General features: G+C 60.8%; 104 protein-coding genes, 1 tRNA gene and 3 pseudogenes (1 of these 108 running past the window's edge). 66 read left to right on the top strand and 42 right to left on the bottom strand.

The annotated features are described in order from the left end of the window. Window positions 1-207, top strand: the final stretch of a protein-coding gene (locus K7431_RS07105) for a hypothetical protein (protein ID WP_012722765.1). Its footprint begins 837 nt before the window's first position; the window shows 207 of its 1,044 coding nt (coding positions 838-1,044); its start codon lies off the left edge, out of view; the stop codon is at window positions 205-207. A gap of 161 nt (window positions 208-368) precedes the next feature. Beyond that, entirely contained in the window at window positions 369-533 is a 165-nt protein-coding gene (locus tag K7431_RS07100) for a hypothetical protein (protein ID WP_158309466.1), read from the top strand. A gap of 204 nt (window positions 534-737) precedes the next feature. Here K7431_RS07100 and nadB read toward each other — a convergent pair whose 3' ends face one another. Beyond that, window positions 738-2,342, bottom strand: coding sequence for an L-aspartate oxidase (nadB, locus tag K7431_RS07095; RefSeq protein WP_012722766.1), 1,605 nt, complete (start codon window positions 2,340-2,342; stop codon window positions 738-740). Between the two features lie 464 nt (window positions 2,343-2,806). Between nadB and rpoE the strand changes: the two genes are divergently transcribed. The 4 genes from rpoE (at window position 2,807) to K7431_RS07075 (ending at window position 6,657) form a co-directional block, all read left to right on the top strand. Next, a complete protein-coding gene (gene rpoE / locus K7431_RS07090; protein WP_003172477.1) occupies window positions 2,807-3,388 on the top strand; it encodes an RNA polymerase sigma factor RpoE in 582 nt (193 codons plus the stop codon). 32 nt (window positions 3,389-3,420) lie between these two features. Then, window positions 3,421-4,008, top strand: a complete 588-nt coding sequence (locus K7431_RS07085) for a sigma-E factor negative regulatory protein (RefSeq protein WP_012722767.1) — start codon at window positions 3,421-3,423, stop codon at window positions 4,006-4,008. 15 nt (window positions 4,009-4,023) lie between these two features. Further along, window positions 4,024-4,986 carry a MucB/RseB C-terminal domain-containing protein gene (locus K7431_RS07080; RefSeq protein ID WP_012722768.1) on the top strand — a complete coding sequence of 321 codons (963 nt, stop codon included), beginning with the start codon at window positions 4,024-4,026 and terminating at the stop codon, window positions 4,984-4,986. A gap of 234 nt (window positions 4,987-5,220) precedes the next feature. After that, window positions 5,221-6,657 (top strand): DegQ family serine endoprotease, encoded by a 1,437-nt coding sequence (locus K7431_RS07075; protein ID WP_012722769.1) that lies wholly within the window; start codon window positions 5,221-5,223, stop codon window positions 6,655-6,657. A gap of 65 nt (window positions 6,658-6,722) precedes the next feature. Here the strand turns inward: K7431_RS07075 and K7431_RS07070 are convergent, their stop codons facing one another. Continuing rightward, window positions 6,723-8,156 (bottom strand): M48 family metalloprotease, encoded by a 1,434-nt coding sequence (locus K7431_RS07070; protein WP_012722770.1) that lies wholly within the window; start codon window positions 8,154-8,156, stop codon window positions 6,723-6,725. A gap of 95 nt (window positions 8,157-8,251) precedes the next feature. Between K7431_RS07070 and K7431_RS07065 the strand changes: the two genes are divergently transcribed. Both K7431_RS07065 and K7431_RS07060 read left to right on the top strand, forming a co-directional pair. After that, window positions 8,252-8,491, top strand: a complete 240-nt coding sequence (locus K7431_RS07065; RefSeq protein WP_010212198.1) for a sulfurtransferase TusA family protein — start codon at window positions 8,252-8,254, stop codon at window positions 8,489-8,491. A 31-nt stretch (window positions 8,492-8,522) separates the two neighbouring features. Then, window positions 8,523-9,593: an AI-2E family transporter gene (locus K7431_RS07060; protein ID WP_012722771.1), complete on the top strand. Its 1,071-nt coding sequence runs from the start codon at window positions 8,523-8,525 to the stop codon at window positions 9,591-9,593. A gap of 163 nt (window positions 9,594-9,756) precedes the next feature. Here K7431_RS07060 and K7431_RS07055 read toward each other — a convergent pair whose 3' ends face one another. Next, entirely contained in the window at window positions 9,757-10,230 is a 474-nt protein-coding gene (locus K7431_RS07055) for a peroxiredoxin (RefSeq protein WP_012722772.1), read from the bottom strand. Window positions 10,231-10,241: 11 nt separating this feature from the next. After that, on the bottom strand, window positions 10,242-10,802 hold the full coding sequence (locus K7431_RS07050) for a glycine cleavage system protein R (protein WP_012722773.1): 561 nt from the start codon (window positions 10,800-10,802) through the stop codon (window positions 10,242-10,244). Window positions 10,803-11,075: 273 nt separating this feature from the next. Between K7431_RS07050 and dapA the strand changes: the two genes are divergently transcribed. The 7 genes from dapA to K7431_RS07015 all read left to right on the top strand — a co-directional run bounded on the left by dapA (window position 11,076) and on the right by K7431_RS07015 (window position 17,068). Beyond that, complete coding sequence (dapA, locus tag K7431_RS07045) at window positions 11,076-11,954, top strand: 4-hydroxy-tetrahydrodipicolinate synthase (protein ID WP_012722774.1); 879 nt, start codon at window positions 11,076-11,078, stop codon at window positions 11,952-11,954. Window positions 11,955-11,971: 17 nt separating this feature from the next. Further along, window positions 11,972-13,087, top strand: coding sequence for an outer membrane protein assembly factor BamC (gene bamC / locus K7431_RS07040; protein ID WP_012722775.1), 1,116 nt, complete (start codon window positions 11,972-11,974; stop codon window positions 13,085-13,087). A 4-nt stretch (window positions 13,088-13,091) separates the two neighbouring features. After that, on the top strand, window positions 13,092-13,850 hold the full coding sequence (locus tag K7431_RS07035; protein WP_012722776.1) for an MBL fold metallo-hydrolase: 759 nt from the start codon (window positions 13,092-13,094) through the stop codon (window positions 13,848-13,850). A gap of 27 nt (window positions 13,851-13,877) precedes the next feature. Further along, window positions 13,878-14,591, top strand: a complete 714-nt coding sequence (gene purC / locus K7431_RS07030) for a phosphoribosylaminoimidazolesuccinocarboxamide synthase (protein WP_010212191.1) — start codon at window positions 13,878-13,880, stop codon at window positions 14,589-14,591. Window positions 14,592-14,674: 83 nt separating this feature from the next. Beyond that, window positions 14,675-14,764: transfer RNA gene (locus tag K7431_RS07025), tRNA-Ser, on the top strand. Between the two features lie 553 nt (window positions 14,765-15,317). Beyond that, window positions 15,318-15,587, top strand: a complete 270-nt coding sequence (locus K7431_RS07020; protein WP_052308629.1) for a hypothetical protein — start codon at window positions 15,318-15,320, stop codon at window positions 15,585-15,587. Between the two features lie 191 nt (window positions 15,588-15,778). Then, window positions 15,779-17,068, top strand: a complete 1,290-nt coding sequence (locus K7431_RS07015; protein ID WP_012722778.1) for a colicin-like pore-forming protein — start codon at window positions 15,779-15,781, stop codon at window positions 17,066-17,068. A gap of 24 nt (window positions 17,069-17,092) precedes the next feature. Here K7431_RS07015 and K7431_RS31080 read toward each other — a convergent pair whose 3' ends face one another. Continuing rightward, window positions 17,093-17,404 (bottom strand): colicin E1 family microcin immunity protein, encoded by a 312-nt coding sequence (locus K7431_RS31080; RefSeq protein ID WP_148270897.1) that lies wholly within the window; start codon window positions 17,402-17,404, stop codon window positions 17,093-17,095. Window positions 17,405-17,572: 168 nt separating this feature from the next. Between K7431_RS31080 and K7431_RS07005 the strand changes: the two genes are divergently transcribed. Next, window positions 17,573-17,752, top strand: coding sequence for a hypothetical protein (locus tag K7431_RS07005; protein ID WP_043204949.1), 180 nt, complete (start codon window positions 17,573-17,575; stop codon window positions 17,750-17,752). Between the two features lie 144 nt (window positions 17,753-17,896). Here K7431_RS07005 and K7431_RS07000 read toward each other — a convergent pair whose 3' ends face one another. After that, the gene (locus tag K7431_RS07000) at window positions 17,897-19,123 is read right to left on the bottom strand and encodes an MFS transporter (RefSeq protein WP_012722779.1); all 1,227 of its coding nucleotides are present in this window, start codon (window positions 19,121-19,123) and stop codon (window positions 17,897-17,899) included. 283 nt (window positions 19,124-19,406) lie between these two features. Here K7431_RS07000 and K7431_RS06995 point away from each other — a divergent pair, with 283 nt between their 5' ends. The 3 genes and pseudogenes from K7431_RS06995 (at window position 19,407) to K7431_RS31070 (ending at window position 21,477) form a co-directional block, all read left to right on the top strand. Then, window positions 19,407-19,661, top strand: coding sequence for a hypothetical protein (locus K7431_RS06995; RefSeq protein WP_012722780.1), 255 nt, complete (start codon window positions 19,407-19,409; stop codon window positions 19,659-19,661). Between the two features lie 190 nt (window positions 19,662-19,851). Continuing rightward, window positions 19,852-20,619 (top strand): annotated as a pseudogene (locus tag K7431_RS31075) (MCP four helix bundle domain-containing protein); the annotation flags it as partial. Further along, window positions 20,614-21,477, top strand: coding sequence for a methyl-accepting chemotaxis protein (locus K7431_RS31070; RefSeq protein ID WP_370636056.1), 864 nt, complete (start codon window positions 20,614-20,616; stop codon window positions 21,475-21,477). The pseudogene K7431_RS31075 and the gene K7431_RS31070, both read left to right, overlap by 6 nt. 5 nt (window positions 21,478-21,482) lie before the next feature. Here K7431_RS31070 and K7431_RS06985 read toward each other — a convergent pair. Continuing rightward, a pseudogene (locus K7431_RS06985) lies at window positions 21,483-21,912 on the bottom strand (hypothetical protein); the annotation flags it as partial. A gap of 324 nt (window positions 21,913-22,236) precedes the next feature. Between K7431_RS06985 and K7431_RS06980 the strand changes: the two are divergent. Further along, complete coding sequence (locus tag K7431_RS06980; protein ID WP_012722783.1) at window positions 22,237-23,139, top strand: LysR family transcriptional regulator; 903 nt, start codon at window positions 22,237-22,239, stop codon at window positions 23,137-23,139. Here the strand turns inward: K7431_RS06980 and K7431_RS06975 are convergent. Together K7431_RS06975 and K7431_RS06970 are read right to left on the bottom strand one after the other, a co-directional pair. Beyond that, entirely contained in the window at window positions 23,131-23,889 is a 759-nt protein-coding gene (locus K7431_RS06975) for a substrate-binding domain-containing protein (RefSeq protein ID WP_012722784.1), read from the bottom strand. The two genes, K7431_RS06980 and K7431_RS06975, sit on opposite strands and share 9 nt — an antisense overlap. Beyond that, window positions 23,889-25,193: an MFS transporter gene (locus K7431_RS06970; protein ID WP_012722785.1), complete on the bottom strand. Its 1,305-nt coding sequence runs from the start codon at window positions 25,191-25,193 to the stop codon at window positions 23,889-23,891. The genes K7431_RS06975 and K7431_RS06970 overlap by 1 nt, the downstream gene beginning before the upstream one ends. Before the next feature lie 247 nt (window positions 25,194-25,440). Between K7431_RS06970 and K7431_RS06965 the strand changes: the two genes are divergently transcribed. The 6 genes and pseudogenes from K7431_RS06965 (at window position 25,441) to K7431_RS06940 (ending at window position 31,667) form a co-directional block, all read left to right on the top strand. Then, window positions 25,441-26,163 carry a GntR family transcriptional regulator gene (locus tag K7431_RS06965; protein WP_012722786.1) on the top strand — a complete coding sequence of 241 codons (723 nt, stop codon included), beginning with the start codon at window positions 25,441-25,443 and terminating at the stop codon, window positions 26,161-26,163. Continuing rightward, window positions 26,160-26,948 carry an SDR family oxidoreductase gene (locus tag K7431_RS06960; RefSeq protein ID WP_012722787.1) on the top strand — a complete coding sequence of 263 codons (789 nt, stop codon included), beginning with the start codon at window positions 26,160-26,162 and terminating at the stop codon, window positions 26,946-26,948. Before K7431_RS06965 ends, K7431_RS06960 begins: the two co-directional genes overlap by 4 nt. A gap of 67 nt (window positions 26,949-27,015) precedes the next feature. Next, entirely contained in the window at window positions 27,016-27,948 is a 933-nt protein-coding gene (locus tag K7431_RS06955; protein ID WP_012722788.1) for a 3-keto-5-aminohexanoate cleavage protein, read from the top strand. A gap of 63 nt (window positions 27,949-28,011) precedes the next feature. Beyond that, window positions 28,012-28,890: an SMP-30/gluconolactonase/LRE family protein gene (locus K7431_RS06950; RefSeq protein ID WP_012722789.1), complete on the top strand. Its 879-nt coding sequence runs from the start codon at window positions 28,012-28,014 to the stop codon at window positions 28,888-28,890. Between the two features lie 73 nt (window positions 28,891-28,963). Beyond that, a pseudogene (locus K7431_RS06945) lies at window positions 28,964-30,286 on the top strand (MFS transporter). Between the two features lie 55 nt (window positions 30,287-30,341). After that, on the top strand, window positions 30,342-31,667 hold the full coding sequence (locus K7431_RS06940; RefSeq protein ID WP_043206147.1) for an MFS transporter: 1,326 nt from the start codon (window positions 30,342-30,344) through the stop codon (window positions 31,665-31,667). On the opposite strand, the gene K7431_RS06935 is transcribed toward K7431_RS06940, so the two are convergent. Then, window positions 31,622-31,867: a hypothetical protein gene (locus K7431_RS06935; RefSeq protein ID WP_148270898.1), complete on the bottom strand. Its 246-nt coding sequence runs from the start codon at window positions 31,865-31,867 to the stop codon at window positions 31,622-31,624. The genes K7431_RS06940 and K7431_RS06935 overlap by 46 nt on opposite strands. Window positions 31,868-31,927: 60 nt before the next feature. Here K7431_RS06935 and K7431_RS06930 point away from each other — a divergent pair, with 60 nt between their 5' ends. Next, window positions 31,928-32,851: a LysR substrate-binding domain-containing protein gene (locus K7431_RS06930; protein WP_012722791.1), complete on the top strand. Its 924-nt coding sequence runs from the start codon at window positions 31,928-31,930 to the stop codon at window positions 32,849-32,851. A gap of 49 nt (window positions 32,852-32,900) precedes the next feature. Next, entirely contained in the window at window positions 32,901-33,263 is a 363-nt protein-coding gene (locus tag K7431_RS06925; RefSeq protein WP_012722792.1) for a 5-carboxymethyl-2-hydroxymuconate Delta-isomerase, read from the top strand. Window positions 33,264-33,388: 125 nt separating this feature from the next. On the opposite strand, the gene K7431_RS06920 is transcribed toward K7431_RS06925, so the two are convergent. The 4 genes from K7431_RS06920 to K7431_RS06905 form a co-directional block, all read right to left on the bottom strand. Beyond that, on the bottom strand, window positions 33,389-34,324 hold the full coding sequence (locus K7431_RS06920; RefSeq protein ID WP_012722793.1) for a LysR family transcriptional regulator: 936 nt from the start codon (window positions 34,322-34,324) through the stop codon (window positions 33,389-33,391). A gap of 137 nt (window positions 34,325-34,461) precedes the next feature. Beyond that, window positions 34,462-35,649, bottom strand: a complete 1,188-nt coding sequence (locus tag K7431_RS06915) for a cyanate transporter (RefSeq protein WP_043204950.1) — start codon at window positions 35,647-35,649, stop codon at window positions 34,462-34,464. Between the two features lie 203 nt (window positions 35,650-35,852). Then, window positions 35,853-37,295, bottom strand: coding sequence for an aldehyde dehydrogenase family protein (locus K7431_RS06910; RefSeq protein WP_012722795.1), 1,443 nt, complete (start codon window positions 37,293-37,295; stop codon window positions 35,853-35,855). Further along, a complete protein-coding gene (locus K7431_RS06905; RefSeq protein WP_012722796.1) occupies window positions 37,292-38,917 on the bottom strand; it encodes a 5-guanidino-2-oxopentanoate decarboxylase in 1,626 nt (541 codons plus the stop codon). The genes K7431_RS06910 and K7431_RS06905 overlap by 4 nt, the downstream gene beginning before the upstream one ends. A 112-nt stretch (window positions 38,918-39,029) precedes the next feature. Between K7431_RS06905 and K7431_RS06900 the strand changes: the two genes are divergently transcribed. Further along, complete coding sequence (locus tag K7431_RS06900) at window positions 39,030-39,902, top strand: LysR substrate-binding domain-containing protein (protein WP_012722797.1); 873 nt, start codon at window positions 39,030-39,032, stop codon at window positions 39,900-39,902. Window positions 39,903-40,285: 383 nt separating this feature from the next. Here K7431_RS06900 and K7431_RS06895 read toward each other — a convergent pair whose 3' ends face one another. Together K7431_RS06895 and K7431_RS06890 are read right to left on the bottom strand one after the other, a co-directional pair. Further along, entirely contained in the window at window positions 40,286-40,900 is a 615-nt protein-coding gene (locus tag K7431_RS06895; protein WP_012722798.1) for an NAD(P)-dependent oxidoreductase, read from the bottom strand. Window positions 40,901-40,933: 33 nt separating this feature from the next. Then, window positions 40,934-41,800, bottom strand: coding sequence for an MBL fold metallo-hydrolase (locus K7431_RS06890; protein ID WP_012722799.1), 867 nt, complete (start codon window positions 41,798-41,800; stop codon window positions 40,934-40,936). A 104-nt stretch (window positions 41,801-41,904) separates the two neighbouring features. On the opposite strand from K7431_RS06890, the gene K7431_RS06885 reads away from it, so the two are divergent. Together K7431_RS06885 and K7431_RS06880 are read left to right on the top strand one after the other, a co-directional pair. Then, entirely contained in the window at window positions 41,905-42,810 is a 906-nt protein-coding gene (locus K7431_RS06885) for a LysR family transcriptional regulator (protein WP_012722800.1), read from the top strand. A 100-nt stretch (window positions 42,811-42,910) separates the two neighbouring features. After that, window positions 42,911-43,087 carry a hypothetical protein gene (locus tag K7431_RS06880; RefSeq protein ID WP_012722801.1) on the top strand — a complete coding sequence of 59 codons (177 nt, stop codon included), beginning with the start codon at window positions 42,911-42,913 and terminating at the stop codon, window positions 43,085-43,087. 44 nt (window positions 43,088-43,131) lie between these two features. Here the strand turns inward: K7431_RS06880 and K7431_RS06875 are convergent, their stop codons facing one another. Continuing rightward, window positions 43,132-44,010 (bottom strand): helix-turn-helix domain-containing protein, encoded by an 879-nt coding sequence (locus K7431_RS06875; RefSeq protein WP_012722802.1) that lies wholly within the window; start codon window positions 44,008-44,010, stop codon window positions 43,132-43,134. Between the two features lie 189 nt (window positions 44,011-44,199). Between K7431_RS06875 and pobA the strand changes: the two genes are divergently transcribed. Together pobA and K7431_RS06865 are read left to right on the top strand one after the other, a co-directional pair. Beyond that, window positions 44,200-45,384: a 4-hydroxybenzoate 3-monooxygenase gene (pobA, locus tag K7431_RS06870; protein ID WP_173390399.1), complete on the top strand. Its 1,185-nt coding sequence runs from the start codon at window positions 44,200-44,202 to the stop codon at window positions 45,382-45,384. 66 nt (window positions 45,385-45,450) lie between these two features. Then, on the top strand, window positions 45,451-46,968 hold the full coding sequence (locus K7431_RS06865; protein ID WP_052308698.1) for an MDR family MFS transporter: 1,518 nt from the start codon (window positions 45,451-45,453) through the stop codon (window positions 46,966-46,968). 516 nt (window positions 46,969-47,484) lie between these two features. Here the strand turns inward: K7431_RS06865 and K7431_RS06860 are convergent. Together K7431_RS06860 and K7431_RS06855 are read right to left on the bottom strand one after the other, a co-directional pair. Continuing rightward, window positions 47,485-48,324, bottom strand: coding sequence for a cache domain-containing protein (locus tag K7431_RS06860; protein WP_043204951.1), 840 nt, complete (start codon window positions 48,322-48,324; stop codon window positions 47,485-47,487). A gap of 50 nt (window positions 48,325-48,374) precedes the next feature. Continuing rightward, the gene (locus tag K7431_RS06855) at window positions 48,375-49,145 is read right to left on the bottom strand and encodes a transporter substrate-binding domain-containing protein (protein WP_043204953.1); all 771 of its coding nucleotides are present in this window, start codon (window positions 49,143-49,145) and stop codon (window positions 48,375-48,377) included. Between the two features lie 343 nt (window positions 49,146-49,488). Between K7431_RS06855 and K7431_RS06850 the strand changes: the two genes are divergently transcribed. The 5 genes from K7431_RS06850 (at window position 49,489) to K7431_RS06830 (ending at window position 54,146) form a co-directional block, all read left to right on the top strand. Further along, window positions 49,489-50,859 (top strand): glutamine synthetase family protein, encoded by a 1,371-nt coding sequence (locus K7431_RS06850; RefSeq protein ID WP_012722807.1) that lies wholly within the window; start codon window positions 49,489-49,491, stop codon window positions 50,857-50,859. Between the two features lie 101 nt (window positions 50,860-50,960). Further along, window positions 50,961-51,560, top strand: coding sequence for a class I SAM-dependent methyltransferase (locus K7431_RS06845; RefSeq protein ID WP_012722808.1), 600 nt, complete (start codon window positions 50,961-50,963; stop codon window positions 51,558-51,560). A gap of 122 nt (window positions 51,561-51,682) precedes the next feature. After that, on the top strand, window positions 51,683-52,816 hold the full coding sequence (gene rnd / locus K7431_RS06840; protein ID WP_012722809.1) for a ribonuclease D: 1,134 nt from the start codon (window positions 51,683-51,685) through the stop codon (window positions 52,814-52,816). After that, entirely contained in the window at window positions 52,813-53,106 is a 294-nt protein-coding gene (locus K7431_RS06835) for a YcgL domain-containing protein (protein WP_003189597.1), read from the top strand. The genes rnd and K7431_RS06835 overlap by 4 nt, the downstream gene beginning before the upstream one ends. A 107-nt stretch (window positions 53,107-53,213) precedes the next feature. Beyond that, on the top strand, window positions 53,214-54,146 hold the full coding sequence (locus tag K7431_RS06830; RefSeq protein ID WP_012722810.1) for a D-2-hydroxyacid dehydrogenase: 933 nt from the start codon (window positions 53,214-53,216) through the stop codon (window positions 54,144-54,146). 125 nt (window positions 54,147-54,271) lie between these two features. On the opposite strand, the gene K7431_RS06825 is transcribed toward K7431_RS06830, so the two are convergent. Continuing rightward, entirely contained in the window at window positions 54,272-54,856 is a 585-nt protein-coding gene (locus K7431_RS06825; RefSeq protein ID WP_012722811.1) for a nitroreductase family protein, read from the bottom strand. A gap of 153 nt (window positions 54,857-55,009) precedes the next feature. Here K7431_RS06825 and K7431_RS06820 point away from each other — a divergent pair, with 153 nt between their 5' ends. Continuing rightward, window positions 55,010-55,459: a YcgN family cysteine cluster protein gene (locus tag K7431_RS06820; RefSeq protein ID WP_012722812.1), complete on the top strand. Its 450-nt coding sequence runs from the start codon at window positions 55,010-55,012 to the stop codon at window positions 55,457-55,459. Between the two features lie 13 nt (window positions 55,460-55,472). Then, window positions 55,473-56,693, top strand: a complete 1,221-nt coding sequence (locus K7431_RS06815) for a hypothetical protein (protein ID WP_012722813.1) — start codon at window positions 55,473-55,475, stop codon at window positions 56,691-56,693. 67 nt (window positions 56,694-56,760) lie between these two features. Here K7431_RS06815 and K7431_RS06810 read toward each other — a convergent pair whose 3' ends face one another. From K7431_RS06810 to K7431_RS06800, 3 genes are all read right to left on the bottom strand, one after another. Beyond that, window positions 56,761-57,111, bottom strand: coding sequence for a YgaP family membrane protein (locus tag K7431_RS06810; RefSeq protein WP_012722814.1), 351 nt, complete (start codon window positions 57,109-57,111; stop codon window positions 56,761-56,763). 68 nt (window positions 57,112-57,179) lie between these two features. Continuing rightward, a complete protein-coding gene (locus tag K7431_RS06805; protein WP_003189607.1) occupies window positions 57,180-57,647 on the bottom strand; it encodes an RNA methyltransferase in 468 nt (155 codons plus the stop codon). A gap of 167 nt (window positions 57,648-57,814) precedes the next feature. Then, complete coding sequence (locus tag K7431_RS06800) at window positions 57,815-58,189, bottom strand: YajD family HNH nuclease (RefSeq protein ID WP_003210675.1); 375 nt, start codon at window positions 58,187-58,189, stop codon at window positions 57,815-57,817. 98 nt (window positions 58,190-58,287) lie between these two features. On the opposite strand from K7431_RS06800, the gene K7431_RS06795 reads away from it, so the two are divergent. Continuing rightward, window positions 58,288-59,208 carry a ParB/Srx family N-terminal domain-containing protein gene (locus K7431_RS06795; protein WP_043204955.1) on the top strand — a complete coding sequence of 307 codons (921 nt, stop codon included), beginning with the start codon at window positions 58,288-58,290 and terminating at the stop codon, window positions 59,206-59,208. A gap of 677 nt (window positions 59,209-59,885) precedes the next feature. On the opposite strand, the gene K7431_RS06790 is transcribed toward K7431_RS06795, so the two are convergent. Continuing rightward, window positions 59,886-60,572 carry a spermidine synthase gene (locus K7431_RS06790; RefSeq protein ID WP_012722817.1) on the bottom strand — a complete coding sequence of 229 codons (687 nt, stop codon included), beginning with the start codon at window positions 60,570-60,572 and terminating at the stop codon, window positions 59,886-59,888. Between the two features lie 78 nt (window positions 60,573-60,650). On the opposite strand from K7431_RS06790, the gene K7431_RS06785 reads away from it, so the two are divergent. Next, window positions 60,651-60,929 (top strand): hypothetical protein, encoded by a 279-nt coding sequence (locus K7431_RS06785; protein WP_025858461.1) that lies wholly within the window; start codon window positions 60,651-60,653, stop codon window positions 60,927-60,929. Here the strand turns inward: K7431_RS06785 and K7431_RS06780 are convergent. Together K7431_RS06780 and K7431_RS06775 are read right to left on the bottom strand one after the other, a co-directional pair. Next, window positions 60,926-61,399, bottom strand: coding sequence for a cyclic nucleotide-binding domain-containing protein (locus K7431_RS06780; RefSeq protein WP_012722819.1), 474 nt, complete (start codon window positions 61,397-61,399; stop codon window positions 60,926-60,928). The genes K7431_RS06785 and K7431_RS06780 overlap by 4 nt on opposite strands. Window positions 61,400-61,469: 70 nt before the next feature. Continuing rightward, a complete protein-coding gene (locus tag K7431_RS06775; RefSeq protein WP_012722820.1) occupies window positions 61,470-63,512 on the bottom strand; it encodes a S9 family peptidase in 2,043 nt (680 codons plus the stop codon). A 24-nt stretch (window positions 63,513-63,536) separates the two neighbouring features. On the opposite strand from K7431_RS06775, the gene K7431_RS06770 reads away from it, so the two are divergent. From K7431_RS06770 to K7431_RS06760, 3 genes are read left to right on the top strand one after another with little or no spacing between them, the layout of a single operon-like run. Continuing rightward, complete coding sequence (locus tag K7431_RS06770; protein ID WP_043204959.1) at window positions 63,537-64,073, top strand: hypothetical protein; 537 nt, start codon at window positions 63,537-63,539, stop codon at window positions 64,071-64,073. 30 nt (window positions 64,074-64,103) lie between these two features. Continuing rightward, window positions 64,104-64,880 carry a class II glutamine amidotransferase gene (locus K7431_RS06765; RefSeq protein WP_012722822.1) on the top strand — a complete coding sequence of 259 codons (777 nt, stop codon included), beginning with the start codon at window positions 64,104-64,106 and terminating at the stop codon, window positions 64,878-64,880. Window positions 64,881-64,891: 11 nt separating this feature from the next. After that, window positions 64,892-65,434, top strand: a complete 543-nt coding sequence (locus K7431_RS06760) for a DUF2937 family protein (protein ID WP_012722823.1) — start codon at window positions 64,892-64,894, stop codon at window positions 65,432-65,434. 124 nt (window positions 65,435-65,558) lie between these two features. On the opposite strand, the gene K7431_RS06755 is transcribed toward K7431_RS06760, so the two are convergent. Then, window positions 65,559-66,482, bottom strand: a complete 924-nt coding sequence (locus K7431_RS06755) for a LysR family transcriptional regulator (RefSeq protein WP_012722824.1) — start codon at window positions 66,480-66,482, stop codon at window positions 65,559-65,561. A 176-nt stretch (window positions 66,483-66,658) separates the two neighbouring features. Here K7431_RS06755 and K7431_RS06750 point away from each other — a divergent pair, with 176 nt between their 5' ends. Genes K7431_RS06750 through K7431_RS06740 form a run of 3 tightly spaced genes read left to right on the top strand, consistent with a single transcriptional unit; the run spans window position 66,659 to window position 69,005 of the window. Then, the gene (locus K7431_RS06750; RefSeq protein ID WP_012722825.1) at window positions 66,659-67,399 is read left to right on the top strand and encodes a 5-oxoprolinase subunit PxpA; all 741 of its coding nucleotides are present in this window, start codon (window positions 66,659-66,661) and stop codon (window positions 67,397-67,399) included. After that, window positions 67,396-68,100, top strand: a complete 705-nt coding sequence (locus K7431_RS06745) for a 5-oxoprolinase subunit B family protein (protein WP_012722826.1) — start codon at window positions 67,396-67,398, stop codon at window positions 68,098-68,100. The genes K7431_RS06750 and K7431_RS06745 overlap by 4 nt, the downstream gene beginning before the upstream one ends. Then, window positions 68,097-69,005 (top strand): biotin-dependent carboxyltransferase family protein, encoded by a 909-nt coding sequence (locus K7431_RS06740; protein WP_012722827.1) that lies wholly within the window; start codon window positions 68,097-68,099, stop codon window positions 69,003-69,005. The genes K7431_RS06745 and K7431_RS06740 overlap by 4 nt, the downstream gene beginning before the upstream one ends. Before the next feature lie 133 nt (window positions 69,006-69,138). Here K7431_RS06740 and K7431_RS06735 read toward each other — a convergent pair whose 3' ends face one another. The 3 genes from K7431_RS06735 to K7431_RS06725 form a co-directional block, all read right to left on the bottom strand. Continuing rightward, window positions 69,139-70,317 carry a vWA domain-containing protein gene (locus K7431_RS06735; RefSeq protein ID WP_012722828.1) on the bottom strand — a complete coding sequence of 393 codons (1,179 nt, stop codon included), beginning with the start codon at window positions 70,315-70,317 and terminating at the stop codon, window positions 69,139-69,141. Further along, window positions 70,317-71,162 carry an AAA family ATPase gene (locus K7431_RS06730; protein ID WP_012722829.1) on the bottom strand — a complete coding sequence of 282 codons (846 nt, stop codon included), beginning with the start codon at window positions 71,160-71,162 and terminating at the stop codon, window positions 70,317-70,319. The genes K7431_RS06735 and K7431_RS06730 overlap by 1 nt, the downstream gene beginning before the upstream one ends. 99 nt (window positions 71,163-71,261) lie before the next feature. Further along, a complete protein-coding gene (locus K7431_RS06725) occupies window positions 71,262-72,338 on the bottom strand; it encodes a DUF748 domain-containing protein (protein ID WP_012722830.1) in 1,077 nt (358 codons plus the stop codon). Between the two features lie 126 nt (window positions 72,339-72,464). On the opposite strand from K7431_RS06725, the gene cysK reads away from it, so the two are divergent. After that, a complete protein-coding gene (gene cysK / locus K7431_RS06720; protein ID WP_012722831.1) occupies window positions 72,465-73,439 on the top strand; it encodes a cysteine synthase A in 975 nt (324 codons plus the stop codon). Window positions 73,440-73,613: 174 nt separating this feature from the next. Beyond that, window positions 73,614-74,552 (top strand): aspartyl/asparaginyl beta-hydroxylase domain-containing protein, encoded by a 939-nt coding sequence (locus tag K7431_RS06715; protein ID WP_012722832.1) that lies wholly within the window; start codon window positions 73,614-73,616, stop codon window positions 74,550-74,552. Window positions 74,553-74,684: 132 nt separating this feature from the next. Here K7431_RS06715 and acnA read toward each other — a convergent pair whose 3' ends face one another. Then, window positions 74,685-77,426 carry an aconitate hydratase AcnA gene (acnA, locus tag K7431_RS06710; RefSeq protein WP_012722833.1) on the bottom strand — a complete coding sequence of 914 codons (2,742 nt, stop codon included), beginning with the start codon at window positions 77,424-77,426 and terminating at the stop codon, window positions 74,685-74,687. Between the two features lie 190 nt (window positions 77,427-77,616). Between acnA and rlmM the strand changes: the two genes are divergently transcribed. Together rlmM and tusA are read left to right on the top strand one after the other, a co-directional pair. Next, the gene (gene rlmM / locus K7431_RS06705; RefSeq protein WP_012722834.1) at window positions 77,617-78,693 is read left to right on the top strand and encodes a 23S rRNA (cytidine(2498)-2'-O)-methyltransferase RlmM; all 1,077 of its coding nucleotides are present in this window, start codon (window positions 77,617-77,619) and stop codon (window positions 78,691-78,693) included. A 160-nt stretch (window positions 78,694-78,853) separates the two neighbouring features. Beyond that, on the top strand, window positions 78,854-79,087 hold the full coding sequence (gene tusA, locus K7431_RS06700) for a sulfurtransferase TusA (protein ID WP_320400769.1): 234 nt from the start codon (window positions 78,854-78,856) through the stop codon (window positions 79,085-79,087). On the opposite strand, the gene K7431_RS06695 is transcribed toward tusA, so the two are convergent. After that, window positions 79,084-80,478, bottom strand: a complete 1,395-nt coding sequence (locus K7431_RS06695; protein ID WP_012722836.1) for an MATE family efflux transporter — start codon at window positions 80,476-80,478, stop codon at window positions 79,084-79,086. The two genes, tusA and K7431_RS06695, sit on opposite strands and share 4 nt — an antisense overlap. Before the next feature lie 140 nt (window positions 80,479-80,618). Between K7431_RS06695 and pdxB the strand changes: the two genes are divergently transcribed. Beyond that, complete coding sequence (pdxB, locus tag K7431_RS06690; RefSeq protein ID WP_012722837.1) at window positions 80,619-81,761, top strand: 4-phosphoerythronate dehydrogenase PdxB; 1,143 nt, start codon at window positions 80,619-80,621, stop codon at window positions 81,759-81,761. A 51-nt stretch (window positions 81,762-81,812) separates the two neighbouring features. On the opposite strand, the gene K7431_RS06685 is transcribed toward pdxB, so the two are convergent. Then, window positions 81,813-81,986, bottom strand: a complete 174-nt coding sequence (locus K7431_RS06685; protein WP_043204960.1) for a PA1571 family protein — start codon at window positions 81,984-81,986, stop codon at window positions 81,813-81,815. A 245-nt stretch (window positions 81,987-82,231) separates the two neighbouring features. On the opposite strand from K7431_RS06685, the gene K7431_RS06680 reads away from it, so the two are divergent. Next, complete coding sequence (locus K7431_RS06680; RefSeq protein ID WP_162471072.1) at window positions 82,232-84,019, top strand: ABC transporter ATP-binding protein/permease; 1,788 nt, start codon at window positions 82,232-82,234, stop codon at window positions 84,017-84,019. Between the two features lie 234 nt (window positions 84,020-84,253). On the opposite strand, the gene K7431_RS06675 is transcribed toward K7431_RS06680, so the two are convergent. After that, complete coding sequence (locus tag K7431_RS06675; RefSeq protein WP_012722840.1) at window positions 84,254-86,182, bottom strand: transglycosylase SLT domain-containing protein; 1,929 nt, start codon at window positions 86,180-86,182, stop codon at window positions 84,254-84,256. 213 nt (window positions 86,183-86,395) lie between these two features. On the opposite strand from K7431_RS06675, the gene K7431_RS06670 reads away from it, so the two are divergent. Then, on the top strand, window positions 86,396-88,315 hold the full coding sequence (locus K7431_RS06670; protein ID WP_012722841.1) for an ATP-binding cassette domain-containing protein: 1,920 nt from the start codon (window positions 86,396-86,398) through the stop codon (window positions 88,313-88,315). A gap of 183 nt (window positions 88,316-88,498) precedes the next feature. Here K7431_RS06670 and K7431_RS06665 read toward each other — a convergent pair whose 3' ends face one another. Further along, a complete protein-coding gene (locus K7431_RS06665; protein ID WP_012722842.1) occupies window positions 88,499-88,939 on the bottom strand; it encodes a universal stress protein in 441 nt (146 codons plus the stop codon). A gap of 105 nt (window positions 88,940-89,044) precedes the next feature. On the opposite strand from K7431_RS06665, the gene K7431_RS06660 reads away from it, so the two are divergent. The 7 genes from K7431_RS06660 (at window position 89,045) to K7431_RS06630 (ending at window position 97,458) form a co-directional block, all read left to right on the top strand. Next, window positions 89,045-89,482, top strand: a complete 438-nt coding sequence (locus K7431_RS06660) for a hypothetical protein (RefSeq protein ID WP_012722843.1) — start codon at window positions 89,045-89,047, stop codon at window positions 89,480-89,482. A gap of 481 nt (window positions 89,483-89,963) precedes the next feature. After that, window positions 89,964-92,111, top strand: a complete 2,148-nt coding sequence (gene fadB, locus K7431_RS06655) for a fatty acid oxidation complex subunit alpha FadB (protein ID WP_012722844.1) — start codon at window positions 89,964-89,966, stop codon at window positions 92,109-92,111. A 29-nt stretch (window positions 92,112-92,140) separates the two neighbouring features. Then, window positions 92,141-93,316 (top strand): acetyl-CoA C-acyltransferase FadA, encoded by a 1,176-nt coding sequence (gene fadA / locus K7431_RS06650; RefSeq protein ID WP_012722845.1) that lies wholly within the window; start codon window positions 92,141-92,143, stop codon window positions 93,314-93,316. A 97-nt stretch (window positions 93,317-93,413) separates the two neighbouring features. Continuing rightward, window positions 93,414-93,650, top strand: a complete 237-nt coding sequence (locus tag K7431_RS06645) for a DUF1653 domain-containing protein (protein WP_010212074.1) — start codon at window positions 93,414-93,416, stop codon at window positions 93,648-93,650. 114 nt (window positions 93,651-93,764) lie between these two features. Further along, complete coding sequence (gene topA, locus K7431_RS06640) at window positions 93,765-96,386, top strand: type I DNA topoisomerase (RefSeq protein WP_012722846.1); 2,622 nt, start codon at window positions 93,765-93,767, stop codon at window positions 96,384-96,386. A gap of 198 nt (window positions 96,387-96,584) precedes the next feature. After that, window positions 96,585-97,106 carry a DUF6586 family protein gene (locus K7431_RS06635; RefSeq protein ID WP_012722847.1) on the top strand — a complete coding sequence of 174 codons (522 nt, stop codon included), beginning with the start codon at window positions 96,585-96,587 and terminating at the stop codon, window positions 97,104-97,106. 118 nt (window positions 97,107-97,224) lie between these two features. Then, complete coding sequence (locus tag K7431_RS06630; RefSeq protein ID WP_010212068.1) at window positions 97,225-97,458, top strand: hypothetical protein; 234 nt, start codon at window positions 97,225-97,227, stop codon at window positions 97,456-97,458. Window positions 97,459-97,775: 317 nt separating this feature from the next. On the opposite strand, the gene sulA is transcribed toward K7431_RS06630, so the two are convergent. Next, window positions 97,776-98,249 (bottom strand): SOS-induced cell division inhibitor SulA, encoded by a 474-nt coding sequence (gene sulA / locus K7431_RS06625; RefSeq protein WP_012722849.1) that lies wholly within the window; start codon window positions 98,247-98,249, stop codon window positions 97,776-97,778. A gap of 10 nt (window positions 98,250-98,259) precedes the next feature. Next, a complete protein-coding gene (gene lexA, locus K7431_RS06620; RefSeq protein WP_003172575.1) occupies window positions 98,260-98,868 on the bottom strand; it encodes a transcriptional repressor LexA in 609 nt (202 codons plus the stop codon). A 263-nt stretch (window positions 98,869-99,131) separates the two neighbouring features. On the opposite strand from lexA, the gene K7431_RS06615 reads away from it, so the two are divergent. Further along, the gene (locus K7431_RS06615) at window positions 99,132-99,839 is read left to right on the top strand and encodes a TetR/AcrR family transcriptional regulator (protein WP_012722850.1); all 708 of its coding nucleotides are present in this window, start codon (window positions 99,132-99,134) and stop codon (window positions 99,837-99,839) included. 136 nt (window positions 99,840-99,975) lie between these two features. After that, window positions 99,976-100,986 carry a beta-N-acetylhexosaminidase gene (nagZ, locus tag K7431_RS06610; protein ID WP_012722851.1) on the top strand — a complete coding sequence of 337 codons (1,011 nt, stop codon included), beginning with the start codon at window positions 99,976-99,978 and terminating at the stop codon, window positions 100,984-100,986. Between the two features lie 112 nt (window positions 100,987-101,098). Here the strand turns inward: nagZ and K7431_RS06605 are convergent, their stop codons facing one another. From K7431_RS06605 to mfd, 3 genes are read right to left on the bottom strand one after another with little or no spacing between them, the layout of a single operon-like run. Next, window positions 101,099-103,792, bottom strand: coding sequence for a DEAD/DEAH box helicase (locus tag K7431_RS06605; RefSeq protein ID WP_012722852.1), 2,694 nt, complete (start codon window positions 103,790-103,792; stop codon window positions 101,099-101,101). A 9-nt stretch (window positions 103,793-103,801) separates the two neighbouring features. Next, a complete protein-coding gene (locus K7431_RS06600) occupies window positions 103,802-104,368 on the bottom strand; it encodes a CsiV family protein (protein ID WP_012722853.1) in 567 nt (188 codons plus the stop codon). A gap of 11 nt (window positions 104,369-104,379) precedes the next feature. Then, window positions 104,380-107,829 (bottom strand): transcription-repair coupling factor, encoded by a 3,450-nt coding sequence (mfd, locus tag K7431_RS06595; protein ID WP_012722854.1) that lies wholly within the window; start codon window positions 107,827-107,829, stop codon window positions 104,380-104,382. A gap of 340 nt (window positions 107,830-108,169) precedes the next feature. Here mfd and K7431_RS06590 point away from each other — a divergent pair, with 340 nt between their 5' ends. Further along, window positions 108,170-109,633: a glyceraldehyde-3-phosphate dehydrogenase gene (locus K7431_RS06590; protein WP_012722855.1), complete on the top strand. Its 1,464-nt coding sequence runs from the start codon at window positions 108,170-108,172 to the stop codon at window positions 109,631-109,633. Between the two features lie 607 nt (window positions 109,634-110,240). On the opposite strand, the gene K7431_RS06585 is transcribed toward K7431_RS06590, so the two are convergent. Beyond that, window positions 110,241-110,774 (bottom strand): chalcone isomerase family protein, encoded by a 534-nt coding sequence (locus K7431_RS06585; protein ID WP_012722856.1) that lies wholly within the window; start codon window positions 110,772-110,774, stop codon window positions 110,241-110,243. A 260-nt stretch (window positions 110,775-111,034) separates the two neighbouring features. Between K7431_RS06585 and sthA the strand changes: the two genes are divergently transcribed. After that, window positions 111,035-112,429, top strand: coding sequence for a Si-specific NAD(P)(+) transhydrogenase (gene sthA / locus K7431_RS06580; RefSeq protein ID WP_012722857.1), 1,395 nt, complete (start codon window positions 111,035-111,037; stop codon window positions 112,427-112,429). Window positions 112,430-112,471: 42 nt separating this feature from the next. On the opposite strand, the gene K7431_RS06575 is transcribed toward sthA, so the two are convergent. Continuing rightward, window positions 112,472-113,194, bottom strand: coding sequence for a glycerophosphodiester phosphodiesterase (locus K7431_RS06575; protein ID WP_012722858.1), 723 nt, complete (start codon window positions 113,192-113,194; stop codon window positions 112,472-112,474). Window positions 113,195-113,237: the final 43 nt, after the last annotated feature.

Here is a 113,237-nt window from a genome sequence, read left to right as displayed (position 1 = left end):
CATGATCAAGAAGGCGACGTATGGCAGGTCCATACCACTCGCAACGCTGGCGTACAGGGCTGGGACTTTGAGGTGAGCGGTGTGGCTGACGTAATGGCTCAGGCCAAGGTCAGGATCAAGCTGGCAAACCCTGAAGACCCTACTGAGAAACTTCAGGTCGAGACCGTAGACTTCCCGTTGATCACCCGTGTAGTCGCCAAGCCGTAACACCCGCTGTATCCATGAGGTCCGTAATGGGCCTCGTGGGTTGATCTGAGCGTCTATCTAAATGGTGGACCTTCAGATCAGCCCATGTGAAATGCGTTGCTATGCAAAATGTGCAGGGCAATGACCCACGTTCTTTATCAGACTTCACGTAGGAGACCGCTATGGCCGCCAAGAAACAATGGTTGGCCGTCCTCAAGGCTATCGCCATGTCGAAAGCCACATGGAAGCTGGTCGGAACCGTAGCGGTTCTTTATGGCTGCGCTCATGGCGAGCTAATCGCTGGACTGGTCGGAGAGGTCATATCGGACGTGTCGGGAGCCCTTTAAGGATCTGACAGAAATTTCTGAGTGACCACCTGTAACTACTAACCTGCGCGCTTACCCCCGTAGGCCCCCGCACGCTCGCTCAGGCGCACGATAGGGACCCTTGCGGGCAGGCGATAAGGACCCCAGCATTGGGACAAATGTGCGCCAAAGCTGTTACAAACCGGGGTCCTATGGTGCTACGCTATGGGCTCCTAACGTGCCTCATTAGGTCGGTGTAAGGATCGTATCCTTCGCCTCTGGCAGTAACCCTGGATAGTCCAGCGTGTAGTGCAGACCCCGAGATTCCTTACGTTCCATGGCAGACCTGATCATCAGTTCCGCTACCTGGGCAAGGTTCCTCAGTTCAATCAGGTCTCTGCTTACTCGGTAGTTGCTGTAGAACTCGTCGATCTCATCCAGCAGCAGCCGCACCCGGTGTTGCGCGCGTTGCAGGCGCTTGTTGGTGCGCACGATCCCTACGTAGTCCCACATGAATCGGCGCAACTCGTCCCAGTTGTGCGCGATGATCACGTCTTCGTCCGAGTCTGTGACCTGGCTGGCGTCCCAGCGGGGCAGGGCGGCAGGCACCGCAATGCGTGGCAGCTGTTCGAGAATGTCCGCCGCCGCCGAGCGCGCATAGACGAAGCATTCGAGCAGCGAGTTGCTGGCCATGCGGTTGGCTCCGTGCAGGCCGGTGAAGCTGGTTTCACCAATGGCGTACAGGCCGGGCACGTCGGTGCGGCCGTGCTGGTCGACCATCACGCCGCCGCAGGTGTAGTGAGCGGCCGGCACCACCGGGATCGGCCCTTTGGTGATATCGATGTTGAATGCCAGGCAGCGCTCATAGACGGTGGGGAAGTGGGTCTTGATGAAATCTTCGGGTTTGTGGCTGATGTCCAGGTAGACGCAGTCGACGCCCAGGCGTTTCATTTCGTGGTCGATGGCGCGGGCGACGATATCCCGTGGGGCCAGCTCGGCGCGTGGGTCGAAGCGCTGCATGAAGCGTTCGCCGTTGGGCAATTTCAAGTGTGCGCCTTCACCGCGCAGGGCTTCGGTGATCAGGAAACTCTTGGCCTGCGGGTGATACAGGCAGGTGGGGTGGAACTGGTTGAATTCCAGGTTGGCCACGCGGCAACCGGAGCGCCAGGCCATGGCGATGCCGTCGCCACAGGCGCCGTCGGGGTTGCTGGTATAGAGGTAGACCTTGGCTGCGCCGCCTGACGCCAGGATGGTGAAGCGCGCGCCGTAGGTGTCGACTTCGCCGCTGCCGCGATTGAGCACGTAAGCGCCAAGGCAGCGGTCGCCTTCCAGGCCCAGGCGTTTCTCGGTAATCAGGTCGACGGCGACGCGTTGCTCCAGCAGCTCGATGTTGGGGCGTTGGCGCGCCTGATCGAGCAGGGTTCTGAAGATGGCTGCGCCGGTGGCGTCGGCGGCATGGATGATGCGACGGTGGCTGTGGCCGCCTTCGCGGGTCAGGTGGAATTCGAAGCCGCCGTCGTCGCTGCCTGCGTGTTCGTCACGGGTGAACGGCACGCCCTGATCGATCAGCCATTGGATCGCCTCGCGGCTGTGCTCGACGGTGAATCGCACCGCCTCTTCATTGCACAGGCCGCCACCGGCGTTGAGTGTGTCTTCGACGTGAGATTGCACTGTGTCGGTGTCGTCCAGCACGGCGGCGACACCGCCCTGGGCCCAGAATGTCGAGCCGTTGGCCAGGTCGCCTTTGCTCAGGACCGCAATGCGCAGGTGGCCCGGGAGGGTCAGCGCAAGGCTCAAACCGGCCGCGCCGCTGCCGATCACCAGGACATCGTGTTGAAACTGTTGGCTCATTGGAAGGATTCCGCAAAAAGCGATCCGAAGAGGGGGCGCAAACAGGACGCCTGGATCGGCGAATCAAAGGGTCACACGGGCTACTAGTATATAGAGGGGTGGAGCGGCACAATAGCCGGGCATTCGTGGCAATGTGAGATTACGGTGCACAGCTTGGGGTAAAATCGGCTGGTTATTGAAGCGGGAACTTTTTGCATAAGCCTCGACTCAATAGCAGGTTGCCCGAAAGCTGGGAAAACGTTGAGTTTATTGGCCCGTCGGGAGCATTGGACGCGTCAGAAAACCGACGACAAGATTATTCGCGCAGTCGGCGTTGCCCGTACTGCGTTTTTCGTGTGTGCCAAATCAGTGCGTGCCGGAAACTTGCTTGAAGGGGGAGAACTTTTGCGAAAAGACCGAGTCTATGTTTGCAAGCCTGATCGTTTAGTTATGCAAGCCTCCTTCAAGTACAACGAGGAGTGTTCATGCTAACCCAGGAAGAGGATCAGCAGCTGGTCGAGCGCGTTCAACGCGGCGACAAGCGAGCTTTTGATCTGCTAGTGCTGAAATACCAGCACAAAATTCTCGGGTTGATCGTGCGGTTTGTGCACGACACCCATGAAGCGCAGGACGTTGCACAGGAGGCCTTTATCAAGGCTTACCGTGCACTTGGTAATTTTCGCGGTGACAGTGCGTTTTACACGTGGCTCTACCGCATCGCCATCAACACGGCGAAGAACTATCTGGTGTCTCGCGGACGCCGCCCACCAGATAGCGATGTAAGTTCAGAAGATGCGGAATTTTACGATGGTGATCACGGCCTCAAGGATCTCGAGTCGCCGGAGCGTGCATTGCTGCGCGACGAGATCGAAGGCACCGTTCATCGCACAATTCAGCAACTGCCAGAAGATTTACGTACGGCGTTAACTTTACGTGAATTCGATGGTCTGAGTTACGAAGACATTGCGAGCGTCATGCAGTGTCCGGTGGGGACTGTAAGGTCACGGATTTTCCGGGCCCGGGAAGCCATCGATAAAGCCTTGCAACCGTTGTTGCAAGAGAACTAAAGACAGCGGCGACAGCCAAGAGAGGAACCGCCATGAGTCGTGATGCCCTGCAGGAATCGCTGTCCGCAGTGATGGATAACGAAGCGGATGAACTGGAACTTCGTCGAGTGCTCAATGCATTTGATGATGCCGAAACCCGTGACACCTGGTCTCGTTACCAAGTCGCTCGGGCGGTGATGCACAAGGATCTTCTAATCCCTCGTCTGGATATTGCTGCGGCTGTTTCTGCTGCGCTGGCTGATGAAGCCGTTCCGGCTAAAGCTACTCGTGGTCCATGGCGTAGCCTGGGTCGCCTGGCAGTTGCAGCCTCGGTGACTGTTGCCGTGTTGGCCGGTGTTCGCCTGTACAATCAAGACGAAATCGCGGGTGCCGAGCTCGCCCAACAGACTCAGCAGCCGGTCATGGCCGGTCCGCAAGTCAAAGGCCCAGCGGTACTGGCCGGCTACAAGGAAAGCTCCGACACCACCGGCCCTATGGCTAACGGTGTGTTGCAAGGGCAATCCGGCTGGCAAGACCAGCGTCTTCCAGGTTACCTGCGTCAACACGCACAGGAATCAGCCCTGAAAGGCACTGAAAGCGCTCTGCCATACGCTCGCGCAGCAAGTCTGGAAAACCGCTAATCCGTAAGGAGCTCTATGCGAGCCATACCGCTCCTTACGCTTTTGCTCAGTAGTTGGTTTGCACTCCCCGCCCACGCCGATGAAGCCCAAGATTGGCTGACTCGACTTGGGCGTGCAGAGCAGCAGCAGAGCTTTCAAGGTACGTTCGTTTACGAACGTAACGGCAGTTTTTCTACCCATGACATCTGGCATCGTGTCCAGAATGGTCAAGTCCGTGAGCGGCTCTTGCAACTCGACGGTTCCGCCCAGGAAGTCGTGCGGTTGGACGGTCGTACACAATGTGTCAGCGGCACCCTCGTCGCAGGCTTGGGCAATTCACGTGATGCACCCTCACGTGCGCTGGATCCGCAAAAACTCAATGAATTCTACGAACTGGCCGTCATTGGCAAATCCCGTGTGGCCGGTAGAAATGCGGTCATCGTATCGATCACGCCGCGCGACCAGTACCGTTATGGGTTTGAATTGCACTTGGATCGAGAGACCGCGCTGCCGCTCAAATCCCTGTTGTTGAACGACCAAGGGCAATTGCTGGAGCGCTTCCAGTTCACGCGGTTGGATACCTCGCAGGTACCTGACGAACGTGATCTGCAACCTAGTGGTGAATGCACGCCTATCGCCGTCGCTAATGGCAAGGCGCCAGAAGTGCAGTCTACCGAGACTTGGCATATGGAGTGGTTGCCACCCGGTTTTCAACTGACCCGTAGCAGCGCCCACAAAGACACCCACACCAAAGCGACTGTCGACAGCCTGATGTATGAAGACGGGCTGGCGCGTTTCTCGGTGTTCCTTGAGCCGATCAGCGATGTGAGCGTGACCGAAACCCGCACTCAGCTGGGCCCTACGGTTGCAGTATCGCGTCGCCTCAATACGGTGGACGGCGAGATGATGGTGACGGTGGTGGGTGAAATACCCATCGGCACCGCAGAACGTATCGCGTTGTCGGTGCGCGGTGAAAAAAAGCCAGTCCCCCAGCCGTGAGTCGTTAATCCTATGTTCATCCTGACCTTTCACTGTATTTCCATGCCAGGTTGGCTGCCGAGAGCATGAAATGTCTGGATCAGCATTTTCACTTGCAAAAATCCTTCATGTTTTTTATAGGTCAGGGCTTGTCGGCTCTGGCCTTGATTTGTTCGCGGAACAAAGATGTCGGTCGCAGTTTTCGGCGTTTCTTGAACCCTGTCGCTCAACCCTGCTCGTCGTAACGGGAGCTGTATGTCGATACCACGTTTGAAGTCTTACCTATCCATAGTCGCCACAGTGTTGGTGCTGGGTCAGGCCTTACCTGCGCAAGCAGTCGAGCTGCCTGACTTCACCCAATTGGTTGAGCAAGCCTCGCCTGCAGTTGTGAATATCAGTACCACGCAAAAACTGCCGGATCGCAAAGTCTCCAACCAGCAGATGCCGGACCTGGAAGGCCTGCCACCGATGCTGCGCGAGTTCTTCGAGCGTGGCATGCCGCAACAGCGCGCACCGCGCGGCGGCGGTGGTCAACGTGAAGCTCAGTCCCTGGGCTCGGGCTTCATCATCTCGCCGGATGGCTATATCCTCACCAACAATCACGTGATTGCCGACGCCGATGAGATTCTCGTGCGCCTGGCTGATCGCAGTGAGCTGAAAGCCAAGCTGGTCGGCACCGATCCACGTTCCGATGTGGCTTTGCTGAAAATCGAAGGCAAAGACCTGCCTGTGCTGAAACTGGGTAAATCCCAGGACCTGAAAGCCGGCCAGTGGGTGGTTGCCATCGGTTCGCCGTTCGGTTTTGACCATACCGTTACCCAAGGCATCGTCAGCGCCATCGGCCGCAGCTTGCCGAACGAAAACTACGTGCCGTTCATCCAGACCGACGTGCCGATCAACCCAGGTAACTCTGGTGGTCCGCTGTTCAACCTGGCGGGCGAAGTGGTGGGCATCAACTCGCAGATCTACACGCGTTCCGGTGGTTTCATGGGTGTCTCGTTCGCGATCCCGATCGACGTCGCCATGGATGTTTCCAATCAACTGAAAAGCGGTGGCAAGGTCAGTCGTGGTTGGTTGGGTGTGGTCATCCAGGAAGTGAACAAAGACCTGGCTGAGTCCTTTGGCCTCGACAAACCGGCCGGTGCCCTGGTCGCGCAGATCCAGGACGACGGTCCGGCTGCCAAAGGTGGCCTGCAAGTCGGCGACGTGATCCTGAGCATGAACGGCCAGCCGATCGTCATGTCGGCCGACCTGCCGCATCTGGTAGGCGCACTCAAGGCTGGCAGCAAGGCCAAGCTGGAAGTGATCCGCGAAGGCAAGCGCCAGAATGTTGAGCTGACGGTGGGCGCCATCCCTGAAGAAGGCGCAACGCTGGATGCACTGGGCAACGCCAAGCCAGGTGCCGAGCGCAGCAGCAATCGCCTGGGTATCGCCGTGGCCGAGTTGACCGATGAGCAGAAGAAGAGCTTCGACCTCAAGAGCGGCGTCGTGATCAAGGAAGTGCAGGACGGCCCTGCCTCCCTGATCGGCCTGCAGCCGGGTGACGTGATTACGCACCTGAACAACCAGGCAATCGACAACACCAAGCAACTCACCGACATCGCCAAGGCGTTGCCGAAGAACCGTTCGGTGTCGATGCGCGTGCTGCGCCAGGGGCGTGCCAGCTTCATCACCTTCAAACTGGCTGAGTAAATCGGTAAAAACAAAAAGCCCCGCCTTCGTTTAACGAGGGCGGGGCTTTTTTGTGCCTGGTCGGTTTAGCTCATCATCCCTTTAACCAAGCGTTCCTGCTCGATCAACTCACGCTGGCGTGCGTCGATGCGCGACGACAGTGGGAAATTGTTACCGGCCCGACGCTTGGCAAAGTCCAATTGCTGAATGGCCTGCTGGAAATCACCCACCAACGCAAAGTATTCGGCGCGGGCCTGATGCAGGCCGATGATGTTGCCGGACAACCCGCGTGTTTCGGCGACCTGGTACCAGACGTCCGGATCATCCGGACGCGACTTGAGCAAGCTGTCCAACGCCTTTTCCGCGTCCGCCGTGCGGTTCTGCTTGAGCAGCAGATCCACGCGCACCTGATTCAACGGATAGTTGCCCGGATACTGGGTCAGCATCCGATCCGTCCGTTGCTGGGCATCCGGCAGGCGGCTGTTGTCGATGTCCAATTGGATCTGCGCCAGGTTGTAAGTGATGTCGTTGGGCGCCTTGGCCAGCAGCGCCGCCAGGTTTTCCCGTGCCTGCTTGAACTGAGAGCCTTTGATTTGTGCAATAGCCAGGCCGTAGCGCGCCACATCATTCTTCGGGTTCTCGTCCAACTGCGCCTGGAAGCGCTTGGCGGCGAGGCCCGAGGTGTCTTCGTATTGCAACTGCACCCGCGCGCGAATCAGCTGATAGCGCAGGCTGTCTTCCTTGCCACCAGGCTTGGACTGCTCGGCACGGTTGCGGGTGTCGGCGATCCGCGATTCGGTGACTGGGTGCGTCAGCAGGAATTCCGGTGGCTTGGCATCGAAGCGGTACTGGCGCATCAGGCGCTCGAACATGGTCGGCATGGAGCGCGGGTCGTAACCGGCTTTTTCCAGGTTGAGGATGCCGATGCGGTCCGCTTCCTGTTCGTTCTGGCGGGAGAACCGTCGTTGTTCCTGGATCGCGGCGGCCTGGGTGCCGGCAATGGCGGCGATACCGGCATCACCGGCACCGGCGGCTGCCGCGATGATGCCGCCGAGCAGCGCGGCCATCATCGGGATCTGCATGCGCTGTTGCGCTTCAACGCCACGGGCGAAGTGGCGTTGGGACAAGTGCGCCAATTCGTGAGCCAGTACCGAGGCATATTCGCCTTCGGTCTGGGCGTTGAGGAACAGGCCGCCGTTCACACCGACAATCCCGCCAGGCGCGGCGAAGGCGTTCAGTTGCGGGCTGTTGATCAGGATGAACTCCAGGCGCCGGTCGTTGACCTGGCTGGTCTCCACCAGTTTGTACACGCTGGTCTCGACGTAGTCCTTGAGTTGCGGGTCGTTGAGCTGCGAGACCTGGCCCCGCAGGTAAGCCAGCCACGCACGGCCCAGCTGGTATTCCTGTTGTGGCGAGACAATGGCAGAACTGGCGTCGCCAAGTGACGGTAGGTCGTCAGCGAAGCCTGGGGAGGCCAGCAGGCAAGCCAGCGTCAGCAGGGTAGGGCGCAAAAAAGTCATGCACAGAGCCTTTCGACAAAGAGCTTACTGTAGCCGGACACTGAGCTTCGGACCAGATATTCTAAGCAACCCAAACGCGTGCCCGGAGTAAAAACATGACCGACGCTGTAGCCTTTGATGCCGAACTCGATGCCAGCGGCCTCAATTGCCCGTTGCCCTTGCTCAAGGCCAAGCTGGAACTCAATCGTTTGGCCAGTGGCGCAGTGCTTAAGGTGATCGCCACGGACGCTGGCTCCCAGCGCGACTTTCGAACCTTTGCCAAACTGGCCGGCCACACCCTGCTGCATGAAGAAGACGCCGCCGGTGTGTACCGCTATTGGTTGCGCAAGGCCTGAACCGTTTGCCCCCACCACCCGAGGTTGATTGATGTTCAAAGTGTTACGAGACTGGATTCAGCGCTACTTCTCCGATGAGGAGGCCGTGGTGCTGGCGGTCCTGCTGTTTCTGGCCTTTACGGCCGTGCTCACCTTGGGCGGCATGCTGGCGCCCGTATTGGCGGGGATGGTGCTGGCTTACCTGATGCAGGGCCTGGTGACCACGCTGGAACGCTTGCGCTTGCCGGGCGGTGCTGCGGTGGGGCTGGTCTTTGCCTTGTTCATGGGCCTGTTGGTGCTGTTTATCGTGGTGGTATTGCCGTTGTTATGGCATCAGCTGATCACGCTGTTCAATGAGTTGCCGGGCATGCTCGCCAAGTGGCAATCGCTGTTGTTGCTGTTGCCGGAGCGCTACCCGCATCTGGTGTCGGACGAGCAGGTGTTGCAAGCCATCGAAGTGGCGCGCGGCGAGATCGGAAAATTCGGCCAGTGGGCGCTGACCTTTTCCTTGTCCAGCCTGCCGCTGCTGGTCAACATCATGATCTACCTGGTGCTGGTGCCGATCCTGGTGTTCTTCTTTCTCAAGGATCGCGCCATGATCGGTCGCTGGGTGCGTGGCTATCTGCCCCGCGAGCGCGCGCTGATCACACGCGTGGCCGAAGAGATGAACCGGCAGATCGCCAACTACATCCGTGGCAAGGTTATCGAGATCATCATCTGCGGGGGCGTGACCTACATCGCGTTTATCGCCCTGGACCTGAACTACGCGGCCTTGCTGGCATTGCTGGTCGGCATTTCAGTGGTGGTACCGTACGTCGGCGCCGTGGTGGTGACCGTGCCCGTGACCCTGATCGCCTTGTTCCAGTGGGGGTGGAGCGATCAGTTCATCTACCTGATGGCGGTATACGGGATCATCCAGACGCTGGATGGCAACGTGCTGGTGCCGCTGCTGTTCTCTGAGGCGGTCAACCTGCACCCAGTGGCGATCATCTGCGCAGTGCTGTTGTTTGGTGGGCTGTGGGGTTTCTGGGGCGTGTTTTTTGCGATCCCGCTGGCAACACTGTTCAAGGCGGTGCTGGATGCATGGCCACGACAAGAGCCGGTGGTAGCGCCGCTGTTGTAACGTCACAAATAACTTACTGTAGTGAGCGGGCTTGCCCCGCGCCGGGCTGCGCAGCAGCCCCAAAACCTGCATTCGCGTTTTATCTGAAAGACCGCGGCGGCTGTATTGGGGCTGCTTCGCAGCCCAGCGCGGGGCAAGCCCGCTCACTACAAACGCCCGCGTTTCAGGCTTTGTTTAAAGCCTGTGCTGCCGCCAATACGGCATCCACATGGCCTGGCACCTTCACGCCGCGCCATTCCTGGCGCAGCACACCTTCGCTGTCGATCAGAAAGGTGCTGCGGTCCACGCCCAAGTATTCCTTGCCGTATAGCTTCTTCAACTTGATCACATCAAACAGCTGGCAAACCGCTTCATCCTTGTCGCTGATCAGCTCGAAGGGGAATTCCTGCTTGCCCTTGAAGTTCTCGTGCGACTTCACGCTGTCGCGCGACACGCCGAACACTTCGGTGTTGGCCGCCTTGAACGCTGCGTACTGGTCGCGAAAGCCCTGGCCCTCGGTGGTGCAACCCGGCGTGCTGTCCTTCGGATAGAAGTAGATCACCACTTGCTTGCCCTTGAGGGCTGCGAGGCTGAAGGTCTGGCCGCTGGTGGCCTGGGCTTCGAAATCAGCTACAGGTTTGTCGATGACTACCGTCATGAAAAACTTCCTTACATTGGGTTCTGTGGGCGCCATGGCTCGATCAAGGCGTCGAGGTTCAGGGCATCGGCGAAATCCAGGAACTGGTCGCGCAGCCAACTGATCTGCACGCCAGCCGGCAAGGTCACGGTAAACGTGGCGTTCAACATGGTGCCGCCGGTTTGCGGGGCCAGGTAGGTGTCGCAGGTCAGGTTCTCCAGTTCGACGTTGTGGTCGATGAAGAACTGGCACAGCTCGTTGACGATGTCCGAGCGATAGGCGGAACTGACATAGGCGACATAAGGCAGGGCCTGGGGACGATTCTCCAGGGCAGCACTGCGTACCACATTGACGGTGAAATCATGCTTCTTGGCCAGGCCCGGCAGGCCCGTCTCCAGGCGCGCCAGGGCATCCCATGTGCCGGAGATCTGCAAGACCAGCGCGCTGCACTCGCCATGGCGGGTCAGGCGGGAGGTCACGACGGCGCAGCGGTTTTCATGGCTGGCGCGGCACAGGACGTTGGTCAGCTCCATGGGGTTGGCGCCGAGGGCACTGATAACAAGGAATTGTTCGCGAACTGTGGGGGTGGACATGCAGCCTTCCTAAAACGATGAGCGGTCGATACCGTGAGGGCTGTATCGATCAAAGGATGAAGGGTAGCGAAAACCGCCGCCAAGGGATAGGAGGTGGCGTTTTCATTACGTGATCGGTCTGATTTCATCGTGCGTCAGAGCATGCTTTTGTCCAATGATGGCATTGCCCGTCGTTTAGTTGCGCCAGAACGCATCCTCACGCGGTACTTCGCTTGTACAAGCATCTTGGCGCCAGTACCATTACGGCTCTCTTTTTCCGGCAGGAGCGGTTGCATGATTGCGGGCAGTATGGTGGCACTGGTCACACCCATGGATGCACAAGGTCGTCTCGACTGGGACAGCCTGGGCAAACTGGTGGACTTCCACCTGCAAGAAGGCACCAACGCCATCGTGGCGGTCGGCACCACCGGTGAATCGGCCACCCTTGATGTGGAAGAACACATCCAGGTGATCGAATTCGTGGTCAAGCGTGTCGCGGGCCGTATCGCCGTGATCGCTGGTACGGGCGCCAACTCGACGCGTGAAGCGATCGAGCTGACCAAAAACGCCAAGAAGGCCGGCGCCGATGCCTGCCTGCTGGTGACCCCGTACTACAACAAGCCGACCCAGGAAGGCTTGTACCAGCACTTCCGCGCCATTGCCGAAGCGGTCGCTATCCCGCAGATCCTCTATAACGTGCCGGGTCGTACCGCGTGCGACATGAAGGCCGAGACCGTGATCCGCCTGTCCACCGTGCCGAACATCATCGGTATCAAGGAAGCCACCGGCGACCTGCAGCGCGCCAAGGATATCCTGGCCGGCGTGAGCAGCGATTTCCTGGTGTATTCCGGTGACGACGCCACCGCGGTCGAGCTGATCCTGCTGGGCGGTAAAGGCAACATCTCCGTGACCGCCAACGTGGCCCCGCGTGCCATGAGCGACATGTGCGCCGCCGCCATTGCCGGCGACGCCGTGACCGCCCGCGCGATCCACGAGAAGCTGATGCCGCTCAACAAGACACTGTTTATCGAATCCAACCCTATTCCCGTGAAGTGGGCGCTGACTGAAATGGGCATGATGCCGGACGGTATCCGTCTGCCGCTCACCCGTCTAAGCGAAGCCTGTCACGAACCGCTGCGACAGGCCCTGCGCCAGTCCGGCGTCCTGGTTTAATTGAGGAAGCACTACGCATGAAGCGATTGGCCGGACTTTCCGCACTTGCCTTGATTATCTCCAGCACCAGTGGCTGCGGTTGGATCTGGGGCCCGGAAGGCTACTTCCGTGACCGCGGCAGCGATTACCTGGAAGCACAACCCACCAAACCGATGGAATTGCCGCCGGGCGTCAACGTCGCCAAGCGCCTTGACCCGTTGCTGCCGATCCCGCGCAACGTCGCCGACGACACCACCAAAGGTGAATACGTGGTGCCACGTCCACAGCCGATCTCGGCCGTGGCGGATGCCAGCGACTACAGCCTGCAGAAGAGCGGCGACTCCCGCTGGATCGTGGCCCAGCGTCCACCTGCCGAAGTCTGGCCAGTGGCGGTGCAGTTCTTCCAGGACAACGGTTTCCGTATCGACGAGCAGCGCCCGCAGACCGGTGAATTCACCACGGCATGGCAGCAGGGCAGCGAATTGTCCGCCACCATGGCCAAGCGCCTGCAGGCCGGTGGTGTAGCCGCCGACAGCGAAGCCCGTGTGCGTGTGCGCATCGAGCCAGGCGTGCAGCGTAATACCAGTGAAGTCTACGTGGTCAGCGCCGAGCGTCCTGCCGGCAGCACCGCCAACGTTGATTTCACCAACCGCTCGGTCAACACCGGCGTCGACTCGGCACTGGTCGACGAAATGCTGGCCAGCATGAGCCGTATCTCCGAGAAGGGCGGCTCCGTGTCCCTGCTCGCCGCCCGTGATTACGACACTCCGAGCCGCGTCAGCCTCACCGAAGACGGCAGCGGCAACGTGGTGCTGAACCTGGGTGAAGACCTTGATCGCGCCTGGGCCAGTGTCGGCCGCGCGTTGGAGCAGGGCCCTTGGCGCGTAGAAGACATCAACCGCAGCCTCGGCCTGTACTACATCAACGTGGCTGAAAAGGCCGAGCGTAAAGATGAAGAGCCCGGTTTCTTCGGCAAGCTGTTCGGTAGTAAGCCGACCAAGGAAGAAATCGAGACTCGCGCCGAGCGTTACCAGGTTCGTTTGAGCAAGGTTGGCGAAAGCGTGCAGGTTACCGTCGAGAAGAACATCAATACCGTTGCGCCCGCTGAAACGGCGCGCAAAGTGTTGGGCGTGATTCAAGACAACCTGGGCTGATCCGGTGCGTTTTGCCGTTCTCGGCAGCGGTAGCCAAGGGAACGGTACGCTGGTCGCCCACGACGACACGTACGTGCTGGTGGATTGTGGTTTCTCATTAAAAGAAACTGAGCGTCGCCTGTTGCGCCTGGGGGTTCACCCCGCGCAGCTGAGCGCGATTCTGGTGACCCACGAACATGCCGACCACGTGCATGGCGTGGGTTTGCTGTCTCGGCGCTACAATCTTCCGGTGTACCTCAGTCGCGGTACCTTGCGCGGGATGCGCAAACCCATTGAACCCGCAGGTTTCCTGGCCGGTGGCGAGCAGCTGCAAATCGGTGCCTTGAGCATCGATGTGATTGCCGTGGCGCACGACGCCCAGGAACCGACGCAGTATGTCTTCAGTGACGGTGAGCGGCGCTTCGGCGTGCTTACCGACCTGGGCTCCTACTGCGCCAAGGTGCTGGACGGTTACCGGAACCTCGATGCCTTGATGATCGAGTCCAACCACTGCCGAGACCTGCTGGCTCGCGGTCATTACCCCTACTTTCTCAAGCAGCGGGTGGGCGGCGAACTGGGACACTTGAACAACCACCAGGCGGCGTACCTGGTGTATGAGTTGGGCTGGCAAGATTTGCAACACTTGGTCCTGGCCCACCTGAGCAGCAAGAACAACCTGCCGCAGCTGGCCCGGCAATGTTTTGTCGACACCCTCGGGTGCGACCCGGACTGGCTGCAACTGGCCGATCAAGATTCAGGGCTCGACTGGCGACACATCGCCTAGCCCACCATTTAGCAAGCGGAGCCCATCATGGAAAAACGTGAAGAACTCTACCGCGGCAAAGCCAAGTCGGTGTACAAGACCGACGACGCCAACCGCCTGATCCTGCTGTTTCGCAACGACACCTCGGCGTTCGACGGCAAGCGCATCGAACAACTTGATCGCAAAGGCATGGTGAACAACAAGTTCAACGCCTTCATCATGCAGAAGCTCGAAGCGGCCGGCATTCCGACCCAATTCGACAAACTGCTGGGCGACAACGAGTGCCTGGTCAAGAAGCTCGACATGATCCCGGTTGAATGCGTCGTGCGTAACTACGCCGCCGGCAGCCTGGTCAAGCGTTTGGGCGTGGAAGAGGGCCTCAAGCTCAATCCCTACACCTTCGAACTGTTCCTGAAGGACGACGCCAAGGGCGACCCGTTCATCAACGAATCCCACGTCGTGGCATTCGGCTGGGGCACCGCTGAGCAACTGGCGCGCATGAAGGAGTTGTCCCTCAAGGTCAACGACGTACTGAGCAAACTGTTCGACGACGCAGGCCTGCTGCTGGTGGACTTCAAGCTCGAATTCGGTGTGTTCCACGACGGCTCCATCGTCCTGGGTGACGAATTCAGCCCGGACGGCTGCCGCCTGTGGGACAAAGACACCAAGAAGAAGATGGACAAAGACCGCTTCCGCCAGGGCCTCGGTGACGTTATCGAAGCCTACGAAGAAGTCGCCAATCGTCTCGGCGTACCGCTGTAATCGACGCAAGCATCTGATAGCACGGAAAAAATTCGCTTCGGCGCTTTGCTTTCCTGATCCACGCTGTTATGATGCGCGCCGTTGGAGAGATGCCAGAGTGGCCGAATGGGACGGATTCGAAATCCGTTGTACCTTCACCGGTACCTAGGGTTCGAATCCCTATCTCTCCGCCATATTATTGATGCTCTTGTAAATCAAGCACTTACAAGAGGTCACATAAAGCGTTTGTACCAGCGCTTTGTACCAAAATAAATAGCCCTGATCTGCGGATCGGGGCTTTTTTTGTCCAAAATTTGACCAGTTAATGTGCTTGTGGGGCCTGTCTGGCTTTTACCTTGGCATTCCTGTCTTCATCCATGATTATTTCGCCTTAGAACCCCTGTGCAGGGTAGTTTGTACTGAAAATGACAGTAGGGTAGGTTGGTTGTTCGTAAGCGTCTCAATACGCTTCACAGCCCTACCCAAGGGAAATTATTTGATCGTGGTTCTGCCTGAAAGCCTACAACGCGCAAGGTGTGAAGGTTAAGTTCTTCACCGCAGATGACTTGATCACAGACAAGCTTTTCAAGCGGATCAGCGCCAAACATATCGTAGGGCATGACGTAACGATTGTTCCAAAGTCCAGGCGCTACCACTACTTCACAATCAGCTCTGTCACGTCCCTGAAGCTCAGAGGCCTGGCTCGCCTAGGCTTTCCCTACGCTGGTCGCAACGATCAAGGGAAGCTTGCACAGCAAGCTCACAGCGCCTGCTGTTGGAGTTGGTAGCCCTGATGACGCCGCTTTCTACCTAAAGGCATTGCGCGAGACGTTCGTGTACAAATCAATGCTGCATGGTGATGCGCTGGTTGACGATGTGAGCGATAGGAAGGTGGCAAGAGGAGCCTTTGCAGAACAATACAGCGGCGATGACGTGTTGGCCTTCCTAATGAGTCAGAGCCACATCCAATTGAGGGAGAATGCGTTTGAGCATGCTGTTAATGCTATAAATATCTGATTTTATAGTAAAAATACCAAAAATATGCACAAATGCATATTGTCGGTTGTGTGTAGAACTGGTTTTATGTACAGTTGTTTTGCCTGGTGTCTAGCATCGTATGAAGACAAGCAGGACGCAGCCTGCTTTTGGGCTGCTGAAATTTAAGATTTGTGCATTTCTAAAAAATGCCAAGTCACATGGAGATTCTTATGTCTACAACAAATGGAATTGAGCTACCCCCTATCATCGTCACACCAGATCCACCTCCGCTTCCACCTGTACCAGTTGTTGTACCGGGAGTACCCGGCGCACAGCCTCCAAATTCAGTAGATGTGCCTGTTGGTACCGACGTTGAGACCCTTCTGAGCCTTCCTGGAATCCGCTCCTCTTCGGATTATGTTTTGCCCATTGCAGGTAAAGCAGCTCGAGCTCAGGTGGACATTGAAACGGCCTATAATGCAAATTTTCCTAATATTCCAACCCAAACCGAAAGCGAAGTAGCCGCTGCGCTTGGTGATGTCGGCCTTCTGAGTGAATTGGAAAAAGCACAAAAAGAGAAAGCGGTAGTAGATGGGCTGGTTGCACAAGCACAAGAGTTACTTGTTAATAGTAATGCAGTTGCGAACTCTTATTTTGGAAGAGATCCTCTTGCAGTAGAATTCAAAAAGAATTCCGCCATTCTCGCAACTGATATTGTTAACGGAAAACGCCCAGGCACGCCGATTGAAATCTATCAATCTTTTATCGCTTCGATTTCAGCTGTTTATGAAAGTAAAAAGCTGGCTGAAAAAATCCGGATCCTTACTGAAAAGTCTAACGCTTTGACCCTTGCTGTTGCAGCAGCACAAGCTGCAGAGGATGAACGTATTGCGGCTGAAGCCGCAGCCAAAAAAGCTGCAGAGGAAGCAGAAGCAAAACGAATTGCCGAAGAACAAGCAAAGGCAGAAGAGGAAATTAAGGGGGCTATCAAATTCACTGCTGATTTCTACAAAGAAATCGGTGAAAAATATGGCGCTCAGATGTCTGCATTAGCTACAGATTTGGCTGAAACTGCAAAGGGTAAAACGCTTCGCAGTGCTGAAGAGGCTTTGAAGGCTTTTGATCAATACAAGGATCATCTGGATAAGAAATTCAGTGCTGCAGATCGTGCCGCCATCGTGAATGCTCTGGATTCACTTGATCGAGCTGAGCTGGCAAAAAACCTCAACCTCTTCGCGAAAGGGTTTGGCTATGCAAGCAAAGCATTTGATGTGTATGACTTGGTTGAGGAGGTCAAAAAAAGCTACGCATCGGGTGATTGGAACAATACTGTGCTGAAAATGGAAACACTTTTTGCCGGCAGTGCAGCGACAGGTCTAATTGCTTTTGCTTTCGGAGTGACCGTTTCCACACCGATTGGTATCGTAGCTTTTGCGCTAATTATGGCACTTGTCAGTGCTTATATTGATGACGCGCACGTGAAGCAATTTAACGATGCGCTTGATGCAATGCTGCCTTAAAAGAGAAGAGAGGAAGTGGTCTTTTTAGGCCACTTTTTTTAATGCCATATACATTAGATAAATACCACAAATGGGAACTGCTAGGATCGTACAGACTACATAAAAGATAGCATATAGGCCATTTTTCCCAGGTGACTCAGTAAATAAGCCGGTAGTCCAGAATTCTGGCGTTGTGAAGCGAAGCGCAGTTTTTTCGATGATCATCCGCGAAAAAGGGAATAAAAAAGTACTGCATACACCCAGCGTTAAAAAAATGGGGTTTGTTCTTTCTACGAATGTTTCCCCACCAAACCAATTGGTAAAGAATAAAATGAAAATTCCTACCGAGATTATCAAGTTCCGGAAGTAGTATTTTATATACAAAGTATGCTCGCGTTTAAATTCAATTTTAGTTTGAATGCTACCGTGCTCAGTATTACATAGCAAATGTCATAGGTGGCGATGGGCTAATAGTGAGCCTCACCGACACATGATTTTCCTCATACCCGACGCCGGTGTATTCAAATGCACCACATTGAGTATCAGCGCTACAGCAAAGCGTTGATGCCTGAAGGGCTGCCGGGCTACTACGATGCCCATCTGCGTGATAAGACCATGAACCCGGAAAATGGAACAGGGGTGAGCACGGCAGCTAAAGCCAAGATCCTGGCAGATAAACTTATTGAGAAATGTGCTGCCAGCTAACAACCGCGGTTGTAGGTTGATCTGAACATCGGGGGCCATGGAATGCCATGAATGGTCAGAGGTTGCGCTCTCTGATCGGACCCCAGAAACGAAAAAGCCCCGTAATTTATTCAACTACGGGGCTTTTTCGTTTCTGGGGCGCGGTCAGGCGGGTTGAGCCGCCAAGCTATTACTGACCTTCCGCCCCAGCACCAGCACCGTCACAAAACCTGCACCCACCAGCGCCGTGGCCAGGCTCAACAGCACCGCGCTGCCCAGTTGGTCGACGATACGCCCGCCAAAGAACGAGCCCAAGGCAATGATCACTTGGAACAGGGCGACAAACAGCGGCATGCCGCGCTCCACATCTTTCGGCGCTACGACAAACATCCAGATACTGGCGCACGCCGGGAAGGCGCCAAAGGCGAAGCCCCATAGCCCGATCAGCATCGCTGCGCCGGTCATGCCGGTGGCGAAGTAGGGGAAAAGGGCGGTGCTGGTGCCGATCATCAGCGCAACCAACAGCAGGGTGTGACGTACGCTGCGGTTGGCGGCGAAACCGGCAAAAATATTACCGAATACCCCGGCCACGCCAAAGAGCAGCAACAGCGAGCCAATGGTCGGTCCGTCGAAGCCGGAGCTGTATTTGAAGAACGGCGCGACATAGGTGTACGCGGCAAAGTGCGCAAGGCCGATCAGCAAGACAGCGATCAACCCGACACGAGCTTGCGGGTTGATAAACAGGGCCGGCAGGTCACTGACGCGAATCGCTTTTTCCGGGTTGAGTCGGGGGAGGAGGAAGACCTGCGCCAGCAGCACCGGTACGCCCACCAGTGCGGTGACCAGGAAGGTCATGCGCCAGCCCATCAGGCCACTGAGCCAGGTGCCGACGGGCACGCCCAGTACGGTGGCCAGGGTCACGCCCATCATGATGATCGAAGTGGCCTTCGCAACATCCACGCCCTTGGGGGCCAGGCGGCCGCTGAGGGCGATGGCCGTGGCCCAGAAACCGCCGATGCTGATGCCCAGCAATACACGGCCGAACAGCAGCAGGCTGAAGTCGCTGGCGAAGGCCACGACCGAGTTGGCGATGATCATGATCAGCGTCAGGCCGATCAGCAGGTAACGACGGTCCATGGCGCCAATGCTCACAGACAGCAAGGGCGCGGCGAGGGCGGCCATGATGCCCGGCAAGGTCACCATCAACCCGGCGTGGCCGGCGCTGATGCCGAGGTCGCTGGCGACGTCATTGAGTACGCCCACCGGGAGAAACTCACTGGTCACCAAGGCGAAGGCGCCCACGGCGACCGAGAGAATCGCCAGCCACTGCTGCTTGAGACTTTGTTGATTGTGTTCGGGAAGGCCGCTAGGGGCCTGGCTGGCACTTGGCATAGTGTTGGGTTCCAGGGTTAACGTCGCCTGAAGCCAGGCGAAAGGGGAGGGAATAGGGAAGGGATTATAGGAACCCGTCTTGAAAATCGAGCAGGCGCTCCGTTCGATAGTAATCATCAGTGCAATCGATGCGACGCTCTAGCACGCACTACATGACCGGTACACCTTTCGCACATGCTTCCAAAACGTTGCCTACAAGCAGCGCGTTGCGATACCCCGGGCAACGCTTTACTTTGTGGTGGCGCTCGAGATGGAGTGCCCACAACTGCAAAGGAATTGCATCATGAGCAAGAATACGAAAGAAACCTCCGACAAGGTCGCGACGTTGGCGGCCCAAACGCTCAACAGCCCAGCCTCCTCAGCCCTCGCCAAAAGCCTCGCGGCTTCAGCGCTAGCCCAGAAAGACCACGACAAGCAGACGGGTGCAGAAATGGAGGCGAAAGCCGGGAGGGTACTCGGCGCCAATCACTACAACGAAACCACCAAAACGCTTGCCGCCTCGGTCCTTTCACAATCCAACAAAGAGCGCGGAAGCTGAGTCACCTCCGGTCGCTAAAAGAAGCCCGTGGTCGAAGAGGTTACGGGCTTTTTCGTAGCTGTATTTTTCTCCTTTTTCCCAGCAGCAGAAATATTAAGTAGCACTTTCATCCGCATCGCTAAAGTCCTGCCCCAGCAGGCCGAAACGCTCTTATACGACATCGTATCCCCAATAAGAGAGTCTCCTGAAAATGTCCCTTCGCAGCCTGTCCATCGCCCGCCGTGCGGGTCTGGGTTTCGCCTTGATTGCTTTGCTGGTGGCCCTACTGGGTTTTTTTGCGCTGTCGAACATGGCAAGCATCCGCGCCAGTGCGGTGCAGGTTGAAAGCGGGCTGGTGCCCAAGATGCGGCTGGTGGCGGACATCCGCGAAATCATGCTGCGCATTCGTACGATCTCTTTGCGCATGGCGCTGGACCCGAACCCCGCCAGCCTTGCGCAGTATCGCAGCCAGATGGACACCCGTAGCCAAGACCTGACGAAAAGGCTGGCCGAGCTCGATGCGGTCATCGACACCCCTGAAGTGCGCTCGCTCTATGACCAGTTTCAGGTGTCGCTGCGCCTGTACCAGCAAGGTCTGGCACAGTCCTTCGTCCTCGCCGACAAGCAGCAGGGCGCCGAGCTTAACAAGTTGCTGCTGGTGGACATGAAAACCGTGGTCGATGGTTCGGGTGCGCAACTCAATGCCCTGGCTGACTACTACAACGCGCAGGTCAATCAGCAGGGCCAGGAGGCCGAATCGCAATACAGCCGTTCGCGCACCATGGTGGTTGGCTTCGTGCTGCTGGCCGCCTTGAGTACGGTGGCGCTGGCGTGGTTGTTGACTCGCAGCATCGTCGGTCCGCTGAGCCATGCGGTGCGGGCCGCCGAAAACGTGGCCCACGGTGACTTGACTCAAACGGTAGACGTGACCGGCGACGACGAAGTAACCCGCTTGCTCGTGGCGCTCAAGACCATGCAGTCCAACCTGCGCGGGACCCTGCAACTGATCCGCCAGTCGGCAGGGCAGATGGCATCATCCGCCACCGACCTGAATGGCATCACGGATCAAAGCAGCCGCAGCCTGCAAAAGCAGACCGCTGAAATTGAACAGGCCGCCACCGCCGTGAACGAGATGACCTCGGCGGCGGATGAGGTGGCGCGCAATGCCGTTTCCACCTCCGAGTCCACTCGCCTCTCCAATGAAACGGCGCGCGAAGGCCAGCATCGTGTCGGCGAAACTGTCAACGCCATCCAGGCCCTGAGCTCTAACATCGGTGAAACGTCGACGCTGGTGCAGAACCTGGCCGAGCAATCGCGCGATATCGGCAAGGTACTGGACGTGATTCGCTCCATTGCCGAACAGACCAACCTGCTGGCCCTCAATGCTGCCATTGAGGCTGCGCGGGCCGGCGAATCCGGGCGTGGCTTTGCGGTCGTGGCTGATGAAGTGCGTGCATTGGCGCACCGTACCCAGCAATCAACCCTGGAAATCGATCAGATGGTGACCGCGATGCGCACGGGGTCTGACCATGCACTCACATCAATGCAGTCGAGTACCCAGCGTGCCACCGATACCTTGGCGTTGGCTGAGGGCGCAGGTGGTGCATTGAGCCAGATCACCGACTCCATCGACCAGATTCACCAGCGCAACCTGGTTATTGCCAGCGCCGCAGAGGAGCAGGCGCAGGTGGCCAAGGAAGTTGACCGCAACATCGTCAATATCCGCGACTTGTCTGCTCAGTCCTCGTCCGGCGCCGGGCAGATCAATGGATCGAGCCGAGAGCTGGCGCAGTTGGCCGTCGCGCTGAACGAGGCGGTGGCGCGTTTTCAGCTGTAGCGGGACTACGGTGACGGCGTGAGTGAATCGGACATCAGTTCCAACACCCGATCTCTTCCGCCTTCGGCCAGTACATAGGTTCCTCGACCGGTCGGCACAATCGACTGCGGCGCCTTCAGGAACGATTGGGTGTTCAGCCAGGAGTTTTCAGGTGGCTGAACACCTCCGGGTCGCTGCCGTCCTGAGTGAGTTCGCGCACCACGCCTTTTTTCTTCTCGGTATAGACATGCGCCCATCCGTGCAACGCACGATGGACTCGCCTTCCTGGACCCGGTCGCGCAGCACTGTCAGGCTCTGGTCGCTCCAGCGATAGCGCAACAATCGCCCGAAGGGCTTGCGGTCTTCAATGGCGTAGAGGTCGTCGCCGTCATCCCACAAGCCCTGCACGTTCTCACCTCTGAACAGTTCGGTGACGACGCCGTCCTTGAGGAAAGTCCGCCGAGGGTGAGTAGGATTCAATCCTGCTTGACCATTGGCGTGATGCAAGAAGCAACTGATCGATGCCGATATCCGGCGTCTTGTCGTCTGTCCAGAACTGATGGGTTTCCATGGGTGGCTACGTCTTCCGTTGTGTAGGTCAGGCCGCAAGTATTGACCCATTTCGACGATTGCGTGGCTGCAGACGGCCTATAACCTATTGATATGTATGACTTAATATTTGTAGTAGGGTTATTACCGCAAACCTTTCTGCCATACATGGCGCCCCACCGGCTCCCATACGATAATGCCCACCACCCCGACCACTCTGGCTTCCCTCCCGTGATCATCAACTTCGACCTCAACGACCTCCAGGCCTTCCGTGCCGTGGTAGACAAGGGCAGTTTCCGAGGCGCCGCCGAGGCCATCCGCATCTCGCAACCGGCCCTGAGCCGGCGGATCGAAAAGCTCGAAACCGCCCTCGACGTAAAACTGTTCGAACGCACCACCCGGCGGGTCAGCCTGACCATGGTCGGCCGCGCATTCCTGCCCCAGGTCGAACGCATGCTCGACGATCTTGATGTGGCATTGATGGGCATCAGCAATGTCGCGTCCACGCGCATGGGCAATGTGACCATCGCCTGTGTGCCGTCCACCGCGTATTACTTCATGCCCCACGTGATCTCCGAATTCCACAAGCTGTACCCGAAGATTCGCCTGCGGGTGCTGGATGCCAGTGCTGGTGAGGTGTGCAATGCGGTGGAGAGTGGCGAGGCGGATTTTGGCGTGAGTTTCAGCGGTAGCCTGGCCGATGAAGTGGAGTTCGAACTGCTGTTGCAGGAGCGCTATGTCCTGGCCTGTCGCCGCGACCACCCGCTGGCCCAGCGCGACAGCGTGACCTGGACCGAAGCCTATGAGTACGACTACATCACCGTCGACAAAACCTCCGGCAACCGCAGCCTGCTGGACCAGGCCTTGCGTGGCGTGCGGGTGAAAAAGCCGAGTATCTGCGAGACGCACCACGTGACTACGATGATCGGGCTGGTGGAGGCCGGGCTGGGCGTGGCGATGGTACCGTCGATTGCGATGCCGGCGCTGGAACACCCGATTCTGGTGAGTGTGCCGTTGGTGGAGCCACAGGTGATGCGCAATGTGGGTTTGATCAAACGCCGCGGGCGGACATTGCCCCCGGCGGCGCTGGAGTTGGAGCGGTTAGTGCGTGAGATGCCGTTTCGCTCAGCGTGACACCGAGTCCAGGCCGGTGGATTGCACCACCGGTTGCGCCTCGGGCGAGGCCAGGTAATGCAGCAGCGCCTTGGCCCGCGTCGGGTGCTCGGCGTTGACCGGAATACCCGCCGCAAAGCGCGTCACCGATTGCACGTCCTCCGGGATCTTGCCGACATAGGTCACACCCGGCACCGGCAACAATTCCGCAACCTGCTGCAAGCCCACTTCGTAGTCTCCCTTGGCGACCTGTTCGGCCACCGGGAGGCGTTCGATCATGGTGCCCTTGGCGGGCATGCCGAGCTTCTTGAACAGCTCTTTCTCGACATACACACCGCTGGCGCTGTCCGAGTAAGCCACGGATTTGGCTTGACTCAGCACGGCTTTCAGTTCGGCGTCAGTCCCGATGGCAGGCTTTGGCACGCCTGCCTTCACCACCAGGCCGATGCGCGAGTCCGCCAGTTCCACACGGGAGGCCGGGTCGACCTTGCCTTGCTTGATCAACTCATCCAGGGCGTAGCCGACCATGATCACCACGTCGGCGTGTTCGCCACGGGCCAGGCGGTTGGGAATCGCTTCCGGCGCCTTGCCCATCGACGGGCCGAGAATGGTGTCCAGGCTGTCGCCGCTTTGCTTGGCGTACTGCGGGCCGAGCAATTTATACGCGGCAGTGAAGCCGCCGGAGGTCATCACCTTGAGCTGTTCGGCCTGGGCCGTCAGCGCCACGGCGCCGAGGGCCAGGGCCGTCAGGGTCTTGAGCAGTGGCTTCATCACGCGGCCCCCTGCATGACTTGCCCACGGGCATTGGCGCGGCGATACAGCGCCAGGGTCGAACACAGGGCGCACAGCGCGGCGAACATCAGCCAGTAGGCCGGCGAGGCCTTGTCTTCGGTGATGTGGATGAACCAGGTGGAAATTGCCGGGGTAAAGCCGCCGAAGATCGCCGTTGCCAGGCTGTAGGCCAGGGAGAAGCCCGCCACGCGCACTTCCACCGGCATGATTTCGGTCAGCGCCGGAATCATCGCGCCGTTGTACATGCCGTAGAGGAAGGAGAACCACAGCAGGGTTTCCAGCATATGGGCGAAGCTTGGCGAATTCACCACGTAGGACAGCGCTGGATAAGCGGTGAGAACGGTCAGCGCAGTCATGGCGATCAGTACAGGCTTGCGGCCAAAACGGTCGCTCAACGTACCGCCGATCGGCAGCCAGACAAAGTTCGACACGGCCACCAGCAGCGTCACCAACAGGGCATCGGAAGTGCTCAGTTGCAGCACGGTCTTGCCGAAGGTCGGCGCGTACACGGTGATCAGGTAGAACGCAGTGGTGGTCATGGCCACCATCAACATGCCGCCAATCACCACCGTCCAGTTTTTCGCCAGGGTTGCCAGCACTTCGCGCATGGTCGGGCGATGCTTGCGGTTGGCGAACTCTTCGGTTTCCTGCAGGCTGCGACGCAGGATGAAAATGAACGGGATAATCACGCAGCCGATGGCGAACGGAATGCGCCAGCCCCAATCGGCTACCACCGCCGGCTCCATCCATACGTTCAGGCCATAACCCAGCGCGGCGGCGACCACGATAGAGATCTGTTGGCTGCCCGATTGCCAGCTGGTGTAGAAACCTTTGCGGCCCGGTGTCGCCATTTCAGACAGGTACACCGACACGCCGCCCAATTCCGCGCCGGCCGAGAAACCTTGCAGCAGGCGGCCCAGCAGCACCAGCAAGGGCGCCCACAAGCCAATGGTGTGATAACCGGGCACCAGCACGATCAGCAGCGTGCCGCTGGCCATGATCGACAGCGTCACGATCAGTCCTTTGCGGCGACCCACGTCATCGATGTAGGCACCCAAAATAATCGCGCCCAACGGCCGCATCAGGAAGCCCGCGCCGAACACGGCGAAGGTCATCATTAATGATGCAAACTCATTAGCGGAGGGGAAGAACGCGGCAGCGATATAGGTGGCGTAGAAACCGAACAGAAAGAAGTCGAACTGTTCGAGGAAGTTGCCCGAAGTAACGCGGAATACCGCACCAACTTTCGAGTGGGCAGAGTTGGGTCGGGTAGGGCTAGTCATGGTTTTGTGTCTCCAGCGTTCTTTTTGAAGTGCTTGTCTCGCTTAAGACCTGGAATAGTGGCTGACACATTTAGAAATGAAAAGTGACAAATTTAAATGGATTGATGTTCGTTGGCTATCAATCGGCGGTGCAGTCGAAAATTCATCAGCTGTTTGTGCGTGCGATTTGGAGATGGGAAACTATTTGACATATTTGATTTGTGATCACATATTGGGGCCATAAGAACGACAACACAGGTTTTGCCTCATGACAGATGGTCCGCTCCTCCTGCCCACCCTGCGCCAGGTGTCCCGCGATACCTTGCAAGACCAGGTCTATCGCCAGATCCGCGAAGCATTGATGAGTGGCCGTTTCCAGCCCGGCCAGAAACTCACCATTCGCGGCCTCGCCGAAGCCCTCGGTTCCAGCCCGATGCCGGTGCGCGAAGCCCTGCAACGCCTCAGCGCCGAAAACGCCTTTGAAGTCACCGAAACGTCCCGTCTGCGTGTACGCCTTATGACGGTCGAACGCCTGCGCGAAATTCGTGATGCGCGGGTCGCCCTTGAAGGGCTGCTGGCGGAAAAAGCCGTGCTGCTCCTGCAAAAGGCCGACCTCGATGAAATCACCGACCTGTGCCAGCAAATGCAGCACGCCGCCGACGAAGTCGACGTGTCGCGCTACCTGTGGACCAACTTTGCCTTTCACCGGCGTATCTACGCCGTGGCCCAGGCCGAGTTGACCATGGCCGCCGTGGAAAACTTCTGGCTGCACATGGGCCCGTGCTTTGCGCTGGTCGCCCCGGATAAAGCTCACCTGCAACGCTCGATGGAGGCGCACACGCGCATTGTCGAGGCCCTGGCTGCCCGTGATGGCGCCGGTGCACGCGCGGCGGTGACCGATGACATCATGCAGGCCGCCGATTCCCTGGCGCGCCTGCTCGTCAAGAGCGACCGTTCGCGGTCGTCTGCTTCAGGAGGTAAACGAGCATGAGTGTCCTACAGCGGCTGCAGCCCTATCCTGGGTTACGTGTATTGATTTCCGGCGGGGCTGCCGGCATCGGTGAAGTGCTGGCGGCGGCATATCTGGAGGCCGGTGCCCAGGTGCATGTGTGTGATGTGAGCGAGCCAGCCCTGGCCGCGTTTCGCGACAAATACCCGGGCACCGTCGCCACCCGCGCCGACGTCAGTGATGCCGCGCAGATCGAGGCGGTGTTCAAGGTACAGCGCGAGCATTTCGGCGGCCTTGATGTGCTGGTCAACAACGCCGGGATCGCCGGGCCTACCGGCGGCATCGATGCGATCAGCGACGCCGAGTGGCAAGCCACCATCAACATCAATCTCACTGCGCAGTACCGGTTTGCCCATCACGCGGTGCCGATGCTCAAGGAATCCTCCCACGGCCACCTGCTGCATATCGCCTCGGTGGCAGGGCGCTTGGGCTACGCGTGGCGCACGCCGTATGCGGCGACCAAATGGGCGATTGTCGGTTTGATGAAATCCCTGGCGTCGGAGCTGGGCGAGAGCGATATCCGCGTCAACGCCTTGCTGCCCGGCATCGTCGAAGGCCCGCGCATGGACGGTGTGATCCGCGCGCGTGCCGAACAGGTCGGCGTGCCCGAAGCCGAGATGCGCCAGGAATACCTCAACAAGATTTCCCTCAAGCGCATGGTCACCGCCGAAGACGTGGCAGCCATGGCCTTGTTCCTCTGTTCGCCCGCCGCACGCAATGTGACCGGCCAGGCGATCAGCGTCGACGGTAACGTCGAGTACCTGTAAGCCACGGAAGAACATATCGCGCTGTACCCAGGATTTTTTTCATAAGAATAAAAGTCGGAGATTCGTCATGTCCAAAAAACGTCCTGTCATCATTACCTGTGCCGTTACCGGTGCGATTCATACGCCGTCGATGTCGCCGCATTTACCGATTACCGCGCAGGAAATTGCCGATGCCGCCATCGGCGCCGCCGAGGCTGGCGCCGCGATTGTCCACCTGCATGCCCGTGACCCGGTTGACGGCCGCCCCAGCCAGGACCCGGCGCTGTTCGCCGAATTCCTGCCGCACATCAAGGCCGCCAGCGACGTGGTGATCAACATCACCACCGGCGGCGCACCGACCATGGGCGTGGAGGAGCGCCTGCAACCGGTGATGCAGTTCAAGCCGGAACTGGCCTCGCTGAACATGGGCTCGATGAACTTCGGCCTCTACGAAATGCTCAACCGCTTTACCGAGTTCAAGCACGACTGGGAACGGCCTTACCTGGAAGAGAGTGACGACCGGATTTTTCGCAACACCTTCCGCGACATCACCCACATCCTCAATTCGTGCGCCGAGAACCGCACGCGGTTTGAGATCGAGTGCTACGACATCGGCCACCTGTACACCGCCGCGCATTTCCTCGAACGCGGCCTGCTCAAGCCGCCGTTGTTTATCCAGTCGGTGTTCGGCCTGCGCGGTGGTATCGGCGGCCACCCGGAAGACTTGGCACACATGCGCCGCACCGCCGACCGCCTGTTCGGCGACGACTACGTGTGGTCGATCCTCGGCGCCGGGCGTGGGCAGATTCCGCTGGCGACCATGGGCCTGTCCATGGGCAGTAACGCCCGTGTCGGCCTGGAGGATTCGCTGTGGGATGGCCCGGGCAAGCTGGCGGCGTCGAATGCCGACCAGGTACGGCGTATTCGCACGGTGATCGAAGCCCTCGGGCATCGGGTCGCCACGCCGGATGAAGCGCGGGAAATCCTCGGGCTCAAGGGGCGCGACCAAGTCAATTTCTAACCCGACAAACCGCCGCGTCAAGGCGCGGCCTGCATCCCGCACAACAACAATAAGGGGATCACCATGCGTATCGAAGTGCTTGTGGACGTCAAGACCACCCTGGGCGAAGGCCCGGTATGGGACGTCGAGCAACAACGTTTGTATTGGATCGACAGCGCCGACGGCCGCATCCTGCGCTGCACCGAGGATGGCCGCGAGTTGCGCGCCTGGGAGGTGGGCCAGAAGATCGGCTCCATGGCCCTGCGTCACGCTGGCGAGTCTGCGATTGTCGCGCTGCAGAACGGCGTGCACACACTGGACCTCAGCAGCGGTGAGCTCAACCTGGTTATCGACCCGGAACCGCACCTGCCCGATAACCGCCTCAACGACGGCAAGGTCGACCGGCAGGGCCGTTTCATCTTCGGTTCGATGGACACGCTGGAAGACAACGCCAGCGCCAAGCTTTACCGCCTGGACGCCGACCTGAGCCTGCACACCCTGGACGAAGGCATCATCGTGTCCAACGGCCCTTGCTGGAGCCCGTCGGGAGAGACCTTTTACTTCTGCGACACCTGGTCCGGCGAGATCTGGGCCTACGACTATGACCTCGTCACGGGCAATGTGAGCAACCGCCGCACCTTCGCCAAGGTCGACACCTGCGGCGGTGGCGCCGCCGACGGCTGCACCGTGGACGCCGAAGGGTGCCTGTGGCAAGCCCTGGTCTATGCCGGGAAGCTGGTGCGCTACACCCCGGAGGGTCAGGTCGACCGCGTCATCCAGATGCCGGTGAAAAAGGTCACCAGCCTGACCTTCGGCGGGCCGAACCTCGACACCCTGTTTGTGACCTCCATGGCCAAGCCGCCGCTGCCGCGTTTCCCGGCAGACGGCCAGCAGCGCGGAGCGCTGTTCGCCATTACCGGGTTGGGCGTGCAAGGAATAGCCGAGCGACGGTTCGCCAGCTAGCGCGTGTGTTCAAAAAGGCATATTCCTTCGCAACCTTGTGTCAGTGCGCGCCCTTGCGCGCCTGGAGAGGCCCATGGCAACTATAAAAAAAGCGTCGCTGCGCAGCATTCACCGGCATTCCTGGGTATCCCTGCTGGTCTGCTGGATGATCTGGATCCTCAACGCCTACGACCGTGAGATCGTATTGCGCCTGGGGCCGACCATCTCCAAGCATTTCGATTTGTCCGCCGATCAATGGGGCACCGTGGCCACGGTGGTCATGCTGGCCTTGGCGTTGCTGGATATCCCCGGCTCGATGTGGAGCGACCGCTACGGTGGCGGCTGGAAACGTGCGCGCTTCCAGGTACCACTGGTGCTGGGCTACACCGCGATTTCGTTCCTGTCCGGCTTCAAGGCGTTGAGCGGCAACCTCGCCACCTTCATTGCCCTGCGGGTCGGCGTCAACCTCGGCGCCGGCTGGGGCGAGCCGGTCGGCGTCAGCAACACCGCCGAATGGTGGCCGGTGGAACGTCGCGGCTTTGCCTTGGGCGCGCACCACACCGGCTACCCGATTGGCGCGATGCTCAGCGGCATCGTCGCGAGTTTTGTCATCACGGTGTTTGGCGAGGACAACTGGCGTTATGTGTTCTTCTTTGCCTTTGTGGTGGCGCTGCCGTTGATGATCTTCTGGGCGCGTTATTCCACCGCCGAGCGCATCACCGCGCTGTAGGTCGACATCGCCGCCAAAGGCATGACCCCGCCGGACAACGCGCCGGCCAGCCAAGTCAAAGGCGAAGCCTGGCGCACCTTTGTCGCCACCTTGCGCAACCGCAATATCGCCCTCACGGCCGGTAACACCATGCTCACGCAGGTGGTGTACATGGGCGTGAACATCGTGCTGCCGGCCTACCTCTACAATATCGCCGGGCTGTCATTGGCCGAGTCGGCAGGGATGAGCGTGGTGTTCACCCTCACCGGCATCCTCGGGCAACTGGTGTGGCCGTCGCTGTCGGACATCATCGGCCGGCGCACCACCCTGATCATCTGCGGGCTGTGGATGGCGGCGAGTGTCGGCGCGTTCTACTTCGCCAATACCCTGACGTTGATCATCGTTGTGCAACTGCTGTTCGGCCTGGTCGCCAATGCGGTGTGGCCGATCTACTACGCGGTGGCCTGCGACTCGGCCGAGCCGTCGGCGACCTCCACCGCCAACGGCATCATCACCACAGCGATGTTCATCGGCGGCGGCCTGGCGCCGGTGCTGATGGGCAGCCTGATCGCCATGGGCGGCGGTTGGACCACGCTGCACGGTTACACCGTGTGTTTCTTCGTGATGGCCGGCTGCGCCCTGGGCGGCGCGCTGCTGCAACTGTTTTCCCATCGCCCCCAGGCGCTGGTTGTGCAACTCGACTCCTAGAACAACACCGATGCGCCCCCCAGCCTGGCTGGCGGGGCGCCAAGAGGAATTGCCGATGACTTCCGCCCCCCACGCCCGCGAGCCGCAGGCGTTGAACAAACTGATGTTCGTCAAGCTGATGCCCTTGCTGATCATCGCCTACATCCTGAGCTTCCTGGACCGCACCAACATTGCCCTGGCCAAGCATCACCTGGACGTCGACCTGGGCATTTCCGCCGCGGCCTATGGACTGGGCGCGGGGCTGTTTTTCCTGACCTATGCGCTGTCGGAAATCCCCAGCAACCTGATCATGCACAAGGTCGGCGCCCGCTTCTGGATTGCGCGGATCATGGTGACCTGGGGCCTGATCTCGGCGGCCATGGCCTTTGTGCAGGGCGAGACCTCGTTCTACGTGCTGCGCCTGTTGCTGGGGATTGCCGAGGCCGGTCTGTTTCCAGGCGTGATGCTGTACCTGACCTACTGGTTCAACCGCGAACAACGGGCGCGCGCTACCGGTTATTTCCTGCTCGGCGTGTGCTTCGCCAACATCATCGGCGGCCCGGTGGGCGCCGCCTTGATGCGCATGGACGGTCTGCTCGGCTGGCACGGCTGGCAGTGGATGTTCCTGCTGGAAGGCCTGCCGGCCGTGGCGTTCGCCTGGGTGGTGTGGCGCAAACTGCCGGACCGTCCGAGCAAGGCGCCCTGGCTGTCGGCCGAGGAAGCACGCGGGATCGAACAACGCATCGCGCTGGAAACCGAAGAGGGCGCGGGCGAGGGTGGGCACTCATTGAAAAACTGGCTGACCCCACAAATCCTGCTGGCGATCTTTGTGTACTTTTGCCATCAGATCACTATCTACACGGTGATCTTTTTCCTGCCGAGCATCATCAGCAAATACGGCGAGTTGAGCACCATGAGCGTTGGCCTGCTGACCTCCTTGCCCTGGATCGCGGCGGCACTCGGCGCGGTACTGATCCCGCGTTTCGCCACGACGCCGGGGCGTTGCCGTCGACTGTTGGTCACCGGGCTGCTGACCATGGCGCTGGGGTTGGGCATTGCGTCGGTGTCGGGGCCGGTGTTCAGCCTGCTGGGCTTTTGCCTGTCGGCGGTGATGTTCTTTGTGGTGCAGTCGATCATCTTTCTGTACCCGGCCTCGCGTCTCAAGGGCGTAGCACTGGCGGGCGGGCTGGGGTTCGTCAACGCCTGCGGGCTGTTGGGCGGGTTTGTCGGGCCGTCCGTTATGGGCGCGATCGAGATGAGCACCGGCCATGCGATGAACGGCTTGAAAGTGATTGCGCTGGTGCTGGTGGTGGCCGCGCTCGCGGCATTGCGTCTGCGCCAGGGCCAGGAGGCGGCTCAGACCAGCAGCGAAGTCGGAAACCCGGAAGCCAGCACCAGATAAGCCACGACCGCCGCCAGGCATAACCCGACAAAGGCGCGCAGCAGTGTCCTGGCGGTGGGATGAGCGATGAACTTGATGGCCCAGAGCAAAACGCCGCCGAGCAGGATGCTTAAGGCAAGAATGACCAGCACGGCGGTGTTCCTGTGACCATTGAGAGCTGATTTATAGTCGCAAAGCGCCTGGATGAACAGTGCGCGCATAGACGCAGCCCCCCGCACTTTCTAAACTGCGGCTTGGCTTGGGGAAAGGGGCTGGCGCCGATGAATCGCAATGAATTACGCAAGGCCGACATCAACCTGATGGTGGTGTTCGAAGCGTTGATGCTTGAGCGCAATGTGACGCGGGTGGCGGAGAAGCTGTTTCTCGGCCAGCCGACCATCAGTTCGGCCCTCAACCGCTTGCGCACGCTGTTCAATGACCCGCTGTTCATCCGCGTCGGCCACCGCATGGAGCCCACCGCGCGGGCCGAGGAAATCATCCAGCACCTGTCGCCGGCCCTGGATTCGTTGTCATCGGCCTTGAGCCTGACCCACGATTTCGACCCGTCCGTCAGCACCATGACGTTCCGCATCGGCCTGTCCGATGATGTCGAGTTCGGCCTGCTGCCACCGCTGCTGCGCGCCTTGCGCCAGGAAGCGCCGCAAGTGGTGTTCGTGGTGCAGCATGTGGACTACTGGCGCATTCCCGACTTGTTGGCCTCCGGCGATATCACCGTCGGCATCACCCAGACCCGTGGCCTGCCGGCCAATGCCAAGCGCAAGCTGCTGCGCCATATCCGCCCACGCTTGCTGCGCGCCGATGCGTCGGACACACCGCTGACCCTCGATGAATATTGCTCACGGCCCCATGTGCTGGTGTCTCACACCGCCAACGTGTCGGGGTTTGCCGATGAGTGGCTGGCGGAAATCGGCCGAAAACGCCACGTGGTGCTGTCGGTGCCGCAATACAGCGCGCTGCCGGCCTTGCTGGCCGGCACGGACCTGATCGCCAGCCTGCCGGACTACACCGCCGAGGCCATGGCGGTGTCGGGCCACCTGTTCTGCGAGCCGTTTCCGTTCGAGACGCCGACCCTGGATTTGTCCATGGTCTGGCTCAGCCATGTGGACACCGACCCGGCCGAGCGCTGGGTGCGTTCGCGGCTTGAGGCGTTTATGAGTGATCGAGGGTTGGCGACCCAGGCCTGATTCACGTGATATATCTACAACTCTTCCTACAACAAATTCGGAGCCCTCCATGCCACATCTGCACTTGGAATACACCGCCAACCTGACGAACCTGGCCGTTGAGAAAACACTGCTAAGGCTCAACAACGTGCTGATGGCGTCCGGGCAGTTCGGTTCCGAGTTCGATATCAAAAGCCGGGCGGTGAAGGTCGAGACTTTTCTGGTCGGTACTTCCCTGAGCCCGCGTGGCTTTATGGCTGTGAGGCTGTCACTGCTCAGTGGGCGGTCGCCACAGGTCAAGAAACAGTTGTCGGAGAGCCTGCTGGCAGCACTGCAGGATCTGGGCGATTGGCCGGCGGATATCCAGGTTCAGCTGAGCGTCCAAGTGATAGATATGGATCGCGAGTCCTACAGCAAAGTCGCCATTGGCTGACACACCATCAACTGTGGCGAGGGCGCTTGCTCCCGCTGGGCTACGCAGCGGCCCCAACATCTTGGGAGCGCTTCGCACTGGAGCGCCAGCCCGGTCCAACGGGAGCAAGCGCCTCGCCACAGACGTTAGAGTAACCCCTGATCCGCGCACACCTTCACCACCTGCTCACGAAACCAGGTATTGGCACTGTCCTGTTCACTGGTTTCATTCCACTGCATCTCCAGCGTGAACCCCGGCAAGCCGTTGGGCACTTCGCAATGGCCGAACACCGTCGCCGGCGCCAGCAGTTTTTGCACGCGGCGCGGCAGGGTGACGATGAAGTCGGTGCCGGTGATCATCTTCAGCGCCGCGCCGTAGCTGTTGGCGCGGGCGATCACTTGGCGCTTGCGCGCCTGGCGCGCCAGCCAGCCGTCGATCATGTTGGTGTCGGAGGTCCACGGCGTGGGGAATACATGGCGCCGCTCGACGAAGGATTGCAGGCTGAAGGCCGCTTCCCGCGGTGCCGAGCGCTTATCGAAGACGCACACCAGATCGTCCTCCAGCAACATCTGGGTGCGGAAGTCTTTATGGGCACGGTGGAAGTTGGGGCCGAAGCAGATCACCAAGTCCAGGCGGCCCTCACGCAGGTCATCGGCGGGGATGTCGGTTTCCAGTTTCTGCACATTGACGATCACCGGCAGGTCGGCGTGATCGAAGTGTTTCAACAGGCGCGGCAGGATCAACTGTTCGAAGTATTCCGGCGCGCAGACATTGAACGTCACGGCTTTCTGGGTCGGGTCGAAGGCCTGGCCACCGGCGTGGCACAGGTTGATGCTTTCGAGGATCTTCTGCACATGGCCGTACATGGTGGTGGCCTTGTACGTCGGCCGCATGCCCGCCCGGGTGTTGATAAACAGTTCGTCTTCAAAACTGGTGCGCAGCTTCTTCAGGCTGTAGCTCACAGTGGACTGGCTGACAAACAGCGTTTCGGACACCTCGGTAACGCTGCTCTGGTCGTAGACGGCGATAAACACCATCAAGTCCTGCATATCGAGTTTTCTGAGCAAGTTACTGTTTAACATCGGTTTCGTCCGTAAACCCGTTGTACCGAACTCAGTACAAGACAGCGCAAAAGCTTAACGGAACGGACGTGCCAATAGAAAGCGCTGTAGGGCGTTTCTATGTTTTCTGTGGGACAAATACTGTTTGCAACACGACCTCAGCGGATATGGTGCGCGTAATGCTTGGGGTTAAAACGCACGACGATCAGCAGCATCACCACGATCACTGCCGTCAGCGACCACCAGGCCCATTCGAAGCTGCCCAGCTGGTCGCGGATCATCCCGGCGATCAGCGGCGACAGCCCGGCAATCAGGTAGCCAATACCTTGCACAAACGCGGTGAGGCCACCGGCGCGGCGCGGGTTGTCGAGGTGGTCGAGGGACAGGATCAGGCTCATCGGGAACAGGCCGCCGATGCCCAGGCCCAGCAGGCAAAGCCACAGCAGGCTCAGGTGTTGCGGGCTGAGGATCAAGCCGCAGAAGCCGAGGATGATCAGCACCAGCAGCACGGCCACCACCCCGCGTTTATCCTGGCGGCGGTTGGCGATGGCGGGCGTGACCAAGCCGGACACCACTTCCATGGCCGTCAAAAAGCCCAGCAGCAACCCGGCGTTCTGTTCGCTCCAGCCTTGCTCCACGTAGTACGGCGCCAGCCAGGCGAGTACGCAGGTGTAGGACGCGGTGCCCAGGCCAAAGAAGACTGCCAGCAACCAGGCGCGGCCATTGCCGAAAAACGATTCTTGAGGGCCGGCGCCGGCTTGGGGCAGCGGCGGCAGCGCTGAGCGCTGCGCATACCAGAACACCAGGGCCAGCACGGCGAGCACGGCCCAGATCGCCAGGCCAATGCGCCAACTGCCGGTCTGCACTTGCACGAAGGGTGCAAACGACGCCGCCAGCGCCGCACCGCCCATGATCGCGGTGACGTACAGGCCCATGAACAGCGAGACGTTATCGCTGAACCGCGATTTGATCAGCGCCGGCATCAACGCCTGGATCATCGCAATCCCCACCCCGGCGGCGATGGCGCTGACGATCAACTCCAGCGCCGAGTCGAGGAACAACCGCGACAACGTGGCCACGCCAATCACCAGCAGCGACACCACGATGCTGCGGTGCTCGCCAAAACGCTTGGCCAGGCCCATGCCAAAGAACATCGCCAAGCCCATGGCCATCACCGGCAACATCGTCAGCAAGGCGGCGCTGCTGAAACTCAACGGCACATCGGTGCGAATCGACGACAACAGCGGGCCCACGGCGGCCATCGACGGGCGCAGGTTGAGGGCGACCAGCACGACGCTGATCATCAGCCACAGGGCTGTGGTGGGTTTGGTGTGAACGGTTTCCATGGGACGGCCTTGAGTGAACAAGGGGGCATCAGGCCATGGGCGGGGGAGTGGGGCAAATGAGAAAGTCGCTAGGTCTATCTAAAAATTGCGCTGATCAACATGTGGGAGAGGGCGAGCCCCCGATAGCAGTGGTTCAGTCAGAACATTGTTGACTGACACACCGCCATCGGGGGCAAGCCCCCTCCCACATTTGACCTGCGCCGTCAGTTGGATCTGATCACATGCTTGATCTCCTGAAACGCCGCCAACCCCCACGGCCCTAGCTCGCGGCCGATGCTGCTCTGCTTGTAACCGCCCCACGCCGCTTGCGCAAAGATCACTTGCGGCGCGTTGATCCACACCAGCCCGGCCTGCAAGGCATTCGCCACGCGCTCGGCGGTTTCGTTGTCACGGCTGACCACGCTCGCCACCAAGCCGAAATCGCTGTTGTTGGCCAGTGCGATGGCCTCGTCCTCAGTCGCAAACCGTCGTACACACAGGACCGGGCCGAAGATTTCTTCGTTCCACAATGCGCTGTCCAGCGGCACATCGGTGAACACGGTGGGGCGAATGAAAAAGCCCTTCGGCAGATCCGCCGGGCGCTCACCGCCGCAGAGCAAACGGGCGCCGTCTTCGATGCCGCGCTGGATATGCCCCAGCACCCGCTGATACTGCACGCGGTTGATCAGCGCGCCCATTTCTACTTCATCGGCAAAGGGGTCGGCCACGCGAATGCTTTCAGCGCGTGCCTGAACACGCTGCAGGAATTCATCCGCCAGGCTGTCAGCCACCAGCACGCGACTGGTGGCTGAACACATCTGCCCAGCGTTGAAAAATCCACCGCCACAGGCCAGTTCCACCGCCAGGTCCAAGTCGGCATCCGCCAGCACCAACAATGAAGATTTGCCGCCCAATTCCAGGCTCACGCCCTTGATGGTTTCGGCCGCGCGTTGCATCACCTGCACACCGACGGCGTTACTGCCGGTAAAGGAGATCTTCGCCACTCGACGGTCTGCCGCCAACGGCGCGCCGACGTCCAGGCCGGTGCCACACACCAGGTTGAACACCCCGGCCGGCACGCCTGCCTCGGCGATAATCCGCGCCAACTGCAACTCCGCCAACGGTGTGACTTCCGATGGCTTGAGCACCACGCAGCAACCGGCCGCCAGGGCCGGGGCGAGTTTCCAGGCGGTGGTCACCATGGGGAAATTCCACGGCACGATCAGCCCCACCACGCCGCACGGTTCGCGACGCAGGCGTGCGCTGAAGTCAGCGCTGGGCAGCGCCACCGGGCGGTCCTGGCCGGCGTCCAGGTCGTCGGCCACCGTGGCGTAATACTCGAAGGTGGCGATCACGTCGTCCACATCGATCGCGGCTTCAAATAGCGGCTTGCCGTTGTTGCTCGACTGCAGGTGCATCAACTGTTCGCGCTGCTCGCCCACGCCCTGGGCGATCCTGCGCAGCAGGGCGGCGCGATCGCGGCCGGTGCTTTTCGACCAGTCGGCGAGGGCTGCGCTGGCGGCGTCGACCGCCAGGCTCACGGTGCCCGCATTGCCGACGCTGACCTGGGCCAGGATGGCCTCGGTGGCCGGGTTGATCACCTCCAGCACGGCCTCTCCGGCACGCCACTCACCGTTGATATACACACCGTTCACGACCGGGCTCATTGCGCCACCTCCCGCATCCACTGGCCTTGGTCGATTTCAATCAGTGTCGGTCCCTGGCGATCAGCGGCGTTGCGCAATGCCGTGCGCAGCTGCTCGATGCCCTGGATGCTTTCGGCCGCACAGCCCAGTGCCTTGGCCACACCGATAAAGTCCGGCGTGTAGATGTCCACGCCGACCGGCTCGATGGCACGGTTGAGCATGTATTTCTTGATCTCTTCATAGCCGTGGTTATTCCACAGCAGCACGATGATCGGCGTGCGTGCTTCCACGGCGCTGGCCAGTTCCGGCAGGGTGAATTGCAGGCCGCCGTCGCCGATCAGGCACACCACCGGTTGCCCATCGCCACGCCCCAGCCAGGCGCCGATGGCGGCGGGCAGGGCGTAGCCCAAGGTGCCGTAGCCGGTGGACGAGTTGAACCAGCGGCGCGGGTGGTCGAGGTTCAGGGTCAGGTTGCCGCTGTACACCGGTTGGGTCGAGTCGCCGACCAGCACGGCGTTGGGCAGTGTGTCCAACACAGTGTCGAGGAACAGGGTTTGCGCACGGGTGGCGGCGTCCCAGGCAGGGTCCAGTTCGGCCCACAAGCGTGCGACACGTTCAGCGCCCCAGGCACTGTTGCGTGGCGGCAATGGTTGGCTGCTCAGCGCGTTCACCAACGCCTCGGCGGCGATCTGTGCGTCGGCCACCAGCGCCACCTGTGGCGGGTAGTTGCGCACGGTCTGGTCCGGGTCGATGTCGATGCGCAGCAAGGCTCCGGGAATCTCGAAACCGCCGGCGAAGGTGACGTCGTAGTCGGTCTCCGCCAGCTCGGTGCCGATGGCCAACACCACGTCTGCTTCGGCCACCAACGCACGGGTGGCGACCAGGGTCTGGGTCGAGCCGATCAGCAGCGGGTGGCGTGCGGGCAGCAGGCCTTTGGCGTTGATGGTCAGGGCCACCGGCGCGCCGAGCGCCTCGGCCAATTGCGTCAGTGCCGGGGCCGCGTCGATGGCGCCGCCACCTGCCAGAATCAAGGGCCGCTTGGCCGCCGCGAGCAACTGGCTCATCTGCTTGACCGCCGACGGCGCCGCACCGGCACGGGCCACGCTGACGGGCTCACTGCCGAGCAGTGCGTCGGCATTTTCCACCAACACATCCAGCGGGATTTCGATATGCACCGGTCGTGGTCGCCCGGCCTGGAATAACGCAAAGGCCCGCGCCAACACGCCGGGTAATTCCGCCGCCGACATCAAGGTGTGGGAGAACGCCGCCACGCCGGCCATCATCGCGCCCTGGTTCGGCAGCTCGTGCAACTTACCGCGCCCGCCGCCTAATTGGCTGCGTGACTGCACGCTGGAAATCACCAGCATCGGGATCGAGTCGGCATAGGCCTGGCCCATGGCGGTGGTGATATTGGTCATGCCGGGGCCGGTGATGATGAAGCACACGCCGGGCTTGCCACGGGTGCGCGCATAACCGTCGGCCATGAAACCGGCGCCCTGTTCGTGGCGCGGGGTGACGTGACGGATGCTGGAACGGGCCAGGCCGCGGTACAACTCCACGGTGTGCACGCCGGGGATGCCAAACACCTGGTCCACGCCGTAGCCTTCCAGGAGGTTGACCAATACTTCGCCGCAGGTCGCCATAGAGGTCGCTCTTGTTATGGATTCGAGGCGCTATTGGAGCGGCTGGCCGGTAGCGACAACAATCGATAAAAAGTCATACTAGCCATGTCCTCACGTCATGGCTCCGCCCGTTATGAAACGCCTCCCGCCACTGCCTGCGCTGCACACCTTCTGGGTCACGGCCCAGTGCTGCAATTTCACCCGCGCCGCCGAGCAATTGCACATCACCCAAGGCGCGGTGAGCCGGCAGATTGCCGGGTTGGAAAGCCATTTGGGCTACGCGCTGTTCCAACGCCAGGCGCGGGGCTTGAGCCTGACCGAAGAGGGTCGCGAATGGTCACTGCGTGCCCACCAGGTATTCGGCCTGATCAGCGAGGCAGTGGAGCAGATCGGCAGTCGCCGCCAGACCCTGCAACTCAAGGCCTCCACCTGTGTGATGCGCTGGCTGCTGCCGCGCCTGATGCAATGGCAGCGGGAGCGCCCCGACGTGCCGGTGGAACTCACCACCACCGTGGCCTACACCGTGGACTTTCGCCGTGAGCAATTCGACGCGGCGGTGATCTATGCGCCCATCGCCGAGCAGTCGGCCGAGGCCCGGCACCTGTTCGATGAGCAACTCACCCCGGTCTGCGCGCCGGCGTTGCTCGGTGGCTTGCACACGCCGGCCGACCTGCAGCAACAGGTACTGCTGCACCCCACGCGCGATGAGCGGGATTGGGCGTTGTGGCTGAAGGCGGCGAATACGCGGCTGAACAATTTGAGCCAGGGGCATCATTTTGAAACGCTGGATCTGGCGATGACGGTGGCGTCCCAAGGTTCGGGCGTGGCGATTGGCGACAGTGCGTTGATTGGCGAGGATTTGAAAGCGGGGCGGTTGGCGACGCCGTTTGAATTGAGGGTACCGACGGGGATGGGGTATTACCTGGTGTATCCACCGGACACCAAACCATCGGCGGGGCTCGAAGCCTTAATGGTTTGGTTAGTGAGCCAAGCAGAACAACCGTAGCGCTGAAGATCAACTGTGTTGTGTCAGTAGCCGACGGTGAAGCGTTCGGTGCGAGTGCTTGGGCGATTCAACGTTTCCAGCGACTTGAAAATCCCAATGTGGGAGGGGGCTTACCCCCGATGGCGGTGGTTCAGTCAACGATATTCCAACTGACCCACCGCTATCGGGAGCAAGCCCCCTCCCACAGTTTTAACTGTGTTGTGTCAGTAGCCGATGGTGAAGCGTTCTGTGCGAGTGCTTGGGCGATTCAACGTTTCCAGCGACTTGAAGATCCCAATGTGGGAGGGGGCTTGCCCCCGATGGCGGTGGTTCAGTCAACGATATTCCAACTGACCCACCGCCATCGGGAGCAAGCCCCCTCCCACAGTTTTAACCGCGCTGTGTCAGTAGCCTACGGTGAAGCGTTGGCGGGAGTGTTTTGGCGATTCCACTTCGTCGATCAGGGCAATGGCATAGTCGGCAAAGCTGATCCAACTGCGGCCTTCAGTGCTGACCAGCAGATCATCCTGGCCTACACGGAATGTGCCGGTGCGTTCGGTTTCAACGAACTCCGCCGACGGCGACAGGAAGGTCCAATCCAGCTCTTTTTCCTGACGCAGTGCTTCGAGAAATGCTGCGCCGGCACTGGCTTCGGCCTTGTACTCTGCCGGGAAACCCTCGCTGTCGATCACTCGCCCGCCACCCGGCAGCAGCAGTGAACCGGCACCGCCCACTACCAGCAGACGTTTCACCCCGGCTTTTTTCACCGGCGCGATCACGGCGCTGGCGGGTAGGGTGGCGAAGTGCGCTGCGCTGATCACCACGTCGCTGCCGGTGATGGCCTGTTGCAGCGCATCTGCATCCAGTGCGTCCACTTGCTTGACGGTGACACCCGGGCGCGCCGCCAGTTTGTCGGTGTTACGCGCAATCGCCACAACGCTATGCCCACGACGCAGCGCTTCTTCCAGCAGTTGGCTACCGGCACGGCCGGTGGCCCCAATGATTGCAATCTTGCTCATGACGTTCTCCAGTACGTTAGGGTTTAACACCATTCACCACTTCATTTCGCCCTTGGCGACTTTAGCGCTCAACTCCAGCGAGCTTTCGTCGGCGAGGGTGGGGTAACGCTTTTTCATGGCCGCGATCAGGGCGGCGGAGTTCTTGGCCTTGGTGGTCTCGGCGTCAAAGGCCTTGATGTAGTCGGCGGTAAAGGCCACGGATTTCAGAGACGGTGTGCCCAGGTAATGGCCTGGGATCACGGTGCGCGGCTTCAGGTCTTCGATGCGTTGCAGGGTGGTCAGCCAGTCTTTGTGGGATTGCGCACTCTGGGTGTCGGCCATCCACACGTGAATGTTTTCGGCGACCACTACGCCACCGACCACGGCCTTGATCGACGGGATCCACACAAAACTGCGGTCCGGCTGCGGGCCGTCGAGGCCGATTACGTCCAGTTGCTGGCCTTCGAGGTTCAGGCTGTGGCCTTCGAGTACCTGCGGCACGAGGGTTCGGGCGGGTTTATCGGCGCCCATTTTCGGGCCCCAGAACGCAAGCTTGCCGTCCACGGTCGCCTTGATGTGGTCGACCACCGGTTGCGGGGCCAGCACCTTGGCGTCGGGGAAGGCGGCGGTGAGGGTATCGAGGCCGAAGTAGTAGTCCGGGTCGCCATGGCTGATGTAGATGGTGGTCAGGTGTTTGCCGCTGGCGCGGATCTTCTGGACCAACTGTTCGGCCTGGCCCTTGCCAAATTGGGCGTCCACCAGGATCGCGTCCTTGGCGCCGCTGACCAGCACCGAGCTCACCGGAAAGATCGCGGCCTCGCCTGGGTTGTACACCTCCAGAGTCAGGTCGGCTGCCGCCGCATGGGCGGCGAAGGCCAGGGCGGCGGTCGTCAGGGTCAAGCGCTTGAAAGTTGAGAACATCGGTCAGCTCCAGCATCGGTAAGGGATGCACAGAGCTTAGTTGCACAAAACCAGACTAAAAATGCGATGCTGGGACATAGTTTGTTTCTGAAATCGGGCAGATCATGGATCGTCTTCAAGCAATGCGCGTGTTTGTCACGGTGGTGGACCTGGGCAGCCAGTCCGCCGCTGCCGATCATCTGGACCTGTCGCGCCCGGTGGTGTCGCGCTACCTGGCCGAGCTGGAAGATTGGGTCGGCGCACGCCTGCTGCACCGCACCACACGCAAGCTCAGCCTCACGGCGGCCGGCGGTGAAACCCTGCCACGTTGTCGGCAATTACTGGAATTGTGTTGCGATATGCAGGCCGCCGTCAGCGAGCCGGATGACGCGCCCCGTGGCCTGCTGCGCCTGAGTGTCAGCACCTCATTCGGCCAGGCGCAATTGGCCGAGGCCATCGCCGAGTACGTCAAGCGCTACCCGCTGGTGACCGTCGACCTGCAAATGCTCGATCGCACGGTGAACCTGGTGGATGAACGCATCGACCTGGCCATCCGCACCAGCAACGACCTGGACCCCAACCTCATTGCGCGGCGCCTGACCGTGTGCCGCTCCGTGGTGTGCGCCTCACCGGCCTATCTGCGGGCGCATCCGGCCCCTCGGAAAGTCGAGGAACTGGCCGCGCACAACTGCCTGACCCATTCCTATTTCGGCAAAAGCCTGTGGCATTTCGAAGAGGGTGGCGAGCACGTCTCGGTGCCCATCAACGGCAACATCACCTCCAACGAAGCCAGCACCTTGTTGCGAGTGACGCTGGCCGGGGCCGGGGTGTCGATGCTGCCCACTTACCAGGCCGGTGATTACATCCGCCGTGGCGAACTGGTGCGCCTGCTGCCCGAGGCTGAGCCTCGGCAGATGAACATCTACGCGGTCTACGCCTCGCGCAAGCACATGCCGTCGGCACTGCGCAGCCTGTTGGATTTCCTGGTGCTGAGGTTCCCTGAAGAGCCGGCGTGGGATGTCGGTCTCTAGGCCGACATAAACGTGTTGAATGTCGCCCGATAATGGCAACTTGGCCTGGTTGACCTATGCTTTAGACAGCACCGTGTAGATCCGCTCAGAGGTCTGTGCCATGAGCATTAAAACCAGAAAGTACCTGATGATTTTCAGCCTGTGCGCCATTGCCAGCGCACTGTACGGGACTGCCGCCTACCGCGTGGAGCAGACCCGTATGCAGCCCACCTTTGCGATCAGCTGCCATCAGGATCAATGCGTTCCCCATACTGGCAGTTTCAGCGCGTTGCGCTAAAAATGGCCCACAGGGGATGCAAAGGTGGCAGCCCGCGCCCACCGTTAGCGCTGCGGTGTTTCGGCCTTGAGTTGTTCGCGAAACGCCTTGGGCGAGAACCCGACGCGTCGGCGGAACAGCCGAGAGAAGTTGGTCGGGTCGGAAAACCCCAATACCTCTGACATTTCATTGATGGTCATGCTGGTGTAGGTCAGCAGGCGCTTGGCTTCCAGCAATTGGCGGTCGTGCATGATCTGCAGCGCCGGCTGCCCACCCAATTCCCGACACGTGCCGTTCAGGTGTGAGACCGAGATGCCCAGTTTGTGGGCCAGGTCTTCGATCTTCGGGTGTTCGCGGTAATGCTGCTCGACCAATTGCGTGAACTTGCGAAAATACTCGCGCCCCCGTGGCGCCCGTGGGTGGCGACGCTGGAGGGCTTGGCGGCTGATCCACACCAGCAGCACGCTGACCAGCGCATGCATCATCATGTCCCGCGCCGGTTGTTCGTCGGCGTATTCATCCTGCAAACGGGCGAACTGGCTGTTCAGGTAATCACTGTCCTTGCCCGCCGGGTAGTTGCCCAGCGCCTGTAAACCGTCGACCGTGGTGCCCAACTGAGTTTGCAAATGGCTGACCAGCGGCGCCGCGAGCGTCACCACGTAACCTTCGACATCCTCGGAAAAACGAAACCCGTGCACACACAGCGGCGGCAATACCTGCAATGTCGCTTCGTTCAACGTGGAGCGCTGACCTTCGATCTCCAATTCTGCCTGGCCTTTGTGCACATACAGCAACTGGCACAGATCCGCGTGCCGGTGGGGCTGGATTTCCCACTGGTATTCCCGACTGCGCCGGGAAATGGTTTCACAGTGCAACAAATCGGGCGTCGGCCATTGCTGGTTTTCCCCGTAAAGCTTGAAGACCGGAATCGCGGTTTTGGTCATGGTTTCAATCCGATACCCAGGAGAGTGGTGCGGTAATCGCCCCGATTGGCAAAAAGCGCAGGCTTTGGCTCAGTTTTCACCTTCTTATGCTGGCCACTCAAGTGAAAAATGTCAGCTACAAGACCACTGACAATTCTTTCACCCTATCCGTTCGGGTGAAGCATGCGGGCGATAAAAATAATGAAAACGCTGAAAACCCAAGTCGCCATTATCGGCGCCGGTCCCTCGGGACTGTTGCTAGGCCAGCTGTTGCACAATGCCGGTATCGAGACCCTTATCCTAGAGCGCCAGAGCGCCGATTACGTGCAAGGCCGCATCCGAGCCGGCGTATTGGAGCAAGGCATGGTCGACCTGCTGAGGCAGGCGGGCGTCAGCCAGCGTATGGATAGCGAAGGCTTGGTGCATGATGGCTTCGAGTTGGCGCTCAATGGCCAGCTTACCCATATCGACCTCAAGGCACTGACCGGCGGTCAGTCGGTGATGGTCTACGGCCAGACCGAAGTCACCCGCGACCTGATGGCCGCCCGCGCCGACGCTGGCGCGATCACCCTCTACGAAGCCCGTGACGTGCAGCCCCATGGCCTCAAAAGTGATCGACCCTGGCTGACGTTTGAGCATCAGGGCGAAGCCTTTCGCCTGGAGTGCGACTACATCGCCGGGTGCGATGGTTTCCATGGTGTGGCGCGTCAATCGATCCCGGCGGAGTCCCTCAAGGTCTTCGAGCGGGTCTACCCCTTCGGCTGGCTGGGCATCCTTGCCGATACACCGCCGGTGCACGCTGAACTGGTGTACGCCAAGCACCCGCGTGGTTTTGCCTTGTGCAGCATGCGTTCGCCGACCCGCAGCCGCTATTACCTGCAGGTGCCGGTGGACGAACCGATCGATGAATGGCCCGACGCGCGCTTCTGGGATGAACTCAAAACCCGCCTGCCCAACCACCTCGCCGAGGACTTGGTCACCGGCCCGTCGATCGAGAAAAGCATCGCGCCGCTGCGCAGTTTCGTCGTGGAACCGATGCAGTACGGGCGCCTGTTCCTGCTGGGGGACGCCGCGCATATCGTGCCGCCCACCGGCGCCAAGGGCTTGAACCTGGCGGCCAGCGATGTGAGCACGCTGTATCGGATTTTGCTCAAGGTCTACGGCGAAGGGCGGGTGGACTTGCTGGAGCGCTATTCCGCCATCTGCCTGCGGCGGGTGTGGAAAGCCGAGCGGTTTTCCTGGTGGATGACCTCGATGCTGCACCAGTTTCCCGAGGCGGACGGCTTTAGCCAGCGCATCGCCGAGAGTGAGCTTGAATACTTCATCCACTCCGAGGCGGGGCGCAAAACCATCGCAGAAAATTACGTTGGACTTCCTTACGAAGCTATCGAATAGCCTGCTATCGTATCGAGCATTCCCGCGGGCCGCCTTTTCCCGCGGGCCTTGCTCGAAGGTCCTGCCGTGACGCACCTCAATCAGCCCGCTCCGCCGCTGCCCGCCGTACGCAGCATCCTCGCCTCACTGATGATGGCGATCTTCCTGGGGGCCCTGGACCAGACCATTGTCGCCGTGTCCATGCCCGCCATCTCCGCGCAGTTCCACGACGTCAACCTGCTGGCCTGGGTCATCTCCGGCTACATGGTGGCGATGACCGTAGCGGTGCCGATCTACGGCAAGCTCGGTGACCTCTACGGGCGCCGGCCGATGATGCTGATCGGCATGGGCCTGTTCACCCTGGCCTCGCTGTTCTGCGGCATGGCGCAAAGCATGGAGCAACTGGTGCTGGCGCGGATCCTCCAGGGTATCGGCGCCGGCGGCATGATCTCGGTGAGCCAGGCGATCATCGGCGACATCATCCCGCCCCGCGAACGCGGGCGCTACCAGGGCTATTTCAGCAGCATGTACGCGGTGGCCAGCGTCGCCGGGCCGGTGCTCGGCGGCTACATGACCGAGTACCTGTCATGGCGCTGGGTGTTCCTGATCAACCTACCCTTGGGCGCAGGCGCCTGGTACGTGGCCCATCGCACCCTGGTGGGGCTGCCGGTGCCGCAACGCAAGCCGATCATCGATTACCTCGGCACTGTGCTGATGATTATCGGCCTGACCGCCTTGCTGCTGGGCATCACCGAAATCGGCCAGGGCCACCCTTGGCGTGACGACGAAGTGCTGGGGCTGTTGCTGGCTGCCTTGGTGGCATTGACGTTATTCGTGTGGCACGAGCGCCGCGCACGCGAGCCGTTGCTGCCGATGCATCTGTTCGCCAACCGCAGCGCGGTGTTGTGCTGGTGCACGATCTTTTTCACCAGTTTCCAGGCGATTTCCCTGACGGTGCTGATGCCGCTGCGCTATCAGACGGTGACCGGCTCCGGGGCCGACAGCGCGGCCCTGCACCTGCTGCCGCTGGCCATGGGCTTGCCGATGGGCGCCTATTTTGCCGGGCGCATGACCTCCGTGACCGGACGCTATAAACCGATGATCCTCAGCGGCGCATTGCTGAGCCCCTTCGCCATCCTCGGCATGGCCCTGAGCGCGCCCCAGGCGGTGGGGCTGACGGCGATGTTCATGCTGCTGTGCGGCATCGCTGCCGGCATGCAATTCCCCACCTCGCTGGTAGGCACGCAAAACTCGGTGGACCAGCGCGACATCGGCGTCGCCACCAGCACCACCAACCTATTCCGCTCCCTGGGCGGGGCCGTGGGGGTAGCGTGCATGTCGGCACTGCTACTGGCGCTGCTGCAAGATTCCAGCTTCGCCCACCTGGCCACCGGCGCAGTGGTGGCGGAAGGCAGTTCCGGCAACGTACTGCTCGACGGCCTCAACGCCGCCCCCGGCCCCGCGCAGGACGCCCTGCGCGGCGAGTTGGCAGTGACATTCCGGCATTTGCTGATGGTCAGTGCAGCGGTGTCACTGCTGGGGCTAGCGGCGGCAATCGCAATGCCGAACCGAGTGCTGCGCGGCCGTGAGGACAAGGCAAAATAAACCGCAGTGACGCCGAGTTATCTACACAAGCGTGTAGCACTCAACCGTAACCACGATGCGAAGCGAGCCGCTCTTGATCTTGATCTTGATCCCGCTTTTGATCTCAGGCGCCCCGTCAAACACGCTGGCCGTAATCCGACAGGGATTTGGGGGGTAAACCGGCAGGGATGCCGGTTTAGCCGCCCCGCGCCATGGATGGCGCGTGGCGGCGGCCCCCCAAATACCTGTCGGATTACGGGCACACCGAGCGTGAGCGAGGTGCCGAGTGTTGGGGCAAGAGCCTTTTGGTTACTTTTGGGCTCCTTTCAAAAGTGACCCGCTGTAAGAGCGGAACCAACAGTGGCCGTTACCTAAATAACGGATATGTACTCAGTCTGATCCAACATCCAGGTCGGCTGTCAGGCCGCCTTCGCGAGCAAGCCCACACATTTGGATCGCAGGGCAACAGTCAGATTGCGGTCGGCCGTTAGGCCCCAGTGCGAGCCCCCCCACAGGACATCGTATTTCAAAGCCCCATCAAGGGCTGTAGTACCCGACCGCCACCATAAAATGCCCAGCCTTGCGCACATACGCATGCTTATTCTCAACCCTGTCAGTCACCGGGTTCTTCCAACGGTACTTGTATTCCCCCTGATCCTGCTCCGCCATCATCCTGAGAATCGGCTCCCCCACCGGCTTGCCATCCGGATCCTTGATCTTGCTGAAGTCAGTATTCACCAGCCGCAGATTAGTGCCATGAGCCACATAGCGCTGGGTATTCAGGTCGACCACAAACACATAGAGATCATCCTGCAAGAACCCCCCCTGCAATGAGTTAATGGCCTTGAGCGTACCGCTTTCATCCTTGAGCAACGCGTTCACCGCCTTGTTGCGCAAGGCCCTGGCCTGTTCCGGCGTGGCCCGAGGCAAGTAATAACCCACCGCCAGGATGCGTTCGCCCACACGCTGATAAAACACGTGTTTATGCTCGACCTTGCCATCGTTCCAATTCTGCCAGCGGTAATCGGCCTGCTGGATGCCCTGGCCTTCCGGACGCTTGAGCGCGTCCTTGAACGACTCACGCAAATCCGGGCCGAGCACTTCAGACACATCGCGGCCGATCAAGGCAGAGGAGGGCCCACCACTGGCCAGCAACACGCCCTGGGTGTCGACCACGAACACATAGCGGTCGTGGTCGACGAATTCGCCCTGCCGGCTGAAGGCGGCAAACGCCTTGTCGCCGTTGCTCTTGTAGTAAGCCAAGGCTTTTTCCAGCAATGCCTTGGCCGCCTGCGCGTCCTCGTCCTGAGTCGTCGCGGCGTGCACCTGGCTGAAACACAACAGCAGCAGCCAGGTGAGTCGGAGCAATCCCTTCATGGCCCATCCCTCGTTATTGTTGGTGTGACCACAGCGTAGACGCCTGTGGCTCAAGGCGCCGCCAGCCATTGATTAACAATGCCGTCATACACCCCGGTGGCCATGCTCAAGTGCAACCACTGGTCGACATAGCTCTTCCACGCCACATCATCACGCGGCAGCAAAAAGGCTTTTTCGCTGTACTGCATCTGCCGCTCCGGGTTGACCGCGCACAGGCCTGGCTTGAGTTTTTGCTGGTAACGCGCTTCGCTGGCGTCGGTGATCATCACGTCGGCTTTACCCGCCAGCAGCTCGTCGAAGAGGGTCACGTTGTCGTGCAAACGTATTTGCGCCTGGCCCAGATGGGTGCGGGCGAACACTTCGTTGGTGCCACCCGCCGGTTCGATCACGCGCACCTGGGGCTGGTTGATCTGCTCGACGGTCTGATAGCGCTGTACATCGGCGCAGCGCACCAGTGGGATCTTGCCGTCGACGCCCAGGGTTTGGCTGAAGAAGGCTTTCTTCTGGCGTTCCAGGGACACCGAAATTCCGCCCACGGCAATATCGCAGCGCTGGGCCAGGAAGTCCGGCATCAGCGTTTTCCACGTAGTGGGCACCCATTGGATTTTAGCGTTGAGGCTTTTTGCCAGGGACTCGGCCATGGCGATGTCGATGCCTTCATAACTGCCATCGGCGCGCAGGGACGTGTAAGGCTTGTAGTCGCCGGTGGTGCACACCGCCAGCGTGCCGCGCTGGAGTACTTCGTCCAGGCGCGAGGGGGCGGTGTCGGCCAGGGCGCTGGTCGCCAGACCGAGTACACACAGGGCTAAAAGAGCTTTCATGCGGTCGAGTCCTTGGGGCATGTCGAGGGCGCTCATTATTTCCAGCGCGGGGCAGGGTGGCAAGGTGCGTCGAATGTTTAGCCAAGCTGCAACCAAACTCCGTCAACCCTGGATTTAAACACCTATACAGGCGTGTGACGCTCGCGCTTATCTCTCGCACTGTGATTCCCGCATGGACGGCTCCTCCGACACTCACCCCGCGACACTGCCGTCCGATCTCGCGTTCTGGGCCCTGTTCCACTGCCGACACGCACGCCCACCAGACACCTTATTCCTACGTTGATCCATCCCCTGGATGGCGCGCGCCTGTGCGCCTGCCCGACACATACGTATGAGAATGCCCATGAGTGTTTTTGCCAGTCTGCACGAAGCCCAGTCTTTCCTCGAACAGCACCCAGACATCGAAATGTTCGAGCTGTTTATCCTCGACAACAATGGCGTACCGCGCGGCAAGCTGTTGCACCGCGATGAGTTGCTGGCGGTGTATGAGAGTGGTCGGCCGCTGCCCAGCACCATTCTTGGCCTGACCATCAACGGCGACGACGTGGAAAACTCCGGGCTGGTCTGGGACGTGGGCGATATTGACTGCCGCGCCTACCCGATCAGCGGCAGCTTGCAGCGCATGCCGTGGCGGCTGATCCCCACTGCAGCGGTGCAAGTCAGCATGCATCCGACAGAAGGCCTGCCCGCGACCGTGGCCGACCCCCGGCATTTGTTGGCCAAGGTGATCGACGGCCTCAAGGCCGATGGTTATTACCCGGTGATGGCGGCGGAACTGGAGTTCTACCTGCTCGACCAGAAGCTCGACAGCAATGGCCGCCCGCAACCGGCGCGCGATGTGGATGGCGGGCGCCCGCGCTCGACCCAGGTCTACGGCCTGCGCGAACTGGAGCAGATCGAGCCGTTCCTCGCCGACCTCTACAGCGCCTGCAAGCTGCAGGGCATTCCTGCGCGCACGGCGATTTCCGAATACGCGCCGGGCCAAGTGGAAATCACCCTGGAGCATCGCACCGACGCCCTGCAAGCCATGGACGAAGCCGTGCGCTACAAACGCCTGGTCAAGGGCGTGGCACATAAACACGGGATGACCGCCTGCTTCATGGCCAAGCCGTTCGACGACCTTGCCGGCACCGGCATGCACATGCACGTGAGCCTGGCGGATGCCGAGGGCAACAACCTGTTCGCCAGCGAAGCCGCCGACGGCACGCCGCTGCTGCGCCAGGCGGTGGGCGGCATGCTCAGCACCTTGCTCGATTCGCTATTGATGTTCTGCCCCAACGCCAACTCCTACCGCCGCTTCCAGGCCAACAGCTACGCGCCGCTGGCCGCCACTTGGGGCGTGGACAACCGCACCGTCAGCCTGCGTGTACCGGGCGGGCCGGCCCACTCCCGGCATATCGAACACCGTATCTGCGGCGCCGACGCCAACCCTTACCTGGCCGCGGCGGCGATCCTGGCCGGCATCCACCGCGGCATCCGTGAACAACGCGACCCCGGCGCCCCGGTAGAAGGCAACGGTTACGCCCAGGCCAAGGAGTTGCTGCCCACCGACTGGTTGACCACCCTGCGTGCCCTTGAAGATTCACGCTGGGCGCGAGAGGCATTCGGCAGTGAATTCCTAGGCGTGTACCTGGCGGTAAAACGCGCCGAATACCGCCAGTTCATGGGCGAAGTGGGCGAGCAGGATTGGCGTTGGTACCTGCACCCGGCGTGATCAGGTTTACGGCAGTGAAGGCTTCGACCTTTTTTTGACATTGCAGTGGTTAAGCTACGAATCAAGGTCGTTCACTACCGTTCAACCCACATGAGCCCGCGATGTCGCCACAATCACCTTCCTCCATCGAGATCGAATACGCCGAGCGTTGCGACCGTGAGCACGCCAGGGTCTGCGGCGAAACACATCCGCCCGGGCTGCGACAGCGCCTGGCGTCGTGGCGCGACGAATGGATGGTGCGCCAGGCGCTGAAAGTCGCCGGTGAACCCGGGCTGTTGCTCGACCTGGCCTGCGGCTCGGGGCGCTTCTGGCCGGTGCTGGCCGAACACGTCAACCGGGTGATCCTGGCCTCGGACAACTCCCAGGACATGCTCGACCACGCCCGCACCCACCACCCCGTGTCGTTGCTCAAGCGCGTCAAGACGTTCCAGGGCTCGGCGTTTTCCATCGGGTTGTCGGCGAATGCGGTGGACTGCATTTTCTGCCTGGAATTGTTTCGCCATGTACCCTGCAGCGAAGGGCGACTGGCGTTGCTGCGCGAGTTTCACCGGGTCAGCCGCGACACGGTGATTGTCTCCGTGCCTTCTCGTACCGCCGTAGAGGACGAGTTTCGCCAGTCCGGCTTCAAGGTCCTGCATCATCAGGAATTCATGCCGGGCTCAAGCCTGTGGCGGGTCTATGTGTTACGTAAGAGAGGATAAGTCCCGCCTGTCGGACTATTCTTCACCTCCTGTCTGAGTTTTCATGGTCGCCTGTGCACTGCGAATGCTCGCAAGTCCCTTTCGCGATATATACTGCGCGCCATTCTTCAAGGGAGAGCCGTGTGGCCATCGATATTCACTGGATCTGCGACAACGATAGCCTCGGCCAGCACTGCGCCGAATGGCAGCAGTTGCCATTCGTCGCCCTCGACACCGAATTCATGCGGGTCGACACCTTTTATCCCATTGCCGGGCTGATCCAGATCGGTGATGGCGTACGCGCTTACCTGATCGACCCCCTGACCATCGACAACTGGCAACCCCTGGCCGCCTTGCTGGAAAACCCGGCGGTGATCAAGGTGGTGCACGCGTGCAGTGAAGACCTCGAAGTGCTGCTGCGCTTGACCGGCAGCCTGCCGGTGCCGTTGTTCGACACCCAATTGGCGGCGGCTTACCTGAACCTCGGTTTTTCCATGGGCTATTCGCGCCTGGTGCAAGCCGTGCTGGATATCGAGCTGCCCAAGGGCGAGACCCGCTCGGACTGGCTGCAGCGGCCGCTGTCCGAGACGCAGATCAGCTACGCCGCCGAAGACGCGGTGCACCTGGCCGAGGTTTACACGCGTTTGCGTCCACGACTGTCGGACGAAAAGTACGCCTGGGTGCTGGACGACGGTGCCGAACTGGTCGCCAACCTGCGCCGCGAAGTCGACCCGTACGAGGTGTACCGCGACGCCAAGCTGGCGTGGAAACTGTCGCGTGCCCAACTCGCCGTGCTGCGTGAACTGTGCGCGTGGCGCGAGCAGCAGGCCCGTGCGCGTGACCTGCCGCGTAACCGCATCATTCGTGAACACTCGTTGTGGCCCCTGGCCAAATCCCAGCCGGATAACCTCGCCGCCCTGGGCAAGATCGAAGACATGCACCCGCGCACCGTGCGTCAGGACGGCCAGTTCCTGCTGGACCTGATCAAACGGGCCGGCAGCGTGCCGATGGACCAATGGCCGCCCGCCGTCGCCGAACCGTTGCCGGTGGATGCCGCCGCTCTGATCAAGCAACTGCGCGCCTTGGGCCAAACGTTCGCCGAGCGCCTGGACATGGCGCCGGAACTGATGCTGCGCAAGAAAACCCTGGAGGCCCTGGTCAAAAGTGGCTACCCCGACGGGCCTTATAAATTGCCAGACTCGCTGCGTGGCTGGCGCCGCGAGTTGATGGGCCAGGCGCTGCTCGACAGCCTGGCCACTGCCGGAGAACAGCCTTGAAACGTATTTGCTCCATCTATCGCAGCAAGAAAAAAGACGGGATGTACCTCTACGTGCTGAAAAGCGATGCCCTGGAGCGGGTGCCTGAACCGTTGATGGAGGCCTTCGGCAAGGCCCATCACGCGTTCGACATGGTGCTGACGCCCGAGCGCAAACTGTCCCGCGAGGACATCGCTGTGGTCTTGGAAAACCTCGACAAGCAGGGCTACCACCTGCAAATGCCGCCGGCCGAGGACGAGTACATCGAACACTTGCCCGAAGAGCTGCTGCGCCGTAACGACCCGATGTGATCGATCCGTGCCCCGTTCGGGGTACTTGCTTTAATGGAATCGTATAAGTGAGCGGTGGCCGTAAGGATGCGGGCGGCCGCTCGTACTGTTTTTGAAAGGTTTTAAGCATGCGTGTTCTGATTGCTGAACAGGATCACCCGCTCTACGCCCAATTGCTGGGCGAGGCGGCACCGGACCTGGAAGTGCTGACCAGCGGCGACTCGGCCGAGCTGTCACGCCTGGCCGCCGATTGCCCGGTATGGCTGGGCCAGCCGGACCTGCTGGCGACGTTATTGCGTCAAGGCCATCATCCGCAATGGCTGCAATCGACCTGGGCCGGCATCACCCCGTTGCTGGCCGAAGGCCTGCCCCGCGATTACCGCCTGACCCGTGCAGTCGGCATCTTTGGCCAGGTCATGGCCGAGTTTGTCCTCACCTACATGCTCGGGCACGAGCGCGAAGTGTTGGCGCGTTTGGTCAGCCAGGTCGAACGTAAATGGGACAACCGCATGGGCCAGAGCCTGGCGGGGCGCAAGGCGCTGATCGTCGGCACCGGCGATATCGGTCAGCGTGTTGCCGATTTCCTGCTGCCATTTGGCGTGAAGCTGTACGGCATCGCCAGCACCGCACGCGAACAGGCGCCGTTTATCGAAGTGGCCGGGCTCGACCAATTGGGCCGGCTGGTGGGGGAGGTGGACTACGTGATCAACCTGCTGCCCAACACGCCGAGTACCCATGACCTGTACGACGCGGCGCTGTTCAAGCAATTCAAGTCGACGGGCTTGTTCATCAACGTCGGGCGCGGAGTGGCGGTGGTCGATGCCGACCTGGTCGAGGCGTTGAAAGAGGGCCATTTGGCGGGCGCGGTGATCGACGTCTGCCGGCAGGAGCCGTTGCCGCAGCGTCATCCGTTCTGGACCGCTTGGGGGCTGCTGCTGACCGGGCACAGCTCGGCGCCGACGTCGCCGGAGTTGATGGTGGAGCTGTTTGTGCAAAACCTGCGGGCGTATGAGGCCAAGGAAGCGCTGCGCGGCGAAGTGGATTTCGAGCGCGGTTACTGACACAGCGCAACTCCAAATGTGGGAGGGGGCTTGCTCCCGATAGCGGAGTGACAGTCACTAATTGCTTTGACTGATCCACTGCAATCGGGAGCAAGCCCCCTCCCATATTTCGGATTGCGTCAGGCTTAGAGGCTGAAATCACCCTCGGACACCAGCTCGCTCAGCGGCTTGCGCGGGCTGGGTGTTTCGCGGCCTTGCAGGTATTCAGGCAATGTCGACTTATCGCCCAACTTGCCCACGGCAACGGCGGCATGCAGTGCATAACCTTCCGGGATTTTCAGCTCTTTGCGGGTCAGTTCCTGATCGAAGCCGGCCATGCCGTGGGTGTGCCAGCCGCTGAGGCTGGCTTGCAGCGCCAGATGGCCCCACGCGGAACCGGTGTCGAAGGTGTGCCACAGGGCCGGGGTTTCTTCCGTGGCGCCGGGGGCGATGAAGTCGGTTTTCGAGGCAATGATCACCAGGGCCGACGCATGCTGGGCCCAGCCACGGTTGAATTCATTCAGCAAACCGAGGAAACGCTCCCAGTCCGGCGTGTCGCGGCGCGCGTAGAGGAAACGCCACGGCTGCGAGTTGTAGGCGGAAGGTGCCCAGCGTGCGGCTTCGAAAAAGCTCAGCAGGGTTTCCTGGGAGATGCTCTCGCCCGTGAAGGCACGAGGCGACCAGCGGTCGGTGAACTGGGTGTGGATCGGATAATCGGCAACACGGGTCATGAGCAGTTCCTGATCGTCAATTCGGCGCTCAAAGCTACTGCGCGGTCACTAGACTGACAAGTGTTGTTACACCGCCAGTCGCTAGCGCTTGGTTCCAGGCGCCGTGGGCACTAGACTGGCGGCCTTTTCACCTACCGATACTGATGTAGAGCCATGGCCGCCAAAGTCGAACCTTTCTGGATACGCAAAACCCTTGAACACCTCGACCAGGAGGAGTGGGAGTCGTTGTGCGACGGCTGTGGCCTGTGCTGCCTGCAGAAGCTTGAGGACGAAGACGACAACAGCGTTTATTACACGCGTATCGCCTGCAAGCTGCTCGACCTGAAAACCTGCCAGTGCACCGACTACCCCAACCGCCGTGCGTCGGTGCCGGACTGCATTCAACTCACCCCGGGCCAGGCCGACCAGTTCAAATGGCTGCCGCCGACCTGCGGCTACCGGCTGGTCAGCGAACGCAATGACCTGCCGCTGTGGCACCACCTGGTCTGCGGTGACCGCGACGCCGTGCACCATGAACGTATTTCCCAGTCCGGGCGCATGCTCAGCGAAGGCAGCGTGCCCGAGGATGACTGGGAGGATTACCTGATTTTCCGCGCGGGCTGAACAAGGAGTGGGTATGAGGGGGGGATTCAAGCGGGCGGTACCTGTGGTGCTGCTGGCGCTGAGCACGCCGGCGTGGTGCGCAAAGAAAGTCGACCTGGATTATCACGTCAAACTGTTGCCCCAGAGCGATCAGGCCGAGGTACGTGTAAGCCTGTCCCAGGGCTCGGCGGTACGCAGCCTGAACTTCGACCTGGGCCGCGATGGCGACTACAGCGACTTCAAGGCCGACGGCCAGTGGAGCGTCAACGAGCACCGTGGCCTCTGGCAGCCCAGCGCCAGCAAAGCCAGCTTGACCTACCGCGTGCGCCTTACCCACGCGCGCAAACCGGGTATCTATGAAGCGCGCATGACGCCGAGCTGGGCGTTGTTTCGCGGTGAAGACCTGGTGCCAACCGCACGGCTTGACCAGCAGGACGGCGTCGAGTTGGTCTCGCGCCTGGTGTTCGAGCTGCCGGCCGGCTGGAAGAGTGTCGAGACCGCCTGGCCGCGCATCGGCAAGAACACGTTCCGTATCGACAACGTCTCGCGCCTGTTCGACCGGCCCACCGGCTGGATGCTCGCCGGCAACCTTGGCAGCCGCCGCGTGCGCCTGGGCGAGACGGAAGTCACCGTGGCCTCGCCCAAGGGCCAGGCGATGCGCCGTATGGATGTACTGACGTTGCTGACCTTCGTCTGGCCTCAGGTGGAAGCGGCGTTCCCGCGGCATCCGGCCAAGCTGCTGGTGGTGGGCGCCAGCGACCCGATGCGCCGCGGGGCGTTCTCGGCACGCGACTCGATCTACCTCAACAGCCGCACGCCGCTGGTCAGCGAAAACGGCAGCAGCCCGTTGGTGCGTGAAGTGGTGCAGGCGATTGGCCGCTTCAATGACCACGACACCAGTGACTGGATCAGCGAAGGCCTGGCCGACTACTACGCCATTGAACTGGTGCGCCGAGCCGGGGGCATCACCGATCAGCGGTATCAGGCGATACAGGCGCGCCTGGCCAAGGAAGGCAAGGACGTGACCAGCCTGCGTGGCGAACACGTCAGCGGCGCGACGGTGTCACGGGCGGTGGTGGTGCTGCAGGAGCTGGACCGCGAGATCCGCGTGAAGACTCATAACAAGCGTTCACTGGATGACCTCGCGCAAGCGGTGATGCGGGCAAACAGCATCACCACTGCGGAGTTCGTGCAACTGGCCGAGAGCATTATCGGCGAGTCGTCAGTGGTGCTGGATTCCAAATTAGTGCATTGACGCAGACCCACCGTGGGAGGGGAAACCCCTTCCCACGGTGGGATCTTCAATCTCTTTGAGCGTGGCGTCAGCCAGCGGTTTTGGTAGCTTTCTCAACCGCCACTTCGGCTTTGGTCTTCAAGTTCTTCAACTCTTCCCCGGCCCGTTCGATCTTCGTGCGCACCGTGTTCATTTCATGGCGGCCCTGTTCCAGCTTGTCTTTGAGCGAACTGTGCCCAGTGAAGCCACGTGCCAGCGCCACGCCGCCGATCGCTATCTGGATCAGGCCGAAAAGCCCGCCACGGCGCAGGCCTTTGCCGACCATGATCACGCCACCGGCCACCGAGCCGATACGTTCCCAGCCGTGCACGTTTTGCGTGGGCTGAGGTTCAAACGGGGTGTGCTCGATGATAGGGCGCAAGGTTTTACTGTCGCTCATGGTCTGTCTCCAACAAGGGCTAGTGATAAATAGCTGACTGCCCGCAGGCGCCGGATGTTCCCAAAAAATCAGTACTTGGGGCCCGAACGGGTGTTGTTGCCCTTGGCCAGGCGGTCATAGAGCACCACGTTGACGGTGGCGGCGAGGTTCATGCAGCCGGTGGTCGGGATGTACACAACGTCTTCACACCAGTCGCGGATCTCTTTGTCGAGGGAGCCGTCTTCCGGGCCGAAAATGTACAGCGCGCGGTCGGGGTGGGTGTATTCCGGCAGCGGGCGGGCGCCTTCCACCAGTTCCACGGCAACGGGAATGCAGCCCAGCGGCAGGATCTTTTTCAGGTCATCGATGCCGATCAGCGGAATGTCGTGGTGGACTTTCTTGGTGTCGGTGATGAAGTCCCGGGCGCGCTCGTAACGCACGCCGGTGTAGAACACCGAGGCCACGCCGTAGCAGCCGGCGGCGCGCATGACCGAGCCGACGTTTTCGGGGGATTTGGGGTTATACAGACCGATGCAGCTGTAGCGTTTATTGCCCACGGGGAAGGGTGCCTTGGAGAAAAACGGCGATTATACGGGGATTGGCCTAAACAATGTGGTGAGCGGGCTTGCCCCGCGCTGGGGCGCGAAGCGGCCCCAACGCCAATTACCGCCTGTTTACCTGGCTTTATTGGGGCTGTTGCGCAGCGCTAGCCCGCTGACCCCATTCAGTCGTCTTTCTTCATCAACCCCGCCAACGCCGCAAACGGGTTATGCGTGGCCTTGGCAATCGTCGGGCTGCTGGTGGAGCCTTCGCCGAAATACTGCTGGTCGGTATAACGCGAGTGCTCGTTGTCGTGGCAATACAGGCACAACAACTCCCAGTTGGAACCGTCCTGGGGATTGTCATCATGATTGTGGTTACGGTGGTGTACGGTCAGTTCACTCAAGCGTTTGCCGGCAAACTCACGCGCGCAGCGGCCGCACACGTGGGGGTACATCTTCAAGGCTTTGTCGCGGTAGCCCATTTCCCGGTCGCGCTGGGCATCGGCGAGGATGCGGTCCAGCTTGGCGGTGTGGGAGGGCGGGTTGGTTGAGCTCATCATGGCTCCTGGCTATTTGATGGTTCACGGATAGGGTTGATTCTAGCCGCTCGCGTTGTAAATAACCGCTTCACTTTATCGATAAGGATTTGAAACTCATGCGTCTGCATTCATGGACTGTTGCATTGTTGCTGTGTGGGATGGCTGCCCACGCCCAGGCATTCTCTACACCTCAGCCTGGGCAGGTGATCGAGGTGGCCCTCGAACAATTACACCCGACCCAGGCCGTGGTGGGTTTTGACCAGATTTACTACAGCCTCGGGCTGTTTGCCGACAAACCTGCCAAGGTCTTTGATGAATACTGTGAGACCAATGGCCAGGGCGAGGCGGATAAAGTCCCCAAGGGCGCCGACCTGCATAAGCCTGCCAGCTTTACCTGCAAGGACCCGGTGGGCAGCCATCCCGAGGACATGAAAACCGTGGTGGTCGGCCCCGGTGGCCAGTTGTACCTGACCGACGGTCACCACAGCTTCACCACCTTGTGGGAAGTGCCCGGCGGCGGCCCCCGCTTGAAAATGTGGGTCAAGGTTACGGATGACTTCAGCAACAGCCCGGACATGCAGCGTTTCTGGCAGCGCATGCAGGCCGCGCGCAAAGTCTGGCTCAAGGACAATCAAGGCCAGGCCCTGCCGCCTGAGCAGTTGCCGGCTCACCTGGGGTTCAAGCATCTGCAGGACGACACCTTTCGCAGCCTGGTGTATTTCACTCGTAAGGCTGCTTATGGCAAGCCTGATGCTGGCGAAGTTGCGCCGGAGTTCCTGGAGTTTTACTGGGGGAACTGGTTGCGCACGCAGATCGACCTGGGGGCTTTCAATCTGAACAAGAAGGGCGGCTATAGCGACGCCATTGAGGCGGTGGCCAAGCGGATGGTCAGCTTGGCGCCGGGGGCGCAGGTCGGTGACAGCGGGTTTACTGCCCATCAGTTGGGCGGTATGACCAAGCTGGACCGCGATGAGCTGGAGAAGACTTTCGACAAAAAAGTGCCGTATGTGATGGATTACCGTAAATCTCGAAACTGATGCGGGACGAGATGTGGGTGCTGGTTTGGCTGTGATTTGGGCACCTGGGTGTATGAGGTTCACCGTATAGGTATGGGGCTGGACCTGTGGCGAGGGAGCTTGCTCCCGCTGGCGACCTAACGGCCGACCACCATCTAATTGTTAGGCTGCGATCCAAATGTGGGAGGGGGCTTGCCCCCGATGGCGGTGTGTCAGTCGATTCATCAGGTGACTGATTCAGCGCCATCGGGGCCTCGGTATCTACACAATTCTGGGTATGGCGCAGGACCTGTGGCGAGGGAGCTTGCTCCCGTGGCGGCCTGACGGCTGACCTGGATGTTGGATCAGACAGGGTACATATCCGTTATTTAGGTAACGGCCACTATGGGTTCCGCTTTTACAGCGGCTCACTTTTGAAGAGCGCAAAAGTAAGCAAAACGCTCTTGCCCCAACACTCGGCACCTCGCTCACGCTCGGTGTGCCCGTAATCCGACAGGTATTTGGGGGGCCGCCGCCACGCGCCATCCATGGCGCGGGGCGGCTAAACCGGCATCCCTGCCGGTTTACCCCCCAAATCCCTGTCGAATTCCGGCCAGCGTGTTTGACGGGGCGCCTAATATCAAAAGCTAGATCAAGATCAGGATCAAGAGCGGCTCGCTTCGCATCGTGGTTAGCTTTGGGGGGCTCCCACAGTGCGTTCAGCCTTTGAGCTTCTCGGCAATCCAGATGGTATGCCGCGTGCCCTTGTTGCCGTGGGCAAACACTTGCACTTCTTCGGCCTTGAATCCGGCTTTGCGCAGTTTGTCGCTGAACAGTTTATCGGCGCTGGCCGACCACACGGCCAGTACGCCTTTGGGGCGCAGGGCTTTGGCGCATGCCGCCAGGCCGCCGGCGGAGTAGAGCCAGCTGTTGGCTTTTTGGGTGAGGCCTTCGGGGCCGTTGTCCACATCCAGCATGATCGCGTCAAAGCCCTGGGGCTCGGCTTGCAGCACCTTGGCCACGTCTTCCAGGCGGATCACCGTGCGCGGGTCCAGCAACGGGCGGCCGGATTTTTCTCCCAGTGGTCCGCGGTTCCATTCCACGACGCCGGGCACCAGCTCGGCGACGACTACTTCGGCGGTCTTGCCTAAATGCTTGAGTGCCGAGGCCAGGGTAAAACCCATGCCCAAGCCACCAATCAACACCCGCGAACCGGGGCGGCCGGCGACTTTGCGGCAGGGGATTTCCGCCAGGGCGTCTTCGGAGTCGTGCATGCGCGTGTTCATCAATTGGCCGCCGTCACCGCCCTGGATCTTGATGACGAAATCTTCACCGTATTCGAACAGGCACAAGGCACCGCCGTTGTCGGGGATCGGGGTGGTGTCCAGCAGAACGAAACGTTTCATGGAAATCTCATTGGGAAGGGCATTCTTGCGCGGTTGGGAGTAGCCTTACGACATTCCGGTCAGGCCATGGAGCCATCGATGAAGTGCAGCATTCTAACGGTCATTGTGTTGAGCGCGCTCGCCTTGGGTGCGGCGCAGGCTCAGGAGTTGCAAACCGTACCGGTCGCGCCAGCCCCAACGCCAGGCGCACCGGGCACCCCGACGCCGACGCTGTACCCGCAAGTGACCCCGCCTGCCGTGCCCAAGACGAACGGTTCGCCACCCTTGGTGCCCATCGTGCTGCCAACGCCGCCGAAGGACCAGACCGTGCCCGGCCTGCAGCAAAACGACAGCAAGCCGAAGACGCCCGGCGGTTAAAACTGTTGCGAGAGTAATTGGCCGTCGGCCATGCGCAGGCGTTTGGACAGGGCAATGGCGATTGCGCGGATGATCTTGGCGGCCACCCTGGGCGCTTCGTTGAGCATCTTTTCCAGAGCGTCCTTACCCAGGTTCAACAGCACGCAGTCACTCGCCGCCACGCAACTGGCCGAGCGTCGTTCGCCGTCGAGTACCGCCATTTCGCCAAAAGCCCGGCCACTGCGCAGGGTGGCGATCGTCAGGCGCTGGCCATCGTGGTGGGTTTTCTGCACCGCCACCTGGCCGCTGTGGAGGATGCACATGAACGTGCCGGCATCGCCCTCGAGAAAAATCACCTCGTCACGGGCAATGCTGCTGATATTGAAGTAGCCGGCGGCGATGTGAAAATCCTCCGGCAACAGCGGGTCGAACAGGCCGCAGTCCATGAGCATGTCACGGATCTCGGTATTCATATGTGTCGGTAGTGCCATGGCTGCAATCTTGGTCCATCAATCATGTAGGGCGGTCCTGTGTTCAGACAGAACCGCCCGGCTAAGTTCCTTAAACCAGCCCCAGCGCCTTGAACACAAATCCATATTCGAGCGCTACGTCACGTAATCCCTGGTAACGACCGCTCATGCCACCGTGGCCGGCGCCCAGTTCGGTCTTGAGCAACAGCAGGTTGTCGTCGGTCTTGGTGTCACGCAACTTGGCGACCCACTTGGCGGCTTCCCAATATTGCACGCGGCTGTCGTTGTAGCCGGCGATCACCAGCATGTGCGGGTAGGCCTGGGGGCTGACATTTTCGTACGGCGCGTAGCCCTTGATGCGTGCATACACCTCGGGCTCCTGCGGGTTGCCCCACTCGTCGTACTCGGTGATGGTCAGGGGCAGTTCCGGGTCGAGCATGGTGTTGAGCACGTCGACGAACGGCACTTCGGCAATCGCCGCCTGGAACAGCGCCGGGCGCTGGTTGAGTACCGCGCCGATCAGCAGGCCGCCGGCACTGCCGCCGCTGATCGCCAGTTGCTTGGAGGTGGTCAGGCCCTGGGCGATCAGGTGTTCGGCGCAGGCGATAAAGTCGCTGAAGGTGTTCTGCTTGTGTTCCTGCTTGCCCGCGCGGTACCAGGCTTCGCCCAGCTCGCCGCCGCCGCGCACATGCGCAATGGCGAAGGCCACGCCACGGTCCAGCAGGCTCAAGCGTGCATGGGAGAACCACGGGTCGAGGCTTGAACCGTAGGCGCCGTAGCCGTACAGGTACAAAGGCACAGGTTTACCGAGGTGGTCGCGCTTGACCACCAGGCTGATCGGCACTTGGGTGCCATCCGCCGAGCTGGCCCACAGGCGTTGGCTCACATAGTCATCGGCGTTGAACACGCCCAGTACCGGCGTTTCCTTGAGCACCTGCTGCGCACCGCTGGCCAGTTCCAGTTGGCGGACCTGGGCCGGTCGGTTCAACGCTTCGTAGCGCAGACGGATCTTGTTGCTGGAAAACTCCAGGCTGTTCTGTACGTAGAGGCTGTAGGCGGCGTCAGGCAATTCCACGCGATAGGCCGGCAGGCCTTCCGGGTGCACTTCGATCACCGGCAGGCCACCCATGCGCAGGCTCAGGGTCATGGCACTGGTATTCAGGCTCACGCCGTCGAGCATCACCTCGTCGCTGTGGGGGATGAGGTTTTGCCACTCATCCTCGGTCGGCACGTCGCCGATGTCGGTTGCCACGAACAGTGCGTAGTTGATGCCCTCCCGGTTGCTGCGGATAAACCAGGTCCACGCGCCATTCAGCTGGCCGTGGTCGACATCGTATTCGTGGTCCTCGACCCGCGGCGCCAGGCAGGTGAAGTCCAGGTGCGGCTGGTTGGCGTCCAGCGCCCAGACCTCGCTGGTGGTCTTGCTGCCCAGCGACAGCAGCAACTGGCGCTCGGAGCTGGAACGGTAGCAATGCAGGAAAAATCGGCCGTCTGGCTCATGGAACACTTCCTGCGCGGCCGTGCCATCCAGGCGGTAGCGATACAGTTTGTGCGGACGGTGGGTGTCGTCCAGTTCGCCGAAGAACAGCGTCAGGCTGTCGTTGGCCCAGGTCATGCTGCCGTCGCAGTCCTGGAATTCCAGTTCGCTGACCTTGCCGGTCGCCAATTCCTTCACGTACAGGGTGTAGATCTCTTCACCGCTGGTGTCGAGGCTGTAGGCCAGGCGCTGGTGGTCGGGGCTGATGCTGAACGCGCCGAGGGAGAAGAAACCGCCATTGGCCAGCACGTTCGGGTCCAGCAACAACTCCTCGCTGCTGTCATCCACCTGGTTGCTGTCGTCGGCCGGGCGACGGCAGCGGTAGTGACGGGCGTACTCGTCACCGGCGGTGGTGCGGGTGTAGTAGAGGTACGGGCCCCAGGGCGAGGGCAGGGACAGATCGGTTTCGAGAATGCGGCCCTTGATCTCCTCGAACAGGGTTTCGCGCAGCGTCTGCTTGTCGGCGAGCTGGGCTTCCTGCCAGGCGTTTTCGGCCTTGAGGTAGTCGAGCACCTCAGCGCTGTCACGCTCCTGCAGCCAGGCGTACGGATCTGGGCCTGGGGCCTTGCGGGCAATCGGGGGGAGCGATATAGGCATGGATTATTCTCTATCTGGCGGACGGTGGCAGGCATTGCAGCCGCGACACGCAAAAGCCGTTATCATAGCCGCCTGTTTGCCTACCTTGCCATGGACACCATGACCGAGAACGACTATCTGACCGCTTGGGGCCTTTACGCCTTCGCCGCTTTGGGCTGCCTGTTGGTGTGGTGGCGCATGACCCGCTGGATCTGGCGCTGGCTGCGCGAGCCGCTGCAATTGCTGATGGCGGTGCTGTTGTTCAGCCCGACCATCGTCGACCCGGTCAAGACTCAGTTCGCCCCGGCCGTGGCCATCACCGCCCTGGACCTGGTGCTCAAGGTCGGCAACAACGCCTGGCGGGCCATCTCCGATCTGTTCATGTACACCATGATCGCCTTTGGCGTGTACATCGTGTTTGTGCTGATCCGCTGGCCCATCGAGCGCGCCGCCAACGCCCGCCGTGAGCGCAAGGCCGCCGCCGATGCGGCCCTGGCCGCCGAACCGGATGAAGATGAAGACGACGTGCCTTTCCGCCGTCCTGCACCTGTGAGCGGTATGCGCGTAGAACCGCGCCTTTAACGTCGTCCGCCCTGCAGCGAGAGCCCTGGCATGTGTGAATTATTGGGCATGAGTGCCAACGTCCCCACCGACATCGTGTTCAGCTTTACCGGGCTGATGCAACGCGGTGGGCGCACCGGCCCCCACCGTGACGGTTGGGGCATCGCGTTTTACGAGGGCCGTGGCCTGCGTCTGTTCCAGGATCCGGCTGCCAGCAGTGAATCCGAAGTCGCGCTGCTGGTGCAGCGTTACCCGATCAAAAGTGAAGTGGTGATTGGCCATATCCGCCAGGCGAATGTCGGCAAGGTCAGCCTGGCCAATACCCACCCGTTCGTGCGCGAACTGTGGGGCCGCAACTGGTGCTTCGCACACAACGGCCAGCTGGCGGACTTCAAGCCCCGCGCCACCTTTTACCGCCCGGTGGGCGACACCGACAGCGAAGCGGCCTTCTGCGACCTGCTTAACCGCGTGCGCGAGGCCTTCCCTGAACCGGTGGACCTTGAACAGGTGCTGCCGGACCTGATCGCCGCCTGCTCCGAATACCGCAGCAAAGGCGTGTTCAACTGCCTGCTCAGTGATGGCGACTGGCTGTTTTGCTACTGCTCGACCAAATTGGCGCAGATCACCCGCCGCGCACCCTTCGGCCCTGCACGCCTGAAAGATGTCGACGTGATCGTCGATTTTCAGGCCGAAACCACGCCCAATGATGTCGTGACGGTGATCGCCACCGAGCCTTTGACCGACAACGAAAACTGGACCCGCTACGAACCGGGCCAATGGAGCCTGTGGCGACGCGGTGAATGCGTCAGCCAGGGCATCACCGAGTAAGGATATCGCCCATGTTGCTCAGTTATCTGCGGTTGGTGCTGTTTGCCATTGGCCTGTTGGTCGGCGTGCAAGTGCCCGGGTTTATCAACGACTACGCCAAGCGCGTCGAAGCCCACTTGATCGAGGCCCAGACCGGCCTCAGCGGGTTTGAAACCACCGCGCGGCAGTTCTTCAACGGTGACTTGAAGGCGTTGGTGGCGCATTACCGTGCCAGTGACGACCCGGTGTTCCAGAGCGACGCCAACAGCCTCGGCGCGATGCTTGACCGCCAAGTGGCGTTGGACAAGCAATTCCAGGCCATGCAAGGCCCGTGGTACATCCGCGCCCTGCAAGTGGCGGTGGCGGCCGACCCGGACATTCGCCAGGAAACCTGGAAGGGCTACAGCTATCAGATTCTGCTGACCCCCGAAGCCATGGGCTGGGGATTGGGCGGGGCGATGCTGTTGTCGTTCGGCATCGAGTGCCTGTTCCGCCTGATCGATTGGGTGGTACTGGGCGGCAAGCGCCTGCGCCAGAGCCGGCCGATCGAAGAGCGAGATCTCAAGGGCCTCTAAAGGTTCAACTCGGGGAAAATGTGGGAGGGGGCTTGCCCCCGATAGGGGAGTGTCAGTCAATAGATCAGTGACTGAACCACCGCCATCGGGGGCAAGCCCCCTCCCACAGTTTTATCCAGTGTCTTCAGTGAGGTTGTGCACTCAGCACCATCCGCTCCGCACCGACCTCCTCGGCATACCGCGCCACCACCTTGTGGCACAACCCCACAATCTCCTCCACCAACTCCACCCCCACGCGCCACGACACCACCACCTGCAAATTCGGCAGTTTCTGCGCCATCGGCAACATCACCAATTCCCCGCGCGCCAGTTCTTCGCGCACCAGCACCGGCGGCAGCGCGCCAATGCCAAAACCATCGCGCAACAACCGCGTAATCGCCGACACCGAATTCACGCAGTTCATCCGTGGCGCCGCCACGCCGTTGGCCTGCATCAGGCTGATAACGTCCTGGTGCGGGTGGGAGTTTTTCGAATACGTGATGATGCGCTCCTGGGCCAGTTCGGCCAGGGAGGCGTAGTCACGGTTGTAGATCGACTGGCTGGCGACGATCCAGGCCATGGGGTGGCTGGCCAGTTCCAGGCTGCGCACGGTTTCGAGGCGCAGCAGGTCGGTTTGCAGGATCAGGTCGAGGAAGCCTTTTTGCAGCTGATCGCTGAGGTTCAGCGCGGTATCGGCGACCAATTCGATTTCCACTAACGGGAAATGGTCCATCAGTTCCGCCACCAGTGGGCTGAGCCAGGTGTGGATCACCGTGTCCATGGCGCCGATCCGAATGCGCCCGACCTTGCTGCTGGTGGTCTCCAGGGACTGCTTCAAGCCCTGCATGGTCACCATCATCTGCTCGGCGTAGTCGAGCACCTTCAAGCCTTCCGGGGTCAGGCTCACGCCACGCGAATCGCGCAGAAACAGCTTCACCCCCAGCTCGCTTTCCAGCACCGCGATGCGGCTGGAGATCGACGCCTGGGTGGTGAACAACTTCTCGGCGGTCAGGCGGAAACTCTTGAGCTTGGCCACCCAGACGAAGGTTTCGAGGAACTTCAAATTCATGGGATCAACTTTTTCTTATGCATGGATCGGTTTTTATTAGTTGGACGCCGTACCGGGCCAGCGCCAAAAATCGAGCCATTCCACGATAAGCGCCGTTGGGGTGTCAGGACAAGTTGCGAGTTCTGTGTAAAAAATCCCACACTACAAAAAAATAAAGCCTACAGGAGCGACAGACCGTGAGCCGACTTTTACTGAATTGCGACATCGGCGAAAGCTTTGGTAACTGGACCATGGGTCTGGACGCCGAGGTCATGCCGTTCATTGATTGCGCCAACGTGGCCTGTGGCTTTCACGCCGGCGACCCGAGCATCATGCGCAAGACCGTCAGCCTGGCGCTCAAGCATGGCGTGCAAGTCGGCGCGCACCCGGCGTATCAGGACCTGCAAGGTTTCGGTCGCCGCTCCATGGCCTACACACCCCAGGAAATCCAGGACCTGTTGCACTACCAGATAGGTGCGCTCGACGGTATTTGCCGGGCCCAAGGTGGGTGTGTCAGCTACGTCAAACCCCACGGCGCGATGTACAACGACATGATGGCCAACCCGGCCCAATTGCGCGCGGTGATCCAGGCCGTGGCGGCCTACGGCGAACTGCCGCTGATGCTGCTCGCCACCCGCGACAACAGCGCGGCCCAGGCCCTGGGCGACGAATACGGTGTAACCCTGTGGTTCGAAGCCTTCGCCGACCGCGCCTACGACAACAAGGGGCACTTGGTCTCGCGTCAACTACCCGGTGCCGTGCACCACGATTCCGACACCATCGTGCAGCAAGCCCTGACCATTTCACGCGGCGAAGCGCTGATCGCCAGCGACGGCAGCCCCCTGGTGCTGCAGGCCAATACGCTGTGCGTACACGGTGACAACGCCAGTTCGGTCGCGGCGGTGCAGCGCATCCGCGAGGCATTGAAGCCAGCATGAAGCCACGGATTGAAGTGGTGGCCATCGACTGCCTGATGGTGCGCCTGTTTGATGCAATCGCCGAAACCAACATGCCGTGGATGCTGGCCGCGACCCAACGCCTGCGCAGCGGGTTTGGCGCCGCATTGGTCGACTTGGTGCCGTCCTACACCACCTTGATGGTGCATTACGACCTCAGCGCAGTGAGCCCGGCCCAGGCACGGGAGCTGATCGACCTGGCCCTCACCGACCTGCAGCCGCAGGCCCAGGGCAGCGGCCAGTGTCATGTGCTGCCGGTGTGGTACGACCTGAGCGTCGGCCCGGAATTGACCTTGCTCAGCCAGCGCAGCGGCCTGGCCATCGACGACGTGATTCGCCGTCACAGTGCCCACGAATACCAGGTGTTTGCCCTCGGCTTCGCCCCCGGCTTTGCCTTTATGGGCCTGGTGGATGAAATTCTTGCCACCCCGCGCCTCAACACCCCTCGCAAACGCGTGGCGGCCGGCAGCGTCGGCATTGCCGAACGGCAAACCGCCGCCTACCCGGTGGTGTCGCCAGGCGGCTGGAACCTGATCGGGCGCACGCCGGCCAAACTCTTCGACCGCGAGCGCGAGGGCTACAGCCTGATGCAACCGGGCGACACCGTGCGCTTCGAGGCGGTCGACCGCGCTGAATTCATCACATTGGGTGGCGACGACACGCCGTTGGAGGCGCAGGCATGAGCTGCTTGATCATCGAGGCCAGCACGCCGCTGTGCCTGTTGCAGGACGCCGGTCGCTTTGGCGTGCGCCATTTGGGCGTGACCCAGGGCGGGGCGCTGGATTGGGTGTCGATGTCCTGGGCCAACTGGCTGCTGGGCAACGCGCTGGACGCGCCGGTGGTGGAAATCACCTTGGGCGGCTTTACCGTGCAGGCCGAGGAGTATTGCCTGCTGGCCCTGGCCGGTGCGGACCTGGGCGCCTATATCGACGAACGCGCCATCAGCCCCGGCCGCAGTTTTATCCTGCAAAAGGGCCAACGCTTGCGTTTCACGCAGCCGTTCAGCGGCGCGCGTGCCTACCTGGCGGCGCCCGGCGGGTTTGATGCGCCGGATGTGCTCGGCAGTTGCGCCACCGTTGTGCGTGAGGAACTGGGCGGGCTGGACGGTTTCGGCAAGGCGCTGGCCGAAGGCGGGCGGTTGGCCTATTCCGGTACCGGCGGTGCGATGAAGGTGCTGAGCGCGCAGACGTTGCCGGCCAAGGCGTCGCTGGACGTGATCGTCGGCGCACAGATCGGCCAGTTCAGCGGCCAGAGCCTGTTCGATGCGTTCAACACCGAATGGGCTCTCGACAGCCGCGCCGACCGCATGGGCATGCGCTTGCTGGGCACGCCGTTGCAGTACCAGGGGCCGTCGCTGATTTCCGAGGGGATTCCGTTGGGCGCGATCCAGGTGCCGCCGGACGGGCAGCCGATTGTGTTGCTCAATGACCGGCAGACCATTGGCGGCTATCCGCGCCTGGGGGCGTTGACGCCGTTGTCGCTGGCACGGCTGGCGCAGTGTCTGCCGGGGGAGAAGGTGCGGTTGACGCCTGTGGTGCAGGAGACTGCGCATCGGCAGCATGTCGAGTATTTGCGCCGATTTGCATAACACCGCATTTAAAATGTGGGAGGGGGCTTGCCCCCGATGGCAGTGTCTCAGTCAACACATCAGTGACTGGACCACTGCCATCGGGGGCAAGCCCCCTCCCACATTAGATTTCCTGCATTATTGCGGGCGGCGTTTATTTGGAGAGAAAGCGCATCCCTTCTTCCAGCCCGCGCAATGTCAGCGGATACATCTGATCCTCCACCAACTCCCGCACAATCCCCGTCGACGCCGTATACCCCCACGTGTCCTTCGGGTACGGGTTAATCCAGATGAGCTTCTTGTACTTGGCCATGAAGCGCTGCATCCAGACATATCCTGGCTCTTCATTCCAGTGCTCGACACTGCCGCCCGCCTGGGTGATTTCATACGGCGCCATCGACGCATCGCCGATAAAGATCACTTTGTAGTCGGCGCCGTACTTGTGCAGCAGGTCCTGGGTCGAGGTGCGTTCCGAGGTGCGGCGCTGGTTGTTCTTCCACACCGACTCGTACACGAAGTTATGGAAGTAGAAGTACTCCAGGTGCTTGAACTCGGTCTTGCACGCGGAGAACAGCTCTTCGCAGATCTTCACGTGGGCATCCATCGAGCCGCCGATATCGAACAGCAACAGCAGCTTGATGGTGTTGCGCCGCTCCGGGCGCATCTGGATATTCAGCAAACCGGCGTCGCGGGCGGTGTGGTCGATGGTGCCGTCGATATCCAGCTCTTCCGCCGCACCCTGGCGCGCAAACTTGCGCAGGCGGCGCAGGGCGATCTTGATATTGCGCGTGCCCAGTTCGACCTGATCGTCGAGGTTCTTGTACTCGCGCTGGTCCCAGACCTTCACGGCCTTGCCCTGGCGCTTGCCGGCATCGCCGACGCGGATGCCTTCCGGGTTGTAACCCCCGGAGCCAAACGGGCTGGTGCCGCCGGTGCCAATCCACTTGTTACCGCCGGCGTGGCGTTCCTTCTGTTCTTCCAGGCGTTTCTTGAATTCCTCGATCAGCTTGTCCAGGCCGCCGAGGGACTGGATCTGCGCGCGCTCCTCATCGGTCAGCGAGCGTTCGAACTCTTTGCGCAGCCAGTCCTCGGGAATCAGCGCCTGCAAGTGGTCGTCGAGTTTTTCCAGGCCGTTGAAGTAGGCGCCAAAGGCCCGGTCGAACTTGTCGTAGTGCCGCTCGTCCTTGACCAGGATCGCCCGGGACAAGTAGTAGAACTCGTCCATGTCGGCGAAGGTCACGCGTTGCTTGAGCGCGTTGATCAAGTCGAGCAGCTCGCGCACCGACACCGGCACCTTGGCGGCCCGCATTTCATTGAACAGGTTGAGCAACATCAGCGATTACCGCGACGGCTCATGAACGCCAGACGCTCCAGCAATTGCACGTCTTGCTCGTTCTTCACCAAGGCACCGGCCAGCGGCGGGATGGCCTTGGTGGGGTCGCGCTCGCGCAGCACGGCTTCGCCGATATTGTCAGCCATCAGCAGCTTGAGCCAGTCGACCAATTCGGAAGTGGAGGGCTTTTTCTTCAGGCCCGGCACCTTGCGTACGTCGAAGAACACGTCGAGGGCTTCGCTGACCAAGTCTTTCTTGATGTCAGGGTAGTGCACATCCACGATCTTTTGCAGGGTGGCGCGGTCGGGGAAGGCGATGTAGTGGAAGAAGCAGCGGCGCAGGAACGCGTCCGGCAGCTCTTTTTCGTTGTTAGAGGTAATGATGATGATCGGGCGTTTCTTGGCCTTGATGGTCTCGTCGATTTCGTAGACGTAGAACTCCATCTTGTCGAGTTCTTGCAGCAGGTCATTGGGGAACTCGATGTCGGCCTTGTCGATTTCATCGATCAGCAGGATCACCCGCTCCTCGGACTCGAAGGCTTCCCAGAGCTTGCCCTTTTTCAGGTAATTGCGCACGTCGTGCACCTTGTCCACGCCCAGCTGCGAGTCGCGCAGGCGGCTGACCGCGTCGTACTCGTACAGGCCCTGATGCGCCTTGGTGGTGGACTTGATGTGCCAGGTGATCAGCCTGGCGCCGAAGGATTCGGCCAGTTGCTCGGCGAGCATGGTCTTGCCGGTGCCGGGCTCGCCCTTGACCAGCAGTGGCCGCTCCAGGGTGATGGCGGCGTTGACGGCCAGTTTCAGGTCATCAGTGGCAACGTAGGCCTGGGTGCCTTCGAACTTCATCGGTCATTCCTCGAATTCATCAATGCCCGGACTATACCGCGCGGCCCCGGCGACTGTGAACGCAGGCGGATTATTCAGTCTCTGAATGACCGGTCACCTTCAATCCGCCGAGGGCTTGGGTTGTTCATAACGCGCATTGAAGGCCTGGATAAACCCGTTGCGCAAAATCGCCAAAAACGCCGAGAACGCGCTGACATTTTGCTGATGCACGCTGCCACTGAGCTCCACGCGGGTGGCGAACTGGTTTTTGCTCTGGTTTTTCAGCACGGTCTCACTGGCGCCGACCACGGCCTCCCAGATGGAGCGGAAGATGTTCTTGTCTTTGTTTTCCACGTCTTGTTTCCAGTCGAACACTTCTACATCCCGCAGCAACGGCTTGATGTAGCCGGTCAACTGGCCTTTTTCGGCCTGGGCTTCAATGACCACGTCGCCCGTGCCGGCTTTGAAATCGAACTTGCCGTAGGCCGAGGCGAAGTCATTCATGCGCTTTAACTGCAAGTCTTTGGCGCGGAAACGGAATTCGAACTCTTCGAAGTCGCTCAACGGGTCAAAGGTGGCGGTGGCTTCCAGCGGCGCCTGGCCTTGCAGCAACGCCTTGCCTTCAAAGCGCGCATCACGCTTGCCTTTGACGTCGACCACATTGGTCAGGTTGAAGAAGCTCGCGTTGACGTCCGTGGCGTTGATGTTGACCTGAGGCTTGGAACTGAAGTTATGAAAGGCGATCTTGCCCTCTTCGATACGCACCTCGTTCAAGGTGATCGGCAGCAGTTTGCTCAGCTGTTCCTGCCAGTCGGTGCCTTTACCGGTCTGGGACGCCTGTTTGTTGGCCCCGCCGTCGACGAAGTTGATCTCCGGTCTTACAAAGTGCCCCTCGGCCACCACCGCATGGTCGTACCACAGCGAATGCCAGCTCACGGCGAACTCGATCAGCGGCGCCTTGACGAACGGGACGGGCACCTTGCCGTCCACTTTGACGATTTGCAGGCCGTTGATCCGGTAGGCGCCGCGCCATAGGGCCAGGTCCACATCCGCCACCTGGCCGCGGTAATCGCCCATGTCGGCGAGCTTTTCATTCAGGTAATTGCGCACCAGGTAGGGCAGTGCAATGTTCACGGCAACCAGCACCACCACCAGCCCGGCGACGGTCCATAGCGGCCAACTGTAGCGACGTTTCATGGGGAGGGTCCTCTGTCCGTATAGGGCATGGACTGCCGGGAGCGCCGCAACGTTCCGCCGACTGGACGCCTCCGAGCCTGAGGCATACCCTTGGGGCCTTCCGGAAATCGAGCAATAGGACCCGTCATGAGCCGTATCTTTGCAGACAACGCGCACTCCATCGGTAACACGCCCCTGGTGCAGATCAACCGTATCGCACCGCGCGGCGTGACCATCCTGGCCAAGATCGAAGGGCGCAACCCGGGCTACTCGGTGAAGTGCCGCATTGGCGCAAACATGATCTGGGACGCCGAAAGCACCGGCAAACTCAAGCCCGGCATGACCATTGTCGAACCCACTTCCGGTAACACCGGCATCGGCCTGGCGTTTGTCGCTGCGGCCCGTGGCTACAAGCTGCTGTTGACCATGCCGGCGTCCATGAGCATCGAGCGGCGCAAGGTCCTCAAGGCTCTTGGCGCTGAGCTGGTGCTGACCGAGCCGGCCAAGGGCATGCCCGGTGCCATCGCCAAGGCCGCTGAAATTGTTGCTGGCGACCCGGCGACCTATTTTATGCCGGGCCAGTTCGAAAACCCGGCCAACCCGGCGATCCACGAGAAAACCACCGGCCCGGAAATCTGGAACGACACCGATGGCGCCGTGGACGTGCTGGTCGCGGGCGTGGGGACGGGCGGTACCATTACCGGCGTATCGCGCTATATCAAGAACATCGCGGGCAAGCCGATCCTGTCGGTGGCCGTTGAGCCGGTTGTCTCGCCGGTGATCACCCAGGCGCTGGCGGGCGAAGAGATCAAGCCCAGCCCGCACAAGATCCAGGGCATTGGCGCCGGTTTCGTGCCGAAGAACCTGGACTTGTCGATGGTCGACCGCGTTGAATTGGTGACCGACGACGAATCCAAGGCCATGGCCCTGCGCCTGATGCAGGAAGAGGGGATTTTGTGCGGTATTTCCTGCGGCGCCGCCATGGCCGTGGCGGTGCGCCTGGCCGAGAAGCCGGAAATGCAAGGCAAGACCATCGTGGTGATCCTGCCGGACTCCGGTGAGCGCTACCTGTCGAGCATGCTGTTCAGCGATTTGTTCACCGAGCAAGAGAACCAGGCTTGATGCATGTCCTGTGGTGATTAGGCTTACTGTGGTGAGCGGGCCCGCTCACCACAGTCATCGGTTGATGTGAATCAGCGTTGCTAAGCTAGGCCTTCTGCATAATGGCCCAACTGTTTATCATGGCCGGCTGCTACGTCTGCTGTTGGCCAGGCGATTATTTCCAGGAGTTGCTGCATGACCTTTTCTTTGGCCGCCAAGCTGTCGGTACTGGCGTTGTTTATCGGCAGCACGCTGTATGTGCACCTGCGCGGCAAGGCGCGTTTGCCGATGTTGCGCCAGTTCGTCAACCATTCGGCGCTGTTCGCCCCGTATAACGCCTTGATGTACCTGTTTTCGGCCGTGCCGTCCAAGCCGTACTTGGACCGCAGCAAGTTCCCGGAACTGGATGTGCTCAAGGACAACTGGGAAGTGATCCGCGAAGAGGCCATGCACCTGTTCGACGAGGGTTACATCCGCGCGGCGGAAAAGAACAACGATGCCGGCTTCGGTTCGTTCTTCAAGAAGGGCTGGAAGCGTTTCTACCTCAAGTGGTACGACAAACCCCTGCCATCGGCCGAGGCGCTGTGCCCGAAAACCGTGGCGCTGGTGAGCAGCATTCCCAACGTCAAGGGCGCGATGTTCGCGCTGTTGCCGGGCGGCAGCCACCTGAACCCGCATCGCGATCCGTTTGCCGGTTCCCTGCGGTACCACCTGGGCCTGTCCACGCCGAACTCCGACGACTGTCGCATTTTCGTCGACGGCCAGGTGTACGCCTGGCGCGACGGTGAGGACGTGATGTTCGACGAGACCTACGTGCACTGGGTCAAGAACGAAACCGAGCAGACCCGTGTGATTCTGTTCTGTGACATTGAACGGCCGTTGAGCAATCGCGTGATGACCCGTATCAACCGTTGGGTCAGCAAGCAATTGGGCCGCGCGACGGCACCGCAGAACCTGGATGACGAGCGCGTTGGCGGGATCAACCAGGCGTATGCCTGGAGCAAGACCTTCAGCGACAAGTTCAGTGGTGTGGTCAAGCAGTGGAAGCGCAAGCACCCGAAGGCCTACCGCATTGCGCGGCCGGTGCTGGCTGTGGTTGTCTTGGTACTGCTGTGGAAGTGGCTGTTCGGCTGATCTGAACGGTTAAACGCGGTCAAAATGTGGGAGGGGGCTTGCCCCCGATGGCGGTGTTTCAGTCACTGTATGTGTTGACTGATCCACTGCTATCGGGGGCAAGCCCCCTCCCACATTGGTTTTGCGGTGCTCTTAAGATGCGATCAGTTGGCGCAGCACATAGTGCAGAATCCCGCCCGCCTTGAAGTACTCCACTTCATTCAGCGTATCGATCCGGCACAGCACCTCGACTTTCTCGCTGCTGCCATCCTCCCGTGTAATCACCAGCGTCAGGTTCATGCGCGGGGTGATCTCTACGTCGGTCAGGCCGAGAATGTCGATCCTCTCCTTGCCGGTCAGCTTGAGCGACGTGCGGTTCTGATCCAGCTTGAACTGCAACGGCAGCACGCCCATGCCTACCAGGTTGGAGCGGTGAATCCGCTCGAAACTCTCGGCGATCACCGCCTTGACGCCCAGCAAGTTGGTGCCCTTGGCCGCCCAGTCACGGCTGGAGCCGGTGCCGTATTCCTGGCCGGCAATCACCACAAGCGGCGTGCCCGAAGCCTGGTATTTCATCGCAGCATCGTAGATCGGCATTTTCTCCCCGGTGGGGATGTACAGCGTATTACCGCCTTCTTCGCCGCCGAGCATTTCATTGCGGATACGGATATTGGCAAAGGTGCCGCGCATCATCACTTCATGGTTACCACGGCGCGAGCCGTAGGAGTTGAAATCGCGTGGCTCCACGCCTTGCTCGCGCAGGTAGCGGCCGGCGGGGCTGTCGGTCTTGATATTGCCGGCGGGGGAGATGTGGTCGGTGGTGACCGAATCGCCCAGCAGGGCCAGCACGTTGGCGCCTCGGACGTCCTTGATGACCGGCAAGGGACCTGCGATGTCATCGAAGAACGGCGGGTGCTGGATGTAGGTGGAGTCCTTCTGCCACACGTAGGTGGCGGCCTGCGGCACTTCAATGGCTTGCCACTGTTCGTCACCGGCAAACACCTCGGCGTATTCCTTGTGGAACATGCCGGTGCTGACTTGGGCCACCGCGTCGGCGATTTCCTTGCTGCTCGGCCAGATGTCCTTGAGGTACACCGGGTTGCCGTCCTGATCGTTACCCAGCGGCTCGCTGCTGATATCGATGCGTACGGTGCCCGCCAGAGCGTAAGCCACCACCAGCGGCGGCGAAGCCAGCCAGTTGGTTTTCACCAGTGGGTGCACGCGGCCTTCGAAGTTGCGGTTGCCGGACAGCACCGACGCCACGGCAAGGTCGGCTTTCTGGATGGCCTTTTCGATCGGCTCGGGCAAAGGCCCTGAGTTGCCGATACAGGTGGTGCAGCCATAACCCACGAGGTCGAAGCCAAGTTTGTCCAGGTACTGGGTGAGGCCCGCGGCCTTGTAGTAGTCGGTGACCACTTTGGAGCCGGGTGCCAATGAGGTTTTCACCCAGGGCTTGCGGGTCAGGCCCTTTTCCACGGCCTTTTTCGCCACCAGCCCGGCCGCCATCATCACGCTGGGGTTGGAGGTGTTGGTGCAGGAGGTGATTGCGGCGATCACCACCGCGCCGTTTTTCAGGCGATAGGTCTGGCCGTCGTATTCGTAGTCGGTTTCGCCCACCAAGTCGGCATTGCCCACGGCAACCCCGCCGCCGCCTTCGCTTTCGAGGCGGCCTTCCTCCTTGTTGGCGGGTTTGAATTGCAGGTCAAGGAAGTCGCTGAACGCTTGGCCGACATTCGGCAGGGACACACGGTCCTGCGGGCGTTTCGGCCCGGCCAGGCTGGCTTCGACACTGCCCATGTCGAGGGCCAGGCTGTCGGTGAACACCGGTTCTTGGCCAGCGGTGCGCCACAGGCCTTGGGCCTTGGTGTAAGCCTCTACCAACTTCACGGTTTCTGCCGGACGGCCGGACAGGCGCAGGTAGTCCAACGTCACTTCATCCACTGGGAAAAAGCCGCAGGTGGCGCCATATTCCGGGGCCATGTTGGCGATGGTGGCACGGTCGGCCAGCGGCAGGTCCGCGAGGCCGTCGCCGTAGAATTCGACGAACTTGCCCACCACGCCTTTTTTACGCAGCATCTGGGTCACGGTCAGCACCAAGTCGGTGGCGGTGATGCCTTCTTTCAATTTGCCGGTGAGCTTGAAACCGATCACTTCCGGGATCAGCATCGACACGGGCTGGCCGAGCATCGCCGCCTCCGCCTCGATACCGCCCACGCCCCAGCCGAGTACGCCGAGGCCGTTGATCATGGTGGTGTGGGAGTCGGTGCCGACCAGGGTGTCCGGGAAGGCATAGGTGCGGCCGTCTTCGTCCTTGGTCCAGACCGTGCGGCCGAGGTATTCGAGGTTGACCTGGTGGCAAATGCCGGTGCCCGGCGGCACCACGCTGAAGTTGTCGAAGGCGCTCTGGCCCCAACGCAGGAAGGCGTAGCGTTCGCCGTTGCGCTGCATCTCGATGTCGACGTTTTGCTCGAAGGCATCGGCGTTGCCGAATTTGTCGACCATCACCGAGTGGTCGATCACCAAGTCCACGGGGGAGAGCGGGTTGATGCGCTGCGGGTCGCCCCCGGCCTTGGCCACGGCGGCGCGCATGGCGGCCAGGTCGACCACGGCGGGAACGCCGGTAAAGTCTTGCATCAATACCCGGGCCGGGCGGTACTGGATCTCGCGGTCGGACTGGCGCTCTTTGAGCCAGGCGGCAATGGCCTTGAGGTCGGCGCCGGTGACGGTCTTGTCGTCTTCCCAGCGCAGCAGGTTTTCCAGCAGCACCTTGAGGGACATCGGCAGTTTATCCAGGTCACCCAGGCTCTTGGCGGCTTCGGGCAAGCTGAAGTAGTGATAGGTCTTGTCGTCGATTTGCAGGGTTTTAAGGGTTCTCAGGCTATCAAGGGATGACATTACATGACTCCTTATGGTCCGCACGGCTACGGACCTGACGGGACGAACAGAGCTTTCAAACTAGCCCTGTTTTCAGTAGCTGGCTAATTACTGGACTCTATGGACAGAACCAAGGTTCCGAACTCAGCTATCATGCGCGCGTTTTCATGACAGGCTTTGCGATAGCGCAAGCCAGTTGCCAGGAGATTCAATGAACACCCTTTTTATGCACTGCCGCCCAGGTTTTGAAGGCGAAGTCTGTTCCGAGATCGCGGAGCACGCCGCGCGCCTGAACGTTTCCGGCTACGCCAAGGCCAAGACCGGCAGCGCCTGCGCCGAATTTGTCTGCACCGAAGAAGACGGCGCCCAGCGCCTGATGCACGGCCAGCGTTTTGCCGAGCTGATCTTCCCGCGGCAATGGGCGCGCGGGGTATTCATCGACCTGCCGGAAACCGACCGCATCAGCGTGATCCTCGCCCACCTGCGCGAATTCCCGGTGTGCGGCAGCCTGTGGCTGGAGATGGTCGACACCAACGACGGCAAGGAACTGTCGAACTTCTGCAAGAAGTTCGAAGTGCACCTGCGCAAAGCCTTGCTGAACGCCGGCAAGCTGGTCGATGACCCGAGCAAGCCGCGCCTGCTGCTGACCTTCAAGAGCGGCCGCGAAGTGTTCATGGGGCTGGCCGAGTCGAACAACTCGGCCATGTGGCCGATGGGCATCCCGCGCCTGAAATTCCCACGGGATGCGCCCAGCCGTTCTACCCTCAAGCTGGAAGAGGCTTGGCACCACTTCATTCCCCGCGACCAGTGGGACGAGCGCCTGCACGGCGACATGACCGGCGTCGATCTCGGCGCAGCGCCGGGCGGTTGGACCTGGCAACTGGTCAACCGTGGCATGCTGGTAACCGCCATCGACAACGGCCCCATGGCCGAAAGTCTGATGGACACCGGCCTGGTCCAACACTTGATGGCCGACGGCTTCACCTTCGTGCCCAAGCAGCCGGTGGACTGGATGGTTTGCGATATTGTCGAGAAACCGGCGCGTAACGCCGCACTGCTGGAAACCTGGATCGGCGAGGGGCATTGCCGCGAGGCAGTTGTGAACCTCAAGTTGCCGATGAAACAGCGTTACGCCGAAGTGAAGCGCTTGCTGGAGCGTATCGAAGAGGGCTTCAAGGCGCGTGGTATTCGTGTGGAGATCGGCTGCAAGCAGCTGTATCACGACCGTGAGGAAGTGACTTGCCATTTGCGTCGGCTGGAAACAGCGAAGAAAACCAAGGCCCGCTGAGTCTAGGGCGGTCACCGCTCAAATGTGGGCGCTGGCTGGCCTGCGATAGCGGTATAACGGTCGATATCTATGATGAATGTGCCCCCGTCATCGCGGGCAAGCCCGCTCCCACAGTAGAGCGGGTCTGTTTCAGGAGTGAAGTATGAGTCATCCAGAAGAAATGCCTGTAGACGGCACCCTCGACGCCACCGGCCTCAACTGCCCGGAACCGGTCATGATGCTGCACCAGCACATCCGCGACCTGCCGCCCGGTGGCTTGCTCAAGGTGATCGCGACCGACCCGTCCACGCGTCGCGATATTCCCAAGTTCTGCGTGTTCCTGGACCACGAACTGGTGGATCAGCAGGAGCAGGCCGGTACGTACCTGTACTGGATCCGCAAGAACTCCGTTTAACCCAACGCCTTGTCTGCGCGAATGCGCCGGCGTGCACTGCGCGCCAGGCGCACCAGCAACATCCCCGCCGCGCAGCTCAGGCCTACGATCAGCCCTTGCCACAAGCCGCTTGGGCCGCTGGGTTCGCCCAGCCAGTCGGTCAGGCCCAAGGCATAACCCACCGGCAGGCCCACGCCCCAATACGCGAACAAGGTCAGCACCATGGTCACGCGGGTGTCCTGGTAGCCACGCAGCGCACCCGCCGCCGTGACCTGGATCGAGTCGGAGAACTGGAACAGCGCTGAGAACACGATCAACATCGACGCCAAGTGAATCACCACCGGGTCCGGGGTGTAGATCGCCGCAATCTGCTCGCGAAACACCAGCATCAGGCTGCAAGACAGGCAGGCATACGCCAGCGCAGTGCCCATGCCGACACCGGCGGCGAAGCGCGCTTCACGCGGTTCGCCACGGCCCAGGGCCTGGCCGACGCGCACGGTGACGGCCATGCTCAAGGAGTAGGGGATCATGAACACCAGCGAGCTGACGTTCAGGGCGATCTGATGGCCGGACACCACCGTGGCCCCCAGGCTACCGAGCAGCAAGGCGATTACCGCGAAAATGCTCGATTCGGCAAAAATCGCGATGCCAATCGGTAGGCCAATCCCCAGTACACGCTTGATCACCGCCCATTGCGGCCAGTCGAAGCGCTTGAACAATTCGCTGCTCTGGTAGGCCGGACCCCAGCGGGTCCAGCCGGCCAGGCCGAGCATCATCACCCACATCGCAATGGCCGTGGCCCAGCCACACCCCACGCCACCCATGGCTGGCAGGCCGAGGTGACCGTAGATGAAGATGTAGTTCAGCGGAATGTTCAGCGCCAGGCCACACAGGCCCATCACCATGCTCGGCCGCGTGCGGCCCAGGCCGTCGCTGAAACAGCGCAACACGTAATACAGCGCAATGGCCGGCATACCGGCGGCAATGCCATGCAGGTAGCCCATGGACGGCGCGATCAGGTCGGGCTCGACCTTCATCGCACGCAGGATCGGTTCGGCGCAGAGCAACAGCAGCGCGCCCGTGATACCGACCACCACGGCCAGCCACAAGGACTGTCGCACCAGCGGCCCGATCTCGCTGAACTGGCCCGCGCCGTAGCGCTGAGCAACTTTCGGCGTAGTGGCCAGCAGCGTGCCGGTCATCAGCAGGTACACCGGGATCCAGATCGAATTGCCCAGGCCTACGGCCGCCAGGTCCTGGGGGCTGACGCGCCCGGCCATGACCGCATCGACAAAGCTCATCGCCGTAGTGGCCAGTTGGCCGATGATGATCGGCAAGGCGAGCGTCAACAGGCCGCGCACTTCCCGGCTGATGCGGGCGGGGCGGGTGAGGGTGGCGGTGGCAGTGTTCACGTACAGGTGTCCAGTAGAAGGCAGCGCAAGGACGGCGGATTCTACGCCTTGACGCATCGGTCAGGAAAAAACCTGTGTTAGCGATTTGTAAGCGAGGGCTGCGATCCCTGTACACTGCGGGTCCGCCAAAGGAGCCTGCCATGCTGATTGTTGCCGACGAAAATATTCCGCTGCTCGATGCATTTTTCCAAGGATTTGGCGAGATTCGCCGCGTGCCCGGCCGTTCCCTCGACCGCGCTACGGTCGAGCAGGCTGATGTGTTGTTGGTGCGCTCGGTGACCAACGTCAACCGTGCATTGCTGGAGGGCAGCAAGGTTCGCTTCGTCGGCACCTGCACCATTGGCACCGACCATCTGGACCTCGATTACTTCAAGCAGGCCGGCATCCAGTGGTCCAGCGCCCCCGGCTGCAACGCGCGTGGCGTGGTGGACTATGTGCTGGGCAGCCTGCAGACCCTGGCCGAGATCGAAGGCGCCGACCTCAACCAGCGTACTTACGGTGTGGTGGGCGCGGGTGAAGTGGGCGGGCGGCTGGTCAAGGTGCTCAAGGGCCTGGGCTGGAACGTGCTGGTGTGCGACCCGCCACGGCAGATCGCCGAGGACGGCGACTACGTCAGCCTGGCGCAGATCATCGAGCAATGCGACGTGATCAGCCTGCACACGCCGCTGACCAAGTCCGGCAACGGTTCCACCTGGCACCTGTTCGACCGCCAGCGCCTCGAGCAGCTCAAGCCCGGCACCTGGCTGATCAACGCCAGCCGTGGCCCGGTGGTGGACAACGCCGCGCTGCGTGAGGTGTTGCTGGCGCGTGAAGACCTGCAAGCGGTGCTGGACGTGTGGGAAGGCGAACCCGAAGTGGACGTCGACCTGGCTGATTTGTGCGTGCTGGCCACGCCGCATATCGCCGGCTACAGCCTGGAGGGCAGGCAGCGCGGCACGGCGCAGATCTATCAGGCGTTCTGTGCGCACCTGGGTCAGGCGCCGAGCATCCTGTTGAGTGATCTGCTGCCGCCACCGTGGTTGGCCGAGGTGCACTTGAATGCATCGACTGACCCAGCCTGGGCATTGGCGACCCTGTGCCGCAGCGTGTACGACCCGCGTCGCGATGATGCGGATTTCCGTCGTAGCCTTGTGGGAACGGTGGAAGAACAGCGTAAGGCGTTTGACCTGCTGCGCAAGCATTATCCCGCACGCCGCGAGATCGAGGGTTTGAAGGTGCGGATCAATGGGGAGTCGACGGCCCTGGCCAGTATCGTGTCCGCATTGGGCGCGCAGGCAATTTAAACGCCAATAAAAACCCGGCCACCTGGGCCGGGTTTGAAAGAGCGTGGCGTTTCAGCCTTGCTGGGCAGGCTTGACCAATTTTTCTTCCAGTTCGCTGCAGGCTTGCTGGATCATCTCTTCGGTGATCTGCACTTCACGGCCCTGAGCGTCGATGTACGAGCAAGGCAGCTGCTGCGGCTGGCGGATCACTTCAATCTTGGCATCGCTGCTATTTTGCAAGGTCATGGCCTGTCTCCTCATCAGGTTGTGTACCCACTTTAAGACCCCCGCGTGACCACGCTGTTACAACTCCCTGCGGGATCACCGGTTCGAACACCCAGTCCACCAGAAACCGATACAAATTTCCAGCCAGGGGTTAGACCGATAGCCTCTAGGGATCAGCGTCGGCGGGCATAATTAACCTGACTCATTGCTATTTGCCCAAGTTCCCCCAATGTTGGGTGTAGATACTTATCTCCCCTGCGCAGGTGATGCCCTCCATGTTTTCAGTCCGTCAACGCCGTGCGATCCGCCTGGCCAGCCGCTTCATTGCGCCTTACCGCTGGCACGCACTCGGCGCCCTGTTGGCGCTCATCGTTACTGCCGGTATTACTTTGTCCATGGGGCAGGGCATCCGCCTGCTGGTGGACCAGGGTTTCATGACCCAGTCGCCGCACCTGCTCAACCAGTCCATCGGCCTGTTCATGGTGCTGGTGCTGGGCTTGGCGGTGGGCACGTTTGCACGGTTTTACCTGGTGTCGTGGATCGGCGAACGGGTGGTGGCCGATATCCGTCGGCAAGTGTTCAACCATCTTATTTACCTGCACCCGGGCTTCTACGAGAACAACCGCAGTTCGGAAATCCAGTCGCGGCTGACCACCGACACCACCTTGCTGCAATCGGTGATCGGCTCTTCGCTGTCGCTGTTCCTGCGCAATGCGTTGATGGTCATCGGTGGCATCGTGCTGCTGTTTGTCACCAACCCCAAGCTCACCAGTATCGTGGTGGTGGCGCTGCCGCTGGTGTTGGCGCCGATCCTGATTTTCGGCCGGCGCGTGCGCAGCCTGTCGCGACAAAGCCAGGACCGCATCGCTGATGTGGGCAGCTATGTGTCCGAGACCCTCGGTCAGATCAAGACCGTGCAGGCGTACAACCACCAGGTGCAGGACGAACAACGCTTCGCCGTGACGGTGGAAGACGCCTTTACCACCGCGCGCAAACGCATCACCCAGCGTGCCTGGTTGATTACCCTGGTGATCATGCTGGTGCTGGGCGCCGTGGGGGTGATGCTGTGGGTGGGTGGCATGGACGTCATCAGCGGGCGGATTTCCGGCGGTGAGCTGGCGGCGTTTGTGTTTTACAGCCTGATCGTCGGCAGCGCGGTTGGCACCCTGAGTGAAGTGCTCGGCGAACTGCAACGGGCTGCCGGTGCCGCCGAGCGCATTGGCGAGTTGTTGCAGTCGAGTAATGACATCCAGGCGCCCGCCGACGGCACCGTCCAACTGCCGGAGCGGGTCAGCGGCCGCATGGAACTGCAAGACCTGCGCTTTTCCTACCCTTCACGTCCCGACAGCTACGCCATCGACGGCTTGAATTTGACCATCAACCCCGGGGAAACCCTGGCGCTGGTAGGCCCATCCGGTGCCGGTAAATCGACCATTTTCGACCTGCTGCTGCGCTTCTACGATCCCCAGCAAGGCCGCATCCTGCTCGAAGGCCACCCGCTGACCGAACTCGACCCCATGGACCTGCGCCGCCACTTCGCCTTGGTCTCCCAGAGCCCGGCGCTGTTTTTCGGCAGCGTCGAAGAGAACATCCGCTACGGCAACCCGACGGCCACCACCGAACAGGTCGAAGCCGCCGCGCGCATTGCCCATGCTCATGACTTCATCCTGCAAATGCCCGACGGCTACCAGACCCACCTCGGCGACGGCGGCATGGGCCTCTCCGGCGGCCAACGTCAGCGCCTGGCCATCGCCCGTGCGCTGCTGGTGGACGCGCCGATCCTGCTGCTCGACGAAGCCACCAGCGCCCTCGATGCCCAGAGTGAACACCTGATCCAGCAAGCACTGCCGCAATTGATGCAGGGTCGCACCACGCTGGTGATCGCCCATCGATTGGCCACGGTGAAGAACGCTGACCGCATTGCGGTGATGGACCAGGGCAAGCTGGTGGCGGTGGGTACGCATCAGCAGTTGATTGCGAGCAATCCGCTGTATGCGCGGTTGGCGGCGTTGCAGTTCAGTGATGGTGCTGAGGGTGCGGAAAGCGAGGACTAGGCGTTTGATGTAGTGAGCGGGCTTGCCCCGCGCTGGGCTGCGTAGCAGCCCTAACACGGACGATGCGGTGTATCAGTCACCCCTACACTCACCCCTACACTGCGGCCACTGGATTGGGAGTGCTTCGCCCTCCAGCGCGGGGCAAGCCCGCTCACCACAAAAATCTAGGGTCACCCACAGCCCGCTCGACATCCAGGAGGAATCGCCAGCAGTGTGGCAGCCTCTGCCTAGGCCTTACTGATCATCAAAATACCGCTCATGCCAATCCACCAACGGCTGGGGTGAGTTGAGCTTCTGCCCGTAGATCACCGAATAAGACAGCACGTTCTGCACATACTGGCGGGTTTCGTCGAACGGGATGCTTTCCACCCATACGTCGAAACTCAGGTGATCCGCGCCGCGCAGCCACTGGCGCACACGGCCGGGGCCGGCGTTGTAGGCGGCGGAGGCGAGCACGCGGTTGCCGTTGAACTGGCTGTGCACCTGGCTCAGGTAGGCGGCGCCGAGCTGGATGTTTTTGTCCGGGTCCAGCACCTGGGCCGGGGAGGCCAGGGGGATACTGAACTTGCGCGCGGTTTCCTTGGCGGTGCCGGGCATCAGTTGCATCAGGCCGCTGGCGCCGACGCCGGAGCGGGCGTCGTCCATGAAGGCGCTTTCCTGGCGGGTGATCGCGAATATCCAGCTGGAGTGCAGGCCGCGCACCTTGGCTTCCCGCACCAGGGTGTCGCGGTGGGCCATCGGGAAGCGGATGTCCAGGTCGTCCCAGTACTGCGCCTGGCTGATGGTGCGGATGGCGGGGAAGTACCACTTCATGTCGTAGGCCAGCTTGGCCTGGGCGACCATCTCGTCGCGGTTGAAGTGACGGCTGACGTGGTACCACTCACGGCGGCCATCCACGATCTGGCCACGCGCATAGAACTCCAGCGCACGCCGTACGCCGGGGGTGTTGCGTACTTTGTTGACCAACGCCTGGCTCATCAGCAGGGGCTTGTTCTTCAGTTGGTACGGCGCCTTTGAGCGATCCGCCGCGAGGAAACCATAGAAGTCGCGTTCTTGCGCCAGGTGCTTGTACAGGACCAGCGCTTGCGGGTTGTTAGGCTCGGCCAGTTCGAGGCTGCGGGCTTGCCAGTAGCGCCAGCGGTTAGTGGTGGCGAGGTCTTGTGGGAGCTTGCGGGTCAGCTGGTAGGCATCTTCCCAGCGCGCCAGGCGCAACAGCAGGCGCAGGCGCCATTCCGAGACGGTGTTATCGCGCAGCTCGGGGTCGTACTTGGTCATCACCTCGAGGGCGCGCGGGTCGTAGCGCTTGGCCAGGGTCAGGCCGATTTCACGGGCGATCGACACTTTTTCGTCACGCGAGAAGTGCATGCTGCTGGCGTAGCCATCGAGCAGGGCCATGGCCTTGTCCGGATCCTGGCGTGCCAGGCGGCGCAAGCCCAGGCCCACGGCGTCGGACATGGCCTCGGTCGCCGGCAGGAAACGTGACGGGTCGCTGAGCATGTCGGGCTTTTGCGCCACGTCGACCATCAAGCGACCTTGGGCGCCGAGGGTGGGCAGGGTTTTCACCAGGCTGTTGGCCAGCGCGTAGTTGCGCGCTTCGGCGGCGAGTTTGGCGCGATCCCAGATCTTCTGTTCGGTGAGTTGGCCGTCAGCCGCCCATTGGCCGAAGGTGACATCGCAGGCCGCCGGTTGGGACTTGCCGGTCATCCAGAGTTTTTCGGCGGTCTTGTAGCCTTCGGCTTTCAGGTTGTGCGTGAGCTGGAACTGGCCGTGCAGGCAGTCCAGTTCGACGAAATTGAGCTTGGCGTCGTAGTACTTTTCAAAGGTCTGCCAGTCGCCGCGTTCGGCCAGCCAGCGCAACCAGCGCAGTTTCATCCAGTTGGCCTGGGGCAGGTCGCCGTTTTTGGCAAGGAACTGCTCGATTTCCTGGTTGCTCGCGGTTTTCAGGCGGGCGGTCAGTTCGTCGTAGGCCAGGTACGGCGTCAGCGGGTAGTCGGCCAGGGCCTGGCTGTATTGCATGTACGGGCCGGTATCGCCCTTGGCCAGGGCCCGTTTGGCTTCATCGTAATATTGACGTTGGGTGGTGAGGTCCACGGCCTGGGCGGATTGAACGGCGGTGGCGGAAAGAAGCAGACAAGATAAAAAGTTGAAAAGGCGACTGCGCATGAGACGTCCGTGCAGAGAAATCACGACTAGCACCGGCACCGCCGACACTGATTGCCCCTAGCTTAGCCTTTTGCCCGCAGCCGTTGAAAGCTTTGCCGGGCGGTTCGTTCAAGTTCGTTGGAAATGTCCTACAGAACGTGTCGGCAGCGAAAATGCCGGCCGCATCCCACCGTCAACTCAGGTAGAATGCGCGCCCAGTTTTTGGAGAAGCGTATGACCCTGCTCAAATTCAGCGATGTGTCCCTTGCTTTCGGCGCTATGCCGTTGTTGGACAAGGTGTCCTGGCAGATCGCCCGTGGTGAGCGGGTGTGCATCATCGGCCGCAATGGCACCGGCAAGTCCAGCATGATGAAGCTGGTCAAGGGCGACCAGAAGCCCGATGAAGGCTCCGTATGGCGCGCTCCGGGCCTCAAGATTGGCGAATTGCCGCAAGAATTGCCGGTGGCCGACGGACGGACTGTGTTCGACGTGGTTGCCGAAGGCCTGGATGGCGTGGGCGAGTTGCTCGCGCAATACCATCACCTGGCGCAGAACTGTGTCACCGAAGAAGACCTGGACAAGCTGATGCACGTCCAGCAAGACCTCGAAGCCCGTGACGGCTGGCGCCTGCAGCAACTGGTCGACAGCACCTTGAGCCGCCTGCAACTGCCGGCCGACAAGACCCTCGCCGAATTGTCCGGCGGCTGGCGTCGTCGTGTTCTGCTGGCCCAGGCCCTGGTCTCCGAGCCCGACCTGCTGTTGCTCGACGAACCCACCAACCACTTGGACATCGGCGCCATCGCCTGGCTGGAAGAAGCCATCAAGGATTTCCAGGGCGCCGTGCTGTTTATCACGCACGACCGTGCCTTCCTGCAGAGCTTGGCCACGCGCATCCTCGAACTGGACCGCGGCGGCCTGATCGACTGGAACGGCGACTACGCCAGCTTCCTGGTGCATAAAGAGGCCGCGCTGTCCGCTGAAGAGACCGCCAACGCGTTGTTCGACAAGAAACTGGCTCAGGAAGAAGTCTGGATCCGCCAAGGCATCAAGGCGCGCCGCACCCGTAACGAAGGCCGTGTACGTGCACTGAAAGCCCTGCGCGTTGAGCGCAGCGAGCGTCGTGAGCGCACCGGCAAGGCCAACATCCAACTGGACACCGCCGACAAGTCGGGCAAGCAGGTGATGGTCCTCGAGAACGTGAGCTTCGCGCACCCGGGCGGCCCGTTCCTGATCAAGGACTTCTCGATGGTCTTGGCGCGCGGCGACCGGATCGGTCTGCTCGGCGCCAACGGTACCGGCAAGACCACCTTGCTCAAGCTGATGCTCAATGGTCTGCAGCCGACCAGCGGCACCGTGGAAGAGGGCACGCGCATCGACGTGGCTTACTTCGACCAGCTGCGCCACCAGTTGGACCTGGAGAAAACCGTGATCGACAACGTCGCCGAAGGCCGCGACTTTATCGACATCGACGGCCAGAGCCGCCACGTGCTCAGCTACCTGGGCGACTTCCTGTTCAGCCCTCAACGTGCGCGTACGCCGGTTAAAGCCTTGTCCGGTGGTGAGCGTGCGCGCCTGCTGCTGGCCAAGCTGTTCAGCAAGCCGGCCAACCTGCTGGTACTCGACGAACCGACCAACGACCTCGATGTGGAAACCCTCGAACTGTTGGAAGAAGTGCTGCTGACCTTCAACGGCACCGTGCTGATGGTCAGTCACGACCGGGCATTCCTCGACAACGTGGTCACCAGCACCCTGGTCTTCGAAGGTGAAGGCAAGGTGCGTGAATACGTCGGTGGCTATCAGGACTGGCTGCGCCAGGGCGGCTCGCCGCGTTTGCTGGGCGTGACTGAGAGCAAGTCCGGCAAGGCCGACCTGACCTCCGCTGTGGTTGCCCCCGTGGAAGCTGCTGCGCCGGCCCAGGAAGCTGCACCAGCGGCCAAGAAGAAACTCAGCTACAAGCTGCAGCGTGAGCTGGAGGCCTTGCCGGGCGATATCGACGCCAAGGAACAGCAGATCGCTGCGGTCGAAGCGGAAATGGCTGACGCAGGTTTCTACCTGCGCCCGGCGGCCGAAACTGCCAAGGTGATTGCCTCCCTGGAGACGTTGAACCACGAGCTGGAAGTGTTGGTTGAGCGTTGGGCCGAGCTGGATGCCTGATTGATTGCAGTGCATTAAAAAACCCGGTGTTCATTGGCATGAGCACCGGGTTTTTCATATGAAATGCAGTCCAAAATGTGGGAGGGGGCTTGCTCCCGCTAGCAGTTTGTCAGCTGATGCAGCGGGTGACTGAAGCACCGCTATCGGGAGCAAGCCCCCTCCCACATTTGATCTTCAAGGGGCTTACGAGGATTTGACCAGCTTCACCGCCAGCACATCGCACGGCGCACCGTGCAATACATCATTGGCGGTAGAGCCCAGTAGCAGCGCCAAGCCGTGTCGGCCATGGCTGCCGACCACGATCAGGTCGCAAGCCTTTTCCTTGGCCAAATGGTGGATTTCCTGGCGCGGTTGGCCGTACGTGAGGTGGCAGTCTTCTTTTTGCAGATGCGGGTATTTCAGAATCAAACGGTCGAGGCGCTCTTTGGCCTGGTCGAATTGTTGTTGCTGCAACTGGGAAAGGTCCATCGGCACGTCGCCACCAAAGGCCATGGCCATGGGCTCGACGATATGCACCAGCGACAGTTTGGCGCCATTGGCGATTGCAGATTCCTGCGCGCGCTTGATCACTGGATCGCACTCTTCGGTCAGATCGACAGCGACCAGAATATGTTGGTAGGGCATGAGGCGTTCCTCCAGGGGACTGCAATAAGTTCAGTATGGCTGCTTTCAAGCGGATCGGGTTGCGTCAGGTCAAATCCGCTCATCTAGAAATTCGGGAGTACACATATGACGGTCTGGATAGTGGTGTCAATCCTTGTGGTGGTTCTGAGCCCTCTGGCATGGCTGCGCCCGTCGCGCCATCAGAGCGGGCGCATGGCCCTGCGTATGGAAGCGCGCCGCATCGGCCTGGCCATGCAGCTGGCCCCTCAGGAGTGGCCGCACTGGCTCAAGCAGGAGCCGCCGAGCCCGTGCGCGCAGTACTGCCGGCCACGGCGTGGCAGCACCCCGGCGATCTGGAGTTACTGGCAGTTGGAGCCGGGGGTGTGGGTCAATCAGTGGCGCGAAGTGTGCGTCGATGAGAAGTTGTTGCCGCATTTTGCAACGCTGCCGGCCAACGTCTACAAAGTCGAGGCTGACAAGCAAATGATCGCCTTGTATTGGGGCGAGAAGGGCGAGGCCAGTGTGTTGAACGATATCGATGCGTTGCTCAAGGCGCTCGCTTAACGGCCACGCAATAAAAAGCCCGACATCATCATCGGGCTGGAGTTGGCCAGGCAGGCCGGTAAATCGAGGGTTCCCGCGTCGGATGTTCATCCAGGCGCGTTACGGTTGTCGCTAGCCTAGCGGCAGATCCCGTTCTGTACAGCCTTTTTACTCATATTTTCTGTTATTGATTTCGTGAATATTTGAATATTGACGGGGCGAGTGCTTGCCGTTGGGGTTCTGAAATGACTGGAAAGTCGCGTTTTTCCTAGCCTTTCGAGCGATTGACAATTGCCCGGAATTGGATGAAGGTGGCGTACCCAAATCAAACGGGCGTATGAATTGAGCGTTTGTCTGTCAGACGACTCATACAGAATCCCGACTATCGCATTGGCGGGTGTGCCTGGCGGATTGGCATGAGCATTGACGCAACTGTCAGTGTCCAACCAGAGGCCAGCGTCCAATGTGTACTGTTCAGCTTCCATATCGTGGAGATCAGTTGATGATTTACGAAGGTAAAGCCATCACGGTTAAGGCTCTTGAAAGTGGCATCGTCGAACTGAAATTCGACCTCAAGGGTGAGTCCGTCAACAAGTTCAACCGTCTAACCCTGAACGAACTGCGTCAGGCCGTAGACACCATCAAGGCTGATGCATCGATCAAAGGCGTGATCGTCTCCAGCGGCAAGGACGTGTTCATCGTCGGCGCTGACATCACCGAATTCGTCGACAACTTCAAGCTGCCCGATGCCGAGCTGGTGGCTGGCAACCTCGAAGCCAACAAGATTTTCAGCGATTTCGAAGACCTCAACGTACCGACCGTCGCCGCGATCAACGGCATCGCGTTGGGCGGCGGCCTGGAAATGTGCCTGGCGGCAGACTTCCGCGTCATGTCGGCCACGGCCAAGATCGGCCTGCCTGAAGTCAAGTTGGGCATCTACCCAGGGTTTGGCGGCACCGTGCGCCTGCCGCGCCTGATCGGTGCCGACAACGCCATCGAGTGGATCGCCGCCGGCAAGGAAAACCGTGCCGAAGACGCGCTGAAAGTCGGTGCCGTCGATGCTGTGGTTGCCCCGGACAAACTCGCCGAAGCCGCACTGAACCTGATCAAAGGCGCCATCAGCGGCGAATTTGACTACAAGGCCAAGCGTCAGCCGAAGCTGGAAAAACTCAAGCTCAACGCCATCGAACAAATGATGTCGTTCGAAACCGCCAAGGGTTTCGTGGCTGGCCAGGCCGGGCCGAACTACCCGGCGCCGGTTGAAGCGATCAAGACCATCCAGAAAGCCGCGAACTTCGGTCGCGACAAAGCCCTGGAAGTGGAAGCGGCAGGTTTCGTCAAACTGGCGAAAACCTCGGCGGCCCAGAGCTTGATCGGCCTGTTCCTGAACGATCAGGAGCTGAAGAAAAAGGCCAAGGCCTACGACGAGATCGCCCGCGACGTGAAACAGGCTGCCGTACTCGGCGCCGGTATCATGGGCGGCGGTATCGCCTATCAGTCGGCGTCCAAGGGCACGCCGATCCTGATGAAAGACATCAACGAGCACGGTATCGAGCAAGGCCTGGCAGAAGCCGCCAAGCTGCTGGTGGGTCGTGTGGATAAAGGTCGCATGACCGCAGCGAAGATGGCTGAAGTGCTTAACGGCATTCGTCCTACGCTGTCCTACGGTGATTTCGGGCATGTCGACCTGGTGGTCGAAGCCGTAGTCGAGAACCCGAAGGTCAAGCAGGCCGTGCTGGCCGAAGTCGAAGCCCAGGTCAAAGACGACACTATCCTGGCCTCCAACACCTCGACCATTTCCATCTCGCTGCTGGCCAAGGCCCTCAAGCGTCCGGAAAACTTCGTCGGTATGCACTTCTTCAACCCGGTGCACATGATGCCGCTGGTCGAAGTGATCCGTGGCGAGAAGTCCAGCGAGCTGGCCGTGGCCACCACCGTTGCCTACGCCAAGAAAATGGGCAAGAACCCGATCGTGGTCAATGACTGCCCGGGCTTCCTGGTCAACCGCGTGCTGTTCCCGTACTTCGGCGGCTTCGCCAAGCTGGTCAGCGCCGGTGTGGACTTCGTGCGCATCGACAAGGTCATGGAAAAATTCGGCTGGCCGATGGGCCCGGCGTACCTGATGGACGTGGTCGGCATCGACACCGGCCACCATGGCCGCGACGTGATGGCTGAAGGCTTCCCGGACCGCATGAAAGACGACCGCCGTTCGGCGATCGACGCGCTGTACGAGGCCAAGCGCCTGGGCCAGAAGAACGGCAAGGGTTTCTACGCCTATGAGGCCGACAAGAAGGGCAAGCAGAAGAAAGTGGCCGACCCGTCGGTGCACGAAGTGCTGGCTCCGGTCATCTACGAACAGCGTGAGGTGTCCGACGAAGACATCATCAACTGGATGATGATCGCCCTGTGCCTGGAAACCGTGCGTTGCCTGGAAGACGGCATCGTCGAGACCGCCGCCGAAGCCGATATGGGCCTGGTGTACGGTATTGGTTTCCCTCCATTCCGTGGTGGTGCGCTGCGTTACATCGATTCGATCGGTGTGGCTGAGTTCGTTGCCCTGGCTGACAAATACGCTGATTTGGGCCCGCTGTACCACCCGACCGCGAAGCTGCGTGAAATGGCCAAGAATGGCCAGAGCTTCTTCGGTTAAGCGCCCAGACGACTAGAGCGAGAATATTTATGAGCTTGAATCCAAGAGACGTGGTGATTGTCGACTTCGGTCGCACACCGATGGGCCGCTCCAAGGGCGGCATGCACCGCAACACCCGTGCCGAAGACATGTCGGCACACCTGATCAGCAAGTTGCTGGAGCGCAACGTCAAGGTCGACCCGAACGAAGTCGAAGACGTGATCTGGGGCTGCGTCAACCAGACCCTGGAGCAGGGCTGGAACATCGCGCGCATGGCGTCGCTGATGACTCAGATCCCGCACACCGCCGCCGGCCAGACCGTGAGCCGCCTGTGCGGTTCGTCGATGAGCGCGCTGCACACTGCCGCCCAGGCAATCATGACCGGCAACGGTGATGTGTTCGTGGTCGGCGGTGTGGAGCACATGGGCCACGTCAGCATGATGCACGGCGTCGATCCTAACCCGCACATGTCGCTGTACGCGGCAAAAGCCTCGGGCATGATGGGCCTGACCGCGGAAATGCTCGGCAAAATGCACGGCATTACCCGTGAAGCCCAGGATGCGTTCGGCCTGCGCTCGCACCAGCTCGCCCACAAGGCGACCGTGGAAGGCAAGTTCAAGGATGAAATCATCCCGATGAACGGTTATGACGAGAACGGTTTCCTCAAACTGTTCGATTACGACGAAACCATTCGTCCGGATACCACCCTGGAAAGCCTGGCGGCTCTGAAGCCGGCGTTCAATCCAAAGGGCGGCACCGTGACCGCCGGTACTTCGTCGCAAATCACCGACGGTGCCTCGTGCATGATCGTGATGTCGGCGCAGCGTGCCCAGGACCTGGGTATCCAGCCGCTGGCCGTGATCCGTTCGATGGCAGTGGCGGGTGTGGACCCGGCGATCATGGGCTATGGTCCAGTACCGGCCACACAAAAAGCCTTGAAGCGCGCAGGCCTGACCATCTCGGATATCGACTTCTTCGAGCTCAATGAAGCTTTCGCCGCACAGGCCCTGCCCGTGCTGAAAGATTTGAAAGTGCTCGACAAGATGAATGAGAAGGTTAACCTGCACGGCGGCGCGATTGCCCTGGGCCACCCATTTGGTTGCTCCGGTGCGCGTATCTCCGGCACTTTGCTTAACGTGATGAAGCAAAATGGCGGCAACCTCGGGGTAGCCACCATGTGCATTGGTCTCGGCCAAGGCATTTCCACCGTCTTCGAACGCATCTAAGCGTTGGGTTGACGGAAGCCGGGGCCCAGTGCCCCGGTTTTTGTTTTTTGGCGGTTTTGTATTTTTTTTTTAACAAATTTTGTAAGAGGGCCAGAGCATGAAAGTCGAACCAGGGCTCTACCAGCATTATAAAGGTCCGCAGTACCGCGTTTTCAGTGTGGCGCGGCACTCCGAGACCGAAGAAGAAGTGGTGTTCTACCAAGCACTGTATGGCGATTACGGCTTTTGGGTGCGCCCATTGAGCATGTTCCTGGAGACCGTCGAAGTTGACGGCGAACAGGTCCCACGCTTTGCTTTGGTGCAGGCCGAACCCAGTCTTTTTTCAGGGCAATAACGGCAGGCCGCGCAGAATACTGCGCTTGACCTCACCTTGTTGCCACTATATATAGCGTTGCCGCGTCAGGCGCCAACTGCCTTTCACTTCTCGAATTCAGGAATTTTCCGATCCATGGGCAAATCGCTGGTCATTGTGGAATCCCCGGCTAAGGCCAAGACCATCAACAAGTACTTGGGCAACGAGTACGTGGTGAAGTCGAGTATCGGCCATATCCGAGACCTGCCCACCAGCGGTTCGGCTAGCGCCAGCAAGGAGCCTGCCGCCAAGCGCGGCAAGGCCGCCGCGGGCGAAGGTCCGGTACTCACGCCTAAAGAGAAAGCGCGCAAGCAGCTGGTCTCACGCATGGGTGTGGACCCGGATCATGGCTGGAAGGCCAAGTACGAAATCCTTCCGGGCAAGGAAAAGGTCATCGAAGAGCTGCGCCGGCTCGCCAAAGATGCCGACACCATCTATCTCGCAACGGACTTGGACCGCGAAGGGGAAGCCATTGCCTGGCACCTGCGGGAAGCCATTGGCGGCGACGACAGCCGCTACAAGCGTGTGGTGTTCAACGAAATCACCAAGAAAGCCATCCAGGAAGCCTTCTCCAAGCCGGGCGAACTGGACATCGACCGTGTCAACGCCCAGCAAGCGCGTCGTTTCCTCGACCGCGTCGTGGGTTACATGGTCTCGCCACTGTTGTGGGCCAAGATCGCCCGTGGCCTGTCCGCCGGCCGTGTGCAATCGGTCGCGGTAAAGCTGGTGGTGGAGCGTGAGCGCGAGATCCGTGCGTTCAACCCCGAAGAGTATTGGGAAGTCCACGCCGACCTCGGCACCGCCAAGGGCGCCAATGTGCGCTTTGAAGTGGCCCGCGAGAAAGGTGAGGCCTTCAAGCCGCTGAACGAAGCCCAGGCCATGGCTGCGCTGGAAAAGCTCAAGGCGTCCAGCTACAGCATCGTCAAGCGTGAAGACAAACCCACCAGCAGCAAGCCATCGGCACCGTTCATCACCTCCACCCTGCAACAGGCCGCGAGTAACCGCCTGGGCTTCGGGGTAAAGAAAACCATGATGATGGCCCAGCGTCTGTACGAAGCCGGCTACATCACCTATATGCGTACCGACTCCACCAACCTTTCGGTGGACGCGGTCGCGATGGCGCGTACTTACATTGAAAGCGAGTTCGGCAAGAAATACCTGCCGGAGAAGCCGAACGTCTACAGCAGCAAGGAAGGCGCACAGGAGGCTCACGAAGCGATTCGTCCTTCGGACGCCAACACCGAGCCAAGCAAGCTCAGTGGCATGGAGCGCGACGCCGAGCGCCTCTACGAGCTGATCTGGCGCCAGTTCCTGGCCTGCCAGATGCTGCCGGCGCAATACCTGTCCACCACGGTCAGTGTGGGGGCTGGGGACTTCGAGCTGCGTGCCAAGGGCCGTATCCTCAAGTTCGACGGTTACACCCGCGTGATGCCGCAAATCGCCAAGCCAGGCGATGACGATGTGCTGCCGGACATGGCCCAGGGCGACACGTTGAAGCTGATCAAGCTCGACCCGTCCCAGCACTTCACCAAGCCACCGGCGCGTTACTCGGAAGCCAGCCTGGTAAAAGAGATGGAAAAACGCGGTATCGGTCGTCCTTCGACCTACGCGGCGATCATCTCCACCATCCAGGATCGCGGCTACGTGGCGTTGCACAACCGTCGTTTCTATTCGGAAAAGATGGGCGACATCGTCACCGAGCGCCTGTCCGAGAGCTTCTCCAACCTGATGGACTACGGCTTTACCGCCGGTATGGAAGAGAACCTCGATGACGTCGCCCAGGGCGAGCGCGACTGGAAAAACGTGCTGGACGAGTTCTACGGCGACTTCAAGAAGAAGCTCGAAGTGGCCGAAAGCCCTGAGAGCGGCATGCGTGCCAACCAGCCGGTGATGACCGACATCCCGTGCCTGACCTGCGGCCGCCCGATGCAGATTCGTACGGCGTCCACCGGCGTTTTCCTCGGTTGCTCGGGCTACAGCCTGCCGCCGAAAGAGCGCTGCAAGGCCACCGTCAACCTGGTGCCGGGCGATGAAATCGCGGCTGACGATGAGGGTGAATCCGAGTCGCTGGTACTGCGTGGCAAGCACCGTTGCCCGATCTGCAGCACGGCGATGGACGCTTACCTGCTGGACGAGAAGCACAAGCTGCACATCTGCGGTAACAACCCGGATTGCAACGGCTACGAGATCGAAGAAGGCACCTACCGCATCAAGGGCTATGAAGGTCCGAGCCTGGAATGCGACAAGTGCGGCAGCGAGATGCAGCTCAAGACCGGTCGTTTCGGCAAGTTCTTCGGTTGCACCAACCCGACGTGCAAGAACACCCGCAAACTGCTGAAAAGCGGTGACGCGGCGCCGCCTAAGATGGACCCGGTGAAGATGCCCGAACTCAAGTGCGAGAAGGTCAACGACACCTACATCCTGCGTGACGGCGCTTCCGGCCTGTTCCTGGCGGCCAGCCAGTTCCCGAAAAACCGCGAGACCCGTGCACCGTTGGTGCTGGAGATCGTGCCGCACAAGGATGAGATCGATCCGAAGTACCACTTCCTGTGTGAAGCGCCGAAGAAGGATCCCGACGGTCGTCCGGCCGTGATCCGCTACAGCCGCAAGACCAAGGAGCAATACGTGCAGTCCGAAGTGGACGGCAAGCCTACCGGCTGGAAAGCGTTCTACGACGGTGGTAAGTGGAAGGTCGAGGACAAGCGTCAGGGCGCTTGATCCGTCGGATGCGCTGAAGATCCAATGTGGGAAGGGGCAAGTCGAATCGTCGCCGCCCCTCCCACATTGGATCTTTTTGGTTCTGAACGTCGAGTTTTGACCCGCCTAAGCAGCGGTTTATTGCACTTGCAGTAGGTTCGGCTGATCCGTGACACTGTTCAGCGAGCATCACGCTTATTCGTTGTGGAGATTGCCGTCATGGCCAACGAACTCTATACCCGTACCAACCAGAAAATTTACTTCGCGGGTTTGTCCCTGGAAGCCCTTGGCCGTGCCGAGGAAGGGAAGGAGATGAACGCGATTGCGCTGGTTCAGGCTGGGCGTGAAGCCGCGTTGTTCCACCTGTATGGTGCGTTACTGGGCTTGTGTCATGAGATCGCCGGGTTCTACCGCTTGCCCCAGGCCGGTTCGCCCCGTGCGGAAATGATCATGAATCGTGAAGTGCTGGAAAGCATGGCGATCCCTGAGCTGGCCGAGTTGGTGGAAATGGCCCAGAGCCCTGACAGCTGGGTCGCGCGTCTGCTTAAGGCCCATGCGGATATGTTTCAGCCGCCCCGTGTTCCCCATGTGCCCAAGGGCGATGTGACCCAGCCCCTGATCGTGGCGGTTGCGTTGGAGGAGGAAGAGCCCAAGCCTCTGAGCCGCGAAGAGTTGGAAGGCTGGCGTCAGGAGCTGAAAAAGATGGCGTTGCGCTTTCGTGAAGGTTTAAACGAGTGCTGAACGTTGGTCGGATTCATATGGCGCCGTTCATCAAGCCGTAAAGAAACCTCTTCAGAACCTCAACGAAGCCGGGCGGATGACTGATATAATCCCGGCCTTTCGTGGAGAACAGACTTTTATGCCGACGTCCTTTCTGGAAATTGTTGAGTTGCCCGACGGCCGAATCGAGCTGCGCCGGGCTGAGGACGAAGGTTCTCTGGTTATTCTGGATTTTTCCGAGGACGCCAAAGTGTTCCTGCAGGGCCAGCACGTGGAAGTGGCAAAAGCCATGTTGAGCGTGGGTGTGCAGATGGCAGGTCGCCTTGCAGAAGGCGAGCCGGAGAAAGAAGACGGGCCACGCGTTCTTCACTGAGGTCTGCGACGAGCGTGCAAGTTTTGGCCAGCGTGGCTGTTGTGGTGAGTGGGCTTGTGGTTGTGAGCTGCGCTGTTGTGGTGAGCGGGCTTGCCCCGCGCTGGGCTGCGAAGCGGCCCTAAATAGATTCAATGCGGTACATCAGATATTCCACGGTGCTTGGTTTTGGGGCCGCTTCGCAGCCCAGCGCGGGGCAAGCCCGCTCACCACAACAAGCCCGCTCACCATAAGAAGCCTGCAAACCACAGTAAGCCCGGTCACCATAACAAGCCTGCAAACCACAGTTAGCCTGCACACCACACGCAAAGTCCGTACTTTTATCCCAATCGAATATTCAAGCTCTGAGCATCGCCCGTGCGTGCGGCGCTGATCAGCTGTTGCTTGGCCGCAGCATTCAGAGGGTTCAGCCAGCTCACCACGGTGTGGCTACGGCCCAGGCGCAAGGCTTCGCAGGTCAACTGCTGGGCGCTTTGCGCGCCGCGCGGTTGCAGCAGCAGGATGCGTTCGCGGTTGAGGCCGGCGTCCCGCAGCCAGGCCTGGGTCAGGCTGGCGGGCGGGGCGATCAGCGTCAGCCAGCGGGCGTCCTGCTCTTCGCTCAATTCGCGAAGGATCGGCGCCAACAGGCTCAGGCAGCTCCCAGCTGCACCGCGCAACGACAATTCACTGAACGCCTCAGGCTCGGCGCTCCATGGCGCCTCGATCGTTTCCTTGAGGATGGGCGCAAGGGGTTGGGCCATGAAGGCCTCGAACAGCGACAGTTGTGTGTGTTGTGGGGTGTGCACGAGCTGCATGATGCCTCCTTTAGCGGCGAATGACGCCGACGCTCAAGCCTTCGATCACCAGGTCCTGATCTTTCAGGTTCACTTCAATCGGGGCGAACTCAGGGTTCTCGGCCAACAGCCAGACCTTGCTGCCTTCGCGCTTGAAGCGTTTGACGGTGACTTCGTCGCCGATACGGGCGACGACGATCTGGCCATTACGGGCTTCGCGTGTAGTGTGGACGGCCAGCAGGTCACCGTCGAAGATGCCCACGTCCTTCATGCTCATGCCATGGACCCGCAACAGGTAGTCGGCGCGAGGATGGAAGAAGGTCGGGTTGATGTTGCAGGATTCCTCGACGTGCTGCTGCGCCAGGATCGGCGCACCGGCAGCGACACGGCCGATGATCGGCAGGGTCGATTCGTCGGCTTTGGCTTCGAAGCCAGGGATGCGAATGCCGCGCGAGGCACCGGGGGTCATCTCGATGGCGCCTTTGCGCGCGAGGGCCTTGAGGTGTTCTTCGGCGGCGTTGGGGGACTTGAACCCCAGTTCCAGCGCAATTTCCGCTCGTGTCGGCGGGTAGCCGTTGTCATCGAGGCAGCGCTTGATAAAAGCCAGAATCTCAGCTTGGCGTGGCGTCAGTTTTAGCATGTTGATCGCTCTGTCTTTTTATACAGTGACTGGGATTATATACAGTGAACTGCGCTTGGCAATCATCCTTTTTGGCCACTCCGCTGGACGGTCATCGGGGACACGTCCTACAAGGCAGGGATAGCGCTGCCTACAGACCGCCAAGGATGTGATTAAATAGCGATGAAATACATGACTGCCCGGCCGGAAAGCGAACCCGCAGGCTTGACAAGACACAACCTGAAACGTATGTTTCAAACAAGTGTTTGTCAGGCGGAGTAGCCATGGCCCAGTCGGAAACCGTTGAACGCATTCTCGATGCTGCCGAGCAATTGTTCGCGGAAAAAGGATTCGCTGAAACTTCATTGCGGCTGATTACCAGCAAGGCTGGCGTCAACCTCGCGGCAGTGAATTACCATTTCGGCTCGAAAAAAGCGCTTATCCAAGCCGTGTTCTCGCGCTTCCTGGGGCCGTTCTGCGCCAGTCTTGACCGTGAACTCGAGCGTCGCCAGGCAAAGGCTGAGCACAAGCCCACCTTGGAAGAGCTGTTGGAAATCCTCGTTGAACAAGCCCTGGTGGTTCAGCCCCGCAGCGGCAACGACCTGTCGATCTTCATGCGCCTGTTGGGCTTGGCGTTCAGTCAAAGCCAGGGCCACCTGCGGCGTTACTTGGAAGACATGTACGGCAAGGTTTTCCGCCGCTACATGTTGCTGGTCAACGAGGCCGCCCCGCGTATTCCGCCGATCGAGCTGTTCTGGCGTGTGCACTTCATGTTGGGTGCTGCCGCGTTCAGCATGTCCGGGATCAAGGCGTTGCGGGCCATTGCCGAAACCGATTTCGGTGTGAATACCTCTATCGAGCAGGTCATGCGCCTGATGGTGCCGTTCCTTGCCGCCGGCATGCGCGCCGAAACCGGCGTGAGCGACCCGGACATGGCCGCCGCCCAGCTGCGCCCACGCAGCAAATCCGCGCCGGCCCCCGCCAAGGTTTGACCCGCCCGGGTGTGCGCAGCCGCTTGCATCCGCTAAGCTAGCGGCCCATGCCGAATTCAGCTATTTACTCGCAACCCGTTGTTCTCACTGTGCCTGGTGAGAGCAACGGGTTGTGTGCGTTCTATAAGGAAGGTTTATGACTGCTGCCCTGCAAGGTTCTTTGATGGTCGACGTTGCCGGTACCTGGCTGACGGCCGAGGATCGCCACCTGTTGCGCCAGCCTGAAGTGGGCGGCCTGATCATTTTTGCGCGCAATATCGAGCATCCACGCCAGGTGCGGGAGTTGAGCGCGGCGATTCGTGCCGTGCGCCCGGACCTGTTGCTGGCGGTTGACCAGGAAGGCGGTCGCGTACAGCGCCTGCGCCAAGGCTTTGTGCGCCTGCCGGCCATGCGTGCGCTGGCGGACAACCCCAATGCTGAACACCTGGCCGAGCAATGCGGCTGGATCATGGCGACTGAAGTGCTGGCCGTGGGCCTGGACCTGAGTTTCGCCCCCGTCCTCGATCTGGACTATCAACGCAGCGCCGTGGTCGGCACCCGATCCTTCGAGGGCGACCCCGAGCGCGCTGCCGTGCTCGCCGGTGCCTTTATCCGTGGGATGAACAGCGCGGGCATGGCCGCGACCGGTAAACACTTCCCGGGCCATGGTTGGGCGGAGGCCGATTCCCACGTCGCGATTCCCAATGACGAACGCAGCCTGGAGCAGATTCGCGCCAATGACTTGGTGCCTTTCGCACGCTTGAGCAAGCAACTGGCGGCGGTGATGCCCGCTCACGTCATCTACCCGCAGGTTGATAACCAACCTGCAGGTTTCTCGCGCCGCTGGTTGCAGGACATCCTGCGCGGCGAGTTGCAGTTCGATGGGGTGATTTTCAGTGATGACTTGTCGATGGCGGGGGCCCATGTGGTGGGCGACGCCGCCAGCCGTATCGAAGCGGCGCTGACGGCGGGTTGCGACATGGGCCTGGTGTGCAATGATCGTGCGGCTGCCGAGTTGGCGTTGACCGCCGCCCAGCGCATGAAGGTCAAACCATCGGCCCGAATCGCACGCATGCGCGGACAGGCGATTGCGTCGACGGACTACAAGCAGGATCCGCGTTGGTTGGCGGCAGTTACCGCGCTGCGTGAAGCGCAGTTGATCGGCTGAAAACCGCGGTGCGCCCATCGCAGGCAAGCCAGCTCCCACATTCGACCGCAGTTATCTTGAAGAAACGCGGTCACCTGTGGGAGCTGGCTTGCCTGCGATAGCGATCTGACAGTCAGCGCTTTTCCTGTTTGTGGGGCAACGGCGCGAACAGCGCTTCAATATCCTCGTTGCCCAGCTGCCAGTCTCCGGTAGTACGCCCATCCAGCACGCCCGCTGCCAGATCGGACTTTTCCTTCTGCAGGTGTTGGATTTTCTCCTCCACCGTGCCCCTGGCAATCATCTTGTACACGAACACCGGCTTCTCCTGCCCGATGCGATACGCACGGTCGGTGGCCTGGTTTTCCGTGGCCGGGTTCCACCATGGGTCGTAGTGGATCACCGTGTCGGCTTCCGTCAGGTTCAGGCCTACACCGCCGGCCTTCAGGCTGATCAGAAAAATCTGCAGCTTGCCGCTCTGGAAGTCCTTCACCGGCGTGCGCCGATCGCGGGTCTGGCCGGTCAACAAGGCGTAGGCAACGCCGCGCTTTTTAAGCTCGACTTCGATCAGGCTCAGCATCGAGGTGAACTGGGAAAACAGCAGGATCCGCCGGCCTTCTTCAAACAGCTCCTCGAGCATCGTCATCAAACTGTCGAGCTTGCCCGAGCTGCTGCCACGGGCGGGCAGGGTGGCGTCGTTGACCAGGCGCAGGTCGCAGCACACCTGGCGCAGCTTCAGCAGCGCCTCAAGAATGATGATTTGGCTGCGTGCCACACCCTTGCGGGTGATCTCGTCACGCACCTTCTTGTCCATGGCCAGGCGCATGGTTTCGTACACGTCGCGCTGGGCCTCATTGAGGTCGACCCAGTGGATGATCTCGGTCTTGGGCGGCAACTCCGTGGCCACCTGCTCCTTGGTGCGGCGCAGCAGGAAGGGTTTTATCCGGCCGTTGAGGTGCTGCAATCGTACATCGCTGGCGCGCTTTTCGATGGGCACGCGGTAATCGCGGTTGAAGCTTTTCACGTCGCCCAGCCAGCCCGGCAGGAGGAAATGAAACAACGACCACAGCTCACCCAAGTGGTTTTCCAGTGGCGTGCCGCTGAGGCACAAGCGTTGCCGCGCATTCAACTCGCGCGCCGCCTGGGCCGCTTTGCTGGAAGGGTTCTTGATGTACTGCGCTTCATCCAGGATCAGCACATGCAGGGGCAGCGCCGCGAGCTGTTCGATGTCCTTGGGCAACAGCGCGTAGGTGGTCAACAGCAGGTCGTAGTCCTGTAGGTGGGTAAAGTGTTTCTTGCGCGTTGCGCCATACAGCGCCAGCACTTTGAGCTGAGGGGTGAAGTGCGCCGCCTCATCGAGCCAATTAGGAATCAAGCTGGTGGGCATCACCACCATGCAGGGCCGATCCAGGCGCCCGGCGATTTTTTCAGTGAGAATATGCGCCAAGGTTTGCAGGGTTTTACCCAGGCCCATGTCATCCGCAAGTATTCCGCCAACATCGAGCTGGCGCAGTGACTGCATCCAGCTCAAGCCTTCCAGCTGGTAAGGGCGCAACGTCGCGTTCAACCCTTCCGGCGCTACGCAGGTGAAATCCTTGATATCCCGCAGGCGCTGGGCGAAGTTGCGGATCTTCTCGCCACCTTCCCATTGCAGCGGCAGGTCTTCGAGCGGGTTCAAGCGAATCGCATCGGCCTTGGCCAGGCGCAGCGTGGTGGTGCCGGCTTCCTGCAAGTAGAACTCGCCGAGGGTTGCCAGTACCGGTTTCAGCCGGCCGTAAGGCAGCGCCACTTGCAGCGGGCCATGGCCGCCGTTGGGCAGGCCGGGAATGTTTACCAGGATCAGTTCTTCATCGCGACGGCGTGCGAGTTTTTCCGGGTTGAGGATCTCGGTGTGGGAGCGCATCAGGTTCAGCAGGATCGGCAGCAGGCTCAGCCGCTCGCCGTTGACGATAATGCCCAGCTCCAAGTCGAACCAATCGCGCTCCGGCCCGTCATCGACGGTGGCGTACCAGTCATCGACGGTGCTCAGGTCGAAGCCGAAGTCCTCATCGATCTGCAGCTCCCAGCCCTCGGCCCGTAAGGTGGGTGATGCGTTGAGGGTGAAGTTGAGCCAGGCGCTGTCATTGACCATCTCGAACAGCTCGCCAGCGCTTTCCGGCAAGGCTTTGCTCTGGCGTGTGGCGATCTTGAAGCCGAGCAGCCGCAGTTGTTCGCGGTACGGCTGTTCCAGCTCCGGATGCCGCTTGATCCGCAGGCTCTGGGTGTCCTGGCGCACGATGATGTCGGCGTTTTTCTGCCCGCTGACATAGTTGCCCAAGTAGTTGAATGACAGCGCCGCACGGTGCTGGATGTAGCGCTGCATCTTGCCATTGCGCGGTTCAAAGGCACTGAACTCGACACTGGCCAGCCACAAGCGCGGCACGGGCACTACATCCTCCATGACCACCTGCGGCAACGCCACGCGGTTTTCCAGTACGGCCTGGAGTTTTTCCAGCAGCTCGGCATCCTGTGCAGCGGCCGGATAGGCCAGGGTTTCCTGGACTTTGAGCAGCACCGCCGCGATGTGTTTGCAGTTGGTGTGCACCGGGCAGGTACAGCGGCTGTCCACCAGGATCAGCGTGCCCTTGGCCGACTCGCGCAGTGAGATGGTCTGCCGATAAACGTTGCCGCCCGAGCCTTCGCAACTGGCGACGATGGTGCTGTCGCCGCATTCGACGATGCGCACCCGGTTCTCCAGGGCATAACGGCGCCCGCGCTCCAGGCTTTGCTCTTTGAAGCGATTGGCCCATGAAGGGGCCAGGGGTTTGGTCAGCGACGACGTCAGGGGCATGGCGCTGGATCAGTCCTGGATATCGGGCGGTGGTGCGCTGGGTGGCTTGGCGGTCAACGAGGTGATCTTGATCAACAGCGCCAAGTGGCCGCCGTCCAGGTAGTTGAGCTGGTTGTTCTTGGTGCGCACGTCCTTCTGGGCGAGGTGTTCGCTGGCGGTCACGCTGCCATTACTGTCGAAGGTGTTGATCCAAAAGTCCGCGTCGATGTCCGTGAAGCGACCCAGTTGCAGGCTCAAAACACCCTCGATGGGAAACTGGCCAAACTGCTCCTGGCCGTCGGTGATCGCGATGTTGACCGGCTGCTCACCCAGGTTCTGTTCCCAGGCCTTGTGCGCCAACACGGTGTAGCTGTTATCGGCGCGCAGCTTTTCGACGATGTTGCTCAGGCGCGGTGGGCTCAGCTTGTCGCCCAGGCGCACGGCCCCGGCATCCCAGTTTTCCGGCGCGGCGCGGCTGTTGATCACCGGCTCGGCGTTCTGGCGCACCAGGATCATTTCCACCTGGTACGGGCTGTCGGCGAATGCCGCAGGTGCCACGACCACCAACAACAGGCTCAAAATGCGGAACAGGCGCATTGGGGCGTCCTTCAAGCAGATTTCGGGATGAGGCGTTCGAACAACGCCTCCAATGTATTAAAGCGTTCTTCGGCACGTTCCATCGGTACCATGAACTTGAACAGCGTAGCCCCTTCGAACTTGTAGCGGTTGGGCTGGCCCTGGATCAGCCTGATCAGCACCAACGGGTCCACCGGCGTCTGCGCTTCGAACTCGATGCGCCCACCCTGCGGCCCGGCATCGACCTTCTTGATCCCCAATTGCTCAGCCTGCAATTTGAGCAGGGTCAGGCGCACCAGGTTCTTGGTCGGTTCCGGCAGCAGGCCGAAGCGGTCGATCATCTCCACTTGCAGGTCCTTGAGGCCTTCTTCGTCGGTGGCCGAGGCGATGCGTTTGTACAGGATCAGCCGCGCATGCACGTCCGGCAGGTAGTCTTCGGGGATCAGCGCCGGCAAGCGCAGGTTGATTTCCGGACCGCCGCCCAGCGGTTGATCAAGATTCGGTTGCTCGCCCTTGCGGATCGCTTTCACCGCGCGTTCAAGCATTTCCATATACAGGGTGAAACCGACCGCCTGGATCTGCCCGCTCTGGCCGTCGCCCAGCAGTTCGCCGGCACCACGGATTTCCAGGTCGTTGGTGGCCAGCACAAAACCGGCGCCCAGGTCCTGGGTGTTGGCGATGGCTTCCAGGCGCTTTTCCGCGTCGGAAGTGATCTGCTGGCGCGGTGGCGTGAGCAAATACGCATACGCCTGGTGGTGACTGCGCCCGACCCGGCCGCGCAACTGGTGCAGCTGCGCCAGGCCAAACTTGTCGGCGCGCTCGATGATGATGGTGTTGGCGCTCGGCACGTCGATGCCGGTCTCGATGATGGTCGAGGCGATCAGCACGTTGAAGCGCTTGTGGTAGAAGTCGCTCATCACCTGTTCGAGATCGCGCTCGCGCATCTGTCCGTGGCCGATGGCAATGCGCGCTTCCGGTACCAGTTCGGCGAGGTCGGCGGCGCACTTCTCGATGGTCTTCACGTCGTTGTGCAGGTAGTACACCTGCCCGCCGCGCAGCAGTTCTCGCAGCAGCGCTTCTTTCACCGTGCTTTTGTTTTGCTCCATCACGAAGGTGCGCACCGACAAGCGACGCGCCGGTGGCGTGGCGATGATCGACAGGTCGCGCATGCCCGACACCGCCATGTTCAGTGTGCGCGGAATCGGTGTGGCAGTGAGGGTCAGAATGTCGACCTCGCTGCGCAGGGCCTTGAGTTGTTCCTTCTGGCGCACGCCAAAACGGTGTTCTTCGTCGATGATCACCAGGCCCAGGTTCTTGATCTTCACATCGTCCGACAGCAGCTTGTGCGTGCCGATCACGATGTCGATCTTGCCTTCGGCCAAATCGGCGATGGCTGCATTCACTTCCTTGGCCGACTTGAAGCGGCTCATCACTTCCACGGTCACCGGCCAGTCGGCAAAGCGGTCGCGGAAGCTGTTGTAGTGCTGCTGGGCGAGCAGGGTGGTGGGCACCAGGATCGCCACTTGCTTGCCGCCATGCACTGCAATGAAAGCCGCACGCATCGCCACTTCGGTCTTGCCGAAGCCGACGTCGCCGCATACCAGGCGGTCCATCGGCTTGGGCGCGAGCATGTCGGCGCGCACCGCTTCGATGGTGGTTTGCTGGTCGGGAGTTTCTTCGAAGGCGAAACCGGCGCTGAAGGTCGCGTAGTCGGCTTTCGGGTCGGCGAACGCATAACCTTCGCGCGCGGCGCGGCGTGCATAGATGTCGAGCAATTCGGCGGCAACGTCGCGCACCTGTTCGGCGGCTTTGCGCTTGGCTTTCTGCCAAGTCTCGGAGCCCAGGCGGTGCAACGGTGCCAGGGCATCGTCGCTGCCGGTGTAACGGGCGATCAGGTGCAGGCTGGCCACCGGCACGTAGAGCTTGGCGCCCTCGGCGTATTCCATGGTGAGGAATTCGGCGGCCTGGTTATCGATCTCCAGGGTCTGCAGGCCCAGGTAGCGTCCGACGCCGTGGTCGATATGCACCACCGGCGCGCCTTCGCGCAGTTCGGTGAGGTTCTTGATCACCGCGTCGTTGTTGGCGTCGGCGCGTTTTTCGCGGCGACGGCGTTGCATCACGCGCTGCCCGAACAGCGGGCTCTCGGCGATCAGCGCCAGCGCCGGGTCGTCCAGCAGCAGGCCTTCATCCAGTGGCGCGATGGTGATCGCCAAGCGTTCTTTGCTCTTGACGAAGTCCGGCCAGCTGTCGACGGTTTTCGGTCGCAGCTTCAGGCGTTCGAGCAGCTCCAGCAGCACTTCGCGGCGCCCGGCGGACTCGGCGGTAAACAGCACGCGGCCAGGGAAGTCGCCGAGGAAGTTGGACAGCGCTTCCAGCGGTTGCGTGGCTTTGGCCTGGATTGCCAGGTCCGGCAGTGTGCCCGCTGGGAAGCGCTCGCGGCCGCTGCCGGCGTCCACATCCTGTTGGCTGGCGACCACGCGGGGCCAGTTTTTAAGACGGGCAAAGCAGTCCTCCACCGGCAGGAACAACTCGGCGGGCGGTAATAATGGACGGGATGGATCGACGCGGCGTTCTTCGTAACGGTTACGCACGTCGTTCCAGAAGTTTTCCGCTGCTTGCTCGATACCCGGCAGCGAGAACACTTGGGTGTCCTGTGGCAGGTAGTCGAACAGGGTGGAGGTTTCGTCGAAGAACAGCGGCAGGTAGTACTCGATACCGGCCGGTGTAATCCCACTGCTCAAGTCCTGGAAGATCGGACAGCGACGGAAGTCGACGTCGAAGCGCTCACGGAAGCGCGCCTTGAAGCGCGTGACCGCATCTTTCTGTAATGGAAATTCCCGCGCAGGCAGCAGCTTGATCGAGTCGACTTTGTCGATGGATCGCTGGTTTTCTGGATCGAAGGTGCGCAGGGTCTCGATTTCGTCATCGAACAGGTCGATGCGGTACGGCAGTTTGCTGCCCATCGGGAACAGGTCGATCAGGGCCCCGCGCACTGCGAACTCACCGTGTTCGTACACAGTGTCGACGCAGCGGTAGCCGCTGGCTTCCAGGCGCGTGCGCATCTGCTCGACGTCGAGCTTCTGGCCGATATCCAGGACCAGGCTGCTGCCCAGCAGGAACTTGGTCGGCGCCAGGCGATGCAACGCGGTGGTGATCGGCACCACCAGCACGCCGTGGGCCAGTTCCGGCAGGCGGTACAGGCTGGCAATGCGCTGGGAAATGATGTCCTGGTGCGGCGAGAACAGGTCGTAGGGCAGGGTTTCCCAGTCGGGGAAATGCAGCACCGGCAAATCGGGGGCGAAGAAGCTCAGCTCCTGCTCCAACCGTTCGGCGCTTTGGCTGTCGGCGGTGAGCAGCAGGGTAAAGCGCTTGGCTGCGCTGGCAGCCTCGGCGATGGCCAGGCTCAGGGCGGCACCGGGCAGGTTGCCCCAGTGCTGTTTACCTGCCGCGGCAGGGAGAAGCGGTAGACGCAGAACGGGCACGGAAGGTTGAGCTCCAAGCGTTGCGACAAAGTCGGTAATTGTAACGGCCCAAGGTGCCGCCTGTCAGTTTCTGACTGAGCCTATTACGGTTTGTAGGAAATGTAGTGGCTAAGACAAACAATGGCGTGTTTTGACTCAATATGTAGTGCCGAAATGCGCGATTGTTTAGGAGGGTTACGGACAAGTTGGTCTGCGTCCCCAATGAGTGGCCTTCTGGAACCCGCGTATTTACTGGGCTGCAGCGCGGCGGTATTTTTTGGCAAGGGGTTTTTGTTGTAGGACGCGCATTGCTCCGAGGACGGTCGGGCGGCATAATGTAGCCCCTTTTTTCAGCCCCTACATGTGGAAGGTTCCCGTGACTCAGAAGCCCGACCAGTGTCTTGGTGAATGGATCGACCGTGAAGCACTCGCAGAAGCGATGATCCCGCTTATCGGTCAGCTGTACCGCAATAACAATGTGGTGAGCTCGATCTATGGCCGCAGCCTGATCAACCAGTCCGTCATCGCGATTCTCAAAGCGCACCGCTTTGCGCGTCACCGTTCCGCCGACGACAGCGAACTCTCCGTCCACGAAACATTCCCACTGCTCAAAGCCATGAGCGAGCTCAAGCTCGGCGCGGCCTCCGTAGACCTGGGCAAGCTGGCCTACAAATTCCGCAAAGAAGGCGCCGGCCGTACCGCCGAGCAGTTCGTGCGTGAAGAGATGGCCGATGTGGTTGGCCAGCAAAACGCCGCGGCCCGTAAAGGCACCGACGTTGTGCTGTACGGCTTCGGTCGTATCGGTCGCCTGCTGGCGCGCATCCTGATCGAAAAAACCGGTGGCGGCGACGGCCTGCGCCTGCGTGCCATCGTGGTGCGCAAGGGCGCCGAGAACGACCTGACCAAGCGTGCCAGCCTGCTGCGCCGCGATTCGGTACACGGTCCGTTCAACGGCACCATCGTCATCGACGAAGAAAACAACACCATTACCGCCAACGGTAACCTGATCCAGGTGATCTACGCGAAGAACCCGTCCGAGGTGGATTACACCCAGTACGGCATCAAGGACGCCTTGCTGGTGGATAACACCGGCGTATGGCGTGACGCCGAAGGCCTGGGCCAGCACTTGGCCTGCCCGGGTGTCGATCGCGTTGTCCTCACCGCGCCTGGTAAAGGCAAGCTGAAGAACATCGTTCACGGCATCAACCACGCTGAAATCACTGCTGACGACAAGATCGTGTCCGCCGCTTCCTGCACCACCAACGCCATCGTGCCGGTGCTGAAGGCAGTGAATGACAAGTTCGGCATCGTCAACGGCCACGTCGAAACCGTTCACTCGTACACCAACGACCAGAACCTGATCGACAACTTCCACAAGGGCGATCGTCGTGGCCGTAGCGCCGCGTTGAACATGGTGATCACCGAGACCGGTGCTGCCACCGCTGCTGCCAAGGCCCTGCCTGAGCTGGCCGGCAAGCTGACCGGTAACGCGATCCGTGTACCGACGCCGAACGTGTCGATGGCCATCCTCAACCTGAACCTTGAGAAAGCCGCCACCCGCGAAGAGATGAACGAGTACCTGCGCTACATGGCGCTGCACTCCGATCTGCACAAGCAAATCGACTTCGTCAATTCCCAGGAAGTGGTTTCCACCGACTTCGTTGGCTCGCGCCACGCCGGTGTGGTGGACGCGGAAGCGACCATCAGCCAAGACAACCGCGTTGTCCTGTACGTGTGGTACGACAACGAGTTCGGCTACAGCTGCCAGGTGGTTCGCGTGATGGAAGACATGGCTGGGGTCAACCCGCCTGCGTTCCCGCGCTAAGCATCAGCAATAAATGAAAAAGCCCCGACTGGTTCGGGGCTTTTTTATGGCTGGGGATTTTGTGCAGGCTGGCAGGGCCTCATCGGGGGCAAGCCCCCTCCCACAGTTGATCGCATTTCAATGTGGGAGGGGGCTTGCCCCCGATGGGCATAATTATCTGCACAACACTGTAGCAACCACGGTAACCACGATGCGAAGCGAGCCGCTCTTGATCGTGATCTTGATCTAGCTTTTGATCTCAGGCGCCCCGTCAAACACGCTGGCCGGAATTCGACAGGTATTTGGGGGGTAAACCGGCAGGGATGCCGGTTTAGCCGCCCCGCGCCATGGATGGCGCGTGGCGGCGGCCCCCCAAATACCTGTCGGATTACGGGCACACCGAGCGTGAGCGAGGTGCCGAGTGTTGGGGCAAGAGCGTTTTGCTTACTTTTGCGCTCTTCAAAAGTGAGCCGCTGTAAAAGCGGAACCCATAGTGGCCGTTACCTAAATAACGGATATGTACCCAGTCTGATCCAACATCATGGTCGTCTGCCAGGCCGCCGCTCCCTCGCCACAGGTCCCGCGCCATAGCCAGAATTGTGTAGATACCGATGCCCCGATGGGGCCCTCAGTCCACAAGCTTGCTGCGCAGGCTGTCGGACAACCCCTTGGGCGCCAACCAGATACCCAGGTAGGCCCTTGCCAGCGCGTCATTGCGGCTGCTGAACACCACCTGCCCATTGATCTCCAGATTCAATCCACGCCCCGGACGAAAATCCAGGGCATATCGATCTCCGGCTTGGATATCACGAAAGCGGGTGTGTAGTTTTTCGATCTCTGGCTTCAGGCTTGCGCTGGTTTGCTGGCGCTCCAGGGTGGCCGTGGCCGCCTTGATCACATCGCTGCGGTCGATATCGCGAAAGTAATACAACACAAGGCGCAGCGTCTTTTGCTGGTCCCACGCCTGTTTCGCACTCAGGTCCGCCGGGGCATACAGCGCGGCCGCGTACACATCCGCCCAGAGGTAAGTGAGCACCGCCTGGTTTTTCAGCACCAATGCCTGGGACTGTGCCGGGAAGTCGGCTTGCTTGAGCCGATCCGCCTCATTGGCGTGTGCGGTGATCGACAACATCAGCATTAAACAGAAAACTAGATGCCGCATAATGGCCCGTCCCGAAAAGATCCGTGGCTACAGGTTAATTCATTTTCCGGCAGCGGCAGGGTTCAGGGATAATCTGCGCTGTGTAGTAAAGGCAAGACTGGCCTACGACGCGACCAAGGGTTAATGTGCGCGGCGTTGCGCCTTATATAGACTGTGCCCCGGTTCACACACTTGAGCCAAATTGTCCTTCATGACCGCTGGCCGCGGCATGATTTAGCCCGGCGTCCAACCGTACGCCTGGCCTGTTCTGAGGAGTACGCATGGCTGTCTACAACTACGACGTGGTGGTACTGGGTTCCGGCCCGGCTGGAGAAGGTGCGGCGATGAACGCCGCGAAAGCAGGGCGCAAGGTGGCGATGGTCGATAGCCGTCGCCAGGTCGGCGGTAACTGCACCCACCTGGGCACCATCCCGTCCAAGGCCTTGCGTCACTCGGTGCGCCAGATCATGCAGTTCAATACCAACCCGATGTTCCGGGCCATTGGTGAGCCGCGCTGGTTCTCGTTCCCGGACGTGCTCAAAAGCGCCGAGAAAGTCATCTCCAAGCAGGTTGCTTCGCGTACCGGCTACTACGCCCGTAACCGCGTCGACCTGTTCTTCGGCACCGGCAGCTTCGCCGACGAGCAAACCGTCGAGGTGGTCTGCGCCAACGGCGTGGTCGAGAAGCTGGTGGCCAAGCACATCATCATCGCCACCGGGTCGCGCCCGTATCGCCCGGCGGACATCGATTTCCACCACCCGCGTATCTACGATAGCGACACCATCCTGAGCCTGGGCCACACCCCGCGCAAACTGATCATCTACGGCGCCGGTGTGATCGGCTGTGAATACGCCTCGATCTTCAGCGGCCTGGGTGTGCTGGTGGAGCTGGTGGATAACCGCGACCAGTTGCTGAGCTTCCTCGACTCGGAAATTTCCCAGGCGTTGAGCTACCACTTCAGCAACAACAACATCACCGTGCGCCACAACGAAGAGTACGAGCGGGTCGAAGGCCTGGACAACGGGGTGATCCTGCACCTCAAGTCCGGCAAGAAGATCAAGGCCGACGCCTTGTTGTGGTGCAACGGCCGTACCGGCAACACCGACAAGCTGGGCATGGAAAACATCGGCGTCAAGGTCAACAGCCGTGGCCAGATCGAGGTGGACGAGAACTACCGCACCTGCGTGACCAACATCTACGGTGCCGGTGACGTGATCGGTTGGCCGAGCCTGGCCAGTGCCGCGCACGACCAGGGCCGTTCTGCCGCTGGCAGCATCGTCGACAATGGCAGCTGGCGCTACGTGAACGACGTGCCGACCGGGATCTACACCATTCCGGAGATCAGCTCGATCGGCAAGAACGAGCACGAACTGACCAAGGCCAAGGTGCCTTACGAAGTGGGCAAGGCGTTCTTCAAGAGCATGGCGCGTGCGCAGATCGCCGGCGAGCCGCAAGGCATGCTGAAGATCCTGTTCCACCGTGAAACCCTGGAAGTCCTCGGCGTGCATTGCTTCGGCTACCAAGCCTCGGAAATCGTGCACATCGGCCAGGCGATCATGAGCCAGCCGGGTGAGCAAAATACCCTCAAGTATTTTGTGAACACCACGTTCAACTACCCGACCATGGCGGAAGCCTATCGCGTCGCGGCCTACGACGGCCTCAACCGGCTTTTTTGAGCGGCTCCGGCCGGTGGCCTGAGCCGGCCGGGGAGACCGATTTCAGTAATTCCCGAGAGTGGCAGTGGCCAAACCGGGAAAGTCTGTAATCAGGCTATCTACGCCGAAGTCGGCGAGCCTGCGCATCAGCGCGGGTTCGTTGACTGTCCACACGGACACGTGCAAGCCCTGGCGCTGGGCTTTTTCCAGACGCTCGGGGGTGCACAATGTCCAGTTCAACGCCAGATACTCACAGCCATAGTTCTGCGCGACCTTCAACGGGTCGAGCCAGGCATATTCGGCGACCAGGCCGCGTGACAGGTCTGGGGTGAGTTCAACCGCCGCTTTCAGCACTTCCCGCGAGCTTGAGGTCACGGTGACCTTGTCCATCAGACCGAAACGTACGGCCATCTCACGGATCGCCAGCACGGTGGTGGCGGCGCGGGTGCGCGAAGCGCTTTTGACTTCCAGTTGCCAGTGATCGAAGTCGCACTGTTCGAACAGTTCTTCCAGGCGCGGGATCGGGCAGGGCTTGACCCAGCCCGGGCCGCCTTTGCGCGCGTCCATCTTCACCAGGTCTGCCGCCGAATACTCGACGACTTTGCCGCGCCGGTCGGCGGTGCGCTTGAGGGTCGGGTCGTGGATGACCATCAGCTCGCCGTCCATGGACAGGTGCAAATCCAGTTCGCAGCGGCGTACACCGTGCTTGAGGCACTCCTGGAAGCTGGTCAGGGTGTTTTCCGGTGCTTCGCCTTTGGCACCGCGGTGGCCGTAGATCAGGGTCACAGTTGCTCCTTTACGCCAGGTCGTCCGGCGGGGTGAATTCGAG

This window comes from Pseudomonas fluorescens group sp., from assembly GCF_020093335.1.
GTDB lineage: Bacteria > Pseudomonadota > Gammaproteobacteria > Pseudomonadales > Pseudomonadaceae > Aquipseudomonas > Aquipseudomonas petroselini.
This window is presented reverse-complemented; position numbering and strand designations above follow the sequence as displayed.

Bases quoted from the DNA above. Each gene is read 5' to 3' on its own strand.
- K7431_RS07100 (WP_158309466.1), top strand. From the start codon at position 369: ATGGCCGCCAAGAAACAATGGTTGGCCGTCCTCAAGGCTATCGCCATG.
- nadB (WP_012722766.1), bottom strand. From the start codon at position 2,342: ATGAGCCAACAGTTTCAACACGATGTCCTGGTGATCGGCAGCGGCGCG.
- rpoE (WP_003172477.1), top strand. From the start codon at position 2,807: ATGCTAACCCAGGAAGAGGATCAGCAGCTGGTCGAGCGCGTTCAACGC.
- K7431_RS07085 (WP_012722767.1), top strand. From the start codon at position 3,421: ATGAGTCGTGATGCCCTGCAGGAATCGCTGTCCGCAGTGATGGATAAC.
- K7431_RS07080 (WP_012722768.1), top strand. From the start codon at position 4,024: ATGCGAGCCATACCGCTCCTTACGCTTTTGCTCAGTAGTTGGTTTGCA.
- K7431_RS07075 (WP_012722769.1), top strand. From the start codon at position 5,221: ATGTCGATACCACGTTTGAAGTCTTACCTATCCATAGTCGCCACAGTG.
- K7431_RS07070 (WP_012722770.1), bottom strand. From the start codon at position 8,156: ATGACTTTTTTGCGCCCTACCCTGCTGACGCTGGCTTGCCTGCTGGCC.
- K7431_RS07065 (WP_010212198.1), top strand. From the start codon at position 8,252: ATGACCGACGCTGTAGCCTTTGATGCCGAACTCGATGCCAGCGGCCTC.
- K7431_RS07060 (WP_012722771.1), top strand. From the start codon at position 8,523: ATGTTCAAAGTGTTACGAGACTGGATTCAGCGCTACTTCTCCGATGAG.
- K7431_RS07055 (WP_012722772.1), bottom strand. From the start codon at position 10,230: ATGACGGTAGTCATCGACAAACCTGTAGCTGATTTCGAAGCCCAGGCC.
- K7431_RS07050 (WP_012722773.1), bottom strand. From the start codon at position 10,802: ATGTCCACCCCCACAGTTCGCGAACAATTCCTTGTTATCAGTGCCCTC.
- dapA (WP_012722774.1), top strand. From the start codon at position 11,076: ATGATTGCGGGCAGTATGGTGGCACTGGTCACACCCATGGATGCACAA.
- bamC (WP_012722775.1), top strand. From the start codon at position 11,972: ATGAAGCGATTGGCCGGACTTTCCGCACTTGCCTTGATTATCTCCAGC.
- purC (WP_010212191.1), top strand. From the start codon at position 13,878: ATGGAAAAACGTGAAGAACTCTACCGCGGCAAAGCCAAGTCGGTGTAC.
- K7431_RS07015 (WP_012722778.1), top strand. From the start codon at position 15,779: ATGTCTACAACAAATGGAATTGAGCTACCCCCTATCATCGTCACACCA.
- K7431_RS07005 (WP_043204949.1), top strand. From the start codon at position 17,573: ATGCACCACATTGAGTATCAGCGCTACAGCAAAGCGTTGATGCCTGAA.
- K7431_RS07000 (WP_012722779.1), bottom strand. From the start codon at position 19,123: ATGCCAAGTGCCAGCCAGGCCCCTAGCGGCCTTCCCGAACACAATCAA.
- K7431_RS06995 (WP_012722780.1), top strand. From the start codon at position 19,407: ATGAGCAAGAATACGAAAGAAACCTCCGACAAGGTCGCGACGTTGGCG.
- K7431_RS31070 (WP_370636056.1), top strand. From the start codon at position 20,614: ATGCAGTCCAACCTGCGCGGGACCCTGCAACTGATCCGCCAGTCGGCA.
- K7431_RS06975 (WP_012722784.1), bottom strand. From the start codon at position 23,889: ATGAAGCCACTGCTCAAGACCCTGACGGCCCTGGCCCTCGGCGCCGTG.
- K7431_RS06970 (WP_012722785.1), bottom strand. From the start codon at position 25,193: ATGACTAGCCCTACCCGACCCAACTCTGCCCACTCGAAAGTTGGTGCG.
- K7431_RS06965 (WP_012722786.1), top strand. From the start codon at position 25,441: ATGACAGATGGTCCGCTCCTCCTGCCCACCCTGCGCCAGGTGTCCCGC.
- K7431_RS06960 (WP_012722787.1), top strand. From the start codon at position 26,160: ATGAGTGTCCTACAGCGGCTGCAGCCCTATCCTGGGTTACGTGTATTG.
- K7431_RS06955 (WP_012722788.1), top strand. From the start codon at position 27,016: ATGTCCAAAAAACGTCCTGTCATCATTACCTGTGCCGTTACCGGTGCG.
- K7431_RS06950 (WP_012722789.1), top strand. From the start codon at position 28,012: ATGCGTATCGAAGTGCTTGTGGACGTCAAGACCACCCTGGGCGAAGGC.
- K7431_RS06940 (WP_043206147.1), top strand. From the start codon at position 30,342: ATGACTTCCGCCCCCCACGCCCGCGAGCCGCAGGCGTTGAACAAACTG.
- K7431_RS06935 (WP_148270898.1), bottom strand. From the start codon at position 31,867: ATGCGCGCACTGTTCATCCAGGCGCTTTGCGACTATAAATCAGCTCTC.
- K7431_RS06930 (WP_012722791.1), top strand. From the start codon at position 31,928: ATGAATCGCAATGAATTACGCAAGGCCGACATCAACCTGATGGTGGTG.
- K7431_RS06925 (WP_012722792.1), top strand. From the start codon at position 32,901: ATGCCACATCTGCACTTGGAATACACCGCCAACCTGACGAACCTGGCC.
- K7431_RS06920 (WP_012722793.1), bottom strand. From the start codon at position 34,324: ATGTTAAACAGTAACTTGCTCAGAAAACTCGATATGCAGGACTTGATG.
- K7431_RS06915 (WP_043204950.1), bottom strand. From the start codon at position 35,649: ATGGAAACCGTTCACACCAAACCCACCACAGCCCTGTGGCTGATGATC.
- K7431_RS06910 (WP_012722795.1), bottom strand. From the start codon at position 37,295: ATGAGCCCGGTCGTGAACGGTGTGTATATCAACGGTGAGTGGCGTGCC.
- K7431_RS06905 (WP_012722796.1), bottom strand. From the start codon at position 38,917: ATGGCGACCTGCGGCGAAGTATTGGTCAACCTCCTGGAAGGCTACGGC.
- K7431_RS06900 (WP_012722797.1), top strand. From the start codon at position 39,030: ATGAAACGCCTCCCGCCACTGCCTGCGCTGCACACCTTCTGGGTCACG.
- K7431_RS06895 (WP_012722798.1), bottom strand. From the start codon at position 40,900: ATGAGCAAGATTGCAATCATTGGGGCCACCGGCCGTGCCGGTAGCCAA.
- K7431_RS06890 (WP_012722799.1), bottom strand. From the start codon at position 41,800: ATGTTCTCAACTTTCAAGCGCTTGACCCTGACGACCGCCGCCCTGGCC.
- K7431_RS06885 (WP_012722800.1), top strand. From the start codon at position 41,905: ATGGATCGTCTTCAAGCAATGCGCGTGTTTGTCACGGTGGTGGACCTG.
- K7431_RS06880 (WP_012722801.1), top strand. From the start codon at position 42,911: ATGAGCATTAAAACCAGAAAGTACCTGATGATTTTCAGCCTGTGCGCC.
- K7431_RS06875 (WP_012722802.1), bottom strand. From the start codon at position 44,010: ATGACCAAAACCGCGATTCCGGTCTTCAAGCTTTACGGGGAAAACCAG.
- K7431_RS06860 (WP_043204951.1), bottom strand. From the start codon at position 48,324: ATGAAGGGATTGCTCCGACTCACCTGGCTGCTGCTGTTGTGTTTCAGC.
- K7431_RS06855 (WP_043204953.1), bottom strand. From the start codon at position 49,145: ATGAAAGCTCTTTTAGCCCTGTGTGTACTCGGTCTGGCGACCAGCGCC.
- K7431_RS06850 (WP_012722807.1), top strand. From the start codon at position 49,489: ATGAGTGTTTTTGCCAGTCTGCACGAAGCCCAGTCTTTCCTCGAACAG.
- K7431_RS06845 (WP_012722808.1), top strand. From the start codon at position 50,961: ATGTCGCCACAATCACCTTCCTCCATCGAGATCGAATACGCCGAGCGT.
- K7431_RS06830 (WP_012722810.1), top strand. From the start codon at position 53,214: ATGCGTGTTCTGATTGCTGAACAGGATCACCCGCTCTACGCCCAATTG.
- K7431_RS06825 (WP_012722811.1), bottom strand. From the start codon at position 54,856: ATGACCCGTGTTGCCGATTATCCGATCCACACCCAGTTCACCGACCGC.
- K7431_RS06820 (WP_012722812.1), top strand. From the start codon at position 55,010: ATGGCCGCCAAAGTCGAACCTTTCTGGATACGCAAAACCCTTGAACAC.
- K7431_RS06815 (WP_012722813.1), top strand. From the start codon at position 55,473: ATGAGGGGGGGATTCAAGCGGGCGGTACCTGTGGTGCTGCTGGCGCTG.
- K7431_RS06810 (WP_012722814.1), bottom strand. From the start codon at position 57,111: ATGAGCGACAGTAAAACCTTGCGCCCTATCATCGAGCACACCCCGTTT.
- K7431_RS06800 (WP_003210675.1), bottom strand. From the start codon at position 58,189: ATGAGCTCAACCAACCCGCCCTCCCACACCGCCAAGCTGGACCGCATC.
- K7431_RS06795 (WP_043204955.1), top strand. From the start codon at position 58,288: ATGCGTCTGCATTCATGGACTGTTGCATTGTTGCTGTGTGGGATGGCT.
- K7431_RS06790 (WP_012722817.1), bottom strand. From the start codon at position 60,572: ATGAAACGTTTCGTTCTGCTGGACACCACCCCGATCCCCGACAACGGC.
- K7431_RS06785 (WP_025858461.1), top strand. From the start codon at position 60,651: ATGAAGTGCAGCATTCTAACGGTCATTGTGTTGAGCGCGCTCGCCTTG.
- K7431_RS06780 (WP_012722819.1), bottom strand. From the start codon at position 61,399: ATGGCACTACCGACACATATGAATACCGAGATCCGTGACATGCTCATG.
- K7431_RS06775 (WP_012722820.1), bottom strand. From the start codon at position 63,512: ATGCCTATATCGCTCCCCCCGATTGCCCGCAAGGCCCCAGGCCCAGAT.
- K7431_RS06765 (WP_012722822.1), top strand. From the start codon at position 64,104: ATGTGTGAATTATTGGGCATGAGTGCCAACGTCCCCACCGACATCGTG.
- K7431_RS06760 (WP_012722823.1), top strand. From the start codon at position 64,892: ATGTTGCTCAGTTATCTGCGGTTGGTGCTGTTTGCCATTGGCCTGTTG.
- K7431_RS06755 (WP_012722824.1), bottom strand. From the start codon at position 66,482: ATGAATTTGAAGTTCCTCGAAACCTTCGTCTGGGTGGCCAAGCTCAAG.
- K7431_RS06745 (WP_012722826.1), top strand. From the start codon at position 67,396: ATGAAGCCACGGATTGAAGTGGTGGCCATCGACTGCCTGATGGTGCGC.
- K7431_RS06740 (WP_012722827.1), top strand. From the start codon at position 68,097: ATGAGCTGCTTGATCATCGAGGCCAGCACGCCGCTGTGCCTGTTGCAG.
- K7431_RS06735 (WP_012722828.1), bottom strand. From the start codon at position 70,317: ATGTTGCTCAACCTGTTCAATGAAATGCGGGCCGCCAAGGTGCCGGTG.
- K7431_RS06730 (WP_012722829.1), bottom strand. From the start codon at position 71,162: ATGAAGTTCGAAGGCACCCAGGCCTACGTTGCCACTGATGACCTGAAA.
- K7431_RS06725 (WP_012722830.1), bottom strand. From the start codon at position 72,338: ATGAAACGTCGCTACAGTTGGCCGCTATGGACCGTCGCCGGGCTGGTG.
- cysK (WP_012722831.1), top strand. From the start codon at position 72,465: ATGAGCCGTATCTTTGCAGACAACGCGCACTCCATCGGTAACACGCCC.
- K7431_RS06715 (WP_012722832.1), top strand. From the start codon at position 73,614: ATGACCTTTTCTTTGGCCGCCAAGCTGTCGGTACTGGCGTTGTTTATC.
- acnA (WP_012722833.1), bottom strand. From the start codon at position 77,426: ATGTCATCCCTTGATAGCCTGAGAACCCTTAAAACCCTGCAAATCGAC.
- rlmM (WP_012722834.1), top strand. From the start codon at position 77,617: ATGAACACCCTTTTTATGCACTGCCGCCCAGGTTTTGAAGGCGAAGTC.
- tusA (WP_320400769.1), top strand. From the start codon at position 78,854: ATGCCTGTAGACGGCACCCTCGACGCCACCGGCCTCAACTGCCCGGAA.
- pdxB (WP_012722837.1), top strand. From the start codon at position 80,619: ATGCTGATTGTTGCCGACGAAAATATTCCGCTGCTCGATGCATTTTTC.
- K7431_RS06685 (WP_043204960.1), bottom strand. From the start codon at position 81,986: ATGACCTTGCAAAATAGCAGCGATGCCAAGATTGAAGTGATCCGCCAG.
- K7431_RS06680 (WP_162471072.1), top strand. From the start codon at position 82,232: ATGCCCTCCATGTTTTCAGTCCGTCAACGCCGTGCGATCCGCCTGGCC.
- K7431_RS06675 (WP_012722840.1), bottom strand. From the start codon at position 86,182: ATGCGCAGTCGCCTTTTCAACTTTTTATCTTGTCTGCTTCTTTCCGCC.
- K7431_RS06670 (WP_012722841.1), top strand. From the start codon at position 86,396: ATGACCCTGCTCAAATTCAGCGATGTGTCCCTTGCTTTCGGCGCTATG.
- K7431_RS06665 (WP_012722842.1), bottom strand. From the start codon at position 88,939: ATGCCCTACCAACATATTCTGGTCGCTGTCGATCTGACCGAAGAGTGC.
- K7431_RS06660 (WP_012722843.1), top strand. From the start codon at position 89,045: ATGACGGTCTGGATAGTGGTGTCAATCCTTGTGGTGGTTCTGAGCCCT.
- fadB (WP_012722844.1), top strand. From the start codon at position 89,964: ATGATTTACGAAGGTAAAGCCATCACGGTTAAGGCTCTTGAAAGTGGC.
- fadA (WP_012722845.1), top strand. From the start codon at position 92,141: ATGAGCTTGAATCCAAGAGACGTGGTGATTGTCGACTTCGGTCGCACA.
- K7431_RS06645 (WP_010212074.1), top strand. From the start codon at position 93,414: ATGAAAGTCGAACCAGGGCTCTACCAGCATTATAAAGGTCCGCAGTAC.
- topA (WP_012722846.1), top strand. From the start codon at position 93,765: ATGGGCAAATCGCTGGTCATTGTGGAATCCCCGGCTAAGGCCAAGACC.
- K7431_RS06635 (WP_012722847.1), top strand. From the start codon at position 96,585: ATGGCCAACGAACTCTATACCCGTACCAACCAGAAAATTTACTTCGCG.
- K7431_RS06630 (WP_010212068.1), top strand. From the start codon at position 97,225: ATGCCGACGTCCTTTCTGGAAATTGTTGAGTTGCCCGACGGCCGAATC.
- sulA (WP_012722849.1), bottom strand. From the start codon at position 98,249: ATGCAGCTCGTGCACACCCCACAACACACACAACTGTCGCTGTTCGAG.
- lexA (WP_003172575.1), bottom strand. From the start codon at position 98,868: ATGCTAAAACTGACGCCACGCCAAGCTGAGATTCTGGCTTTTATCAAG.
- K7431_RS06615 (WP_012722850.1), top strand. From the start codon at position 99,132: ATGGCCCAGTCGGAAACCGTTGAACGCATTCTCGATGCTGCCGAGCAA.
- nagZ (WP_012722851.1), top strand. From the start codon at position 99,976: ATGACTGCTGCCCTGCAAGGTTCTTTGATGGTCGACGTTGCCGGTACC.
- K7431_RS06605 (WP_012722852.1), bottom strand. From the start codon at position 103,792: ATGCCCCTGACGTCGTCGCTGACCAAACCCCTGGCCCCTTCATGGGCC.
- K7431_RS06600 (WP_012722853.1), bottom strand. From the start codon at position 104,368: ATGCGCCTGTTCCGCATTTTGAGCCTGTTGTTGGTGGTCGTGGCACCT.
- K7431_RS06590 (WP_012722855.1), top strand. From the start codon at position 108,170: ATGTGGAAGGTTCCCGTGACTCAGAAGCCCGACCAGTGTCTTGGTGAA.
- K7431_RS06585 (WP_012722856.1), bottom strand. From the start codon at position 110,774: ATGCGGCATCTAGTTTTCTGTTTAATGCTGATGTTGTCGATCACCGCA.
- sthA (WP_012722857.1), top strand. From the start codon at position 111,035: ATGGCTGTCTACAACTACGACGTGGTGGTACTGGGTTCCGGCCCGGCT.